The 115,343-nt window shown below is 61.8% G+C and carries 94 protein-coding genes, 1 other RNA gene and 1 pseudogene (1 of these 96 running past the window's edge); 54 read left to right on the forward strand and 42 right to left on the reverse strand.

The window, feature by feature from the left end:
* Positions 1 to 53 precede the first annotated feature (53 nt).
* The 3 genes and pseudogenes from I5S59_RS12640 to xdhA all read right to left on the reverse strand — a co-directional run.
* A pseudogene (locus tag I5S59_RS12640) lies at positions 54 to 209 on the reverse strand (XdhC family protein); the annotation flags it as partial.
* A gap of 88 nt (positions 210 to 297) precedes the next feature.
* Entirely contained in the window at positions 298 to 2,694 is a 2,397-nt protein-coding gene (gene xdhB / locus I5S59_RS12645) for a xanthine dehydrogenase molybdopterin binding subunit (RefSeq protein ID WP_197876925.1), read from the reverse strand.
* A complete protein-coding gene (gene xdhA / locus I5S59_RS12650; RefSeq protein WP_197876926.1) occupies positions 2,687 to 4,141 on the reverse strand; it encodes a xanthine dehydrogenase small subunit in 1,455 nt (484 codons plus the stop codon). Before xdhA ends, xdhB begins: the two co-directional genes overlap by 8 nt.
* 294 nt (positions 4,142 to 4,435) lie before the next feature.
* On the opposite strand from xdhA, the gene I5S59_RS12655 reads away from it, so the two are divergent.
* From I5S59_RS12655 to ffs, 6 genes are all read left to right on the forward strand, one after another.
* Positions 4,436 to 5,095: a GntR family transcriptional regulator gene (locus I5S59_RS12655; protein ID WP_197876927.1), complete on the forward strand. Its 660-nt coding sequence runs from the start codon at positions 4,436 to 4,438 to the stop codon at positions 5,093 to 5,095.
* 2 nt (positions 5,096 to 5,097) lie between these two features.
* Positions 5,098 to 8,586 (forward strand): chromosome segregation protein SMC, encoded by a 3,489-nt coding sequence (gene smc, locus I5S59_RS12660; protein WP_197876928.1) that lies wholly within the window; start codon positions 5,098 to 5,100, stop codon positions 8,584 to 8,586.
* Between the two features lie 203 nt (positions 8,587 to 8,789).
* The gene (gene zipA, locus I5S59_RS12665) at positions 8,790 to 9,665 is read left to right on the forward strand and encodes a cell division protein ZipA (RefSeq protein ID WP_197876929.1); all 876 of its coding nucleotides are present in this window, start codon (positions 8,790 to 8,792) and stop codon (positions 9,663 to 9,665) included.
* A gap of 98 nt (positions 9,666 to 9,763) precedes the next feature.
* On the forward strand, positions 9,764 to 12,118 hold the full coding sequence (ligA, locus tag I5S59_RS12670) for an NAD-dependent DNA ligase LigA (RefSeq protein WP_197876930.1): 2,355 nt from the start codon (positions 9,764 to 9,766) through the stop codon (positions 12,116 to 12,118).
* Between the two features lie 60 nt (positions 12,119 to 12,178).
* The gene (locus I5S59_RS12675) at positions 12,179 to 13,318 is read left to right on the forward strand and encodes a zinc-binding metallopeptidase family protein (protein ID WP_197876931.1); all 1,140 of its coding nucleotides are present in this window, start codon (positions 12,179 to 12,181) and stop codon (positions 13,316 to 13,318) included.
* Between the two features lie 114 nt (positions 13,319 to 13,432).
* Positions 13,433 to 13,529: signal recognition particle sRNA small type (gene ffs, locus I5S59_RS12680), an RNA gene on the forward strand.
* A gap of 53 nt (positions 13,530 to 13,582) precedes the next feature.
* Here the strand turns inward: ffs and I5S59_RS12685 are convergent.
* The gene (locus tag I5S59_RS12685) at positions 13,583 to 14,374 is read right to left on the reverse strand and encodes a substrate-binding periplasmic protein (protein WP_197876932.1); all 792 of its coding nucleotides are present in this window, start codon (positions 14,372 to 14,374) and stop codon (positions 13,583 to 13,585) included.
* A 129-nt stretch (positions 14,375 to 14,503) separates the two neighbouring features.
* On the opposite strand from I5S59_RS12685, the gene dnaX reads away from it, so the two are divergent.
* The 3 genes from dnaX to recR all read left to right on the forward strand — a co-directional run bounded on the left by dnaX (position 14,504) and on the right by recR (position 17,672).
* Positions 14,504 to 16,579 (forward strand): DNA polymerase III subunit gamma/tau, encoded by a 2,076-nt coding sequence (gene dnaX / locus I5S59_RS12690; RefSeq protein ID WP_197876933.1) that lies wholly within the window; start codon positions 14,504 to 14,506, stop codon positions 16,577 to 16,579.
* Positions 16,580 to 16,648: 69 nt separating this feature from the next.
* Positions 16,649 to 16,975 (forward strand): YbaB/EbfC family nucleoid-associated protein, encoded by a 327-nt coding sequence (locus I5S59_RS12695; protein ID WP_128324432.1) that lies wholly within the window; start codon positions 16,649 to 16,651, stop codon positions 16,973 to 16,975.
* A gap of 94 nt (positions 16,976 to 17,069) precedes the next feature.
* Positions 17,070 to 17,672, forward strand: coding sequence for a recombination mediator RecR (recR, locus tag I5S59_RS12700; RefSeq protein ID WP_128324433.1), 603 nt, complete (start codon positions 17,070 to 17,072; stop codon positions 17,670 to 17,672).
* 697 nt (positions 17,673 to 18,369) lie between these two features.
* Here the strand turns inward: recR and I5S59_RS12705 are convergent.
* The 16 genes from I5S59_RS12705 to ccoN (I5S59_RS12780) all read right to left on the reverse strand — a co-directional run bounded on the left by I5S59_RS12705 (position 18,370) and on the right by ccoN (I5S59_RS12780) (position 33,947).
* Positions 18,370 to 18,918, reverse strand: a complete 549-nt coding sequence (locus I5S59_RS12705; protein WP_197876934.1) for an adenine phosphoribosyltransferase — start codon at positions 18,916 to 18,918, stop codon at positions 18,370 to 18,372.
* A 54-nt stretch (positions 18,919 to 18,972) separates the two neighbouring features.
* Complete coding sequence (fnrA, locus tag I5S59_RS12710) at positions 18,973 to 19,707, reverse strand: fumarate/nitrate reduction transcriptional regulator Fnr (protein WP_197876935.1); 735 nt, start codon at positions 19,705 to 19,707, stop codon at positions 18,973 to 18,975.
* A 182-nt stretch (positions 19,708 to 19,889) separates the two neighbouring features.
* Positions 19,890 to 21,272 (reverse strand): oxygen-independent coproporphyrinogen III oxidase, encoded by a 1,383-nt coding sequence (hemN, locus tag I5S59_RS12715; RefSeq protein ID WP_197876936.1) that lies wholly within the window; start codon positions 21,270 to 21,272, stop codon positions 19,890 to 19,892.
* An 83-nt stretch (positions 21,273 to 21,355) separates the two neighbouring features.
* Positions 21,356 to 22,039, reverse strand: a complete 684-nt coding sequence (locus I5S59_RS12720; RefSeq protein WP_197876937.1) for a sulfite exporter TauE/SafE family protein — start codon at positions 22,037 to 22,039, stop codon at positions 21,356 to 21,358.
* Positions 22,032 to 22,244 carry a cbb3-type cytochrome oxidase assembly protein CcoS gene (ccoS, locus tag I5S59_RS12725; protein WP_197876938.1) on the reverse strand — a complete coding sequence of 71 codons (213 nt, stop codon included), beginning with the start codon at positions 22,242 to 22,244 and terminating at the stop codon, positions 22,032 to 22,034. Before ccoS ends, I5S59_RS12720 begins: the two co-directional genes overlap by 8 nt.
* Positions 22,245 to 22,256: 12 nt before the next feature.
* Positions 22,257 to 24,710, reverse strand: a complete 2,454-nt coding sequence (locus I5S59_RS12730; RefSeq protein ID WP_197877013.1) for a heavy metal translocating P-type ATPase — start codon at positions 24,708 to 24,710, stop codon at positions 22,257 to 22,259.
* A gap of 87 nt (positions 24,711 to 24,797) precedes the next feature.
* Positions 24,798 to 25,337 (reverse strand): FixH family protein, encoded by a 540-nt coding sequence (locus I5S59_RS12735; protein WP_197876939.1) that lies wholly within the window; start codon positions 25,335 to 25,337, stop codon positions 24,798 to 24,800.
* A gap of 12 nt (positions 25,338 to 25,349) precedes the next feature.
* Complete coding sequence (gene ccoG / locus I5S59_RS12740; RefSeq protein WP_197876940.1) at positions 25,350 to 26,765, reverse strand: cytochrome c oxidase accessory protein CcoG; 1,416 nt, start codon at positions 26,763 to 26,765, stop codon at positions 25,350 to 25,352.
* A 267-nt stretch (positions 26,766 to 27,032) separates the two neighbouring features.
* Complete coding sequence (gene ccoP, locus I5S59_RS12745) at positions 27,033 to 28,013, reverse strand: cytochrome-c oxidase, cbb3-type subunit III (RefSeq protein WP_197876941.1); 981 nt, start codon at positions 28,011 to 28,013, stop codon at positions 27,033 to 27,035.
* Positions 28,010 to 28,213, reverse strand: coding sequence for a cbb3-type cytochrome oxidase subunit 3 (locus I5S59_RS12750; protein WP_128324442.1), 204 nt, complete (start codon positions 28,211 to 28,213; stop codon positions 28,010 to 28,012). Before I5S59_RS12750 ends, ccoP (I5S59_RS12745) begins: the two co-directional genes overlap by 4 nt.
* A gap of 5 nt (positions 28,214 to 28,218) precedes the next feature.
* Positions 28,219 to 28,827, reverse strand: coding sequence for a cytochrome-c oxidase, cbb3-type subunit II (gene ccoO / locus I5S59_RS12755; RefSeq protein ID WP_128324443.1), 609 nt, complete (start codon positions 28,825 to 28,827; stop codon positions 28,219 to 28,221).
* On the reverse strand, positions 28,827 to 30,269 hold the full coding sequence (ccoN, locus tag I5S59_RS12760) for a cytochrome-c oxidase, cbb3-type subunit I (RefSeq protein WP_128324444.1): 1,443 nt from the start codon (positions 30,267 to 30,269) through the stop codon (positions 28,827 to 28,829). The genes ccoO (I5S59_RS12755) and ccoN (I5S59_RS12760) overlap by 1 nt, the downstream gene beginning before the upstream one ends.
* A gap of 487 nt (positions 30,270 to 30,756) precedes the next feature.
* Positions 30,757 to 31,704, reverse strand: a complete 948-nt coding sequence (gene ccoP, locus I5S59_RS12765) for a cytochrome-c oxidase, cbb3-type subunit III (RefSeq protein ID WP_197876942.1) — start codon at positions 31,702 to 31,704, stop codon at positions 30,757 to 30,759.
* Positions 31,701 to 31,898 carry a cbb3-type cytochrome oxidase subunit 3 gene (locus tag I5S59_RS12770; RefSeq protein WP_128324446.1) on the reverse strand — a complete coding sequence of 66 codons (198 nt, stop codon included), beginning with the start codon at positions 31,896 to 31,898 and terminating at the stop codon, positions 31,701 to 31,703. The genes ccoP (I5S59_RS12765) and I5S59_RS12770 overlap by 4 nt, the downstream gene beginning before the upstream one ends.
* A 5-nt stretch (positions 31,899 to 31,903) precedes the next feature.
* Entirely contained in the window at positions 31,904 to 32,512 is a 609-nt protein-coding gene (gene ccoO, locus I5S59_RS12775; RefSeq protein ID WP_197876943.1) for a cytochrome-c oxidase, cbb3-type subunit II, read from the reverse strand.
* Positions 32,513 to 32,522: 10 nt separating this feature from the next.
* Entirely contained in the window at positions 32,523 to 33,947 is a 1,425-nt protein-coding gene (gene ccoN / locus I5S59_RS12780; RefSeq protein WP_197876944.1) for a cytochrome-c oxidase, cbb3-type subunit I, read from the reverse strand.
* Positions 33,948 to 33,996: 49 nt separating this feature from the next.
* On the opposite strand from ccoN (I5S59_RS12780), the gene I5S59_RS12785 reads away from it, so the two are divergent.
* A complete protein-coding gene (locus I5S59_RS12785) occupies positions 33,997 to 34,686 on the forward strand; it encodes an alpha/beta family hydrolase (protein WP_197876945.1) in 690 nt (229 codons plus the stop codon).
* A 159-nt stretch (positions 34,687 to 34,845) separates the two neighbouring features.
* On the opposite strand, the gene I5S59_RS12790 is transcribed toward I5S59_RS12785, so the two are convergent.
* Together I5S59_RS12790 and I5S59_RS12795 are read right to left on the reverse strand one after the other, a co-directional pair.
* Complete coding sequence (locus I5S59_RS12790; RefSeq protein ID WP_010225980.1) at positions 34,846 to 35,130, reverse strand: pyrimidine/purine nucleoside phosphorylase; 285 nt, start codon at positions 35,128 to 35,130, stop codon at positions 34,846 to 34,848.
* A 70-nt stretch (positions 35,131 to 35,200) separates the two neighbouring features.
* Positions 35,201 to 35,752, reverse strand: a complete 552-nt coding sequence (locus tag I5S59_RS12795) for an exonuclease domain-containing protein (protein ID WP_197876946.1) — start codon at positions 35,750 to 35,752, stop codon at positions 35,201 to 35,203.
* Positions 35,753 to 35,964: 212 nt separating this feature from the next.
* On the opposite strand from I5S59_RS12795, the gene I5S59_RS12800 reads away from it, so the two are divergent.
* The gene (locus tag I5S59_RS12800) at positions 35,965 to 36,726 is read left to right on the forward strand and encodes a substrate-binding periplasmic protein (RefSeq protein WP_197877014.1); all 762 of its coding nucleotides are present in this window, start codon (positions 35,965 to 35,967) and stop codon (positions 36,724 to 36,726) included.
* Positions 36,727 to 36,785: 59 nt separating this feature from the next.
* Complete coding sequence (locus I5S59_RS12805) at positions 36,786 to 37,799, forward strand: GNAT family N-acetyltransferase (protein ID WP_197876947.1); 1,014 nt, start codon at positions 36,786 to 36,788, stop codon at positions 37,797 to 37,799.
* 74 nt (positions 37,800 to 37,873) lie between these two features.
* Here I5S59_RS12805 and I5S59_RS12810 read toward each other — a convergent pair whose 3' ends face one another.
* A complete protein-coding gene (locus I5S59_RS12810; protein ID WP_197876948.1) occupies positions 37,874 to 38,404 on the reverse strand; it encodes an RNA polymerase factor sigma-70 in 531 nt (176 codons plus the stop codon).
* A gap of 337 nt (positions 38,405 to 38,741) precedes the next feature.
* Here I5S59_RS12810 and I5S59_RS12815 point away from each other — a divergent pair, with 337 nt between their 5' ends.
* The gene (locus I5S59_RS12815) at positions 38,742 to 51,704 is read left to right on the forward strand and encodes a non-ribosomal peptide synthetase (protein WP_197876949.1); all 12,963 of its coding nucleotides are present in this window, start codon (positions 38,742 to 38,744) and stop codon (positions 51,702 to 51,704) included.
* Positions 51,705 to 51,707: 3 nt separating this feature from the next.
* Here the strand turns inward: I5S59_RS12815 and I5S59_RS12820 are convergent, their stop codons facing one another.
* From I5S59_RS12820 to dsbD, 4 genes are all read right to left on the reverse strand, one after another.
* Entirely contained in the window at positions 51,708 to 52,187 is a 480-nt protein-coding gene (locus tag I5S59_RS12820; protein ID WP_197876950.1) for a YkgB family protein, read from the reverse strand.
* 75 nt (positions 52,188 to 52,262) lie between these two features.
* A complete protein-coding gene (dsbG, locus tag I5S59_RS12825) occupies positions 52,263 to 53,027 on the reverse strand; it encodes a thiol:disulfide interchange protein DsbG (protein WP_197876951.1) in 765 nt (254 codons plus the stop codon).
* Positions 53,012 to 53,869 carry a TlpA family protein disulfide reductase gene (locus I5S59_RS12830; RefSeq protein ID WP_197876952.1) on the reverse strand — a complete coding sequence of 286 codons (858 nt, stop codon included), beginning with the start codon at positions 53,867 to 53,869 and terminating at the stop codon, positions 53,012 to 53,014. The genes dsbG and I5S59_RS12830 overlap by 16 nt, the downstream gene beginning before the upstream one ends.
* Entirely contained in the window at positions 53,869 to 55,572 is a 1,704-nt protein-coding gene (gene dsbD, locus I5S59_RS12835) for a protein-disulfide reductase DsbD (RefSeq protein WP_197876953.1), read from the reverse strand. The genes I5S59_RS12830 and dsbD overlap by 1 nt, the downstream gene beginning before the upstream one ends.
* Before the next feature lie 174 nt (positions 55,573 to 55,746).
* Here dsbD and I5S59_RS12840 point away from each other — a divergent pair, with 174 nt between their 5' ends.
* The 3 genes from I5S59_RS12840 (at position 55,747) to I5S59_RS12850 (ending at position 59,318) form a co-directional block, all read left to right on the forward strand.
* Positions 55,747 to 56,430 (forward strand): response regulator transcription factor, encoded by a 684-nt coding sequence (locus tag I5S59_RS12840; RefSeq protein ID WP_197876954.1) that lies wholly within the window; start codon positions 55,747 to 55,749, stop codon positions 56,428 to 56,430.
* A complete protein-coding gene (locus I5S59_RS12845; RefSeq protein WP_197876955.1) occupies positions 56,427 to 57,764 on the forward strand; it encodes an ATP-binding protein in 1,338 nt (445 codons plus the stop codon). The genes I5S59_RS12840 and I5S59_RS12845 overlap by 4 nt, the downstream gene beginning before the upstream one ends.
* A 141-nt stretch (positions 57,765 to 57,905) precedes the next feature.
* Positions 57,906 to 59,318 carry an aspartate aminotransferase family protein gene (locus tag I5S59_RS12850; RefSeq protein ID WP_197876956.1) on the forward strand — a complete coding sequence of 471 codons (1,413 nt, stop codon included), beginning with the start codon at positions 57,906 to 57,908 and terminating at the stop codon, positions 59,316 to 59,318.
* Positions 59,319 to 59,371: 53 nt separating this feature from the next.
* Here the strand turns inward: I5S59_RS12850 and I5S59_RS12855 are convergent, their stop codons facing one another.
* Positions 59,372 to 60,343 (reverse strand): siderophore-interacting protein, encoded by a 972-nt coding sequence (locus I5S59_RS12855; RefSeq protein ID WP_197876957.1) that lies wholly within the window; start codon positions 60,341 to 60,343, stop codon positions 59,372 to 59,374.
* A gap of 143 nt (positions 60,344 to 60,486) precedes the next feature.
* Between I5S59_RS12855 and I5S59_RS12860 the strand changes: the two genes are divergently transcribed.
* The gene (locus I5S59_RS12860) at positions 60,487 to 62,109 is read left to right on the forward strand and encodes a twin-arginine translocation signal domain-containing protein (protein WP_197876958.1); all 1,623 of its coding nucleotides are present in this window, start codon (positions 60,487 to 60,489) and stop codon (positions 62,107 to 62,109) included.
* 26 nt (positions 62,110 to 62,135) lie between these two features.
* Here I5S59_RS12860 and I5S59_RS12865 read toward each other — a convergent pair whose 3' ends face one another.
* From I5S59_RS12865 to I5S59_RS12875, 3 genes are read right to left on the reverse strand one after another with little or no spacing between them, the layout of a single operon-like run.
* Positions 62,136 to 63,542 carry an efflux transporter outer membrane subunit gene (locus I5S59_RS12865; protein WP_197876959.1) on the reverse strand — a complete coding sequence of 469 codons (1,407 nt, stop codon included), beginning with the start codon at positions 63,540 to 63,542 and terminating at the stop codon, positions 62,136 to 62,138.
* A 3-nt stretch (positions 63,543 to 63,545) separates the two neighbouring features.
* Positions 63,546 to 65,513: a MacB family efflux pump subunit gene (locus I5S59_RS12870; protein ID WP_197876960.1), complete on the reverse strand. Its 1,968-nt coding sequence runs from the start codon at positions 65,511 to 65,513 to the stop codon at positions 63,546 to 63,548.
* Positions 65,514 to 66,689, reverse strand: a complete 1,176-nt coding sequence (locus I5S59_RS12875; RefSeq protein ID WP_197876961.1) for an efflux RND transporter periplasmic adaptor subunit — start codon at positions 66,687 to 66,689, stop codon at positions 65,514 to 65,516.
* Positions 66,690 to 66,940: 251 nt separating this feature from the next.
* Between I5S59_RS12875 and I5S59_RS12880 the strand changes: the two genes are divergently transcribed.
* The 3 genes from I5S59_RS12880 (at position 66,941) to I5S59_RS12890 (ending at position 69,505) form a co-directional block, all read left to right on the forward strand.
* The gene (locus I5S59_RS12880; RefSeq protein WP_197876962.1) at positions 66,941 to 67,417 is read left to right on the forward strand and encodes a sigma-70 family RNA polymerase sigma factor; all 477 of its coding nucleotides are present in this window, start codon (positions 66,941 to 66,943) and stop codon (positions 67,415 to 67,417) included.
* Between the two features lie 178 nt (positions 67,418 to 67,595).
* On the forward strand, positions 67,596 to 68,072 hold the full coding sequence (locus I5S59_RS12885; protein WP_197876963.1) for a histidine kinase: 477 nt from the start codon (positions 67,596 to 67,598) through the stop codon (positions 68,070 to 68,072).
* Positions 68,073 to 68,179: 107 nt separating this feature from the next.
* Entirely contained in the window at positions 68,180 to 69,505 is a 1,326-nt protein-coding gene (locus I5S59_RS12890) for an MFS transporter (protein WP_197876964.1), read from the forward strand.
* Between the two features lie 116 nt (positions 69,506 to 69,621).
* On the opposite strand, the gene I5S59_RS12895 is transcribed toward I5S59_RS12890, so the two are convergent.
* Entirely contained in the window at positions 69,622 to 71,286 is a 1,665-nt protein-coding gene (locus I5S59_RS12895; RefSeq protein ID WP_128324468.1) for an electron transfer flavoprotein-ubiquinone oxidoreductase, read from the reverse strand.
* Between the two features lie 543 nt (positions 71,287 to 71,829).
* On the opposite strand from I5S59_RS12895, the gene I5S59_RS12900 reads away from it, so the two are divergent.
* The 9 genes from I5S59_RS12900 to I5S59_RS12940 all read left to right on the forward strand — a co-directional run bounded on the left by I5S59_RS12900 (position 71,830) and on the right by I5S59_RS12940 (position 78,818).
* Entirely contained in the window at positions 71,830 to 72,579 is a 750-nt protein-coding gene (locus I5S59_RS12900; RefSeq protein WP_128324469.1) for an electron transfer flavoprotein subunit beta/FixA family protein, read from the forward strand.
* Positions 72,580 to 73,509 (forward strand): electron transfer flavoprotein subunit alpha/FixB family protein, encoded by a 930-nt coding sequence (locus I5S59_RS12905; protein WP_197876965.1) that lies wholly within the window; start codon positions 72,580 to 72,582, stop codon positions 73,507 to 73,509.
* 113 nt (positions 73,510 to 73,622) lie between these two features.
* A complete protein-coding gene (locus I5S59_RS12910) occupies positions 73,623 to 74,447 on the forward strand; it encodes a substrate-binding periplasmic protein (RefSeq protein ID WP_232239721.1) in 825 nt (274 codons plus the stop codon).
* Positions 74,448 to 74,456: 9 nt separating this feature from the next.
* Entirely contained in the window at positions 74,457 to 74,810 is a 354-nt protein-coding gene (locus I5S59_RS12915; protein WP_197876966.1) for a DUF4398 domain-containing protein, read from the forward strand.
* Positions 74,807 to 75,616 carry an OmpA family protein gene (locus I5S59_RS12920; protein WP_197876967.1) on the forward strand — a complete coding sequence of 270 codons (810 nt, stop codon included), beginning with the start codon at positions 74,807 to 74,809 and terminating at the stop codon, positions 75,614 to 75,616. Before I5S59_RS12915 ends, I5S59_RS12920 begins: the two co-directional genes overlap by 4 nt.
* A gap of 208 nt (positions 75,617 to 75,824) precedes the next feature.
* Positions 75,825 to 77,270: a PLP-dependent aminotransferase family protein gene (locus I5S59_RS12925; RefSeq protein WP_128324473.1), complete on the forward strand. Its 1,446-nt coding sequence runs from the start codon at positions 75,825 to 75,827 to the stop codon at positions 77,268 to 77,270.
* 60 nt (positions 77,271 to 77,330) lie between these two features.
* A complete protein-coding gene (locus I5S59_RS12930) occupies positions 77,331 to 77,801 on the forward strand; it encodes a translation initiation factor 2 (RefSeq protein WP_197877016.1) in 471 nt (156 codons plus the stop codon).
* A 127-nt stretch (positions 77,802 to 77,928) separates the two neighbouring features.
* A complete protein-coding gene (locus I5S59_RS12935) occupies positions 77,929 to 78,183 on the forward strand; it encodes a YkgJ family cysteine cluster protein (RefSeq protein ID WP_197877017.1) in 255 nt (84 codons plus the stop codon).
* Between the two features lie 32 nt (positions 78,184 to 78,215).
* A complete protein-coding gene (locus tag I5S59_RS12940) occupies positions 78,216 to 78,818 on the forward strand; it encodes an START domain-containing protein (RefSeq protein ID WP_197876968.1) in 603 nt (200 codons plus the stop codon).
* Positions 78,819 to 78,917: 99 nt separating this feature from the next.
* On the opposite strand, the gene gltA is transcribed toward I5S59_RS12940, so the two are convergent.
* Complete coding sequence (gltA, locus tag I5S59_RS12945) at positions 78,918 to 80,207, reverse strand: citrate synthase (RefSeq protein ID WP_128324477.1); 1,290 nt, start codon at positions 80,205 to 80,207, stop codon at positions 78,918 to 78,920.
* 350 nt (positions 80,208 to 80,557) lie between these two features.
* Here gltA and sdhC point away from each other — a divergent pair, with 350 nt between their 5' ends.
* The 11 genes from sdhC to I5S59_RS13000 all read left to right on the forward strand — a co-directional run bounded on the left by sdhC (position 80,558) and on the right by I5S59_RS13000 (position 94,436).
* Positions 80,558 to 80,944: a succinate dehydrogenase, cytochrome b556 subunit gene (sdhC, locus tag I5S59_RS12950; RefSeq protein ID WP_197876969.1), complete on the forward strand. Its 387-nt coding sequence runs from the start codon at positions 80,558 to 80,560 to the stop codon at positions 80,942 to 80,944.
* Positions 80,938 to 81,306 carry a succinate dehydrogenase, hydrophobic membrane anchor protein gene (gene sdhD, locus I5S59_RS12955; RefSeq protein ID WP_128324478.1) on the forward strand — a complete coding sequence of 123 codons (369 nt, stop codon included), beginning with the start codon at positions 80,938 to 80,940 and terminating at the stop codon, positions 81,304 to 81,306. Before sdhC ends, sdhD begins: the two co-directional genes overlap by 7 nt.
* A gap of 3 nt (positions 81,307 to 81,309) precedes the next feature.
* Positions 81,310 to 83,082 (forward strand): succinate dehydrogenase flavoprotein subunit, encoded by a 1,773-nt coding sequence (gene sdhA, locus I5S59_RS12960; RefSeq protein WP_197876970.1) that lies wholly within the window; start codon positions 81,310 to 81,312, stop codon positions 83,080 to 83,082.
* A 12-nt stretch (positions 83,083 to 83,094) separates the two neighbouring features.
* Positions 83,095 to 83,799: a succinate dehydrogenase iron-sulfur subunit gene (locus I5S59_RS12965; RefSeq protein WP_045188779.1), complete on the forward strand. Its 705-nt coding sequence runs from the start codon at positions 83,095 to 83,097 to the stop codon at positions 83,797 to 83,799.
* 243 nt (positions 83,800 to 84,042) lie between these two features.
* Positions 84,043 to 86,874 carry a 2-oxoglutarate dehydrogenase E1 component gene (locus tag I5S59_RS12970; RefSeq protein WP_128324479.1) on the forward strand — a complete coding sequence of 944 codons (2,832 nt, stop codon included), beginning with the start codon at positions 84,043 to 84,045 and terminating at the stop codon, positions 86,872 to 86,874.
* Between the two features lie 42 nt (positions 86,875 to 86,916).
* Positions 86,917 to 88,137 carry a 2-oxoglutarate dehydrogenase complex dihydrolipoyllysine-residue succinyltransferase gene (odhB, locus tag I5S59_RS12975; RefSeq protein ID WP_197876971.1) on the forward strand — a complete coding sequence of 407 codons (1,221 nt, stop codon included), beginning with the start codon at positions 86,917 to 86,919 and terminating at the stop codon, positions 88,135 to 88,137.
* A gap of 94 nt (positions 88,138 to 88,231) precedes the next feature.
* Complete coding sequence (lpdA, locus tag I5S59_RS12980) at positions 88,232 to 89,668, forward strand: dihydrolipoyl dehydrogenase (RefSeq protein WP_128324481.1); 1,437 nt, start codon at positions 88,232 to 88,234, stop codon at positions 89,666 to 89,668.
* A 175-nt stretch (positions 89,669 to 89,843) separates the two neighbouring features.
* Positions 89,844 to 91,010, forward strand: a complete 1,167-nt coding sequence (gene sucC, locus I5S59_RS12985; RefSeq protein WP_038613110.1) for an ADP-forming succinate--CoA ligase subunit beta — start codon at positions 89,844 to 89,846, stop codon at positions 91,008 to 91,010.
* The gene (gene sucD, locus I5S59_RS12990) at positions 91,010 to 91,894 is read left to right on the forward strand and encodes a succinate--CoA ligase subunit alpha (RefSeq protein WP_038613108.1); all 885 of its coding nucleotides are present in this window, start codon (positions 91,010 to 91,012) and stop codon (positions 91,892 to 91,894) included. The genes sucC and sucD overlap by 1 nt, the downstream gene beginning before the upstream one ends.
* Positions 91,895 to 92,189: 295 nt before the next feature.
* Positions 92,190 to 93,503, forward strand: coding sequence for a branched-chain amino acid transport system II carrier protein (gene brnQ, locus I5S59_RS12995; RefSeq protein WP_197876972.1), 1,314 nt, complete (start codon positions 92,190 to 92,192; stop codon positions 93,501 to 93,503).
* 189 nt (positions 93,504 to 93,692) lie between these two features.
* Positions 93,693 to 94,436 carry a DUF599 domain-containing protein gene (locus I5S59_RS13000; protein ID WP_197876973.1) on the forward strand — a complete coding sequence of 248 codons (744 nt, stop codon included), beginning with the start codon at positions 93,693 to 93,695 and terminating at the stop codon, positions 94,434 to 94,436.
* A 73-nt stretch (positions 94,437 to 94,509) separates the two neighbouring features.
* Here the strand turns inward: I5S59_RS13000 and I5S59_RS13005 are convergent, their stop codons facing one another.
* Positions 94,510 to 94,794, reverse strand: coding sequence for a hypothetical protein (locus I5S59_RS13005; RefSeq protein ID WP_128324484.1), 285 nt, complete (start codon positions 94,792 to 94,794; stop codon positions 94,510 to 94,512).
* 156 nt (positions 94,795 to 94,950) lie between these two features.
* Here I5S59_RS13005 and I5S59_RS13010 point away from each other — a divergent pair, with 156 nt between their 5' ends.
* From I5S59_RS13010 to I5S59_RS13025, 4 genes are all read left to right on the forward strand, one after another.
* A complete protein-coding gene (locus tag I5S59_RS13010) occupies positions 94,951 to 95,427 on the forward strand; it encodes a PaaI family thioesterase (RefSeq protein ID WP_197876974.1) in 477 nt (158 codons plus the stop codon).
* Positions 95,424 to 95,885, forward strand: a complete 462-nt coding sequence (locus tag I5S59_RS13015; protein ID WP_197876975.1) for a PaaI family thioesterase — start codon at positions 95,424 to 95,426, stop codon at positions 95,883 to 95,885. Before I5S59_RS13010 ends, I5S59_RS13015 begins: the two co-directional genes overlap by 4 nt.
* A gap of 103 nt (positions 95,886 to 95,988) precedes the next feature.
* Entirely contained in the window at positions 95,989 to 97,893 is a 1,905-nt protein-coding gene (gene htpG, locus I5S59_RS13020) for a molecular chaperone HtpG (RefSeq protein ID WP_197876976.1), read from the forward strand.
* A gap of 58 nt (positions 97,894 to 97,951) precedes the next feature.
* Complete coding sequence (locus tag I5S59_RS13025; RefSeq protein WP_197876977.1) at positions 97,952 to 98,677, forward strand: dienelactone hydrolase family protein; 726 nt, start codon at positions 97,952 to 97,954, stop codon at positions 98,675 to 98,677.
* Positions 98,678 to 98,816: 139 nt separating this feature from the next.
* Here the strand turns inward: I5S59_RS13025 and I5S59_RS13030 are convergent, their stop codons facing one another.
* Entirely contained in the window at positions 98,817 to 99,683 is an 867-nt protein-coding gene (locus I5S59_RS13030; protein ID WP_197876978.1) for a pirin family protein, read from the reverse strand.
* A 115-nt stretch (positions 99,684 to 99,798) separates the two neighbouring features.
* On the opposite strand from I5S59_RS13030, the gene I5S59_RS13035 reads away from it, so the two are divergent.
* Positions 99,799 to 100,806, forward strand: coding sequence for an amidohydrolase family protein (locus I5S59_RS13035; RefSeq protein WP_197876979.1), 1,008 nt, complete (start codon positions 99,799 to 99,801; stop codon positions 100,804 to 100,806).
* A 67-nt stretch (positions 100,807 to 100,873) separates the two neighbouring features.
* Positions 100,874 to 101,338, forward strand: coding sequence for a DUF3859 domain-containing protein (locus I5S59_RS13040; RefSeq protein WP_197876980.1), 465 nt, complete (start codon positions 100,874 to 100,876; stop codon positions 101,336 to 101,338).
* 72 nt (positions 101,339 to 101,410) lie between these two features.
* Here I5S59_RS13040 and fabB read toward each other — a convergent pair whose 3' ends face one another.
* From fabB to I5S59_RS13065, 5 genes are all read right to left on the reverse strand, one after another.
* On the reverse strand, positions 101,411 to 102,631 hold the full coding sequence (fabB, locus tag I5S59_RS13045) for a beta-ketoacyl-ACP synthase I (protein WP_128324492.1): 1,221 nt from the start codon (positions 102,629 to 102,631) through the stop codon (positions 101,411 to 101,413).
* 11 nt (positions 102,632 to 102,642) lie between these two features.
* Entirely contained in the window at positions 102,643 to 103,158 is a 516-nt protein-coding gene (fabA, locus tag I5S59_RS13050; RefSeq protein WP_128324493.1) for a 3-hydroxyacyl-[acyl-carrier-protein] dehydratase FabA, read from the reverse strand.
* Between the two features lie 211 nt (positions 103,159 to 103,369).
* Positions 103,370 to 105,295 (reverse strand): ATP-binding protein, encoded by a 1,926-nt coding sequence (locus I5S59_RS13055; RefSeq protein WP_197876981.1) that lies wholly within the window; start codon positions 105,293 to 105,295, stop codon positions 103,370 to 103,372.
* Positions 105,292 to 106,185, reverse strand: coding sequence for an ABC transporter substrate-binding protein (locus I5S59_RS13060; RefSeq protein ID WP_197876982.1), 894 nt, complete (start codon positions 106,183 to 106,185; stop codon positions 105,292 to 105,294). The genes I5S59_RS13055 and I5S59_RS13060 overlap by 4 nt, the downstream gene beginning before the upstream one ends.
* Positions 106,185 to 108,293, reverse strand: a complete 2,109-nt coding sequence (locus I5S59_RS13065; protein WP_197876983.1) for a TonB-dependent receptor plug domain-containing protein — start codon at positions 108,291 to 108,293, stop codon at positions 106,185 to 106,187. Before I5S59_RS13065 ends, I5S59_RS13060 begins: the two co-directional genes overlap by 1 nt.
* 182 nt (positions 108,294 to 108,475) lie before the next feature.
* Here I5S59_RS13065 and I5S59_RS13070 point away from each other — a divergent pair, with 182 nt between their 5' ends.
* From I5S59_RS13070 to I5S59_RS13105, 8 genes are all read left to right on the forward strand, one after another.
* Positions 108,476 to 109,501: an NAD(P)H-dependent glycerol-3-phosphate dehydrogenase gene (locus I5S59_RS13070; protein WP_197876984.1), complete on the forward strand. Its 1,026-nt coding sequence runs from the start codon at positions 108,476 to 108,478 to the stop codon at positions 109,499 to 109,501.
* Between the two features lie 15 nt (positions 109,502 to 109,516).
* On the forward strand, positions 109,517 to 109,864 hold the full coding sequence (locus I5S59_RS13075) for a DUF4389 domain-containing protein (protein WP_197876985.1): 348 nt from the start codon (positions 109,517 to 109,519) through the stop codon (positions 109,862 to 109,864).
* Positions 109,861 to 110,313, forward strand: a complete 453-nt coding sequence (sixA, locus tag I5S59_RS13080) for a phosphohistidine phosphatase SixA (RefSeq protein ID WP_197876986.1) — start codon at positions 109,861 to 109,863, stop codon at positions 110,311 to 110,313. The genes I5S59_RS13075 and sixA overlap by 4 nt, the downstream gene beginning before the upstream one ends.
* A 124-nt stretch (positions 110,314 to 110,437) precedes the next feature.
* Positions 110,438 to 110,785, forward strand: a complete 348-nt coding sequence (locus tag I5S59_RS13085; protein ID WP_197876987.1) for a hypothetical protein — start codon at positions 110,438 to 110,440, stop codon at positions 110,783 to 110,785.
* A 92-nt stretch (positions 110,786 to 110,877) separates the two neighbouring features.
* Positions 110,878 to 111,672, forward strand: coding sequence for an alpha/beta fold hydrolase (locus I5S59_RS13090; protein WP_197876988.1), 795 nt, complete (start codon positions 110,878 to 110,880; stop codon positions 111,670 to 111,672).
* Entirely contained in the window at positions 111,669 to 112,523 is an 855-nt protein-coding gene (locus I5S59_RS13095) for an alpha/beta hydrolase (RefSeq protein WP_197876989.1), read from the forward strand. Before I5S59_RS13090 ends, I5S59_RS13095 begins: the two co-directional genes overlap by 4 nt.
* A 115-nt stretch (positions 112,524 to 112,638) precedes the next feature.
* On the forward strand, positions 112,639 to 113,436 hold the full coding sequence (locus tag I5S59_RS13100) for a DUF4892 domain-containing protein (protein ID WP_197876990.1): 798 nt from the start codon (positions 112,639 to 112,641) through the stop codon (positions 113,434 to 113,436).
* A 12-nt stretch (positions 113,437 to 113,448) separates the two neighbouring features.
* Positions 113,449 to 114,510 (forward strand): AI-2E family transporter, encoded by a 1,062-nt coding sequence (locus I5S59_RS13105; protein ID WP_197876991.1) that lies wholly within the window; start codon positions 113,449 to 113,451, stop codon positions 114,508 to 114,510.
* Between the two features lies 1 nt (position 114,511).
* Here the strand turns inward: I5S59_RS13105 and I5S59_RS13110 are convergent, their stop codons facing one another.
* Together I5S59_RS13110 and I5S59_RS13115 are read right to left on the reverse strand one after the other, a co-directional pair.
* Positions 114,512 to 115,006 carry an Lrp/AsnC family transcriptional regulator gene (locus I5S59_RS13110; protein ID WP_197876992.1) on the reverse strand — a complete coding sequence of 165 codons (495 nt, stop codon included), beginning with the start codon at positions 115,004 to 115,006 and terminating at the stop codon, positions 114,512 to 114,514.
* Between the two features lie 199 nt (positions 115,007 to 115,205).
* Positions 115,206 to 115,343: the 3' portion of an ornithine cyclodeaminase gene (locus I5S59_RS13115; RefSeq protein WP_197876993.1), read on the reverse strand. It continues 909 nt past the right edge of the window; the window shows 138 of its 1,047 coding nt (coding positions 910-1,047); the start codon falls outside the window, past its right edge; its stop codon occupies positions 115,206 to 115,208.

Below are 115,343 nucleotides of genomic sequence, written 5' to 3' on the forward strand. Positions count from 1 at the left end.
CGGCGCTCGCCACCCTTTGGCGGGGCTATTTTCATGCCTTTTTATCCCCGGGGCCCCCCACCGTTGGTGTCCAACCGGTGTGGGGCGCTCACCACCATCTTCGACCCGGCGTGGCGGGGCGGCGAGCCGCGCTCTTCGATGATGGTCACCAGTACGCAGGCTTCACCGCGGGCTTGCAGGTCGGCGAGGGCGTTGATCCAGGTGTGCATATTCACTTACCTATCGGGTGCCTGTGCTGGCCTCATCGCGGGCAAGCCCGCTCCCACAGTAGGAACGGGCTTGCCCTTGATGGGCGCTTTACGGAGTCACGGTCTCAACCTCGACGGCCGCCTCGCGGGCTGCCACCGCCTTGCGCATCTGCTCACACCCCCACAACACACGCTCAGGGGTTGCCGGCGCATCGATCTGTGGCTGCACGCGGTAGTCAGCCAGGCTGGCCACGGCATCCTTGATCGCACACCAGGCGGCAATGCCCAGCATGAACGGCGGTTCACCCACGGCTTTGGAATGGAACACGGTATCTTCCGGGTTCTTGCGGTTTTCCACCAGCTTGACCCTGAAGTCGATCGGCATGTCGGCCACGGCCGGGATCTTGTAGCTCGCCGGGCCATTGGTCATCAGCTTGCCCTTGGCGTTCCACACCAGCTCTTCGGTGGTCAGCCAGCCCATGCCCTGTACGTAGCCGCCCTCCACCTGGCCGATGTCGATGGCCGGGTTCAGCGAGGCGCCGACGTCGTGCAGGATGTCGGTACGCAACATCTTGTATTCGCCCGTCAAGGTATCGACGATGACTTCGGCGCACGCCGCGCCGAACGCGAAGTAGTAGAACGGACGGCCACGGGCCTGGCTGCGGTCGTAGTAGATTTTCGGGGTTTTGTAGAAACCGGTGCTCGACAGCGACACCTGGGCAAAATAGGCCTGCTGGATCAGCGCGTCGAAGCTGACAATCTCGTCGCGGATACGCACATGGTTGTTGCGGAACTCGACATCTTCTTCGGTCACTTTGTACTGGCGTGCGGCAAACTCGACCAGGCGCTTCTTGATGGTCTCTGCCGCATTCTGCGCGGCCTTGCCGTTGAGGTCGGCGCCGGAGGAGGCCGCCGTCGGCGAGGTGTTGGGTACCTTCTCGGTGTTGGTGGCGGTGATTTGAACCCGGTCAAAATCGACCTGGAACACTTCGGCCACCACTTGCGCGACCTTGGTGTTCAGGCCCTGGCCCATTTCGGTGCCACCGTGGTTCAGGTGAATGCTGCCGTCGGTGTAGACGTGCACCAGCGCACCGGCCTGGTTGAGGAAGCTGGCAGTAAAGGAAATGCCGAATTTCACCGGGGTCAGCGCCAGGCCTTTTTTCAGGATCGGGCTGTGGGCGTTGAAGCGACGAATCGACTCGCGGCGCTCGTGGTAGTCGGCACTGGCCTCCAGCTCTGCGGTCATTTCCTCGAGCATGTTGTGCTCGACGGTCTGGTAGTAGTGGGTAACGTTGCGCTCGGTCTTGCCGTAGTAGTTGGCTTTGCGCACCGACAGCGGATCGGCGGCCAGGTGGCGGGCGATGTGGTCCATCACCTCCTCGATGGCGACCATGCCCTGTGGGCCGCCGAAGCCGCGGTAGGCGGTGTTCGACGCGGTGTTGGTCTTGCAGCGGTGGCCGTTGACCGTGGCGTCGCCCAGGTAGTAGGCGTTGTCGGAGTGGAACATGGCGCGGTCGACGATGGACGCCGAAAGGTCCGGCGAATAACCGCAGTTGCCAGCCAGCTCGAGGTTGATGCCGTGCAGGCGACCGCTGTCGTCGAAGCCAACGTCGTATTCGACATAGAACGGATGACGCTTGCCGGTCATCAGCATGTCCTCGACCCGCGGCAGGCGCATCTTGGTGGGCTGGCCGGTCAGGCGCGCGATCACCGCGCACAGGCACGCCGGGCTGGCAGCCTGGGTTTCCTTGCCGCCGAAGCCGCCACCCATGCGACGCATGTCGACCTGGATCTTGTTCATCGGTACATCGAGCACTTCAGCGACCAGCTTCTGCACTTCGGTGGGGTTCTGGGTCGAGCAGTAGACGATCATCCCGCCGTCTTCGGTGGGCATCACCGAGGAGATCTGGGTCTCCAGGTAGAAATGCTCCTGGCCACCGATGTGCAAGGTGCCCTGCAGGCGGTGTGGCGCGCTGGCCAGGGCGCTGACCGAGTCGCCGCGCTTGTGGGTGTGGCTGTCGAGCACAAAATGTTTTTTGCGCAAGGCCTCGACCACGTCCAGGACCGGTTCCAGGTCTTCGTATTCGACGATGGCGGCCATGGCTGCACGGCGTGCAGTTTCCAGGTCGCGAGCGGCAACAGCGAGCACCGGCTGGCCGACGAACTCGACTGTGTCGATGGCCAGCAGCGGGTCGCCGGGCATGATCGCGCCGATGTCCTTGAGGCCGGGGATGTCTTCGTGGGTGATAGCGATACGCACCCCTTCGAAGGCATAGCAGGGGCTGGTATCGATTTTCAGCACCCGCGCATGGGCGCGGTCGGACATGCGCGCATACACGTGCAGCTGGTTGGGGAATTCCAGGCGGTCATCGATGTACTGCGCCTCACCGCTGACCTGTTTGTCGGCGCTGTCGTGCTTGAGGCTGCGACCGACACCGGTGGTCAGGTCCTGGCTGAACAGTGCGGCCATTTCTGCCTGGCTTTTGGCGACGTGATGATTAGACATAAGCGGTCACCCGGGTTTCGATGTGCGGCGTTTGCAGTTCGATGAAGTATTTGCGCAGCAGGTTCTGCGCGCTGAGCAGGCGGTATTCCTTGCTCGCGCGAAAATCCGACAGCGGGGTGAAGTCTTCGGCCAGGGCCTGGCAGGCACGCTCGATGCTGGCCTGGTTCAAGGCTTTGCCCACCAGTGCGGCTTCGCAGGCGCGGGCACGTTTGGGGATTGCGGCCATGCCGCCGAAGGCGATGCGTGCGGCTTCGACCACGCCGTTTTCAATGCGCAGGTTGAACGCTGCGCAAACGGCGGAAATATCGTCATCCAGGCGCTTGGAGACTTTATAGGCGCGGAATGTCCAGCCGCTACGGGCGCGCGGCACGATGATCTTCTCGATGAACTCGCTTTCCTGGCGGGCAGTGATGCGGTAGTCGATGAAGTAGTCTTCCAGTGCCAGGGTGCGCGTGCTTTCGCCTTTGCGTAGTACCACCTGCGCGTCCAGGGCAATCAGCAGGGGCGGGGAATCGCCGATCGGCGAGGCGTTGCCGATGTTGCCGCCCAGCGTGCCCTGGTTGCGGATCTGCAGCGAGGCGAAACGGTGCAGCAGTTCACCGAAGTCCGGGTACTCGCGGCTCAGGGCATCGTAGCAGTCGGTCAGTGGCGTGGCGGCACCGATCTCGAGGTGCGCGTCGGTGCTGTCGATACGCTTGAGTTCGGCGACGTTGCCGACGTAGATCATCACCGGCAGGGTTTTGTGGAACTGGGTCACTTCCAGCGCCAGGTCGGTCCCGCCAGCGAGCAGGCGTGCTTCAGGGTGCGAGCCATAAAGATCGGCGAGATCAGCCACGGTCAACGGCACCAGGCAGCGCTTGTCGCCACTGTTGAGCTCACCGGTTTCGCTCGGTGCAATGGCCTTGAGGCGGGCGATGGTTTGCGCCTGGTTGGTGTCGAACTGGTCGGGCTTGGCCTGGCAGCAGGACTGTTCGGCGGCGGCCAGGATCGGGCGGTAGCCGGTGCAGCGGCAGAGGTTGCCGGCCAGCGCTTCCTGGGCCTTGTGCAGATCTGGTGCATCGCTGTTCTTTTGCAGGGCAAACAGCGACATGACAAAGCCCGGGGTGCAGAAGCCGCATTGCGAACCGTGGCAGTCGGCCATGGCCTGTTGCACGCTGTGCAGCTGACCCTGATGCTTGAGGCCCTCAACGCTGATCAGTTGTTTACCGTGCAGTGACGAGACAAACGTCAGGCAGGAGTTCAGGCTGCGGTAGCGGATGTGCTCGCGGCCGTCGTCGTCTTCGCTCAACTCGCCGACCACCACGGTGCAGGCACCACAATCGCCGCTGGCGCAGCCTTCCTTGGTACCGGACTTGCCCAGGTGCTCGCGCAGGTATTGCAGCACGGTCAGGTTGGGATCCAGGGCATGCTCACTGCGCAGCTCCTGGTTAAGAAGAAACTGGATCACGGGAAGGCCTCACACGCGGTTTATTGTTGTTGAGCGGACTGTAAGCAGACTTGATTTTTAGGTCAACAATTTTCTGACCTCAGGGTCAGGAAATTTTCCAGCCCATTACCCACCTGCTACAGGTGCTTCTTCTATTGAGCATAGTCCTGCGCCACAGGCGGAACTGTTTGCCGGCCATTTACGTAAAAGCAGCGTGATTCGTGCCAACTTCTGCTCCCAGGCCCCTGCGCGACGCAGGGGCAAGTGCGCTACAATTGCGCCCTTTGCACCGTTCAATGATTTCGAAGGACAACCATGACGTTCAAGGCGCCGGACAGCCTCTCCGAGCAAATTGCCCACTACCTGGCCGAGCGGATTATCCGCGGCGAGCTGAAGCCTGCCGAGCGGATCCAGGAACAGAAGGTCACCCAGGCGTTGAATGTCAGTCGCGGCTCGGTGCGCGAAGCCTTGCTGATCCTTGAACGTCGCCACCTGGTGACCATCCTGCCGCGTCGTGGCGCACACGTGACCGAGCTCGACGAGCACGGTGTGCGCAGCCTGTGCACGCTGATGGGCGAACTCTACACCCTGCTGGGCAATGCCGTGGCCAAGGGCTGGCGTCATGACACCGACCTGCTGGCATTCCTCAAGATCCAGCAGCGCCTGACCGTGGCCCTGGAAAACCAGGACATCAAGGCCTTCGTCGAAGAAAGCTTTGCGGTGATGCGCGCCGCCTATCCGTTCGCCAACAACCCTTACCTGCAGGAAACCGTTGAAAACCTGCAGCCGGCGATGAGCCGTGCCTATTACCTGGCGCTGGATCAACGCAAGGCCGAGATGAGCGATTTTCTGGCCCTGTTCGCCAACCTGCTCGAGGCCGTGATTGCACGCGACCAGGCACGGATTCGCACGGTGCTGGCCGAGTACTGCCAGCGCAGCTGCGAGCTGGTGCTGGCGGCATTGGCGTCTGCCTGAGCATGCGCCTGAAGTGCATTCGCCTGGCCGGGTTCAAGTCGTTCGTCGACCCCACTACGGTCAACTTCCCCAGCAACATGGCGGCCGTTGTCGGCCCCAATGGCTGCGGCAAGTCCAACATCATCGATGCGGTGCGCTGGGTGATGGGCGAAAGCTCGGCAAAAAACCTGCGCGGCGAGTCGATGACCGATGTCATCTTCAATGGCTCGACCAGCCGCAAGCCGGTCAGCCAGGCCAGTATCGAGCTGGTATTCGATAACTCTGACAGCACCCTTGTTGGTGAATACGCCGCCTACGCGGAAATCTCCATCCGCCGCAAAGTCACCCGTGACGCGCAAAACACCTATTACCTCAACGGCACCAAATGCCGGCGCCGCGATATCACCGATATCTTCCTCGGCACGGGCCTGGGGCCGCGCAGCTACTCGATCATCGAACAGGGGATGATCTCCAAGCTGATCGAGGCCAAGCCGGAAGACCTGCGCAACTTCATCGAAGAAGCGGCCGGTATCTCCAAGTACAAGGAGCGCCGGCGCGAGACCGAAAACCGCATTCGTCGCACCCACGAAAACCTTGAGCGCCTGACCGACCTGCGCGAAGAGCTGGAGCGCCAGCTTGAGCGCTTGCACCGTCAGGCCCAGGCCGCCGAGAAGTACAAGGAATACAAAGCCGAAGAGCGCCAGCTCAAGGCGCAGTTGTCGGCATTGCGCTGGCAGGCGCTGAACCTGCAGGTGGCCCAGCGCGAAGCGGTGATCGGTGACCAGGAAGTGGCCTTCGAGGCGCTGATGGCCGAGCAGCGCAATGCCGATGCCAGCATCGAGCGCTTGCGCGATGGTCACCATGAGCTGTCCGAACGCTTCAATCTGGTGCAGGGCCGCTTTTATTCGGTCGGCGGCGACATTGCCCGGGTCGAGCAGAGTATCCAGCATGGCCAGCAGCGTTTGCGCCAGTTGCAGGATGACCTCAAGGAAGCAGAGCGCTCGCGCCTTGAAACCGAGTCGCACCTGGGGCACGACCGCACCTTGCTGGCCACGCTGGGTGAAGAACTCGAGCTTATCGAGCCCGAGCAGGCCATGACCCTGGCCGCCGCCGAAGAGTCGGCGGCGGGCCTGGAAGAAGCTGAAGGCACCATGCATGGCTGGCAGGAGCAGTGGGACACGTTCAACACCCGTTCCGCCGAGCCGCGTCGCCAGGCCGAAGTGCAGCAGGCGCGTATCCAGCAGCTTGAGCAGGCACTGGAGCGGCTTGCCGAGCGCCAGCGCAAACTGGGCGAAGAACGTGACCAGCTCAGTGCGGACCCGGAAGACGCTGCCATTCTGGAACTGGGCGAACAGCTCGCCAGCAGCGACCTGGTGCTTGAAGACCTGCACCTGCAGGAACAGCAAGCAGTTGAACAGCTGGAAGCGCTGCGTGAGCAACTTCAGCAGGCAGCGGCGGCGCAGCAGCAGGCTCAGGGCGAGCTGCAACGCCTGGGCGGCCGCCTGGCATCGCTTGAGGCCCTGCAGCAAGCCGCACTCGATCCGGGCACCGGCACTGCGCAATGGCTGCGTGAGCAAGGCCTGGAGCAGCATCCGCGCCTGGCGGAAGGCCTTCGGGTCGAGCCGGGCTGGGAGCTGGCGGTAGAAACCGTGCTGGGCGCTGACCTGCAGGCCGTACTGGTCGATGATTTCACTGAGCTAGACCTGAGCGCATTCAGTCAGGGCGACCTGCGCCTGCTTGAGTCCACGACCGATAGCTCACGAATTGCCGGCAGCCTGCTCGACAAGGTCGAAGGGCGAATCGACCTGGCGCCCTGGCTGGGTCAGGTGGTGCCTGTAGAAGACCTGGCGCAGGCCTTGGCGCGTCGCAGTCAGTTGAGTGCTGGCCAGAGTCTGGTGAGCCGCGACGGGTATTGGGTCGGTCGTCACTTCCTGCGGGTCAATCGCGCCAGCGACGCCCAGGGTGGCCTGCTGGCCCGTGCCCAGGAGCTGGAGCAACTCGGGTTGGAGCGTCAGGAGCAGGAGGCGGCGCTTGAGCTGCTCGACGCCCAGCTTCAGCAACAGCGTGAGCAGCAGCAAGGGCTGGAAGAGCGTCGCGAGCAGTTGCGTCGCCGCGCCCAGGATGAAGCCCGTCAGCAGAGTGAGTTGAACGCGCGTCTGTCGGCGGGCAAGGCGCGCGCCGAGCAATTGAGCTTGCGGCGCCGGCGTCTGGAAGAAGAGCTGATCGAGCTGGTCGAGCAACGCGCCCTCGAAAGCGAAAACCTCGGTGAGTCGCGCCTGCAGCTGCAGGAAGCACTGGAACTGATGGCCCAGGACACCGAACAGCGCGAGCTGTTGATGGCCCAGCGCGACAGTTTGCGCGAACGCCTTGATCGGGTGCGTCAGGAAGCCCGCCAGCACAAGGACCACGCCCATCAGCTGGCCGTGCGCCTGGGTTCGCTGCGCGCCCAGCATGACTCCACGCGTCAGGCGCTGGAGCGCCTGGAGCTGCAATCGGAGCGTCTGACCGAAAAGCGCGAGCAGCTCAGCCTGAATCTGGAGGAGGGCGAAGCGCCGCTTGAAGAGCTGCGCCTGAAGCTTGAGGAACTGCTGGAAAAGCGCATGAGCGTCGATGACGAAATGCGTCAGGCGCGCCTGCACATGGATGAAGCCGATCGCGAACTGCGGGACGTGGAAAAACGTCGCACCCAGGCAGAGCAGCAGGGCCAGTTGCTGCGCGGTCAGCTGGAGCAGCACCGCCTGGAGTGGCAGGGCCTGAGCGTGCGGCGCAAAACCCTGCAGGAACAGCTGCAGGCAGACGGCTACGACCTGCAAGGGGTGTTGAACACCCTGAACGAAACCGCCAGCGAACAGGAAGCCGAGCAAGAGCTGGAGCGTATCGATGCCCGGATCCAGCGCCTGGGTGCGATCAACCTGGCCGCCATCGACGAGTACCAGCAGCAGTCCGAGCGCAAGCGCTACCTCGATGCGCAGAATGCCGACCTGGTCGAAGCCCTGGATACCCTGGAAAACGTCATTCGCAAGATCGACAAGGAAACCCGCAACCGTTTCAAAGATACCTTTGATCAGATAAATGCCGGTTTACAGGCACTTTTCCCAAAAGTTTTCGGTGGCGGCAGCGCTTACCTGGAACTGACGGGCGAAGATCTACTCGATACAGGGGTGACAATTATGGCGCGGCCGCCAGGCAAGAAGAACAGCACCATCCATTTGCTCTCGGGCGGAGAAAAGGCGCTGACCGCACTGGCCCTGGTATTTGCCATTTTCAAACTCAACCCGGCACCGTTCTGCATGCTCGATGAAGTCGATGCGCCATTGGACGATGCCAACGTCGGGCGATATGCCCGCCTGGTCAAGGAGATGAGTCAGACCGTGCAATTCATCTATATCACCCACAACAAGATCGCCATGGAAATGGCTGACCAGTTGATGGGGGTTACCATGCACGAGCCGGGTTGTTCACGCCTTGTAGCAGTTGATGTGGAGGAGGCGATGGCCATGGTCGACGCCTGATTGGAGGCGATATAGCGTGAACCTGCGCTAAATGGCCCTGTCAGTTGCGACAGACGGTGTAAAGTTATCTTTGGTCGTGCTAGCTTAATGTCACTTATTTTTTGCGTGGGTAAAACGCCTGTCAGAACATAGAGTTGGCGCCACGTTTTAAAGGGGTTTAAACCCTTTATTTTTCAGCATTTTTTACAGAGGCACAGGATTACATGGAAATCGGTCTGCGCGAGTGGCTGATCGTCATCGGCATCATTGTCATTGCCGGTATTCTTTTTGACGGCTGGCGCCGCATGCGCGGTGGCAAGGGCAAGCTGAAATTCCGTCTGGATCGCAGCTTCTCCAATCTGCCGGATGAAGACAGCAGCCCCGAGGTGATCGGCCCGCCGCGGGTATTGGACACCCACAAGGAGCCTGAGCTGGACGAGCATGACCTGCCGTCCATGACTGCTGCGCGTGAGCGTGACAGCGGCAAGCCGTCGAAAGGCTCCAAGCGCAAGCGTGGCAACGAGCCGCAACAGGGCGACCTGAACCTGGCTGCCGAGCCGCGTGAGCAAGAGCCGGACCTGTTTGCCGCCATTGACGACGACTACCCGGATGAGAGCCGCAACAGCGGTACCGGCTTCGGTTCCAGTGAAGGCCGCGACCTGCCACCGGTTGAAGAAGTGCTGGTGATCAGCGTGATTTCCCGCGACGAGGGTGGCTTCAAAGGCCCGGCCCTGTTGCAGAACATTCTGGAAAGCGGCCTGCGTTTTGGCGAAATGGACATCTTCCACCGCCACGAAAGCATGGCCGGCAATGGTGAAGTGCTGTTCTCCATGGCGAACGCAGTCAAGCCGGGTGTATTTGACCTGGATGACATCGACCATTTCAGCACCCGCGCTGTGAGCTTCTTCCTTGGTCTGCCGGGGCCACGTCATCCCAAGCAGGCGTTCGACGTCATGGTCGCAGCAGCCCGCAAACTGGCTCATGAACTCAACGGCGAGCTGAAGGACGACCAGCGCAGCGTGATGACCGCCCAGACCATCGAGCACTACCGTCAGCGCATCGTCGAATTCGAGCGTCGCGCACTGACCCAGAAACGCTGACAGCTTCGCCGGCTTGCCGGCGAGATACACTGCAGCGAGTAGAGACATGCCCAAAGAGCAGCCCAGGCTGCTCTTTTGCTTTGCAAGAGAATACGAAAATGACCGCCGAATCCCGAATCCTCGAATTGCGCGCCGAACTCGACCAGCACAACTATCGCTACTATGTGCTCGACGAACCCAGCGTTCCGGACGCCGAATACGACCGTCTGTTCAACGAGCTCAAGGCCCTGGAGGCCGAGCACCCTGAACTGGTAACGGCCGATTCACCGACCCAGCGCGTCGGTGGCGCGGCGTTGTCGGCGTTCAGCCAGGTGCGCCACGAGGTGCCGATGCTCAGCCTGGGCAACGCCTTCGAGGAAAACGACCTGCGCGAGTTCGACCGGCGCGTGGTCGAGGGGCTCGATCTGCCGGCCGGTGACCGGTTCGGTGACGGGGCGGCGGTGGATTACAGCTGTGAACCTAAACTCGATGGCCTGGCCGTGAGCCTGCTGTACCGGGACGGGCAGCTGGTGCAGGGCGCTACCCGCGGCGACGGCACCACCGGTGAAGACATCAGTGTCAACGTTCGTACCGTGCGTAACATCCCCCTGAAACTGCAGGGCGAGGGCTGGCCGGCCGTGCTTGAAGTGCGCGGTGAAGTGTTCATGTCCAAGGCCGGCTTCGAGCGCCTCAACCAGTCGCAGATCGAAGCCGGTGGCAAGACCTTCGCCAACCCGCGTAACGCTGCGGCGGGCAGCTTGCGCCAGCTGGATTCGAAGATCACCGCCAGCCGTCCGCTGGAGTTCTGCTGCTACGGCCTGGGCCAGGTTTCGGCGCCACTGGCAGACACCCACATCGGTACCCTGGAGCAGCTCAAGGCCTGGGGCATGCCGATCAGCCGCGAACTGCGCCATGCAGCAGGCGTGGCTGAATGCCTTGAGTACTACCGTGATATCGGCGCACGCCGTAACGACCTGCCGTACGAAATCGACGGTGTGGTGTTCAAGGTCAACAGCCTGGCCGCGCAGCGGGAACTGGGTTTCCGTGCCCGCGAGCCGCGCTGGGCGATTGCCCACAAGTTCCCGGCCATGGAAGAACTGACCGAAGTGCTGGATGTGGAATTCCAGGTCGGGCGTACCGGCGCGGTGACGCCGGTGGCGCGGCTCAAGCCGGTGAAGGTCGCCGGGGTGACGGTGTCCAATGCCACCCTGCACAACATGGATGAAGTCGCACGCCTGGGCCTGATGATCGGCGATACCGTGATCATTCGTCGGGCGGGTGACGTGATTCCGCAGGTCATGCAGGTAGTGACCGAGCGCCGTCCTGCCGATGCCCGCCCTGTGCATATTCCTACCGAGTGCCCGGTGTGTGGGTCGCAGGTCGAGCGCACGCAGTTGATCAAGCGCAGCAAGGGCAAGGAGTCGGTCAGCGAGGGTGCCGTGTACCGTTGCGTTGGTCGCCTGGCGTGTGCGGCGCAGCTCAAGCAGGCGATCATTCACTACGTTTCGCGGCGGGCCATGGACATCGACGGGCTGGGTGAGAAAAGCGTCGAGCAATTGGTCGATGAAGGCCTGATCCGTTCGCCGGCCGATCTCTACCTGCTGACCTTCGAGCAGATCGTCGAGCTTGAAGGCTTCGCCGAGATGTCGAGCAAGAAGCTGCTGGCCGCGATTGCCGCCAGCAAGACACCGGGCCTGGCGCGCTTCATCTATGCCTTGGGCATTCCCGATGTCGGTGAAGAGACCGCCAAGGTGCTGGCGCGCTCGCTGGGCTCGCTGCAGCGGGTCATGGTGGCGCTGCCGCAGGTGCTGACCTACCTGCCGGATGTCGGCCTTGAGGTGGCTTACGAGATCCACAGCTTCTTCGAGGATGACCACAACCGTACCGTCATTGCCCAACTGCTTGAGCATGGCCTGCAGTTGCAGGACGAGGGCGAGTTGAGTGCCGAGTTCGCCGCCAGTGCGACCCTGGCCGGCCTGATTGCCAAGCTGGACATCCCCTCTGTGGGGCCTACCGGGGCAGAAAAGCTGGTGGCCAAGCTCGACAGCCTGGAGAAAATCATCGCCGCCGACGGCATCGACTTGCGCCAGGCCCTGGCGGCCAAGCCGGCCGAGGCGGTGCGCACGTTCTTCCAGGTACCGGCCAATGCCGCCCTGGCCTTGGCGATCGAGGCCCAGTTGCTGGATTTCGGCATGCACTGGACAAGCGAGAAGAAGGTCGCAGCCGGCTTGCCGCTGGCGGGGCAAACCTGGGTGCTGACCGGTTCGCTGGAGCGCATGAGCCGCGACGTGGCCAAAGACAAGCTGGAAAGCCTGGGCGCCAAGGTTGCCGGCTCGGTTTCGGCCAAGACCCATTGCGTGGTGGCCGGGCCGGGCGCCGGCTCGAAGCTGGCCAAGGCCAATGAGCTGGGGCTCAAGGTGCTGGACGAGGATGCCTTCGTGGCCTTCCTCGCTGAGCAGGGTATTGCCGTGTAAACACGGCAACGCCTGGCGGTGCCGATGGTCTAGTCTTGGCGGCAGCCAGGAGAGATCGCCATGTACCGTTTTTTTGAGCAGCTGGGCGCCAGGATTGCAGCGTCGTTCGTCAGTCGGGAGCGTCCACCGGACCGGGTCTGGCAATGCCAGTGCGGGCAGTCGGTGTTCTTTCGCAACAGTCAGTGCCTGGCATGCCAGACGGCGCTGGGCTACTGGCCACCGGGCAATCGGGTCGCCAGCCTGCTGCCCGGTGCCAGCGAGGGTGTCTGGCTGCTCGACGGCGAACCGGACGCGGGCGCACTGCGCCGCTGTGCCAACCTCGATACGCCAGCGGCCTGCAACTGGCTGCTGAGCGCTGACGAGTCCGACAGCTTTTGCCTGGCCTGTCGCCTGAACCGGACCATTCCGGACCTGTCGGTGACCGACAATCCCCCGCGCTGGCGTAAGCTGGAGACCGCCAAGCGCCGCCTGGTGGCGCAATTGCTGCACCTTGGCTTGCCGGTCGAGCCCAAGCAGGAAGGCGAGGGCGCAGGGCTGGCATTCGACTTCCTGGGCGTCGACCTGGAAGGCAATGCGCCGGTCACCGGTCATGCCAATGGCCTGATCACCCTGGATGTACGTGAAGCCGATGACGACTGGCGTGAGCGGGTGCGCGTGCAGTTGCACGAACCCTATCGAACCCTGCTCGGCCATTTGCGTCACGAGGTGGGGCACTATTACTGGGACCGTCTGATCGCCAGCAGTGGCTGGCTTGAAGGCTATCGCGCGCTGTTCGGCGATGAGCGCGAAAGCTACAGCGACGCGCTGGAGCGCCACTATCAACAAGGCGCACCGAGTGATTGGGCTGCAGCCCATGTCAGTGCCTATGCGACCATGCACCCCTGGGAAGACTGGGCAGAAACCTGGGCGCACTACCTGCACATGACCGATGCCCTCGACACCGCGCTGGCGCTGGGCATGAACGCGAGCAGCCTGGAACTCGACTATCCGCCGTTCAAGCGTCAGGACCTGTACCGTCCGGACGACCCCGAGGCTGATCTGTTCCTGGCGTTTATCAATGCCTGGATCGAGCTTTCAGCGATGCTCAATGAGCTGTCACGGAGCATGGGGCAAGTGGATTTCTACCCGTTCATCCTCAGCACGCCGGTGGTCGCCAAGCTGCACTTTATCCACCTGGTGGTTCAGGGGCGGGCCGCCTGAGTGTCACAAGTACTTGAGCCAGAGTGGTTTTTTCGCAACGGGGAGGTTGTATCTTGGCGCCAGACCGGTACAATGGCCCCGCTCGCTGCCAGGCGAGTGTTGTTATGGTGACCCCATCGGTCCCCCCGCAACGATTACCCGTTAACCTGGTCAGGCCCGGAAGGGAGCAGCCACAGCGGGAACATTGTGTGCCGGGGTGTGGCTGGTGGGGTTGCCTCCATTCTTCAAGCCTTGCGCTTGATTCTGCTTCAGCATCCTTCTTGTTTACTCGTTATCGTCGGCCTTGCGTCCTGTCGCGGCAGTATGTGTCTGGCTCTCCAGTACGCCCGTGTGATGCTGAACGATCCGTTCGATCTCCCCCGACATCTTCATGATCAGCAGTTCGCGCAAAATGCTTTGTGTCGGCACTTCGGGATCATTGCGTACATAACAGCTCAGCGCCTGTTCTTCGAGCAGTGCGACCGGTTTCAGACGGCGGCCCGGCGGTTGGGAGCGATTGAACCAGTCCAGGCTCATCTGGCTGCTCACTGCATAGTGGTAGCGCCCGGCCTGCAGCTTTTCCAGAACCTGCTGCTGGTTGCGTGCGTCGTCGCGGGCAAAATGCGCGTTGTCGAATTCTGCCTGCAGGGTGGCATAGCGGTAGCCGAGCACGGTGCCGATGGTCTGGCTGGGCAGGTCGCTCAGCGCAGCAGGGGTGGTTTCCTGGTGGCGGGCCACCAGCCAGTCGCGCTGCTCGAACAGCGGCAGGCTCCAGGTGAAGTTGCCCGACTGGCTACCTAGCCACGAGGGCATGACAAAACAGCGGACATCGACACTGCCACGCTCCATGGCGGCCTGTATGCGCAGGCGTGCCAGCACATGGAACTCGGGGCGGCGCTGGACGCGGGCGGCCAGGGTGCTCATCAGGTCGAACATGATGCCGTCGACAGGCTGATTGTTCTCGATGCGCACCAGCGGCATGGCCCAGCTCTCTGCAATGGCAAAGCGCAGGGGTGGCAGTTCATTGGCTGGCAGGTGGCCGACGTACAGCAGCAACAGGCTTAAAACCCAACGCATCAGCCTCTCCCTGTCTGGCATACGCATCCTGGCGAACAAAGCTTAGTCGTTGTACTGCTTAGCGGATGCAATTTCAGGCCTGCTCCGCTACGATTAGCGGTCTTTGGTCTATCAATTTGACGGTTTTCGATGAGTTATCAGGTTCTTGCACGTAAATGGCGTCCGCGCTCGTTCCGCGAAATGGTCGGCCAGACCCATGTGCTCAAGGCTTTGATCAACGCACTGGATAACCAGCGCCTGCACCATGCCTACCTGTTCACCGGTACCCGTGGCGTGGGCAAGACTACCATTGCGCGGATCATCGCCAAGTGCCTGAACTGCGAAACCGGCATCACCTCGACCCCGTGCGGCACCTGTTCGGTGTGCCGGGAGATCGATGAAGGGCGTTTCGTTGACCTGATCGAAATCGACGCCGCCAGCCGCACCAAGGTCGAAGACACCCGCGAGCTGCTCGACAATGTGCAGTACGCGCCAAGCCGTGGTCGCTTCAAGGTCTACCTGATCGACGAAGTGCACATGCTGTCCAGTCACTCGTTCAACGCCTTGCTCAAGACGCTGGAAGAGCCGCCGCCCTACGTCAAGTTCATCCTCGCCACCACCGACCCACAGAAGCTGCCGGCGACCATTCTGTCGCGCTGCCTGCAGTTCTCCCTGAAGAACATGACCCCCGAGCGGGTGGTCGAGCACCTGAGCCATGTGCTCAGCGCCGAGAACGTGCCGTTCGAAGACGATGCCCTGTGGTTGCTCGGGCGTGCCGCCGACGGTTCGATGCGTGATGCCATGAGCCTCACCGACCAGGCCATCGCCTTTGGCGAAGGCAAGGTACTGGCGGCCGATGTGCGCGCCATGCTCGGCACCCTCGATCATGGTCAGGTCTATGGTGTCCTGCAGGCATTGCTCGAAGGCGATGCGCGGGCCTTGCTTGAAGCGGTTCGTCACCTGGCAGAGCAGGGGCCGGACTGGAGCGGTGTGCTGGCGGAAATGCTCAATGTGCTGCACCGCGTCGCCATTGCCCAGGCCTTGCCCGAGGCCGTGGACAACGGTCAGGGCGATCGTGACCGGGTGCTGGCCCTGGCTCAGGCATTGCCGGCCGAAGATGTGCAGTTCTATTACCAGATGGGCCTGATCGGCCGCCGCGACCTGCCACTGGCCCCGGATCCGCGGGGCGGCTTCGAGATGGTCTTGCTGCGGATGTTGGCGTTCCGCCCGGCCGATACCGACGATGCACCGAAACCGGTACTAAAGCCGGTGGGGATCAGCCAGGCCACAGCTGATTCTGCAAATAGCGTGGCAGCAGCCGAACCGGCTGCGCCGGCGGTAGTCCAGGCGCCAGTAGCCCAGCCTGCGGTCGTTGTCGCCGAGCCTGCAGCCATTGCCCCTGAGCCTGAAGCTGAGCCTGAGCCGGTTGTGCAACCCGAACCGGTCGAAGCCGCGGCGCCAGCGCCCGAGCCTGTCGTCGATCTGCCCTGGAACGACCCTGTCGAGGCTCAGGCCGTTGCCGAGCCCGAAGTCGAGCCTGAGCCCCAACCTGAGCCTGAGCCGGTTGTCGCGGCGCCACAGCCCGAACCCGCACCGGTTCAGGCCGCCGCGCGTCACGATGAGCCACCTCACGACGATGGCGTTGGCTACAGCCCTGCCGGCATGGAGCGCGACGACGAGCCACCGCTGGACGAAGATTACTACGAGCCGGAAATGGATCCGGCCAGCTACAGTTATCTGGATGAGCTGGCGATCGAGCATGTGCACGAAGAGGCGCCTGTCGCTGCCCCTGAACCCATGCCGGCGGCGATGCCGGCCACCGGGCTGGCGCTGCAATGGCTGGAATTATTCCCGCAGTTGCCGATCTCCGGGATGACCGGCAGTATCGCCGCCAACTGTACGCTGATGGCCGCAGACGGCGATGACTGGCTGCTGCACCTGGACCCTGCGCACAGTGCGCTGTTCAATGCCACGCAACAACGGCGCCTGAACGATGCCCTGAACCAGCATTTCGGGCGCACGCTGAAGCTGACCATCGAGCTGATTCGCCCGGAGCAGGAAACCCCGGCCCAGGCGGCAGCCCGCAAGCGTGCCGAGCGTCAGGGCGAGGCCGAGGCTTCGATCGAGTCCGACCCGCTTATCCAGCAAATGATCAAGCAGTTTGGCGCCATGGTTCGACACGATACCATTGAGCCTGTAGACGCCCCGGTAACCCAGGGCGAATGACCGAATGACACAAGCGGCCCGGGCATGACCCTCGCCGCACCCCGTAAGTCTAAATTTGAGGTGATCCCCATGATGAAAGGTGGCATGGCCGGCCTGATGAAGCAGGCCCAGCAGATGCAGGAAAAAATGGCCAAGATGCAGGAAGAACTGGCCAACGCCGAAGTGACTGGCCAATCGGGCGCCGGCCTGGTCAGTGTGGTGATGACCGGTCGTCACGACGTCAAGCGCATCAGCCTGGACGACAGCCTGATGCAGGAAGACAAAGAGGTTCTCGAGGACCTGATCGCCGCCGCCGTCAACGACGCGGTGCGTAAAGTCGAGCAGAACAGCCAGGACAAGATGGGCAGCATGACTGCCGGCATGCAGCTGCCACCTGGCTTCAAGATGCCGTTCTGAAGCAACTCCGTAGTACCCTCGGTGGGAGCACGGCTGTGAGGCCGTTGCTCCCATTGTCGTTTTCCGGCTTTATTGAATTTTCAGGCTAATGACCATGAGCTTCAGTCCTCTGATTCGCCAACTGATCGATGCCCTGCGTACGCTGCCGGGTGTCGGCCAGAAAACCGCTCAGCGCATGGCTCTGCAATTGCTGGAGCGTGACCGCAGCGGCGGGCTGCGCCTGGCGCAGGCCTTGAGCCAGGCCATGGAAGGGGTCGGCCATTGCCGTCAGTGCCGTACCTTGACCGAGCAGGAGTTGTGCCCGCAATGCGCGGACCCGCGTCGGGACGACACGCTGTTGTGCGTGGTCGAAGGGCCGATGGATGTCTATGCGGTGGAGCAGACCGGTTACCGTGGTCGCTATTTCGTGCTCAAGGGGCATTTGTCGCCGCTCGATGGCCTTGGCCCGGATGCGATTGGCATTCCGCAACTGATGGCGCGTATCGAGGCGCAGGGCAGCTTCACCGAGGTGATCCTGGCCACCAACCCGACGGTGGAAGGTGAGGCGACGGCGCATTACATCGCGCAGCTTTTGGCCGACAAAGGCCTGGTGGCCTCGCGTATTGCCCATGGCGTGCCGTTGGGTGGTGAACTGGAACTGGTGGACGGCGGGACGCTGGCGCACTCCTTTGCGGGGCGCAAGCCGATTGCACTGTGAACTAAGGGCCTCTTTGCGCTACGGTGAGCTTATCCGTTCCCTGTAGCGCTGCTGATGGCGCCTTCCGCCCTTACGGTGGCCTACTTTTTTCTTGGAAAAAGTAGGCAAAACCGCCTGCTCCTGCATACGGCCCTGCGCTTCGCTCCGGGTCCCTTCGCTCCGGCGCCCTCCAGGGGCATCGCGGCCTACGACTTGCTTCGCCAAGTCTCCGGCTCGCGAACTTCGGCCAAGGCCGAAGGGTGCTGCGCACCAGCCCCCTCCGGACACCTCCACTCAGCCTCCTGAAGTCGCAAAAGCAATCCGCGGCGCCGATACGGGCGCATCTTCGAAATCAAAAAGCTGACTCGCTGTTGATCTTGATCCGGCTTTTGATTTAGATCTTTATGCACGCAAGTTCAGACGCCGCAAACTGCGACTTCAGGAGGCTGAGTGGAGGTACCTGTAGGGGCAGTGCGCAGCACCTTCGGCGAAGCCGAAGACGCGAGATGTAGACTTGGCGAAGCAAGTCGTAGGCCGCGTGGCCCCGGAAGGTGCCGGAGGGAAGGGACCCGGAGCGAAGCGTAGGGCCGTATGCAGGAGCGAGCGGCTTTGCCTACTTTCCCCAAGAGGAAAGTAGGCCGCCGTAAGGGCGGAAGGGGCCGTAAGCGGCGCCCATTGAATGGATAAGCTCGCAGCCTGAACCCCAAGAATCAATTATTTAGCGTTCGCTCAGCGAGAACTCGGTCAGGCAGAAAGTCGGCACACCCAGCGATTGCAGCTTCTGCGAACCACCCAGCTCCGGCAGGTCAATGATCGCCGCCGCCTCGAACACCTGTGCGCCCATGCGGCGCACCAGGTTGGTGGCGGCCACGAAGGTGCCACCGGTGGCAATCAGGTCATCGAAAATCAGTACCGCGTCGCCTTCGCACAGGCTGTCGGCGTGCACTTCGAGGAAGGCTTCACCGTATTCGGTCTGGTAGCCTTCGGCGAGTACGTCGGCAGGCAGTTTGCCCTGCTTGCGGAACAGGATCAGCGGCTTGTTCAGCTGGTGGGCGATGATCGAGCCAATCAGGAAGCCGCGGGCATCCATGGCGCCGATATGGCTGAATTCGGCCTCGACATAACGCTCGATGAAGGCGTCGGCCACATGGCGCAAGCCGCGTGGTGACTGGAACAGCGGGGTAATGTCACGAAAGATCACGCCGGGCTTGGGGAAATCCGGAACCGGGCGAATCAGGGCTTTGAGGTCGAAAGTGTCGCTGTGCATGAGGCGGGTATCCTGAGAAACGAATACCCGCCAGTATACCTGTATCCGGAGAAATCAGCTGTCCAGCGAGCCGCCGGCCAGCGCACACAGCTGGATCGGGTCGAGGATGTGGATTTCCTTGCCTTCGGCGGCGATCAGGCCGTTTTGCTGAAAGCGGGTGAAAACGCGTGAAACAGTTTCTACCGCCAGCCCCAGGTAATTGCCGATTTCGTTGCGCGACATGCTCAGGCGGAACTGATTGGCCGAGTAACCGCGGGCACGGAAGCGCGCCGAGAGGTTGACCAGGAAGGTGGCGATACGCTCGTCGGCAGTTTTCTTCGACAGCAGCAGCATCATTTGCTGGTCATCGCGAATCTCGCGGCTCATCACCCGCATCAACTGGCGGCGCAGTTGCGGCAGTTGCACGGACAGCTCGTCGAGGCGTTCGAAGGGGATCTCGCAGACCGAGGTGGTTTCCTGGGCCTGGGCCGATACCGGGTAGGCTTCGGTGTCCATGCCGGACAGGCCGACCAGTTCGCTGGGCAGGTGGAAGCCGGTGATCTGTTCCTCACCGCTGTCGCTCAGGCTGAAGGTTTTCAGGGCGCCGGAGCGCACAGCGTAAACCGAAGAGAAGTTGTCACCCTGACGGAACAGAAACTCGCCTTTTTTCAGCGGTCGCCCACGTTTGACGATTTCGTCCAGTGCATCCATGTCTTCCATGTTCAACGACAATGGCAGACACAAGGGCGCCAGGCTGCAATCCTTGCAATGGGCCTGGTTGTGGGGGCGCAGTTTGACTGGCTCTGACATTTCTTCATTCCTTGGTGTAAAGCACACATAAGCCGTAAGGGTAACTCAGGGCATGGGGTTAGGGCCAGTCCGCACCCGGGTAGGGTGCGCTGGCAGGGGTGCGACTTTTCGTCAGACCCCCTGTCAACATTAAACATAGTGTGCTTTACAAATATCGCTGTAAACAGCGCCGGCGCAGGCGGTCAGATGACTCGGGAGAAGCGCTGCTGGCTGTGCAGCCCAAGGTAGGCGTCAAACACCATGCACACCGAACGCACCAGCAGGCGCCCGGCGGGCAGCACCTGGATGCCCTGGTTGCTGAGGGTGATCAGCCCGTCCTTGTGCATGGCCTCAAGGGCCGGCCACTCTTCCTTGAAGTAACCACGGAAGTCGAGGGTAAAGGCCTGCTCGATGGCTTCGAAGTCCAGTTCGAAATGGCAGATCAGTTGCTGGATCACCGCGCGCCGTACGCGGTCGTCGTTGTTGCAGACCAGGCCGCGGTTGGTGGCCAGGTGGGCACTCGAAAGAGTGTCCTGGTAGTGGTTCAGGTCACTGCTGTTCTGGCAGTACAGGTCGCCGATCTGGCTGATGGCCGACACGCCCAGGCCGATCAGGTCGCAGTGGCCGTGGGTGGTGTAGCCCTGGAAATTGCGCTGCAGGGTCGACTCTTCCTGGGCGATGGCCAGTTCGTCATCGGGCAGGGCGAAGTGGTCCATGCCGATGTAGCGGTAACCGGCTTCGGTCAGTTGTTCGATGGTGCGCTGCAGCATCTGCAGTTTCGCTGCAGGTGCCGGCAGGTCGTTGCTGTCGATGCGCCGCTGGGGTTTGAAACGTTCCGGCAGGTGGGCGTAGTTGAACACCGAGAGGCGGTCCGGTTGCAGCTTGATCACTTCCTCCACGGTGCGGGCAAAGCCTTCCGGTGTCTGCTTGGGCAAGCCATAGATCAGGTCGAGGTTGATCGACCGAAACTGCAGGGTACGCGCCGCATCGATGATGGCGCGGGTCTGCTCCAGGGTTTGCAGGCGGTTGATTGCCCGTTGCACTTCAGGGTCGAGGTCCTGCACGCCGAGGCTGACGCGGTTGAAGCCCAGTTCGCGCAGCAGGCCCATGGTCGGCCAGTCGGCTTCGCGCGGGTCGATTTCGATGCCATAGTCGCCGGAGTCGTCATCCAGCAGGTTGAAATGCTGGCGCAGGCTGCTCATCAACTGGCGCAGCTCGACATGGCTGAGAAAGGTCGGGGTGCCGCCGCCGAAATGCAGTTGCTCGACCGTCTGCTTCGGGTCGAGGTGGCAGGCGATCAGCTGGATTTCCTGCTCCAGGCGCTGCAGATAAGGCTGGGCGCGTGCACGGTCCTTGGTGATGACTTTGTTGCAGGCGCAGTAATAGCAAATGTTCGCGCAGAACGGCACATGCACGTACACCGACAGCGGTCGTACGGCGCGGCGACTGTCGCGCAAGGCGTGCAGCAGGTCGAACGAGCCGACTTCACTGTGCAGTTGCATGGCGGTCGGGTAGGAGGTGTAGCGAGGGCCAGACAAGTCGTAGCGACGGATCAGGTCTTCGTCCCAACGAAGTGCGTCGAGCATGTGGGTAGTCCCTGGAATGAGCAGCAGTGGGCAAATTCTAGGGGGCAGTGCAAAAGCGCTTGTTGATTTGCATCAACGGCGCTTCAGTGACCCATCAGCCAGTGCTGGTGGGGGCCAGGCAATGTCCAGAGGCCGAACAGGATCACCAGCACGCCGCCAGCGACACGCACGCCGCGTTTGCGCAGCAGGGCATTGGTGCGCTCTGCGGCCAGCCCTGTGGCCAGCAGCACCGGCCAGGTGCCGAGGCCGAACGCCAGCATCAGCAGCGCGCTGTCGATGGCATTGCCCTGGCTCGCGGCCCACAGCAGCGTGCTGTACACCAGTCCGCACGGCAGCCAGCCCCACAGCGCACCCAGCAACAGCGCCCGTGGCAGGCTGGACACTGGCAGCAGGCGGTTGGCAACCGGCTGAATGTGGCGCCACAGTCCACGGCCAAGGCGTTCGATGCGGGTCAGCCCGCTCCACCAGCCGGCCAGGTACAAGCCCATGCTGATCAACAGCAAGCCCGCCACGACGCGCATGCCCAGGGCGAACGGGCTGCTGGCCACGGCCCAGCCGGCCAGGCCAAGCAGCAAACCGGCAGCGGCATAGCTGAGGATGCGTCCGAGGTTGTAGGCCAGCAGCAGGTTGAAGCGCCGGCTGCGCTGTTCCTTGGGGATGGCCAGGGTCAGGGCGCCCATCAGGCCGCCGCACATGCCCAGACAGTGGCCGCCGCCGAGCAGACCGAGAATCAGCGCCGAGCTGAGCAGCGGCAGCAGTTCAAGCACGGGGTGGGGCGCCGTCGTCGGGTTTGTTGCCGTCGGCTTCGTTCATGGCGGCGGTGTGCTGCGGGTCCTGGTCGTCGAACAGGATGCTGTGGGCCGGGCTGTCGAGGTCGTCGTACTGACCGCTGTCCACCGCCCAGAAGAAGATGTACACGGCAATCGCGACGATGAGCAACGCTGCCGGAATCATGATGTATAGCGCGGGCATGGGAGCTCCTGATCAGGCCGTGGCCGGGTGTGAGGCGCGGGTGTCTGCGCCGCTGACGGTCGCCGCACTGACGCGGGTCAGGCGCAGGGCGTTGAGCACTACGATCAGCGAGCTGGCCGACATGCCGACAGCCGCCCAGATTGGTGTGATCCAGCCCAGGGCCGCAAAGGGCAGCATCAGACCATTATACAGCGCTGCCCACAGCAGGTTTTCGATAATGATCCGCCGCGTGCGACGCGCCAGGCTGAAGGCCTGGATCAGGGCGTCGAGACGGTTGGACAGTAGCACGGCGTCGGCACTGGTCTTGGCCAGGTCGGTGGCCGAGCCCATGGCAATGCTGATGTCGGCCGCGGCCAGCACCGGCACGTCATTGACTCCATCGCCGAGCATCAGGACTTTGTGCCCTTGCTGCTGCAGGGCCTTGAGTTTTTCCAGCTTGGCGTCTGGCCGCAGGCCGCCAATGGCCTGGTCGATGTGCAGTTCGGCGGCCACGCTCTGGACCATCGGCGAGCTGTCGCCGGACAGCAGCAGGGTGCGCCAGCCACGGGCGCGACAGGCTGCGAGCAAGTCGGCAGCGTCGCTGCGCAAGCGGTCATCGAGCACCAGCCAGGCCAGCGCGCCTTGCTCATCGCCCAGCAGCAACCACTGGCCGGGCTCAGCCGGCATCGTCGGCGCCGTGGCGCCGCTCAAGGTACAGACGAACGCCGGTTCACCAATGCGCAGGCGCCGGCCTTCGACCCGCCCTTCGAGGCCAAGCCCGGGCACTGCCTGAACGTCATCGGCGGCAACGCTGGCGCGGCCAAAGGCGCGGGCGATCGGGTGTTCGGAGCGGTTCTCGAGGGCGGCGGCGAGCATCAGGCACTGGTCCGCGTCGGTAGCGCCCAGCGGGCGAATAGAGCGCAGCGTCAGGCGGCCTTCGGTGAGGGTGCCGGTCTTGTCGAAGATCACCGTGTCGATCTGGTTCAGGCCCTCCAGGACGTGGCCGCGGGTCAGCAGCAGGCCAAGTTTGTGCAGGGTGCCGGTGGCGGCGGTCAGCGCAGTAGGGGTGGCCAGCGACAGGGCACAAGGGCAGGTGGCGACCAGCATGGCCAGGACAATCCAGAACGCCCGGTCCGGGTCCAGGTGCCACCACAGCAGGCCAATCGCCGCCGCGGCGACCAGGGAGAACAGCAGAAACCATTGCGAGGCGCGGTCGGCGATTTCGGCCAGGCGCGGCTTTTCCGACTGGGCGCGTTCAAGCAGGCGCACGATGGCTGACAGCCGGGTGTCCTGGCCCAGGGCCTGGACTTCAACGGTCAATGCGCTTTCGACGTTGAGGGTACCGGCCGTGACCACATCGCCGGCGCGACGCGCTTGCGGCAGGTATTCGCCGGTCAGCAGCGACTCGTCGACGCTGGACTGGCCGCTGACAATGCGCCCGTCGGCGGGCACCACATGGCCGGGCTGGATCAGTACGCAGTCGCCCAGTTGTAGCTCGCTCAGCAGGATCCGCTCGCTCTGGCCTGCTGCGCCCAGGCGCAGGCACGAGGCGGGCAGCAGGTTGACCAGTTGCGCGGTGGCCGCCGCCGTGCGTTCGCGGGCCCGCCGCTCGAGGTAGCGCCCGGCCAGCAGGAACAGGGCGAACATGCCCACCGCGTCGAAATACAGCTCGCCACTGCCGGTGATCGCGGTCCAGATCCCGGCGCTGTAGGCCAGGCCGATGGCCAGCGATACCGAGACGTCCATGGTCAGGGGGCGGGTGCGCAGGTCACGGGCGGCGCCGCGGAAGAACGGCGCGCAGCTGTAGAACACGATCGGCGTGGTCAGGAACAGCGCGACCCAGCGCAGGATGGTGTGCAGCTCCGGGCTCAGGTCGATGTTGAATTCCGGCCAGGTGGCCATGGTTGCCATCATCGCCTGAAACCACAGCAGGCCGGCGACACCCAGTTGCCGCAGGGCGGTACGGTTTTCCTTGGCCAGTTGTTCGGCGGCGCGGTCGGCCTGGTAGGGGTGGGCGGCATAACCGATGTGGCGCAGCTCGGCGAGCAACTTCGACAGCGGCAACTGGCTATCGGCCCAGTTGACGTGCAGGCGATGGTTGGACAGGTTCAGCCGCGCTTCGCTGACGCCGGGCAGGTTGCGCAGGTGTTTTTCGATCAGCCAGCCGCAGGCAGCGCAGCTGATGCCTTCGATCAGCAGGGTGGTTTCGGCAAGCTCGCCGCTGTGGCGAACGAACGGTTTCTGCACGTCGGCGCGGTCATACAGCGCCAGCTCGTCGACCAGTTGCTGGGGCAGGGCATCGGGGTTGGCGCTTGCTTCGCTGCGGTGCTGGTAGTAACTCTCGAGGTTGCCGGCAACAATCGCCTCGGCCACGGCCTGGCAACCCGGGCAGCAGAACAGCCGGTCTTCCCCGAGTACCACGGCGGTGAAGTGACTGCCGGCGGGAACGGGCAGGGCGCAGTGGTAGCAAGGCGTGGGGCTGGTCATGGCAATCTTCGCTGTCATTTCAGGTGCCATCGCCGACACGGCCAGCGCCCAGCGGGTGGGGCTGGCCGGGTCGGCAATGGAGGCAACTCATTTTTCGAGGTGTTCAGCCCCTTGCAGCGCTTCATCGCCCAGCTGCAGGGTGGTGTCATGGCCGACTTGCTCTTCTTCGAACAGGCGCCAGGTGTGTTCGTCCTGACTGCCCAGCAGTTCGACGAAGCGGCGTCCTTCGACCTTGTCATTGAGCTGGCCGACGTAGCGGCCGGCTTCGTTGGCGCTCAAGGTCAGGATGATCTTGCGATCCTTTTGCGGTTGGGTGGGGGAAATCAGGTTCAGCTCCAGGGTTTTCGGCTGGCTGTTGCCGCTCAGGCGCACGTCGACTTCACCGGTCAGTTCGTCCAGGTGCACGCTGGCCTTGAGGTTCAGGGTTTGTGCCAGCAGTTCGCGGTCCAGTGAGCGGTTGATGCCTTTTCCGGCCTCGTAGTAGTTGTCGTTGACCAGATTGTCCGGGTTGTTCACGGCAATGGTGACCATGGTCAGGCTGAGGGTCACCGAGGTGGCCAGCACCCCGATGATGATCCATGGCCAGAGGTGCTTGTACCAGGGGCTGGTGGCTGTTGCAGCAGGCATAGACTCAGTCTCTTATCGAATTTGTGGGCCGATGAAGCGGCTTTTTGCTTCAACCTGGCTGGTGCTGTCGTCGGCATCCTTGAGGGTGAAGATCACTTCGTTGGTGCTCGACGGCAGTTGTTCCGGGGCCATCGACAGTTGTACCGGCAGGCTGACAATGTCGCCGGCAGCCACGCGGATTTCGCGTGCGCCTTCAAGCTTGAGGTCCGGCAAACCGCCGGCTTCCAGCACGTAGACGTGGTCGCGCTGGTCTTTGTTCATCACTTTCAGGCTGTACACGTTCTCGATCCGGCCCTGGGCATTCTCGCGGTACAGCACGCGGTCTTTGCTGACATCAAAGCCTACTAGCGGACGCATGACGAAGGCGCTGGCGAGCAGGGCGATCATGGCCAGCAGCACCACCGCATAGCCGATGAGTCGCGGGCGCAGCATATGGGTTTTCTGGCCCGAGAGGTTGTGCTCGGTGGTATAGCTGATCAGGCCTTTGGGGTAGTTCATTTTCTCCATGATGGTGTCGCAGGCGTCGATGCAGGCGGCGCAGCCGATGCATTCGATCTGCAGGCCGTCACGGATGTCGATGCCGGTCGGGCACACTTGCACGCACATGGTGCAATCGATGCAGTCGCCCAGGCCCTTGGCTTTGTAGTCGAGGTCTTTCTTGCGTGGGCCGCGGGTTTCGCCGCGGCGCGGGTCGTAGGACACGATCAGCGTGTCTTTGTCGAACATCACACTCTGGAAGCGGGCGTACGGGCACATGTATACACAGACTTGTTCACGCAGCCAGCCGGCGTTGCCGTAGGTGGCCAGGGTGAAGAAGCCGACCCAGAAATACGCCCAGCCGTCGGCCTCGCCGGTAAAGAACTCCAGCACCAGTTCGCGGATGGGGGAGAAGTAGCCGACGAAGGTCATGCCGGTAACAAAGCCGATCAGCAGCCACAGGCTGTGCTTGGCCAGTTTGCGCAGGAACTTGTTGCCGCTCATGGGCGCTTTGTCGAGCTTCATGCGCTGGTTGCGGTCGCCTTCGGTGACCTTTTCGCACCACATGAAAATCCACGTCCAGACGCTTTGCGGACAGGTGTAGCCGCACCACACCCGCCCTGCGAATACGGTGATGAAGAACAGGCCGAACGCGGCAACGATCAACAGGCCGGACAGCAGGATGAAGTCTTGGGGCCAGATGGTGGCGCCAAAAATGTAGAACTTGCGCTCCGGCAGGTTCCACCAGACAGCCTGGTGGTTACCCCAGTTCAGCCACACCGTGCCGAAGTACAGCAGGAACAGGACGGCGCCGCCGACCATGCGCAAATTGCGAAACACCCCGGTGAAGGCGCGGGTGTAGATCTTTTCCCGGGAGGCGTAGAGGTCGATGCTGTCCTTGTCTTTATTGGCAGGCGGGGTGACATCATGTACTGGAATCTGCTTGCTCATCATTGAGTCCCACGGCAGTGGAATAATGCCGCGATCAGTACGTGCCGACCGCAGTCAGAAGTTTATGCTGCTCTAGGTCGGATAATACGCCTGTAGTGGCACTACGGGGCATGGCTGCGACGTTTAGTCGCGTTGGGTTTGTCTGGTGATTAGTGTAGTGGGCGTGTCAATTGATCTGGGTCATGCGCAGCGGTAATGCAGGCCTTGCGCACGCGTAAAAAAGCCCCGCCAGTCTTCACTGACGGGGCCGTTGGCTGACCGGGCGAATTACTTCGCGTCGGCCGCCTTTTCACCTTGATGCGACAAGCTGTAGACATAAGCCGCCAGCAGGTGGACTTTGTCGTTGCCCTGGATCGCTTCCTGTGCAGGCATCTGGCCCTGACGGCCGTAACGGATGGTCTGCTGCAGTTGGGCAAAGCTCGAACCGTAGATGAACGCTTGCGGGTGCGTCAGGTTTGGCGCGCCCATGGCCGGGGTGCCCTTGCCTTCAGGGCCGTGGCAGGCCACGCAGTTGGCGGCGAAGATCTTCTGGCCATTGGCTGCGTCGGCTTTGGCGCCTTCCGGCAGCTTGCGGCCATCCAGGTTGGTCAGCACAAACGCGGCGACGTCGGCGACACCCTGTTCGCCGATGACTTCCGACCAGGCCGGCATCACGCCATGGCGACCGCCCATGATGGTGGTCTTGATGGTTTGCGGTTCGCCGCCCCAGCGCCAGTCGTTGTCGGTGAGGTTGGGGAAGCCGTAGGAACCCTTGGCGTCGGAGCCGTGGCACACCGCGCAGTTGGAGGCGAACAGGCGGCCGCCCATTTTCAGGGCTTGTGGGTCTTTGGCCACCTCTTCAATAGGCATGGCTGCAAATTTGGCGAAGATTGGCCCAAATTTGGCATCAGCACGTACCATTTCCTTTTCCCACTCGTGCACGCCGGTCCAGCCGGCCTGACCGTTGGCGAAGTCGGTCTTTTTCTCGTTGTCCAGGTACTGGTAGCCGGGCAGAACACCCTTCCAGTTACCCAGGCCCGGGTACAGCACCAGGTAGCCCAGGGCGAAGATGATGGTGCCGACGAACAGCCAGAACCACCATTTTGGCAGCGGGTTGTCATACTCCTCGATGCCGTCGAACGAGTGGCCGACGATTTCATCGGTGGGTTCGCTGCGCTGGCCCCTACGGGTGGACAGCAACAGCCAGGTCAGGGCGAAGATGGTGCCCAGACTCAAAACGGTGACGTACAGACTCCAGAAGGTAGTCATTCGTTGTTACTCCTAGACGCTTTCGCTTTCGCTTGCGCTTGCTCGACGTGCTTGCTGGCTTCGGGATCATCCGCGAAGGGCAGCATGGTCGCTTCGTCGAACTCGGACTTGCGCCGAGAACTGAACACCCACAACGCCAGGCCGACAAAGGCCACCATCACTACGACGGTGCCCAGGCCACGAATCATCCCGATATCCATCAATGTCACCGTTTGCTTTTGATGATGGTGCCCAGGCCTTGCAGGTAGGCAACCAGGGCGTCCATTTCAGTCTTGCCCTTGACCGCGTCGCGGGCGCCGGCAATGTCGGCGTCGGTGTACGGGGTGCCGAGGGTGCGCAAGACTTCCATCTTCTTGACCGTGTCCTTGCCGTCGAGCTTGTTCTCGACCAGCCACGGGTAGGCCGGCATCTTCGACTCGGGCACGACGTTGCGCGGGTTGTACAGGTGGGCGCGGTGCCAGTCATCGGAGTAGCGGCCGCCGACACGGGCCAGGTCCGGACCGGTACGCTTGGAACCCCACAGGAACGGGTGGTCCCAGACGCTCTCACCGGCAACCGAGTAGTGGCCGTAACGCTCGGTTTCGGCACGGAACGGACGGATCATCTGCGAGTGGCACTGTACGCAGCCTTCGCGGATGTAGATGTCGCGGCCTTCGAGTTCCAGCGCGGTACGTGGCTTCATGCCTTCGACCGGTTTGTTGGTGACGTCCTGGAAAAACAGCGGGACGATTTGGGTCAGACCGCCAACGCTCACGGCGATGACCATGAAGAAGGCCAGCAGGCCAATGTTCTTCTCGAGTACTTCATGCTTCATCAGTGAGCTCCAACTACAGCGATCTGGGCGGCGGCTTCAGCTTCAGCCGGCTTCGAGGCGCGAACGGTACGGAACACGTTGTAGGCCATCAGCAGCATGCCCGAGGCGAAGAATGCACCGCCCAGTGCACGGACGATGTAGCCCGGGTGGCTGGCTTGCAGGGCTTCGACGAAGGAGTAGGTGAGGGTGCCGTCATCGTTGATTGCACGCCACATCAGGCCCTGGGTGATGCCGTTGACCCACATCGAGGCGATGTACAGCACGGTGCCGATGGTCGCCAGCCAGAAGTGCGCGTTGATCAGGCCGGTGCTGTGCATCTGCTCGCGGCCGTAGACCTTCGGAATCATGTGGTACAGGGCGCCGATCGAGATCATCGCTACCCAGCCGAGGGCGCCGGCGTGTACGTGGCCCACGGTCCAGTCGGTGTAGTGCGACAACGAGTTGACCGTCTTGATCGCCATCATCGGCCCTTCGAAGGTCGACATGCCGTAGAACGCCAGGGAGACCACGAGGAAGCGCAGGATCGGGTCGGTGCGCAGCTTATGCCAGGCGCCCGAGAGGGTCATCATGCCGTTGATCATGCCGCCCCAGCTTGGCGCCAGGAGGATGATCGACATGGCCATGCCCAGCGATTGCGCCCAGTCAGGCAGGGCGGTGTAGTGCAGGTGGTGCGGGCCTGCCCAGATGTACAGGGTGATCAGTGCCCAGAAGTGCACGATCGACAGACGATAGGAGTAGATCGGACGCTCGGCCTGCTTGGGCACGAAGTAGTACATCATGCCGAGGAAGCCGGTGGTCAGGAAGAAGCCCACCGCGTTGTGGCCGTACCACCACTGGATCATCGCGTCGGTCGCACCCGAGTAGGCCGAGTACGACTTGAACAGGCTGACCGGCAGCGACATGTGGTTGACGATGTGCAGCATGGCGGTCACCACGATGAACGCACCGTAGAACCAGTTGCCCACATAGATGTGCTTGGTTTTGCGTTTGACGATGGTACCGAAGAACACCACACCGTAGGTAACCCAGACAATCGCCAGCAAAATGGCGATCGGCCATTCCAGCTCAGCGTATTCCTTGGTCGTGGTGTAACCCAGTGGCAGGGTGATGAGCGCACCGACGATCACTGCTTGCCAACCCCAGAAGGTGAAGGCGGCGAGGCTGTCGGAAATCAGTCGCGTCTGGCAGGTTCGCTGCACGACATAGTAGGAAGTGGCAAACAGCGCACAGCCACCGAAGGCGAAAATCACCAGGTTGGTGTGCAGCGGGCGAAGACGTCCAAAACTCGTCCATGGCAGGTCCAGGTTCAGTTGGGGCCATACCAGTTGCGAGGCGATGAAGACTCCAAGCCCCATGCCAAGGATCCCCCAGACCACCGTCATGATGGCGAACTGGCGGACGACCTTATAGTTATAAGCAGTCGGACTGATTGCTGTGCTCATTCTAAGGTTCCACGGTTTGGGTGTTTTTATAGGTTAAAAAATCGGCGCAAGTATGTATAAACCGTGTGGTTATTGCAACGCGATGGCTCCCGCGCCGACCCTTGCCAAAGCCCGATATACCGCTGTTTCGAGCGCTCTTGGCGGACGAAGTGTACACAATTATCTGATTGATATGTGTACTGTTATTCATATTTTCTTGTCCAATTGGTCAGGCTTGCTGTGACCATTTTCTGTTGTCCAGAAACCGGTACTGCTGAGGTCGAGCCGATCCCGTCTGCCTTTGCACGCATTCTTCAACGGCCACAACCGCCCAAGGGTTTTATCAACCCCTTGTTTGCGGTCGCTGTGGCAACAAGCTTAGTTCCGATCAAGGCGTGCGCAAGGCGCGGCGGCGGGGGAGGTGCGACGTTTGGTCGCAAGGGGAAACGAAGACGCCGCATCCGGAGGGATGCGGCGTCAGCGGTCAAGACTCAGTTACGCGAAACGTTTACTGGGCAGAAAGGGTTTCGCCTTGTGCCGGTTCCGCCTGTGACAGGCTGTACACATAAGCGGCCAGCAGGTGAACTTTGTCGTTACCCTGAATCGCATCCTGCGCTGGCATCTGGCCCTGGCGACCATAGCGAATGGTCTGTTGCAACTGGGCAAAGCTTGAACCGTAGATGAACGCCTGCGGGTGCGTCAGGTCCGGTGCGCCCATCGCCGGCGTGCCTTTGCCTTGTGGGCCGTGGCAGGCCACGCAGTTGGTTGCAAAGAGCTTCTCGCCGTTGGCGACATCGGCCTTGGTGCCTTCCGGCAGCTTGCGGCCATCGAGGTTTGTCAGGACAAACCCGGCTACATCGGCGACCCCTTGCTCGCCAATGACTTCAGCCCAGGCCGGCATGACGCCGTGACGGCCGTTCATGATCGACTGCTTGATGGTGTCGGGCTCGCCACCCCAGCGCCAGTCCTTGTCGGTGAGGTTAGGGAAGCCGTAGGCCCCTTTGGCGTCGGAGCCGTGGCACACCGCGCAGTTGGAAGCGAACAGGCGCCCCCCCATTTTCAGCGCCTGCGGATCCTTGGCGACTTCTTCAACCGGCATGGCAGCGAACTTGGCAAAGATCGGACCGAACTTGGCGTCTGCCTTGTCCATCTCTTTCTGCCACTCGTTGACCTGGGTCCAGCCGTCCTGATACCCCGGCAGGATGCCTTTCCAGTTGCCCAGGCCCGGGTAGAGGATCAGGTAGCCGACGCCGAACGCCAAGGTGCCGACGAACAGCCAGAACCACCACTTGGGCAGCGGGTTGTCATACTCCTCGATGCCGTCGAAGCTGTGGCCCATGGTCTGGTCGCTGGTCCCCGGCTTTTCGCCCTTGCGCGTGGCCAGCAGCAGCCAGGTCAGGCCGATCAGGCTGCCGATGGTCAGTACGCTGATGTACGTACTCCAGAAGGTGGTCATTGCCCGTTACTCCTCGATTCGGGTTCTTTGGCGGCGGGTGCCAGGCGGTCATCGGCGAACGGCAGCAGGCTTGCCTCGGCAAACTCGCGGTCACGCCGACCGTTGAACACCCACAGGGAGAGGCCGATGAACGCGATGGCCACCAGCAAGGTGCCGAGGCCGCGCAGTTGACCGATATCCAGTGTGAAATCCATGGCCCTTACCTCTTGTTCTTGATGGCGGTGCCCAGCACCTGCAGGTAGGCGACCAGTGCGTCCATTTCGGTCTTGCCCTTGATCGAGGCCACTGCACCGCTGATGTCCTCGTCGGTGTAGGGCACGCCGAGGGTGCGCATCGTGCGCAGCTTGGTCTCGGTGTGGCTGCTGTCTACCGGGCTTGCGACCAGCCAGGGGTAGGCGGGCATTTTCGACTCGGGCACGACGTTGCGCGGGTTGTACAGGTGGGCGCGGTGCCAGTCATCGGAGTAGCGGCCGCCGACACGGGCCAGGTCCGGACCGGTACGCTTGGAACCCCACAGGAACGGGTGATCCCAGACACTCTCACCGGCAACCGAGTAGTGGCCGTAACGCTCGGTTTCGGCACGGAACGGACGGATCATTTGCGAGTGGCACTGCACGCAGCCTTCGCGGATGTAGATGTCGCGGCCTTCAAGTTGCAGCGCGGTGTAGGGCTTCATGCCTTCCACCGGCTTGTTGGTTACGTCCTGGAAGAACAGCGGGACGATCTGGGTCAGGCCGCCGATGCTGACGGCAAACACCATCAACAACACCAGCAGAAAGACGTTCTTCTCGATCACTTCATGTTTCATCTCGATCTCCTCAAGCCAGCTGCGCAGTGGCAGGGGCAGTCGCGACCACCGGGCCGCGCACGGTGCGCCAGGTGTTCCATGCCATCAGCAGCATGCCGGTGAGGAAAATCGCCCCGCCGACGAAGCGCACGATGAAGCCAGGGTGGCTGGCCACCAGGGTTTCGACGAAGGAGTAGGTCAGGGTGCCGTCGGTGTTGACTGCACGCCACATCAGGCCCTGGGCAATGCCGTTGACCCACATCGAAGCGATGTAGAGCACGGTGCCGATGGTGGCCAGCCAGAAGTGCGCGTTGATCAGGCCGATGCTGTGCATCTGCTCGCGACCGAAGACTTTCGGGATCATGTGGTACAGGGCACCGATCGAGATCATCGCTACCCAGCCCAGGGCACCGGCGTGTACGTGGCCGATGGTCCAGTCGGTGTAGTGCGACAGGGCGTTGACCGTCTTGATCGCCATCATCGGCCCTTCGAAGGTCGACATGCCGTAGAACGCCAGGGACACCACGAGGAAGCGCAGGATCGGGTCGCTGCGCAACTTATGCCAGGCGCCCGAGAGGGTCATCATGCCGTTGATCATGCCGCCCCAGCTTGGTGCCAGGAGGATCAGCGACATGATCATGCCCAGCGACTGCGCCCAGTCGGGCAGGGCGGTGTAGTGCAGGTGGTGCGGACCTGCCCAGATGTACAGGGTGATCAGCGCCCAGAAGTGCACGATCGACAGGCGATAGGAATACACCGGACGCTCAGCCTGCTTGGGCACGAAGTAGTACATCATGCCGAGGAAGCCTGCGGTCAGGAAAAAGCCTACGGCGTTGTGGCCGTACCACCACTGCACCATGGCGTCGGTGGCGCCGCTGTACAGCGAGTAGGACTTGGTCAGGCTGACCGGAACTTCCAGGTTGTTGACGATATGCAGGATCGCCACGGTGATAATGAACGCACCAAAAAACCAGTTGCCCACGTAGATGTGCTTGGTGGTGCGCTTGAGCAGTGTGCCAAAGAACACCACGGCATAGGCGACCCAGACAATGGTGATCAGGATGTCGATCGGCCATTCCAGTTCGGCGTACTCCTTGGAACTGGTATAACCCAGCGGCAAGGTGATGGCGGCCAGCACGATCACCAGTTGCCAGGCCCAGAAGGTAAAGGCGGCAAGGCGTGGTGAGAACAGGGTGGTCTGGCAGGTTCGCTGGACCGAATAGTAGGAGGAGGCGAACAGCGCGCAACCGCCGAAGGCGAAGATCACCGCGTTGGTGTGCAGCGGACGCAGGCGTCCGAAGCTGGTCCAGGGGAGATCAAAGTTGAGCGAGGGCCAGACAAGTTGCGCGGCGAGAAAAACGCCGAGCCCCATCCCGACGATTCCCCACACCACCGTCATAATGGCGAATTGGCGGACCACCTTGTAGTTGTAGGCGGTACTGCTGGTTGTGTTCATGTATGGGTTCCCATCCACGGTTATAGGCAGACTAATTAGCGAGGCAAGCATGAGTAATGGGCAGACGACCGGTATTGACGGGGATCAATGGGCGCAGCTGGTCGAAAGCCACGGCTGGCTGTGGAATGCTCCGCAAAATCAGGGGGATGGCGCACCTTCTGGATGTTTGATCTTGGCCCATGGTGCCGGTGCTCCCATGGACAGTCCGTTCATGGAGGACATGGCGCAAAGGCTTGCCGCACAAGGGCTGGGCGTGTTGCGTTTCGAGTTTGCGTACATGGCGCAGCGGCGCATCGACGGTGGCAAAAGGCCGCCAAATCCTCAAGCGAAGCTTCTGGAATGCTGGCGCGAGGTGTACCGGCAGGTGCGACCATTGGTCACTGGGACACTGGCCATTGGCGGCAAATCCATGGGCGGGCGCATGGCCAGTCTGTTGGCCGACGAGTTGGGTGCCGATGCGCTGGTGTGCCTGGGGTACCCGTTTTACGCCGCCGGCAAGCCGGAGAAACCGCGGGTGGAGCATCTGGCCGAGTTGAAGACACCCACCTTGATCATTCAGGGCGAGCGCGATGCGTTGGGCGATCGGCAGACGGTAGAGGGCTATTCATTGTCGCCGGCGATTGAACTGTGCTGGTTGCAGGCGGGGGATCATGACCTGAAGCCGCTGAAGGCGTCAGGGTTCACGCATGCCGATCATCTGGCGACGGCGGCGCAACGCATTGTGGCGTTTTTGCGATGAGGTGAACTGTCTGCCTCTTGGTTAACTGTGGGAGCTGGCGCAGCCGGCGATGGGCTGCGCGGCAGCCCCGAGGCCCGAATCGGCTGCCAGTATGTGCGAGCGCTGCGCGCTCGATCGCCGGCTGCGCCAGCTCCCACAGTTGTCGCAGAGCGTCCGGACTTAGCCGCGGTACTCGCACAGGTAGGCAGTGTCGACGGCGACTTTCAACTGGAACTTGCTGTTGGCCGGTACGTTGAACTGGCTGCCGGCGCTGAAGGTTTCCCAGTTGTCGCTGTCAGGCAGTTTGACGGTCAGGGCGCCCGATACCACGTGCATGATTTCACGTTGAGCGGTGCCGAACTCGTACTCACCGGGGGCCATAACGCCGACAGTGGCCGGGCCTTCGGCAGTGCCGAACGCAATCGACTTGACCGTGCCATCAAAGTACTCGTTGACTTTAAACATGGGCGACTCCTGAAAAGGGGCTTAAAAGGCTGGCCAGTATGCCCAAGGCATCTGGCGCCGTCATCCGCTTTCAGGTGCCGTTGGCCGGGAGCGACAAGGGCAGTAGCCGCGCGGTATTGCGCGCGTCTTCAAGGGCCCGGTGCTGCATGCCGTTGAACTGCAGGCCGGCCAGCTGCAACGCACCGTTCAGGCCCAGTGGGCGCTGCAAGTGGCGGGCTTTGGCGAAGCGCTGTTTGAGGTTGATGTGCGGCAGGTCGGCCAGCAGGCTCTGCAACTGATGCTGCTGCCACTCCTGCAGCAGTTGCTGGCGGTCATAGTCGCCCCAGCTGACCCAGGCGATAAGGTGCGCTTGATGATGCCCGAGCCAGCGCTCGAACTGGCCCCAGACCTCGCTGAACGGCGCGGCGGTGTCGACGCTGGCCTGGCTGATATGCGTCAGTTCACGGCAGAAAGTCGTCAGTTGCGGGCGGCGCCGCGGTTTGACGAAGCGCTGGAAGTGGTCGACTTCCCGGCCTTGACGGTTGACCAGCGTTGCACCAATTTCGATGACTTCCATTTCTGTCACCGGCCAACCCCCGTCATCGGTGGTTGCTTCCAGGTCGATCACCAGCCAATGCCCCATAATAGGCTCCCTTGCAAGACTGGCTAGAGCGTAGCCAAACTTGGACGCTTGGGGTATCCCTATGGCTTTTTGCCTTCAGCTGGCATTTTGCACAATCGCCAGTTGTGCGGCGCCAGGAAAACGCCTAGTTTAAGCAAATTCCGGTTAAAGCCCGTAAAGAGTGTGTTGCTTTGATTCCTACGTCCATGTCGCAGGTCATGTCGTTCCTGTTCATGCTCGCAAGCCTGGGGGTTGCTTCGTCCGCCCAGGCGCTCGAGGAAATCGAGGTTAAAGTCGGTGCTACGCATTTCCCTCCTTATATAGTGCGACCCGAGCGCGGGGCCGACACCGGGCTGCTCCCGCAGTTGGTCGAGGCGCTGAACAATGCCCAGGCGCACTACCGCTTTGTGCTGGTGCCGACCTCGATACCACGCCGCTTCGGCGACTTCAGGCAAGGCCGCACCGACATCGCGATCTTCGAGAACCCGCAGTGGGGGTGGCAGGACATCGAACACGTCGCCGTCGACATGGGCCTGGAAGATGCCGAAATTTTCGTTACCCACCTGCAGCCCGACCGGGACGAAGGCTACTTTGCCGACCTCAGCAGCAAACGATTGGCGTTGTACAGTGGCTATCACTATGCGTTTGCCGGTTTCAACCCGGATCCCAAATACCTCGCCGAGCGCTACAACGCGACCCTGACCTACTCGCACGACAGTAACCTGCTGATGGTTCAGCGGGGTCGTGCCGATATCGCGCTGGTGACCCGTTCCTACCTCAGCGACTTTCTCGTGCGCAACCCGAAGAGCAATGGCCAGTTGCTGACTTCCGAACGGGTCGACCAGATCTATCACCATTACGCCTTGCTGCGCCCCGGCGCGCCGATCACTGGCCCGGCGTTTGCCAGGCTGATGCAGCAGCTGCGTGAATCGGGTGAGTTGCTGCGGATTTTCCAGCCGTATCGCATCAGTGTCAGCACGCCCCAGGAAGACTAAATTTCGCCAGATCGTTCACGTTCACCCAGGTGAGTACCTTTCCTTCGTGAGCCGATACCATGCCCTTCGACCCTGCTTCGCAAACGCTGTCCTTACCTCGCTGGCGCAGTCTTGACGCTGTGGAGAACGGCTGCCACCTGAGCCTTGTACTGGAAGGCAGGCCGCTGATCCGGGTGCGCCTGGTACAAGGGGTGGCGCTTGAAGTTCACCTTGAGGACCTCGCCCGCGACCGGCCGCATGAGGCGTTATGGGCCGCCTGTTATTGGCTGTTTGCCCGCGACCCGGCGTGTCAGCAGCTGACCTGGCACCTCGATTCTTTGCCTGTCGAAGCCTTGCGCAGTGGTCTGCTGCTCGCCCACACACAGGCGGGTGTGTACCGCTGTGAACGAACCCAGTTCTGGCAACTGCCACAACCCTGGCTGGGGCAGGCATTGGACGGCGTGTACCCGCAACAGATGCACATTACCGACGGCAAGCGTCACCCGCGCCGCGCGCCGAAACCCCGCGGTGAGGTGTACCGGCGCTTCGATGTGCGCCTGGGGGCCTGGGTGTCGCTGCGTACCCTGGATATCGACAGCGACCTCGAGCGTTTCAACCGTTGGCAGAACAACCCGCGGGTACTGAATTTCTGGCAGGAAGGCGGCAGCCTCGAACAGCACCGGGAGTACCTGGGCAAACTGCAGGCCGACCCGCACAGCCTGACCTTGATCGGCAGTTTTGATGATCAGCCCTTTGCCTATTTCGAGGCCTACTGGGCCAAGGAAGACCGCATTGCGCCGTTCTACCCGGCCGATGACTATGATCGTGGCATCCACATGCTGGTCGGCGAAGAGCAGCATCGCGGGCCGCACAAGGTTGCCAGCTGGCTTTCGGCGCTGGTGCACTACCTGTTTCTCGATGACCCGCGAACCCAGCGGGTGGTGGCCGAGCCACGGGCGGACAACAGCAAGATGATCGGCTACATGCACGATCAGTGCTTTCATTGCGAGAAGGAGTTCGACTTCCCGCACAAGCGGGCGGCCTTGATGATTCTGGGGCGGGAGCGCTTCTTCGAACGGTGCCGGCTCGCCTAACGCTCAAGCGGCCAGTTGCAAGCCTCACGCTGCACGTGGACAACACACGACTTGCAGCTTGAGGCGTGCTGCATTCACGTTCTCTGGCTCGAGACTTTGCGGCAATGCACCAGGGCATCGCGAATCATGAAGTTGACCAGGGTCGGTGAGACGCCCAGTTCCTTGGCGATGTCTTTTTGCGGGACCCCGTGCAGGCGGTACATCTCGAACGCATAACGTGTGCGCTGGGGCAGTTCGTTCAAGGCGTCGGCAATGTGTTCCAGGGTGGCGAAGTTGATGTGCGTGGCTTCGGGCGAGGCGCCCTGGATGACCACATTCAGGCCTTCTTCTTCGCTGCCGGAGTACTTGAGCTCCATGGACTGCTTGCGATAGTGGTCGATGGCCAGGTTACGCACGATCTGAAACAGGTAGCTGAGCTGGGCTTTGAACGAGGAGGTGATGTGCGGTGCGGAATTGAGCCGGAAGAAGGCGTCCTGCACCACGTCTTCGGCGCGGGAGCGGCAGCCGGTAATGCGTGCAGCGATCTTGACGAGAATACTGCGGTTGTCGACGAACGCCTGGAGCAACGGTGAATCGCACTTACTTGTGGATGTTTGTTCCGCCATGGAAATCACCTTATCTCTAAGAGGGAAGGGGAGCGCTCCGGGGAAGGAGGCTGCCTGCGACGTGCGACAAGCTATTCGTAATGATAATTATTGTCAAATGAGAAAGTTAATACGTTACTGCGTATTTGCGTTATAAGCCCCGGCTCTGTGACCGGATTCAAATAACCGCTGACAGGACCTCTGCCCAGGCGCAGGGCAGCGCTTAATTATTTGCCAGGGCCATCCGTTCCTCTGTGTACATCTTCGGGCGCTCGACAGGCGCAACGTGCAGCCGCGCCCCGGCCTGCACCGCTGTCGAGCCCTGACTTCACGTACAGACTCTGGCAGGAACCCTCCCATGACGGACGCCTTCGAACTCCCGGTTACGCTGGTCCAGGCACTGGTGCAACGCGCTGCGCATTCCCCGGATCGGGTTGCCTTGCGCTTTCTGGCCGATGATCCGCTTGACGAGGCCGTGCTGACCTACCAGGACCTGGATACCCGTGCCCGCGCCATCGCTGCGGCGTTGCAGGCGCGCACGCAGGTCGGTGACCGCGCCATCCTGCTGTTCCAGAGCGGCCCGGATTATGTGGCGGCGTTTTTTGCCTGTTTGTACGCCGGCGTCATTGCCGTGCCGGCCTATCCACCGGAGTCGTCGCGTCGTCACCATCAGGAGCGCCTGCTGTCGATCATCGATGATGCCGAGCCCCGGTTGTTGCTGACCACCGGTGCCCTGCGCGCCAGCTTGCAGGCGCTGGAGGTGCTGGCTGAGGACGGGGCGCCAGCGTTGCTGGCGGTCGATGAGCTGGAGGCATCATTGGCCGCAGCCTGGCGGATGCCGGCTTTACAGGCAGACGACATCGCGTTCCTGCAGTACACCTCAGGCTCCACGGCCTTGCCCAAAGGCGTTCAGGTCAGTCACGGCAACCTGGTGGCCAACGAGGTGTTGATCCGCCATGGCTTTGGTATCGACCTGAACCCGGACGATGTGATTGTCAGCTGGTTGCCGCTGTACCACGACATGGGCCTGATCGGCGGCTTGCTGCAACCGATCTTCAGCGGCGTACCGTGCGTGTTGATGGCGCCGGCCTATTTCCTCGCCCGTCCACAGCGCTGGCTGCAGGCGATCAGCGACCACGGCGGGACCATCAGTGGCGGCCCGGACTTTGCCTACCGCCTGTGCAGCGAGCGGGTCAGCAGTGCGGCGCTGGCCACCCTCGACCTGAGCCGCTGGCGCGTGGCCTATTCGGGCTCCGAGCCCATCCGCGAGGACAGCCTGCACGCCTTTGCTGAAAAATTTTCCGGCTGCGGATTCAGTGCCGAGAGTTTTTTCGCCAGTTACGGTCTGGCCGAAGCGACCCTGTTTGTCAGCGGCAGCCGGCGTGGCCAGGGCATTGGCACCCTGACCCTGGATGCTGCTGCGTTGGCGCGCAATAGCGCCGAGCGCGGTCAGGATTCGGTGCAAATGAGTTGTGGCCACAGCCAGCCCGGGCACGCCGTGCAGATCGTCGAGCCACAGCAACTGACGGTGCTGGCCGACAACCAGGTGGGTGAAATCTGGGCCTGTGGCCCGAGCATTGCCAAGGGCTACTGGCGCAATCCTCAAGCCAGTGCGCAGACCTTCGTCGAGCTGGGTGGGCAGACCTGGCTGCGCACCGGTGACCTGGGTTTTCTGCGTGACGGAGAGTTGTTCGTCACTGGCCGCCTCAAGGACCTGCTGATTGTGCGTGGCCACAACCTGTACCCGCAGGATCTGGAAAAGACCCTGGAGCGTGAAGTCGATGCCTTGCGCAAGGGCCGGGTGGCGGTCTTTGCCGTTGACGATCATGGCGAAGAAGGCATTGGCGTCGCCGTGGAAGTCAGCCGCGCAGTGCAGAAGAACATCCCGGCGCCACAGCTGATCAAGACCGTGCGCCAGGTGATCGCCGATGCCTGCCAGCAAGCGCCTGCGGTCGTGCTGTTGCTCAATCCCGGCGGGTTGCCGAAGACGTCCAGTGGCAAACTGCAGCGCTCCACCTGTCGCTCGCGCATGCGTGACGGCACGCTGGATTGTTACGCGCGCTTCCCGGATGAGCAGGTTACCCACGGTGTGGCGCCTGCGCTGCAAGACGATGCAGTGCACCACCAGATTACGCGTCTGTGGTGTGAGCAATTGGAACTTGAGCAGGTTGCTGACGACGATCATTTTTTCCTGCTGGGGGGCAACTCTATTGCCGCCACCCAGCTCGCCGCGCGCCTGAGCGAAGCGCTGAACCTGCACGTGAGTGTACAGGTGCTGTTCGAGGCGCCCCTGCTGGCTGACTTCTGTGCTGCCGTGGCCGCACTGCAGCAACAGGGCGGTGCCCGCCACAGTGCCATCGAGCGCCTCAGCCGTACCCAGGCCATGCCGCAGTCGCTGGCGCAGCACCGTTTGTGGCTGCTCTGGCAACTGGATCCGCATAGCGCCGCCTACAACATTCCGGGCGCGCTGCGCCTGCGCGGTGAACTGGACAAGGACGCCCTGCAATCAAGTTTCCAGGCTCTGGTCGAGCGCCATGAATCACTGCGCACAGTGTTTACCGAGCTTGAAGGTCAGGCGCTGCAACGGGTTTTGCCATCGCAGTTGCTTGAGGTGCAGCACCTCGATCTGCACGGTGTCAGCGCTGATCAGGTGCAGGCGCAGCGTGAAGCCGAAGCCCTGCAACCCTTCGATTTGCGCAGCGGTCCATTGCTGCGGGCGACGTTGGTACGGCTTGCCGATGAAGAGCACCAGCTCTGGGTGACGGTGCATCACATCATCGCCGATGGCTGGTCGATGAACATTCTGATCGATGAGTTTTCACGCTTGTATGCCGGCCATTGCCAAGGGCAGCAGGTCGATCTGCCGGCCCTGGCGCTGGACTACTGCGATTACGGCCATTGGCAACGGCAGTGGCTGGGCGAGGGCGAAGCGGCGCGACAACTGGCTTACTGGAAAGCCTGTCTGGAGGATGAGCAGCCGGTCCTCGACCTGGCCACCGATCATCCGCGCTCCAGCCTGCACCACAAGTCGGCCGCGCGCTTGAGCCTGCGCGTACCGACAGCATTGGGCGATGCCCTGCGCCGCACAGCCCACCAGCACGACAGCACGCTGTTCATGCTGTTGCTGGCCGGTTTCCAGAGTCTGTTGCACCGTTACACCGGGCAAAGCGATATCCGTGTCGGCGTGCCCGCTGCCAACCGCCCGCGCCTCGAAGCGCAGGGTGTGGTGGGCTTTTTCGTCAACACCCAGGTGCTGCGTGGCCAGTTGCATCCACGCCTGCCGTTTGCCGATTTGCTGGCACAGGTGCGGCAGGCCACTCTGGAGGCTCAGGCGCATCAGGACCTGCCGTTCGAGCAGTTGCTGGCCGCGTTCCCGCAGGCACGTGAGCACGGCCTGTTTCAGGTCATGTTCAACCACCAGCAACGCGATCTGAGAGCCTTGCGCCGCCTGCCCGGGCTGCTTGCCGAAGAATTGCCGTGGCACAGCCGCGAAGCCAAGTTCGACCTGCAACTGCACAGTGAAGAGGATCAGCAAGGGCGCCTGAGCCTGTCGTTCGACTATGCCAGCGAGCTGTTCGACGCCAGCAGTATCGAGCGCATGGCGGCCCAGCTGCTCAGTGTGCTGGGGCAGGTCTGTGCCACACCGGCACTGACCCTGGGTGACATGCAGTTGCTGGACGCCCAGAGCCACGAGCAACTGTTGCAGTGGGGGCAGGCGCCGGCAGCCGAGGCGCAACGCTGGGTGGTCGAGCAGCTCAACGAACAGGCGCGGGCAACGCCGCAACGCACCGCATTGGTATGGGAAGGCGGCAACCTCGACTATGCCACCCTGCACCAACACGCCAACCGCCTGGCCCATTACCTGCGCGACAAAGGGGTGGGGCCGGATGTCTGTGTGGCGATTGCTGCCGAGCGTTCACCGCAGCTGTTGATCGGTGTGCTGGCGATTCTCAAGGCCGGGGGGGCCTATGTGCCGCTGGATGTCGATTACCCGGCCGAGCGCCTGGCCTACATGCTGTCGGACTGTGGTGCGAGCCTGCTGCTCAGTCACAGCGATGTCGTGGAGCGCCTGCCACAGGTGGACGGTGTCAGCGTTATCGCCATCGACCGGCTCAAGCTCGAGCGCTGGCCGTGCCAGCCGCCGGGCCTGCACCTGCACTGCGACAACCTGGCCTACGTGATTTATACCTCCGGCTCTACCGGGCAACCCAAAGGTGTGGGCAACACCCATGCTGCACTGGCCGAGCGGCTGCAGTGGATGCAGGTGCGTTACGCCCTGGATGAACACGATGTGCTGATGCAGAAGGCGCCGATCAGTTTTGACGTGTCGGTGTGGGAGTGCTTCTGGCCGCTGGTCACGGGTTGTCGCCTGGTGCTTGCCGGCCCGGGTGAGCACCGTGACCCGCAACGTATCGCCGCCCTGGTCCGTGAGCACAGGGTGACCACCTTGCACTTTGTCCCGGCGTTGTTGCAGGTGTTCATTCAGGAGCCGCTGGCGGCACGCTGCAGCAGCCTGCGGCGGTTGTTCTCCGGAGGCGAAGCACTGTCTTCGGCGCTGCGTGACCGTGTACTTCAGGTGTTGCCGCAGGTGGCGCTGCACAACCGGTATGGCCCGACTGAAACGGCGATCAACGTCACCCATTGGCAGTGCAGCGAGGCGGACGGCTCGCGCTCGCCGATCGGTCGGCCGCTGGCCAACGTCGTGTGCCAGGTGCTGGATGACGAGTTGAATCTCTGTGCACCGGGGGTTCCCGGTGAGCTGTATCTGGGCGGGGCAGGGCTGGCAAGGGGTTATTTAGGGCGCCCGGGGCTGACTGCCGAGCGCTTCGTGCCACATCCGCAAGGGGCTGGCCAGCGCCTTTATCGCAGTGGCGACCGCGCGCGGTGGGCCGCTTCGATTGAGGCGCTGGAGTTTCTCGGACGTGTCGACCAGCAAGTGAAAGTACGCGGTTTTCGTGTCGAGCCTGAAGAAGTCGAGGCTTGCCTGTTGGCCCAGGCGGGTGTGCAGCAGGCGGTGGTGCTGATTCGTCAAACGCCTGCCGGGGCGCAGTTGGTGGGGTATTACAGTGGCGTTGAAAACAACGCCAGCGTGCTGGCTGCACTGACCGGCAAGCTCCCACCCTACATGGTGCCGGCCCTGTTGATGCACGTAGCGCAGATGCCCCTGGGCCCGAGCGGCAAGATCGACCGCAAGGCGCTGCCTGAGCCGGCGTGGACCAGCGGCGAACATGTCGAACCGCACACGGCTCTGCAGCGGCAGATTGCGGCGATCTGGCGTGAAGTCCTCGGGGTGCAACGGGTAGGTTTGCAGGACGACTTTTTCGCGCTGGGCGGGCACTCATTGCTGGCCACCCAGATCATTGCCCGCACGCGCCAGGCCTGCAACGTCGAGCTGGCGCTGCGGGTGATATTCGATGCCAGTGACTTGGGCAGCTTTGCAGCCGAAATCGAGCGCATCCAGCGCAGCGGCGCGCAAAACCTGCAGGGCGCGATTGCCCGCGTTGACCGGCGCCAGGCCGTGCCGTTGTCCTATTCGCAGCAGCGCATGTGGTTCCTCTGGCACATGGAACCCGACAGCCCGGCCTATAACGTCGGCGGTATGGCGCGCTTGAGTGGTGTGCTGGATATCAGCCGCTTCGAGCAGGCCCTGCAGGCGCTGATCGTGCGCCATGAAACCTTGCGCACCACCTTCCCCAGCATCGACGGCGTGCCGTACCAGTGCGTGCACAGTGACAGCACGCTGCACATGCGCTGGCTGGATTTTTCTACCGACGATGACGGTGGGCGTGAGCAGCGTCTGCAAGCGCTGGCCGATGAGCAGGCGCACCAGCCGTTCGACCTGGAGCGCGGCCCGTTGCTGCGCGCGTGCCTGGTCAAAGCAGGCGAGCAGGAGCACTACTTTGTCCTGACCCTGCACCATATCGTCACCGAGGGCTGGGCCATGGACATCTTCGCCCGTGAGCTGGGCGAGCTGTATGAAGCCTTCATCGATGAGCGCGAATCGCCGCTGCCGGCACTGCCGGTGCAATACCTCGACTACAGCGTGTGGCAGCGCCAGTGGCTGGAAGGCGGCGAAGGCCAGCGTCAACTGGACTACTGGAAAGCCCGGCTGGGCGACGAGCACCCGGTGCTCGAGCTGCCCACCGATCGCCCTCGACCAGCGCTGCAAAGCCACCGTGGCGAACTCTACCGGTTCGACCTCAGCCCGGCGCTGGCTGCGCAGGTGCGCGCCTTCAATGCCCGGCACGGCCTGACCCTGTTCATGACCATGACCGCGACCCTGGCCGTGCTGCTTTACCGCTACAGCGGCCAGCACGACCTGCGCATCGGTGCCCCGGTAGCCAACCGCATCCGCCCAGAGAGCGAAGGGCTGATCGGCGCCTTCCTCAACACCCAGGTGCTGCCTTGTCAGCTCGATGGGCAGATGCGCGTCGGCGAACTGATCGACCAGGTGCGTCAGACCGTGATCGAAGGCCAGTCCCACCAGGACCTGCCGTTCGATCAACTGGTCGAAGCCCTGCAGCCGCCGCGCAGCACGGCCTACAACCCGCTGTTCCAGGTGATGTGCAACGTACAGCGCTGGGAGTTTCAGCAGCGTCGGCAACTGGCCGGCATGCAGGTGGACTACCTGGTCAACGATGCCCGGGCGACCAAGTTCGACCTCAACCTGGAAGTCACCGACCTGGACCGGCGCCTGGGTTGCTGCCTGACCTACAGCTGCGACCTGTTCGACGAGCCGCGCATTGCGCAAATGGCCGCGCACTGGCAGAACCTGCTGGCAGCCATGCTCGACAACCCCGGGCAGCGGCTGTGTGAGCTACCGATGCTGACCGGCGACGAACTGCAGCAGTTGCGCAATAGCCTGGAAGGTGATGACCAGGCGGACCTGAGTCAGACCATCGAAGGGTTGTTCAGCGCCCAGGTGGCGCGCCAGCCACAGGCGCTGGCCCTGACCTTTGAGGGTGAGCACCTGAGCTATGCCGAACTTGAGGCCCGTGCCAATCAGTTGGCGCGGGTGCTACGCCAGCGTGGCGTCGGCCCGCAGGTGCGCGTGGGCCTGGCGCTGCAGCGCTCGCTGGATATGGTGGTCGCCCTGTTGGCGATTCTCAAGGCGGGTGGTGCTTACGTGCCACTGGACCCGGAGTACCCGCTGGAACGCCTGCACTACATGATCGAAGACAGCGGCATCAGCCTGATGCTTGCTCAACACAGCCTGTTCGAGGCGCTCGGCGAACTGCCAGCCCGCGTTGCCCGCTGGTACCTGGAAAGCGATGGCCCGGCCCTGGCCGACGTCAGCCGCGAGGCACTGCCAGCGTTGAGCGTGGCAGGCCATCAGGCCTATGTGATCTACACCTCGGGCTCCACCGGAAAGCCCAAGGGCGTGGTAGTCAGCCGCGGTGAAATCGCCATGCACTGCCAGGCCGTTATCGAACGGTTCGGCATGCGCAGCGATGACTGCGAGCTGCACTTCTATTCGATCAATTTCGACGCCGCGACCGAGCGCCTGCTGACACCGCTGTTGTGCGGTGCGCGGGTGGTGTTGCGGGCCCAGGGGCAGTGGGATGCCGAGGCGATCTGCACGCTGATCCGCGAACAGAGCGTGTCGATCCTTGGCTTTACCCCAAGCTATGGCAGCCAGTTGGCCCAATGGCTGGCAAGCCGCAACGAGAGCTTGCCGGTGCGCCTGTGCATTACCGGCGGTGAAGCACTGACCGGCGAGCACCTGCAGCGCATTCGCCAGGCGTTTTTGCCCCGGCAGTTTTTCAATGCCTACGGGCCGACCGAAACCGTGGTCATGCCGCTGGCGTGCCTGGTGCCCGAGCACTGGGATGCTGGCGCTGGCAGTGTGCCGATTGGCAGTGTGGTCGGTGCGCGGGTGGCGTATATCCTCGATGCCGATCTGGCGCTGTTGCCGCGCGGCGGCGTTGGAGAGCTGTATGTGGGTGGAGCAGGGCTGGCCCAGGGATACCACGAGCGTCCGGGGCTGAGCGCCGAGCGCTTTGTCGCCGACCCGTTCAGCGCTCAAGGCGGGCGCCTGTACCGTACCGGTGACCTGGTGCGTCAGCGTGCCGACGGGTTGGTCGAATACGTTGGCCGTATCGACCATCAGGTGAAGATTCGCGGTTTCCGTATCGAGCTTGGCGAGATCGAAACACGCCTGCTGGACCACCCGGCGGTGCGTGAGGTGGTGGTGCTGGCGCTGGACATGCCCGGGGGCAAGCAACTGGCGGCTTACCTGGTGTGCGCGCCGGCTCAGGCCAGTGCAGCCGAGCAAGCCGCGTTGCGCGATGCGCTGAAAACGCACTTGCGCCTGCACCTGCCGGACTACATGGTGCCGACGCATCTGGTGCTGCTTGAGCAGATGCCGCTGACCGGCAACGGCAAGCTTGACCGTCATGCCTTGCCGGCACCCGATCCGGTGCAGGGACGCGAGCAGTACGAGGTACCGCGCTCCGCACTGGAGCAGCAGTTGGCTGAGCTGTGGCGGGATGTGCTGAATGTGTCGCGGGTCGGCCTGCAGGACAACTTCTTTGAACTGGGCGGCGACTCGATCCTGTCGATCCAGCTGGTCAGCCGTGCCCGTCAGGCCGGGCTGCATTTCACCCCGCGTGACCTGTTCCAGCACCAGACCATCCAGACCCTGGCCAGCGTGGTTCGACGCAGCGACGACAGCCAGGTTGATCAAGGCCCGTTGCGCGGTGCTGCTGCGCTGACCCCGATCCAGCACTGGTTCTTCGACCGTGAGGTGCCGCAGCCGCAACACTGGAACCAGGCAGTGTTGCTGGCGCCTGCTCAGCGTCTCGATGCCGCCACCCTGGAGCAGGCCTTGCAACAACTGGTGGTGCACCACGATGCCTTGCGTTTGCGCTTCAGTCCCCAGGCGGGCCAATGGCAGGGCGAGTATGTGCACGGAGACGAACGCGAACTGCTCTGGCAGGCATCAGTGACCCGCTTTGCCGACTGCGAGCCGCTGTACAGCGATGTGCAGCGCAGCCTCGATCTGCACAACGGCCCGCTGTTGCGGGCGTTACTGGTTGACGATAGCGAGGGGCAGCAGCGCTTGCTGCTGGCGATCCATCACCTGGTGGTCGACGGCGTCTCCTGGCGGGTGCTGCTTGAAGACCTGCAGGCGCTGTATCGGGGGCAGGCGCTGGGCGCCAAAACCCGCGCCGCAAGCGATTGGGCCGGTCGCCTGCAGGCCTATGCCAGCAGTGACTCGTTGCGTGATGAACAACACTGGTGGCAGCGCCAGCTGGCTGAGGCCCACCGCGAACTGCCGTGTGATCACCCGCAGGGTGCAAACCTGCACAAACAGGCGCACACCCTGAGCGTACGCCTCGATGCGCAACAGACCCGGCAATTGCTCAAGGACGCGCCCGCGGCCTACCACACGCAGGTCAACGACCTGCTGTTGACCGCCTTGGCGCGGGTGCTGTGTCGCTGGAGCGGCGACAGTGCAGTACTCGTGCAACTGGAAGGCCACGGTCGTGAAAACCTGTTCGACGAAATGGACCTGACCCGCAGTGTCGGCTGGTTCACCAGTGCCTATCCGTTGTGCCTGCGCCCCTCTGCGGACCTCGGTGAGGCCGGGCAGGCGGCATCGATAAAGGCCATCAAGGAACAGTTGCGTCAGGTGCCGCACAAAGGCCTGGGGTACGGCGTGCTGCGCTACCTCGCCGAGGCACCGGTGCGTGAAGCCATGGCGGCGTTGCCGCAGGCGCGGATCACTTTCAACTACCTGGGCCAGTTCGACCAGCAGTTCCAGGGCGATGCCCTGTTCCAGCCAGTGGACGAGCCCGCTGGCCTGGCCCACGACCTGGAGGCGACACTACCAAACTGGCTGAGTGTCGATGGCCAGGTGTATGGCGGTGAACTGCAGCTGCGCTGGACCTTCAGCCGTGAACGCTTTGACCTGCAGACCATCGAGCAACTGGCCCAGGCATACCGGGCGGAACTGTTGGGCCTGATCGAGCATTGCCTGCGCCCCGGCACTGGCAGCTTCACGCCGTCGGACTTCCCGCTGGCGCAACTGAGCCAGGAACAGATCGACACCTTGCCGGTGCCGGCGGCCGAGATCGAAGACGTTTACCCGCTGACGCCGATGCAGGAAGGGCTGCTGCTGCATACCTTGCTCGAGCCTGGTACCGGCATCTACTACATGCAGGACCGTTACCGGATCAACAGTGCCCTGGACCCCGAACGTTTTGCCCAGGCCTGGCAGCTGGTCGTCGCGCGTCACGAGGCGCTGCGCGCATCGTTCAGCTGGAACGCGGGCGAAGCCATGTTGCAGATCATCCATAAGCCGGGCAGCACGCCACTCGACTTCCAGGACTGGAGCGACCTCGCCGAGAGCGCACAGGAAGCCCGATTGCAGGCCCTGCACAAGCAGGAGCGCGAAGCCGGTTTCGATCTGCTGCAGCAGGCGCCGTTCCACCTGCGCCTGATCCGGGTAGGGGCGGACCGCTACTGGTTCATGATGAGCAACCACCACATCCTCATCGATGCCTGGTGCCGGTCGTTGCTGATGAATGATTTCTTCGAGCTGTACATGGCCCTGGGCGAGGGCCGCGAGGCGCGGTTGCCGGTGCCGCCGCGCTACCGCGACTACATTGGTTGGCTGCAGCACCAGGACCTGGATGCCGCGCGTCAGTGGTGGCGCGACAACCTGCAGGGCTTTGAGCGCAGCACAGCGGTGCCGAGTGACCGGCCGTTGTTGCGCGACCACGGTGCCCAGAGCGCCGGGATGATCGTCGGCGACTGCTATACCCGGCTTGCAGTGAACGAAGGTGCCCGCCTGCGTGAGCTGGCCCAGGCCCACCAGTTGACCGTCAACACCTTCGCCCAGGCGGCCTGGGCCCTGGTGTTGAGCCGCTACAGCGGCGAGCGCGATGTGCTGTTCGGGGTGACCGTGGCCGGCCGTCCGGTGAGCATGCCGCAGATGCAGCGTACGGTCGGGCTGTTCATCAACAGCGTCGCTTTGCGAGTGAAACTGCCGGCAGCCGGCGAGCGCTGCAGCGTCCGCCAGTGGCTCCAAGGCCTGTTCGAACGCAACATGGAGTTGCGCGAGTACGAGTACCTGCCATTGGTGGGCATTCAGGAATGCAGCGAACTGCCCAAGGGGCAGCCACTGTTCGACAGCCTGTTCGTGTTCGAAAACGCCCCGGTGGACGTGTCGGTGCTGGACCGCGCGCAAACCCTGAACGCCAGCTCCGACTCGGGGCGTACCCACACCAACTTCCCGCTGACTGCAGTCTGCTACCCGGGCGATGACCTCGGCCTGCACCTGTCATTCGACCAGCGCTATTTCGACACGGCTACCGTTGAGCGTCTGCTGGCTGAGTTCAAGCGTCTGTTGCTGGCGCTGGTTGAGGGATTCCAGGGCGACATGAGCACGTTGCCGTTGCTGGGTGAGCAGGAGCGCCGCTTCCTGCTCGAGGACTGCAACCGCAGCGAACGGGATTACCCGTTGGAGCAGAGTTACCTGCAGTTGTTCGAAGCACGCGTTGCAGCCCACCCTCAACGCATTGTCGCGCGCTGTCTAGAACAGTCGCTCGGCTACGAAGCACTGAATCAACAGGCCAACCGTCTGGGCCATGCGTTGATCGCTGCGGGTGTGGCGGTAGATCAGCCGGTGGCCTTGCTGGCCGAACGCGACTTGTCGTTGCTCGGCATGATCGTTGGCAGCTTCAAGGCCGGAGCGGGCTACCTGCCGCTTGATCCAGGGCTGCCAACCGCGCGCCTGCAGCGCATTGTCGAACTCAGTCGCACGCCGGTGCTGGTGTGCAGCCAGGCATGTGCCGAGCAGGCGCGTGCACTGCTCGATGAACTGGCGTGTGCAGGCCGGCCGAAGTTGCTGGTCTGGGAGCAGGTTCAGCAGGCCGAGTGGCCAGCCTGCAATCCGGAGGTCTACAGCGCTCCCGACAACCTTGCCTACGTGATCTACACCTCAGGCTCCACCGGCCTGCCCAAGGGCGTGATGGTCGAACAGCGCGGCATGCTCAACAACCAGCTAAGCAAGGTGCCGTACCTGCGGCTCGATGAGCACGACGTAATTGCCCAGACCGCTTCGCAAAGCTTCGACATTTCGGTGTGGCAGTTCCTTGCCGCACCGCTGTTCGGGGCGCAAGTGGCCATCGTGCCCAACGCCATTGCCCACGACCCGCAGGGTCTGCTGGAACACGTCCAGGCGTACGGTATTACCGTACTGGAAAGCGTGCCGTCGCTGATTCAGGGCATGCTTGTCAACGAGCATCAGCACCTGGATGGTCTGCGCTGGATGCTGCCTACCGGTGAGGCGATGCCGCCTGAACTGGCGTCGCAATGGTTGCAGCGTTATCCACAGATCGGCCTGGTGAATGCCTATGGCCCGGCGGAGTGTTCCGACGACGTGGCGTTCTTCCGCGTCGATGCTGCCTCGACACGCAGCAGTTTCCTGCCGATCGGTACGCCGACCGACAACAACCGCTTGTACCTGCTGGGCGACGACCTTGAACTGGTACCGCTTGGCGCCGTTGGCGAGCTGTATGTGGCCGGTACAGGCGTCGGGCGCGGCTATGTCGGCGATCCGCTGCGCACGGCCCAGGCTTTTATCGCTCACCCTTACGGTGCGCCGGGCGAGCGTCTGTACCGCACCGGGGATCTTGCGCGGCGACGTGCCGATGGTGTGCTGGAGTATGTGGGGCGTATCGACCATCAGGTGAAGATCCGCGGCTATCGCATCGAACTGGGTGAAGTCGAGTCGCGCCTGCATGAGCAGGCCGAGGTGCGCGACGCTGCCGTCGGCGTTCAGGCGGGCGTCAATGGCAGGCACCTGGTGGGCTACCTGGTGGCCAGTGAGAGTGCGGCAGACACCGCGCAGTTGCTTGAACTGATCAAACAACGCCTGCGTGCTCAGTTACCGGAGTACATGGTGCCGTTGCACTGGGCCTGGCTCCAGCAACTGCCACGCAATGCCAACGGCAAGCTCGACCGCAAGGCCCTGCCACGCATCGACTTCGCCGCTGCGCAGCGCCAGGACTACCTGGCACCACGCAGCGAGCTGGAGCAGACCCTGGCGGCCATCTGGGCCGAGGTGCTCAAGGTCACGCAGGTAGGGGTGCGCGACAACTTCTTCGAGCTGGGCGGGCACTCGTTACTGGCCACCCAGATAGCCTCGCGGGTGCAGAAGGCGCTGCAACTGAACGTGCCGTTGCGGGCCATGTTCGAGTGCAGCACCGTCGAGGCGCTGGCGAACTATGTGGAGGGCCTCAAGGCCAGTGAACTGAGCGACGACAAGGTCGACCGGCTCAGTGACCTGATGGCCGAGCTCGAAGCGTTGTAGCGGTCAGGCGGATGCCAGGTCGCTGCGCTGAAGGTCGTGCTTGAACACGACGACCGACGCCGCCAGCAGCACGGCGTCCTTGATCAGGAACGGCGTTGCCCCGCCGATGGCCGGGAAGCCACCGGCGCTGGCTTCCCAGCCGCCCGGGGTGCTCAGAACCAGGGTCAGGGTGGTCAGGTAAGTGGCCACCGAGCCCAGTGCGCCGAGTGCTGCAAGGCGTGGGTGCCAGATACCGATCAGCAGTGCTGCGCCAATGCTCCACTCCGCTGTGCCGAGTGCATAGCTGGCGCCATGAATACCGAAGGCCGGGTACAGCCACGACAGCAGCGGGCTGTTTTCAAGCAGGGGGATCAGTGCCTGGGCTTCATAGTCGAACCACTTGGCGTAGCCGAACAGAAAGAAGATCAGGACCAGGCTGAGGCGCAGCAACTGGATGTCCAGGGAAGAGCGCAGGAACGTGTCGAGCAAAGCAGGGCGGGTCATGGTGAAATCCTGTAAGTAAATGAAGCAGGAGTCCTCCAGACGGCCAAACCGCCCTGATGTTACATCGGCAGCCTGTTAACGTTTGCCGAGGATCTTTCCGAGCATTTCCGGTTGCGGAGCGCCTTGTTGCGATTGCAGCTGCTGATCTTCGTCCAGGTAGAAAATCGCCGGTGTCGCCTGCAGCCCCAGCTCCTCGAGCAAGGCCTGGTTGGCGTCGAGCTTGGCTTGAACGTTGGCAGGGATGCTCTGCAGCGCTTTCAGCTTGCTGGCCTTGCCGGCCTGCTCGTGGGTTTGCAGGGCCTTGACCGGGTCGCTGCTGGCCAGCAGGGCGGCCGATTTGCCCGGGCTGTCTTCACGGATGATGCCGACCATGATGTGGCGCAGCTGCACCTTGCCGGCCTCTACCCAGGGGCGGGCCTGCTGCCAGAACATGTTGCAGTACGGGCAGTTGGGGTCACTGAACAGGTAGACGATGCGCGGTGCATCAGCCTTGCCGTCTGCGATCCAGTTGCTCTTCTCCATCTTCGCCCAGACCTCTTTGGCCATGGGCGCGTACACCAGTTTTTGCAGCGGTGCTTCGCTGAGGTCCTGGCCCTGTTCATCGAACAGGCTGCCGACCAGCACATGTTTGCCGTCCGGGGTCAGGTACAGGGCCATGCCGCGGCTCTGGTATTCGGCGGCGTAACCGCGCAGGCCATCGGGGGCGTCGAAGCTGCCTTTGATTTTCACGCCCTTGGCTTCGATCTGCTGCACCGCCTTGGGCAGCGTTTCGGCCATGGCGACCTGGCTGGCGAGCAGGCCGAGGGTGAGGGTCAGGGGCAGTTTTAACAAAGCGTGCATGCGTCGTTCCTTGATGAGTCGGTGACAGCGGGCGCGGGTGTGCGCTCGAACGATTCCAGCGCGTGGCTGAGGCTTGCCCGTGAAAGCTCGCCGAGGTGGCTGGTGACCAGGCGGCCTTCAGCGTTGTAGAACAGGGTAGTCGGCAGGGCCATGGAGCCCACTTGTTGCGCCAGTTGCCCACCGCCGTCGAACAGCACGTGGGACAGCTCCAAGCCGGTGGTGGCAAGGAAGGTGGTGACGGTTTGCGGGGCTTCACCCTGGTTGACGAACAGGAAGGTGATGTCCGGGTAGTCATGCTGGGCCTGTTGCAGCACCGGCATCTCGCGCCGGCAAGGCGGGCACCAGGTGGCCCAGAGGTTGATCACCAGGGGCCGCCCACGGTAGGCGGTCAATTGCACTGGCGGGCCGTTGGCTTTTTGCAGGCTCATTTCCGGCAGGTGGGGGCCCTGATCGTACAGGGGGCTGGCGAGGCTGCCGAGCAGCCACAGCAGCGCGCCACTGAACAGGCCCCAGCCCAGCGGCCGCCGCAGGGTGGTGCGGCGCCAGCCCTGCCAGAGGGCACCCACTGCGACGACGACCAGGCCCGGCCAGAGCAGGAAACCGCCGTCGCGCAGATCGACGATCTGCATCGGGTCTTCGCGGTACATCGGCCAATAGCTGAGCACAAACCCTACGCGTGCACCCAGCAAACCCAGCAGGAACAGGGTAAACAACACCGACTCGGGGTTATCGCCGCCGCGCTTGGCCACCCGCCAGCCGACCAGGGTCGCTACGGTCAGGGCACTGATTAACAGCAGATGATCGACGGCCATCGTCAGTGGCCCGAGGTTTACGGTCAGCATCAGCCTTGACTCCGGGTCTGGGCCCACTGTTCGAGGAAGTTCTTCGCATCAATTTCACCGGTGATACGCCGGGCGCGACGCTCGTTACCTTCCGGGCCAATCCAGATCAGGCTGGGTGGGCCCGGGACTTGATAACGCTGCAGCAGCGCGCGGCTCGAGGGCGCATCGGCGGTGACATCCAGGCGAATCAAGCGTACGTCGTTCAGCGCAGCCAGCACATCGGCGCGGGCGAACACCTGCTTTTCCATGACCTTGCACGACACACACCAATCGGCATAGTAGTCGAGCATGACCCATTGCCCCTGGGCTTTGGCGGTGTCCAGTTCGCGCTGCAGGTCGGCGGGCTGGCTGACTGTCACGAAGGCATCGCTGTGGGCAACCGTGGTCAGCGTACCGTTCGCGGCGCGCAAAGGCTGCAAGGGCTGCCAGGGATCGTCGCCGCCCGCTGCCGCACCGATCACCAGCAAGCTGCCCCAGAACCCTAGCAGCAACGGTACAGCGCGTAGCGGCCGCCGTGCGTGCAAGGCCGGCCAGGCTGCCCAGGCCAGGGCGATCAGCCAGGCACCGGCCAGCCCCAACCACAGCGACGGTGCCAGCACCGTGCGCAGGGTGTACAGGGCCATGGCCAGGAACACGAAACCGAACAGGCCCTTGACCAGGTTCATCCAGGCTCCGGGGCGTGGCAGGTAGCGATTGCCCAGGGTCACCAGCAACAACAGTGGCAGGCCCATGCCGATGCCCAGGCTGAACAGCACCAGGCCACCGTGTACGGCGTTACCGCTCTGGGCGATGTACAACAGGGCGCCGGCCAGCGGCGCGGTCATGCACGGGCCCATCAGCAAGCCCGACAAACCGCCCAGCAACGCCGCACCATAAAGATTTCCGCCGCGGGTACCGTGGCCGGCGCGCTCCAGGCGGTCGCGCAGCCAGGCAGGCAGTTGCAGTTCGAACACCCCGAACATCGGCAACGCCAGCAGGATAAACAGGCCCGCCAAGGTACCGAGCAACCACGGCTGTTGCAGCCAGGCCTGCAGGCTGCCACCCAGCAACGCGGCAATCACGCCGAGAGCGGCGTACACCAAGGCCATGCTCAGCACATAGACGCTGGCCAGCGCCCAGCCGCGACGGCCGCTTACGCCGTTGCCCATGACCAGGCCGGCGAGAATCGGCAGCATTGGCAGCGAGCACGGGGTAAAGGCCAGTAACAGGCCCAACCCGAGAAAGGCCAGCAGGCTCCAGGCCAGGTTCGACTGTTGCAGGCCACCGGCCAAGGCCTGATCGCTGGCCTGTTCATCGCCAGCCTGGGTGCTCAGGGCGACCAGGCTGGTCTGCGGTGGATAACACAAACCGGCATCGGCGCAACCTTGCCAGCCCATGCGCAACTGGCCAGTGGCGGCGGCAGGCACAATCAGGTTCAGTTCGCCGCGGTACACCAGGGTTTCACCGAAGTACTCGTCGTGGTGGGGCAGGGCCTCCGGCAGGGCAGGGTGCTGGTCGACGGGCAGGCCGTCGAACTTGAGGCGCTTCTGGTACAGGTAGTAACCGTCGGTGATTTTCCAGTGCAGGCGCATCTGGCCGCCTTCCAGGCGTTCGCTGCTGAAGACGAAGGCCTTGTCCACCGGCAGAAAGTCGCTCTGGGCAAAGGGGTTGGCCTGGGTCAGGCCGCTGAACAGGAGCATCAGGGCAATGAGTATTGTGCGCATCGTGAAGCCTTGGCAGTGCGATTAAGGGCCCGATCCTGGCCGGGCGCGATTAACCGAGTGTTAACCCGAATGCGTCGATTGTCGCCCCGACCGCGACGATCAGGCCTTGGCGCGGCATAATCCTGGCTTAATCCGTTTGCGCTTCACTGCCTCTTTTCGTAGCGAGACCCCACCATGCACGTACTGCTCTGCGAGGATGACGACCTGATTGCCAGCGGCATCGCCGCGGGGCTGACGGCCCAGGGCATGACCGTGGACAGGGTCGCCACTGCGGCGGCTGCCCAGGCGATGCTCCAGGCCGCTACCTTCGACGTGATGGTGCTGGACCTGGGCCTGCCCGACGAGGACGGGCTCAAGCTGCTGCAACGCCTGCGCCAGCAGGGTGAGAATTTGCCGGTGCTGGTGTTGACGGCGCGCGATGCGGTCACCGACCGGGTCGACGGTTTGCAGGCCGGCGCCGACGATTACCTGCTCAAACCCTTCGATTTGCGCGAGCTGGCTGCGCGCTTGCATACCCTGCTGCGTCGCTCGGCCGGGCGCGCGGTCAACATTATCGAGCACGGTCCGCTCAGCTACGACCCCAGCAGTCGCGAAACCTGCCTGGGCGGCGTGCCGGTGGACCTGTCGCGGCGCGAACAGGCGCTGTTGCAGGCACTGCTACACAACCGCGGCCGGGTCCTTTCCAGCGAACAGCTCAAGGACAGCGTCTACGGCTTCGGCGACGAGGTGGAAAGCAATGCCCTGAACGTGCATATCCATCACCTGCGCCGCAAGCTGGGCAACGGCATTGTCGAAACGGTTCGCGGCCTGGGCTATCGCCTTGGGCCGGCACAGTTGCCTGAGCAAGCGCAGTCATGAGCCTGCGCGTACGCCTGACCCTGATCCTGGGCTCCGCCTTTGTGCTGATCTGGGCACTGGCAGCGGCCTGGATGCTGCGCGACCTGCGCTACCAGATGATGTTTTCCCTCGATCAACGCCTGGTCGCCTCGGCACGCATGGTCGCCGGCCTGATCGATCAGTTGCCGCAGCCGCTGGTGGCCCGGGGCGAAGGCACGCAACTGAGCGCCGACCAGCTCAGCGTGCCGGATGGCATGGCCTGCCAGGTCAGTTCCTTGCGCGGCGAGATCATCGCCCGCAACCATAACCAGGAACACACCCTCGAAGACGACCGCAGCGGTTTTCGCGACCAGACCATTGAAGGCGCCCGCTGGCGCACCTTTACCTATTACCGCGGTGATGTCCGTATCACTACGGCCGATCGCCACCAGGAGCGCGAAGCGCTGAACCGTTCGATCCTGCTGGCCGCCTCGGCACCGGTGCTGGTGGCGCTGCTCGGCAGCCTGGGGCTGTTGTGGATTGGTATAGGCAAGGGCCTGGCACCGCTCAACCGCATGCGTGATGCCTTGCGCCGGCGCAGTCCGGATGCGGTCGAGCCGTTGCAGGTGCGCGCCTTGCCCAGCGAGTTGCAGCCGCTGCTGGATACCCAGAACCAGCTGTTCTTGCGCATTGCCCAGACCATCGAACGCGAACGCCGGCTGACCGATGACGCCGCCCATGAACTGCGTACCCCTCTCACCGCGATAAAGACCCACCTGCAAGTGGCGCAAATGACCGACGGCGCGGCCCGCGAACAAGCCCTGGCGCATGCCGAGCAAGGTGCCGACCGCATGCACCGGACCCTTGAACAGCTGCTGCTGTTGGCGCGGGTCGAAGGCAGCCTGTCGTTCGAAGACGGCGTGCAGTGCAGCGCCGAGCAGGTGGCGCGCCAGGCCATTCAGGACACTGGGCTCGGCAATTCGCAACGTATCGACCTGCAGGTGGCGCCGGAGGCTGCCCAGGCGTACCTGGGCATGCCTTCGCCACTGGCGGTGACCGCCTTGCGCAACTTGCTGGACAACGCCTTGCGCCATAACCAGGGCACGGCCCCGGTGGAGTTGATGGTGAAGCTGGAAAAAGGTCGTGTAGCCTTCACCGTACGCGATCACGGGCCGGGGATAGCCGAGGAGGACCTCGAACACCTCACCGAGCGATTCTGGCGTACGGGCCAGAGCGGCGGCTGCGGATTGGGCCTGGCCATCGTCCAGGCGATTGTCCAGCGCTGCGCCGGCTCGCTGCGCTTCGACAGTCGCGCCGATGGTTTGCGCGTGCTGCTGCAGATTCCTGTGCGCAGTACCTCGACTCGGTTGGGGTAATTGTGGAAAAACCACGGCCTGGTCGTTGAATCGGCTAAATCCTCGCAACGCTGAAGCGTTTTTCAAGCGATAACAACCCGGCACACATCTGCTTACAGGCGCGTGCCGGGCACATCCGCTTGCTTGCGAGGGTTCTTCCCGATGTCAGTCGCTATCAGCCTTGCCCAGCCGTTGCCGGCGTCTTCGGACGCGGCCACCGCCGAAACGCTTTACCACTTTGAACAGACGCCCTTGCTGGCCCGGCAAGCGCAGCAGGAGTCGAATGCGCGCAGCTACCCGCGGCGCATTCCACTGGCACTGAAAAAAGCCCGCGGCCTGTATGTCGAAGATGTCGAAGGCCGGCAGTTCATTGACTGCCTGGCCGGGGCCGGGACTCTGGCGCTCGGGCACAATCACCCGGTGGTGATCGAGGCCATCCAGCAGGTGCTGGCTGATGAGCTGCCGCTGCACACCCTCGACCTCACCACCCCGGTCAAGGACCAGTTCGTTCAGGACCTGTTCGGGATACTGCCAGCTGCCTTGCGTGACGATGCGAAGATCCAGTTTTGCGGGCCGACCGGCACCGATGCGGTGGAAGCTGCCCTGAAACTGGTGCGTACAGCCACCGGGCGCTCAACGGTGTTGTCGTTCCAGGGCGGCTATCACGGCATGTCCCAGGGGGCGCTGAGCCTGATGGGCAGCCTGGCACCGAAGAAACCGCTGGCCGCGTTGCTGGGCAATGGCGTGCAGTTTCTGCCGTACCCCTATGATTACCGCTGCCCGTTTGGCCTGGGTGGCACGGCGGGCATCAAGGTCAACCTGCACTACCTGGAGAATCTGCTGAATGACCCGGAAAGCGGTGTGCAGCTGCCGGCGGCAGTCATCGTCGAGGCCGTGCAGGGCGAGGGCGGGGTGATTCCGGCAGATATCGAATGGTTGCGCGGCGTGCGACGCATCACCGAGAAGGCCGGGGTAGCGTTGATCGTTGATGAGATCCAGAGCGGGTTCGCCCGCACCGGCAAAATGTTCGCCTTCGAGCACGCTGGCATCGTTCCCGATGTGGTGGTGATGTCCAAGGCCATTGGCGGTAGCCTGCCGCTGGCGGTGGTGGTGTATCGGCAGTGGCTCGATACCTGGCAGCCCGGCGCGCATGCCGGAACCTTCCGCGGCAACCAGATGGCCATGGCGGCGGGGTCGGCGGTGATCCGCTATCTGGTCGAGCACGATCTGTGTGCCCATGCCCAGGCCATGGGCGAACGCTTGAGAGAACACTTGCGCCGCTTGCAGCAGAATTTCCCGCAGTTGGGCGATATTCGTGGGCGTGGCCTGATGTTGGGGGTCGAGCTGGTTGATCCGGACAGTGCCCGGGATGCGCTGGGACATCCGGCCGCGTGCCCGCACCTGGCGCCACGGGTGCAACGCGAATGCCTCAAGCGTGGATTGATCCTGGAGCTGGGCGGGCGCCAGGGGGCGGTGGTGCGTTTCCTGCCGCCTTTGGTCATCACGGCGCAGCAGATCGACGAGGTGGCCGAGCGCTTCGCCCGGGCGCTGGCGGCAGCGGTGGCAAACCGTTGAGGGCGTGATTCGTTGATGCGTGAGCCCGGTGCACTGCATCGGGCCCACGTCAGTCAGTCGAAGGTGCGTCCGGCGCGCCAATAGCCCATCAGGGTCAGTGCCTTGCGGTCCAGGCCGCGGTCGGTGATCAGGTAGCGGCGAATACGCATTACCGCTGCGGATTCACCGGCAATCCAGGCATGAAACTCACCGCTGTCGGGTGCGGCGCACTCCCAGAGAATCTGCTGCTCTATATCCACGTCCTCAAGCCCCGCAGTACAACCCGGATGATCCTGAACGCGCGGCAGCCGCGCCAGCTCGCACACCGCCTGCAGCATCGCTTCGCCGTGATCGCCATTGAGCAGGTCGCGGGGTAGCCAGTTCAGCTCGGTCGCTGCGCTGCAGGTGAGGTCGATACAGTCCTGTTCATCGGGCACTTCGATGAACGCTTGAACAGGCACGTCGGCATACGCCAGCGCCATGTGTTCGAGGATGCCGGCGATCGCCGGCAGCGCCGTTTCGTCCCCCACCAGCAACAGCGACCGCAGGTCTTTGGGCGGTCGCCACTCGTAGCCACCAGGGTCGCCCTCGAAGGCGAAGTCGGGCGCGACGATCTGCAGGCGATCACCAATGCAGGCGCGTGTCGCCCAGGCCGAGGCGGGGCCATTGACGCCGTGCAGGACAAAGTCGACATCCACTTCCCGAACTTCACGGCGCAGGTTGCGAATGGTGTAGGTACGCATCGGCGGACAGCTCAGGGCATCGAGCCCCCGCCTGGCCTGTTGCCAGGCACCGTCCTTGGGCAAGCGCGGTGGCTGGCCATCGGCACTGGGGAAAAAGATCTTGATGCGCTGGTCGGCCGCCAGAGTGTGCATCTGCGCGACATCGTCACCGCTAAACACGTAACGGGCGAGCGACGGGCTAAGGGCAATGATCGCCTTGAGCTGGACATCGAACAGGCGATAAGCGCTGGGTTTGGCCGGCTTGCCAACCAGCTTGCGCAGGCCGTGGCCCAGGGCGCTGGCGAGGGACGCGGGGGAGGACATGAGAAGACCCTTTCAAGGAATACAGCTGAGAGACGAATCCCGACGTCGCTGAATTAACCTCGGCTGTGCCGCCTTAAATTTCCCGCCTCAGGATACGTCCTAGCTTGGATAAAGCCTGCTTCATGGCGGATACGGGTAGGACAATGACGATATCGCGGCGAGGATTCATGGCAGGTCTGGCAGTGGCGGGTGCCGCAGTGCCGGCAGTCTATTACGCGCATAAAGAACTGACCCATGATCCTGAAGACGACATCGTCACACCGGGTGAGGCCAGTGTTGAACTGGCCGACGCCGCAGGGCAGCACCTGGCCGATCAGCTACGTGGCGTCTGGGACCTGCAGTTCAGCGGCGACCAGGGCGGGCTTGACGGTTTACCTGCGGCTGGCGTTCAGATGTACCTGGACGTGGCCGGCAAGGGGCGAGGGCTGCGTGGTTTCGTCGATGAAAAAAGCCGCCTCGAAGGGCCGGGGCCGGTGGCCTATCAAGTGCTCGGCGATCTGGTGGGGGCGTCTACCGCTCAGGTGCGCTGGCGCTTGTTGGGTACCGGGGGCGGAACCGATTATGACTGCATCGCCAGCCTGGACGAAGTCTGGGGCAGTTTCGGCAATGCTGGCAGCGCTACCTTGAGCGGTCGCTTGCAACCGCTGGATCGTTCGATGGCCTTGCCGCTGCTCGACAGCCACTTTGTCGCGGTCAAGCGCCTGTTTCCCGAAGCCCGAGAGCGCCTGCCCTATACGCCACAGTTGCAGGCCTGGCTGATCAGCGCCGAGCATCGCCTGTTCCACCAGCTCTGGCATGCCAGCCGAGACAAGTGGCACCGCTTGCCGGAAACGAAGCAGGGGGCCTTGCGCGGGCTGGGCTGGCAACCTGGCCCGCGTGACCACGAGCGCGATGCCCGCGGCCCGCGCAAACACAGGAACGGCTCTGGCGAAGACTTTCTGTTCATGCACCGGCACATGCTCGGAACCGCCCGCACGATGCAGGACTTGCCCTCCTGGCGGCATTTCCCCTTGCCCAAGCCGGATGTAGACCAGGACCGCCAGGGCTTTGCGCGTTACTTCGACAACCACAGCGGCTACTGCGTGCCGCCGACCTGGCAGGCGCCGGGCGATGAGGCCTATGGCCTGTGGGTGTCGGCGATCAAGGCGCGGGAAACCTTCTGCAGCAACTTTCAGGTGTGGGAATCCCAGTACCGGGACCCGTTGTACCTGTCGAAGCTGACGCTGGGCGCGTTCGGCTCGGAGCTGGAGATGAACCTGCATGACTGGCTGCACATGACCTGGGCGTCGGTCCCCCGTGACCCCATGAATGGCGCGCCGGTACCCTTTGCCCGCGATCCGGCTGATTTTGCGGCGCGCTGGTTCGGTGCCGAGAACGACTTTCTTGGCGATCCGTTTTCATCGCATGTGAACCCGGTGTTCTGGGGCTTCCATGGCTGGATCGACGACCGGATCGAAGACTGGTACCGCGCCCATGAACGGCACAATCCGGGTCAGCTGCGCAGGCGTGAGGTCAACGGCGTGCAGTGGTTTGCCCCGGGGCGCTGGGTCGAGGTCGACGACCCCTGGCTGGGGCCGGTGACCCATGGCTGCAGTACGCTTCCCGGCGCCTTCCCCGGCAAGTCGGTGGAGATGGATGTCGAGACCATGAAGCTCGCGCTACGCATTACTTTCGGTGAAGACGACAAGATCGGCGACCTGGTCCGCCGTGTGCCGCAACGCCCGTGGTATGCGCGACACCTGTCATTGCGCGGAATCGTTTCCTGATGGCGGTGGTATTGGCAAGGGCCTGATTACCGAGGCACCTGCCAACCCCCGCCCAACGCCTTGTACAACGCCACGCTGCCTTGCAGGCGTGCCAGACGCAGCTGAACCTGCTGATCCTGTGCCTGGTACAGCGTGCGTTGGGTTTCCAGCACGGTCAGCAAAGTCTCCGCACCGGCGCGGTAGCGGCTTTCGGAGAGCGTGAACGCAGTACGCGCCTGCTCGACTTCTTCATCCTGCCACTGCCGCTGATGGTCGACGCCACTGATGCTGTTGAGGGCTTTCTCGACGTCGGCAAAGCCGGCAATGATGCTGCTGCGATAGGTCTGCAACAGCTCGTCCTGCCTGCCTTGGGCTTTGTCCCGCTCGGCACCCAGGCGGCCATTGTTGAACACCGGGGCGGCCAGGCCTGCGGTCAGGGTGTAGTAGGGGCTGCGCAGGATCTGCGCGAAGGTATCGGCGCCCGATCCCAGGTCCGCGCCCAGGGTCAGGCTCGGCAGCATCGCTGCGCGTGCCACCTGCACGTTGGCCTGGGCAGCGGCCCGGCGCGCGTCGGCTGCGGCAATGTCCGGGCGGCGGCTGAGCAGGTCGCTCGGCACGCCATTGCCAATCTCCGGCCAGCGCACCTGGCCTATCGATTCGCGGGTCGGCGGCAGTTGTTGCACGGATTCGCCGAGCAGGGTGGCCAAGGTCACCCGGGCTTCCTGCAGTTGCTGTTCGAACAACGGCACCTGGCGCGCCTGACCGGCTACCAGGCTGCGTTGCTGGGCCAGTTCCAGCGCGGTGGCCGAGCCCGAGTCGTAACGGGTCTGCACCAGGCGCAGCACATCTTGCGCATTGGCCAGGTTGAGCCGGGCGATGCGCACCTGCTCGGCCAGCGCCAGGCTTTGCAGGTAGCTGTTGGCGACCCCGCTGAGTAGCGTCAGCTCGACGGTAAGGCGATCGTAGCGGCTGGCGCCAAGTTCTTGCATGGCACTGTCACGGGCGGCGGCGTTGCCACCCCAGAAATCGATCTCGTACTTGGCGCTCAGGCGCGTGTTGAACGAAGTGCTGGTGCGCTCGCTGTTGCTCGCATCCAGCTGGTCGAAGCCGTCGCCACGCAGCAGCCGCTGGCGGCTGGCGTCGAGACCGAAGGTGACTTCAGGCAGCAACGGCGCACCGGCGATCACCGCCGAGGCCTGTGCCTGGCGCACCCTGGCCGTGGCGGCGGCAAGATCAAAACTGTTGCGCTGCGCCCGCTCGATCAGCTGGTTGAGCTGAGCGCTGGAAAACTGCTGCCACCAGTCCTGTTGTGGCAGTGGCTGCTGCGCCGGGGCGGCTTGACCTTGCCAGGCGCCGGGCGCCTGCAGGCCACTTTGCACGGGTGGAGGTTTGTGGCTGCAGGCGGCAATGAACAGGCTGATGGACAACACACTGAGACGGCTGGGCAAGGTCATGGATTATTCGCTGGTAAGGGCTTTGACCGGATCGAGGCGGGCAGCTTTGCGTGCGGGCATGAAGCCGAACACCACCCCTGTTATCACTGCACAGGCAAAGGCGCCGAGCACGGCGGTCAGGGAAAAGGCCACGGCGATGTTGCCGAGCAGCAACGCGCCGCCAATCAGCAACGCCAGGGCGATACCGGTCAGGCCACCCACCATCGACAGCAGCACCGCTTCACTGAGGAACTGACGCAGGATGTCGCGCTGGCGGGCGCCAGTGGCCATGCGGATGCCAATTTCACGGGTACGTTCACGCACGGTCATCAGCATGATGTTCATCACGCCAATACCCCCGACGAGCAATGAAATCGCCGCGATGGCGCCGAGCATCAGCGACAGCGTGTTCTGCGTGCGGGCCTCGGCCTGGATCAGCGCGGCATCGTTGCTCAGTTCGAAGTCATGCTTGCCGTTGTGCAGCTTGCGCATCAGCGCATCGATGGCCGCTTCGGTTTCCGCCACCCGGCCCGAGTCGGCGGCGGCAATGGTCACGTACTCCGGGTCGCGGCTGCCGAACAGGCGGATGGCCGCTGCGGCATAGGGCACAACGACACGTTCGTCACTGTCCTGGTCGCCGGAGCTGGCGCCTTTGCCTTCCAGCACCCCCACCACCTGGAACGGCACGTTCTCGACCAGAATGTATTGACCGATAGGATCGACGTGAGGGCCGAGCAGCTTTTCCCTGACCTTCTGCCCGATTACGGCGACGGCGGCCGCGCTCTGTTCGTCGGCTTCGGTAAAGAAGCTTCCCTGGACCACCGGCCAGTTGAAGATCTCGCTGAAGTAGGTGTTGTTGCCGCCGACATAAAACTGCTGGTTATTGTTGCCGTAACGCACCATCAGCTTGCTGCCAATCACCGGCATGATCATTTTCACCTGGGGCAGGGTGCCGACGGCGGCGACATCGTCCAGGGTGATGACCCCGGCTGGCTCGCGAAGGGTGGGCATGCTGCCACTGAGGTAAAGGATGTTGGAGCCGAAAGCAGCCATCTGGGCCATGACCTGCCGCTTGCTGCCTTCGCCGACGGCGAGCATGACCACCACGGATGCCACGCCTATGACGATGCCAAGCAAGGTCAGTGCGGTACGGAAACGGTTGATCCACATGATCCGCCAGGCAGCCTGCAGGGCTTCGACCATTTCGCCTTTCCAGGCGCCGCGATGGGTGGCGCCCTGGTCCAGGCGGCGGCGCAGGTCGGCGGCTTGCAGGCCGCCATCGCGGGTGGGTTCGGGGACGGGCTCGCTGGCCGAGTCGCTGAGGATCAGGCCGTCGCGGATCTCGATCACCCGCTTGGCCCGTGCGGCTACTTCGCGGTCATGGGTGATCAGGATCACCACGTGGCCCTGGCTGGCCAGTTCATCAAGCAAGGCCATGACTTCGGCGCCGCTCTGGCTGTCGAGGGCGCCGGTGGGTTCATCGGCGAGGATGATGTGGCCACCGTTCATCAACGCCCGGGCAATCGATACCCGCTGTTGCTGACCACCGGACAACTGGTGCGGACGGTTGCCGGTGCGGCTGGCCAAACCCAGGCGATCGAGCAGGGCAGCGGCGCGGGCATGGCGCTCGGGCGCGGGGGTGCCGGCATAGATGGCCGGCATCTCGACGTTCTCCTGGGCCGAGCCCGAGGCTATCAGGTGATAACCCTGGAAGACGAAGCCGAACGCTTCACGGCGCAGCCAGGCCAGCTCATCGCTGTCCAGCTCGGCAACATTTTTGCCGGCAAACAGGTAGTCGCCTGATGTCGGCCGGTCCAGGCAACCAAGAATGTTCATCAGCGTCGACTTGCCGGAACCGGAAGCCCCGACGATGGCGATGAATTCTCCCGGGTGGATCGACAGGCTGATGCCGCGAACGACCTCGACCTTGGGCGTATCGACACCCCCGTAGGATTTGCGGATGTCGCACAGCTCAATCAGCGGCGTCGTCATTCAACCTCCGCTGGCTGCAGGTGCACCGATCAGCAACCGGTCACCCTCGTCCAGGCCTTCAAGTACCTGCACCCGCAGGCGATCACTAAGCCCGGTCCGCACCTGGCGTTGCTCGACGTTGCCTTGGCTGTTGAGTACCTGAGCGATGCGCAGGTTGTCGCCGCCACCTTCGTTGAGTGCGGCCACCGGTACGGTCAGCACCTTGCTGGCGCGACCGGAAATGAAAAATACCTGGGTGGTCATTTCTGCCATCAAGGCGTTATCGGGGTTGTCCACGTCCAGCAGCACGGTGTACAGCACCACTTTACCGCTGGCGCTACTGCCGCTGGCACTGGCCGAGCTGCCGCCACCCTGGCTGGTTTGGTCAAGGGGCTTGGGCGGTACCGGCAGAATCTGGCGCACAGTACTGGTCCAGCGCCGCTTGCCGCCCGCCAGGGTGGTGAAGTACGCCGCCATGCCGGGTTTGACATGGCCGATATCGGCTTCCGATACCTGGGCCCAGACGGTCATCGGCGACAGCTTGGCGATGCGCAGGATCAACGGCGTTTGCTGCTGGGCGTTAAGGGTCTGGCCTTCGCGGGCATCCACGGCAACGACGGTGCCAGTCATCGGTGCATAGATCCGGGTGTAACCGAGCTCGGCTTCGTCGCTGCGCAGGCTGGCCTGGGCCTGGCGGATCTGCGCGCGGTACATGTCGATGCGCGCCTGGGTGACCTTGAGTTCGGCCCGGGCGCTTTGCACGTCTTCCTCGCGGGTGGCGCCGCCGGCCGCCAGGTTGCGCTGGCGTTGGTACTTTTGCTCGGCCAGTTGATATTGAGCGTGTTGCTCAGCGAGCTGGGCCTTGAGGTTGTCGATCGAGAAGCGCCCGGCATCGAGTTTGGCCTGTTGCGTAGACGGGTCGATTTCAACCAGCAACTGGCCTTCCTTGACCTGGTCGCCAACCTCCACATGCAGTTTGCGGATCTGTCCCGACGCCTGGGCGCCAACGTCGACATAGCGCCTGGGCTGCAAGGTGCCCAGGGCGGTGACGCTGCTTTCGATATCGTGGCGGGTGACGGTCACGGTGTTCAGTGAGTCGCTGCCGGCGGGCAGGGCTTTCCAGGCGAGCAGCGCGCCCAGGGTCAGCAGGCCGAAGCCGCAAAAAGCCACGCGGCGAGTGAGTGATGAACGTCTCATGTAGGGTTCCAGCCAGTGGATGGGGCCTTGGATTCATGCAGGCAGGCAGGACAGGCATGGGAGGCTCCCCGGTAAACGAGGGGCTTGCCGAAGAATTTACCCAGGCAGTCTGCTGTTCCGAACGCAGAGGGGTGGGGCGAAGTACTTGGCTTGCTGAGAATACTTATAATTTGTATTATCGCAAACTGCCATCATTGACACCCACTCGCCAACCTTCAGGCATGCTCCGCGTGTCGCGGCCAGGTACTGTGTTGGAAAACTACTATCGCGAACTGGTGAGTTTCCTTTGTGCCCGCCTGGGTAACCGGCAGGCCGCCGAAGACGTCGCCCATGATGCCTACACCCGGGTGCTGGAACGGTCGGGTGGGAGCGACATCGAGCATCCGCGCGCGTTTCTCTACCGTACCGCCTTGAACCTGGTGATCGATGGTCATCGCCGCGGACTGTTGCGGCAGGTCGAGCCGCTGGAGGTGCTGGACACCGATGAGCGGTTCTTTTCCCCCGCGCCATCCCAGGACATGGAACTGCGCCAGCGCCTGGCCCTGATGCAGCGCGCCCTTGATGAACTGAGCGGGCCGTGCCGCGAGAGTTTCCTGCTGCGCAAGCTTGAAGGCCTGTCCCATCAGGAGATTTCCGAGCGCCTGGGCATTTCCAGCAGCCTGGTGGAAAAGCACATCGTCAACGCGATGAAGCACTGCCGCACACGCATGCGGCAGTGGGAGTCATAGTGCAATCATCGGGTACATGAAAATTCTGTCATGTTGATCCTTGATTTATGCAGGTTTCCCAACAACTATCAGTACAGACCCTGAAGCTGGCGAAGTGTCCGCCACAAGCCCGTAGTCGAGTTGTTGGCGCAGTCTGGTCGAGGAACGTCGCTAACGCTCTCTGCCTTGGTCACTGATGATGCCTAACAAATCAATGCGCATCCTGATTGCCGATGAACATCCGATGCAGTTGCTGCAGCTGGAGAAAATGCTCAATGGCATGGGGTACTTCCGCATTGCCCCGGTCGAGTCGTTCGAAGACCTGCAGCGTCTGGTGCAAAGTGCGCTGCAACCGTTCAACCTGCTGGTAGGCAACATCGACCTGGCCAGCCATGTCGGCGTCGACCTGGACCGGTTCTGCCGGGTCAACCCACAGATCCAGCACGCCTTGCTGTATGAGTCCCAGCACCTGAAAGTCCCCACCATTCCCAGCGGCCAGCGCGAAGCGGTAAATGTCAGCCTGCCCAAGGTCCCGGACAACGAAACCCTGCAGGGCTTCATGGCAATCATCGACATGCCCAAGGTGATCGGGCAATTGCCAGACGTGTCGCGGCGTGCGAACTTTGGCGGCTACCCGCGTCGACTGGGGTTCGCGCCCACCATCTTCTCCCGTTAATACGCAATCGTGGCATCCGCCAGCAACGCCGTGACGGGTTTGCTATCCTCTTGCGCTTGTTCGCGCGCGCCTGCTGCGCTGCTGCCCAATGATTAACGGATGCCCCTATGACAGCCACCCTGCCGACGCCAGCCTTGCGCCTGACGCGCAGTGACCACAAGACCTTGAGCCTGGCGGCTTTGGGCGGCGCACTGGAAATCTACGATTTCATCATTTTCGTGTTCTTCGCCCTGACGCTCAGCCAGCTGTTCTTTCCGCCACAGATGCCCGAGTGGCTGCGCCTGCTGCAGAGTTTCGGAATCTTTGTCACCGGTTACCTGGCGCGGCCGCTGGGCGGCATTCTCATGGCGCATTTCGCCGATCACCTGGGGCGCAAGAAAGTCTTCAGCCTGAGCATCTTGATGATGGCCTTGCCGTGCCTGCTGATCGGCATCATGCCCACGTACGCCGAGATCGGTTATTTCGCCCCGCTGATCCTGCTGGCGCTGCGTATCTTTCAGGGCGCGGCGGTCGGTGGTGAAGTGCCCAGTGCCTGGGTGTTCGTTGCCGAGCATGCGCCGGCCGGTCGGCGCGGCTACGCGCTGGGCTTTTTGCAGGCCGGCCTGACCTTCGGTTACCTGCTGGGCGCACTGACCGCCACCGCGCTGGCGCAACTGTTCACACCGCAGGAGATCCTCGACTACGCCTGGCGTTTCCCGTTCCTGCTGGGCGGCGTGTTCGGGGTGTTTGGGGTGTGGTTGCGCCGCTGGTTGAGCGAGACCCCGGTGTTTCTGGCCTTGCGCGAACGTCGCGAACAGCCGGTGGCCTTTCCGCTGCGTACGGTGCTGACCGAGCACCGCCGGGCGTTGCTGCCGGCAGCGCTGCTCACCTGTGTGTTGACCTCGGCGGTGGTGGTGCTGGTGGTGATCACCCCGACGGTGATGCAGCAGCGCTTTGGCATGAGCGCGGGTCACACCTTCGCGTTGAGCAGCGTGGGGATTGTCTTTCTCAATATCGGCTGCGTACTCGCTGGCCTGCTGGTCGACCGGGTGGGCGCCTGGCGCGCACTGATGCTCTACAGCCTGCTGCTGCCGCTGGGTGTTGGCGCCTTGTACACCAGCCTGGTGTCGGGCTGGGAATGGCCGGGCCTGGCCTATGCCCTGGCCGGTCTTGCCTGTGGTGTAGTAGGGGTGGTGCCGTCGGTGATGGTCGGCTTGTTCCCGGCACCGATCCGCGTGTCGGGCATCTCCTTTACCTACAACATTGCCTATGCACTTTGGGCCAGTACCACACCGTTGATGCTGATTGCACTGATGCCCTGGAGCCCGTGGGTGTGCGTGGGGTTCAGTTTCATCATGGGTGCGGTGGGGCTGCTGACGGCGGTGTATTTTGCGGCGAAGGAACCTGTGCACTGCGAGGATGAGGCGCAGCAGGCATCGCTTAATGTGTTGTGACAATGGCGTCCGTTTACTCGGACGTTGATACGAGCTCCAGGGGGCGCACAACCTCTTTAGGAGCCCAAAAAAGCCCCCTGGCCGCAAGGCGAGGGGGCTTTTTATCGGGCGCTGACTTACATGTTCGGGTAAGTCGGGCCGCCGGCACCTTCCGGGGTAACCCAGGTGATGTTCTGCGAAGGGTCCTTGATGTCACAGGTCTTGCAGTGCACGCAGTTCTGGGCGTTGATCTGGAAGCGCTTGTTGCCGTCTTCCTGGGTGACCACCTCGTACACGCCGGCCGGGCAGTAGCGCTGCGCCGGTTCGTCGTACAGCGGCAGGTTGGTACCGATCGGAATGCCGGCATCGGCCAGCTTCAGGTGGCACGGTTGCTCTTCTTCATGGTTGGTGCTGGAGAGGAACACCGAGCTGAGCTTGTCGAAGCTCAACTTGCCATCTGGCTTCGGATAATCGATTTTCTTCGAGTCGGCGGCCAGTTTCAGGCAGGCGTAGTCCGGCTTGGTGTCGTGCAGGGTGAACGGCAGTTTGCCGCCGAACCAGTTCTGGTCGACATAGTTGAACGCCGCGCCGAGCATCGGGCCGAACTTGTGCATGGCCGGGCCGAAGTTACGGCTGGAGAACAGCTCTTCATACAGCCAGCTGGCTTTGAATGCGTCGACATAGCTGTTGAGCTGGTCGCCGCCTTCACCACCGGCGAGCAGGGCTTCTGCCACCGCGTCGGCTGCGAGCATGCCGGACTTCATGGCGGTGTGGCTGCCCTTGATCTTGGCCACGTTCATGGTGCCCAGGTCGCAGCCGATCAGGGCGCCACCGGCGAAGACCATTTTCGGCAGCGAGTTCAGGCCACCTTTGGCCAGGGCGCGAGCGCCGTAGCTGATGCGCTTGCCGCCTTCGAGGTACTGGCTGATCACCGGGTGGTGCTTGAGGCGCTGGAACTCGTCGAACGGCGACAGGAACGGGTTGCTGTAGGACAGGTCGACGATCAGGCCAACCACCACCTGGTTGTTTTCCAGGTGGTAGAGGAACGAACCACCGGTGTTTTCCTTGGCCATGACATCCAGCGGCCAGCCTGCGGTGTGCACCACCAGGCCTTGCTCATGCTTGGCCGGATCGATTTCCCAGATTTCTTTCAGGCCGATGCCGTAATGCTGGACGTCGGATTCGCTGTCGAGATTGAAGCGCTTGATCAGCTGCTTGCCGATGTGACCACGGCAGCCTTCGGCGAACAGGGTGTACTTGCCGCGCAGTTCCATGCCCGGGGTGTACAGGCCGTCTTTCGGGTTGCCTTCACGGTCGACACCGAGGTCGCCGGTGATGATCCCGCGGACCACGCCATTTTCGTCAAACAGGGCTTCCTGGGCAGCGAAGCCCGGGTAGATTTCCACGCCCAGGTTTTCTGCTTGCTGGGCCAGCCAGCGGCACAGGTTACCTAGGGAAATGATGTAGTTGCCTTCGTTGTGCATGGTTTTGGGCACGAACAGGTCGGGGACCTTGACCGAGCTGCCAGCATCCTTGAGCACATAGATGTCGTCGCGTTTGACTGCGGTGTTGAGCGGGGCGCCCAGCTCTTTCCAGTCCGGGAACAGTTCGTTCAGGGCGCGCGGTTCGAACACCGCACCGGAGAGGATATGGGCACCGACTTCGGAGCCTTTCTCGACCACGCAGACGCTGATTTCATTACCGGCTTCGGCGGCCTTCTGCTTCAATCGGCAGGCGGCGGACAGGCCAGCCGGGCCAGCGCCGACAATGACCACGTCGAATTCCATGTATTCGCGTTCCACAGGTTCTCTCCTACTCAAGGCTCATCGGTTTTCTTTTGTTGGCGGGTGTCAGGCGGTCATTGACTGAGGCTCAAGCTGTAGCTCGAGCGATGACGGACTACACCGCTTTCTCTTGGCCGCGCATTATATCTACACCACTCGCGGGGTCCAATACAAACGTTTGTTTGAATTTGCCGCAGCCCAGTAAAATCAAAGACGCACGGCATGAATCTGGCCGGTTTGCCGTATTGACCGGATTGGGCGTTACGGTCAAGATACGAGCGGTTTTGCGCTCGCCGTAGGCTGACCGCCGGATGCAGGTGCACCCCTAAAAACCAGGCGAAAAGCAGTGCAGCAGGGCCGCAACCCGCTTTGTAGTGGAGTTTACACACCACGACAGAAAATGACTCACGGGTTTTGCTGCTGTGAGGTCGAATCGAGACTGCTGGGTCAGGGTTGAATTCTGCCGACTGCCTTCGTTTTTAGAGGTGCCCTTGTACCCACGCGCAATCGCCGGGTTTGCCCCAGGCGACATTCTTTTCACCGGAGAGTAACGAGGAATCCATGAAGGTTCTTGTAGCTGTCAAACGAGTGGTCGACTATAACGTCAAGGTTCGCGTCAAGGCGGACAACTCCGGCGTCGACCTTGCTAACGTCAAGATGTCCATGAACCCCTTCTGCGAAATCGCCGTAGAAGAGGCCGTACGCCTGAAAGAAAAGGGCGTGGCGACCGAGATCGTCGTCGTTACCGTCGGCCCGGCCACTGCTCAGGAACAGTTGCGTACTGCCCTGGCACTGGGTGCTGACCGTGCCATCCTGGTCGAGTCGGCTGAAGAGCTGACCTCGCTGGCCGTGGCCAAGCTGCTCAAGGCTGTTGTCGACAAGGAACAGCCTCAGCTGGTGATCCTTGGCAAACAGGCCATCGACAGCGACAACAACCAGACTGGCCAGATGCTTGCTGCGCTGACCGGCTTCGCCCAGGGCACCTTCGCCTCCAAGGTTGAAGTGGCTGGCGACAAGGTCAATGTCACCCGTGAAATCGATGGCGGCCTGCAGACTGTTGCGCTGAACCTGCCAGCGATCGTCACCACCGACCTGCGTCTGAACGAGCCACGCTATGCGTCGCTACCGAACATCATGAAGGCCAAGAAAAAGCCGCTGGAAACTGTTACTCCAGACGCGCTGGGCGTTTCCACCGCCTCCACCAACAAGACCCTGAAAGTCGAAGCGCCAGCTGCTCGCAGCGCGGGTATCAAGGTCAAGTCGGTTGCTGAACTGGTCGAGAAACTGAAGAACGAGGCGAAGGTAATCTAAATGACTATCCTGGTTATCGCTGAACACGAAAACGGTGCCGTTGCCCCGGCCACCCTGAACACTGTTGCTGCTGCCGCCAAAATCGGTGGTGACATCGCCGTGCTGGTCGCTGGCCAGAATGTCGGTGGTGTTGCTGAAGCTGCCGCCAAGATCGCTGGCGTTGCCAAGGTACTGGTTGCCGACAACGCTGCTTACGCGCACCAGCTGCCGGAAAACGTTGCACCGCTGGTTGCCGAGCTGGGCAAGGGTTACAGCCACGTGCTGGCACCGGCCACCTCCAACGGCAAGAACATTCTGCCGCGCGTTGCCGCCCTGCTGGACGTCGACCAGATCTCCGAGATCATCTCGGTAGAGTCGGCCGACACCTTCAAGCGTCCGATCTACGCCGGTAACGCCATTGCCACCGTGCAATCGAACGCTGCCGTCAAAGTCATCACCGTTCGTGCCACCGGCTTTGACGCCGTTGCCGCCGAAGGTGGCAGTGCTTCGGTTGAAACCGTGGCTGCTGCGCATGACGCTGGCAAGTCGTCCTTCGTCGGTGAAGAACTGGCCAAGTCCGACCGTCCTGAGCTGACCGCTGCCAAAATCGTCGTTTCCGGCGGTCGCGGCATGCAGAACGGTGACAACTTCAAGCACCTGTACGCCCTGGCCGACAAGCTCGGTGCTGCCGTCGGCGCTTCGCGCGCTGCGGTCGACGCAGGTTTCGTACCGCACGACATGCAGGTTGGTCAGACCGGCAAGATCGTTGCGCCGCAACTGTACATCGCTGTCGGTATCTCCGGCGCGATCCAGCACCTGGCCGGCATGAAAGACTCCAAAGTGATCGTAGCGATCAACAAGGACGAAGAAGCGCCGATCTTCCAGGTTGCCGACTACGGTCTGGTTGCTGATCTGTTCGAAGCCGTACCTGAGCTGGAGAAGCTGGTTTAATCCCGCTGCTTCACTTATAAAGGGCCCGGTCCATGCGGGCTGTGCAAGCGAGTCTTGCGCAGCCCCGGGACCGGGCTTTTTTATGTTCTGAAGAAAAGTGGGGAGTGGTTTGCATGGGATGGCAAGGTCGGATAATTGCCGCGCTGATGGCGGCCGCAGTGCTGTTGCCAGCGCAGGCCATGGCGGCGGGCAAGTGCGAGCGACTGGTGGCTACCGGCAGTCCCGACGCGCCGCCTTATCTGTGGCGCGACCCGAAAGATCCCCGGCACCTGATTGGCGCCAACGCTGAACTGTTGCAGCAGATCGCGGCCGAGCTTGGGGTGAAAATCGAGGTGCTCTACAGCGGCAAACGCAGTGATGCGCTGGCCGAAGTACGAAGCGGGCGCGTGGATATGCTCATCGATGCACCACTGCAGGTTACCGAGCTGACGAGCCTGGACTACGTTCACCCGCCGCTGATGCAGAACGAATACCTGGTGTGGACCCGCCATGATTCGCCACTCATCTATGAAGGGCTGGCCGATTTGCACGAGCATCGGGGCAGCCTGTCGCAAAAAGCCCGCCTGACCCCGCATTTCGAAGCCTTGGCCAAAGCGCAGTTAAAACTCTCCGAGGCGCAGAACCTGACTCAGGCATTCCAGCAATTGTTGCTGGGGCAAGTGGACTATGTGCTGGCCGGACGTTACTCCGGCATGGCCATGGCGCAGTCCCTGGGCATGGGCGATGTGCTGGTGGCCCGGGGGCTGCCGCTGGATAGGCCGGGCCTGTACCTGGCGATATCGCATAATTCAGCCTGCAATGACGCCTGGATACGCGGACAACTGGCAAAAAAGCTGACAGAATTGCCGACCTCCGGTGTGTCTCAGGCGGTGCTGCAACGCAATATAGAGCGCTGGAAAGCGCAAACGCAGGCACCGCAGGATGCCCCCAAACAGTAGGAAGATTGCGTGAGAATCCAACCTTATTTTGCCGGGCTGGCGCTGTTGGCGCTGGCCGGATGTGCCAATGATCCGGCACCCAACGAGCAGTTTCGCCTGTCTGAACAGGCACTGGAGCAAGCCAAGGCCGTCGGGGCGACCAATGAGGTGGCCGAAATGAAGATGGCCGAAGACAAGATGGCGCGCGCCCAGGTCAACATGGCCAATGAGTCCTATCGCGATGCACGCATGCGCGCCGAACAGGCCGAGCTCGACGCGCGTCTGGCTGAGGCGCTGGTGTTGACCAGCAAAAGCAATGAACAGCTTGAGCAGCTGCAGTCGCGGGTCAATCGCCTGCGCAAACAGCTGGGGGCGCAGCCATGAGTTCGATCAAGCCTATGGCGGCCTTGCTGCTGGTCGGGATCGTTGGTCTGCAGGGTTGTGCCAGTCAGCGCAGTGAGTCGGCACTGGATGAAGCAACGGCCAAGTTCCAGACCGTCAAGGACGATTCCAACGTGCTGCGCAGTGCGCCGCGGGATGTCATTCGTGCCGGTGAATCGCTGGCGCGGGCCGAGCGGCTGTCCAGCTACTTCGGTACAGGGGCGGATGTGCGCCACTATGCCTACCTGAGCCAGCGTTACAGCGACATCGCCCGGGAGCACAGCAACCTGGTGCTGAACCAGGAGCGTCTGGCCAAGCTTGAGCTGGAACGCCAACGCCTGCAGCTGGCGCTGCGCGAGGCCAAGCTCGCCAGTGTGCAGCAGCAGGGCAAATGGCTGGAAGCGCAGATCGTCAGCCTGGCCACGACGCAGAGTGATCGTGGTCTGGTCATGACCCTGGGGGACGTGCTGTTCGATACCGGCCGCGCCGAGCTGAAAAACTCGGCGAGCCGTACCGTGCTCAAGCTGGTGCAGTTCCTGCAACTCAACCCCAAGCGCGTGGTGCGCATTGAAGGTTATACCGACAGCACCGGTGCCTCGGACGACAACCTGAAGCTGTCGCGCGATCGCGCCCAGTCGGTGGCCGACATGCTGGTCGACCTTGGGGTCGACGAAAAACGTATCCAGGTTGAAGGCTACGGCGATCAATACCCGGTGGAGGCCAACGCTTCGGAGCGGGGCAGGGCGCAGAACCGCCGCGTCGAGATTGTGTTCTCCGACGCCAAAGGCAAGCTCGGCGCAGCGCGCTGAGGTGTGAGGTGGTGAAAAAACCCGGTGAGAAACGCTCATCGGGTTTTTTTATGGGCGGTGAAAATGGCTGACAAGGGGTGCTGTCACAAACTGTATTGTCGACTATTCTGCAATCTGTCCCAGTACACTTTGCAACTGTTCCGGTATTCTGGCTTCCTTATCGAGTCGTACAAAAACAATTACATTGCCTGCGTGTCGAGAACCGATCATGACCAACCTGTTGCTCTACCAGCGTATCGCCCAGCAACTGGCTGAAGATATCCGTCGGGGTGTCTATCAGCCGGGCGAGCGGGTGCCGTCGGTGCGCAAGATGAGCTCGCAACTCAACGTCAGCCACGCCACGGTGTTGCAGGCCTATGCCAACCTGGAAGACCAGGGATTGATCCGAGCGCGACCGCAGTCTGGCTACTATGTGCACCAAACGCCGGCATTGACTGCGCAGACCCCGGATATTGCCCGGGTCGAGCGTCCGGGGCTGGTAACGCGCAGCAGCATCATCCAGCAAGTGCTGACCGAAGCCCGGCGCGACGGGGTGTTTCCGTTCGGGGCGGCGGTACCGCATGTCGATTACTTGCCGGTGCGGGCGTTGCATCAACAACTGGCCAAGGTCACCCGGTTTCATAGCCCGCGGGCGTTCAGCTACATGTTCAGCCCAGGTTTTGAGCCGTTGCGTCGGCAGATCGCCATTCGCATGCGGGATGCCGGAGTGGTGGTGGACCCCAGTGAAGTGGTGGTTACCCATGGTTGCGTGGATGCACTGCAAATGTCATTGCGGGTGCTGACCAAGCCGGGTGACCTGATCGCGGCGGAGTCGCCGACGTATTATGGCTTGCTGCAACTGGCCGATTTGTTGGGGCTCAAGGTCATCGAGATCCCGAGTGATCCGTCTACCGGCATCAGCCTGGAAGCCCTGCAACTGGCGGCCAATCAGTGGCCGATCAAGGCGTTGGTGCTGACTGCGCGGCTGAGCAATCCACTGGGCGGCACCATTCCTGAAGAGCGGCAAAAGCAGCTGTTGCGCCTGGCTTCGGACTTCGACATTCAGATCGTCGAGGACGATATCTATGGCGAGCTCATGTTCGAGCAGGGTAAAACCAAGGCGCTCAAGGCGTTTGATCGTCTGGGCCGGGTAATCTACTGCTCGAGTTTTTCCAAGACCCTGTCGCCCGGGGTGCGTATCGGCTGGATGATTGCGGGTAAATACCAGGCGGAAATCCAGCGCCTGCAGACATTCACCACGCACTCGGCCTGCAGTGTCACCCAGATGGGCGTCGCCTCCTACCTTGAAAACGGCGGGTACGATCGGCATTTGCGGTACATCCGGCAGGAGTATCGGAAAAACCTCAGTGCGTACCAGCTGGCTGTGCAACAGCATTTTCCTGAAGGCACGCAAATGACGCGTCCGACAGGCGGTTTCATTCTCTGGGTGAGTTTGCCTGGGCGGGTCAATACCCAGGAGCTGCACGTGCGCGCACTGCAACAGGGCATCAGTATCGCACCGGGACTTATTTTCAGTAATACAGAACAGTTCAACCACTGCATACGCCTGAACTGCGGTATTCCATGGAACCGTGAGGCGGAAAGGGCGGTGGTGACGCTGGGTATGTTGGCCAGTCAGTTATGCCAGGAGTCTGGCGCAGCCAACTTTTTCTAGGTTTTCCAGTCTTCCTGTCAGTGGGGAGTCTATGGATTTTGCGGGTGATTTTTGGTGTCTATAAAAGCCGTGTCTCGGGTTGGCGTGTTCCTGTGTTTGCTGGGTTTTCTGGCTGGCAGCGGGAATGTGATGGCCCAGACGTCACCTGCTACACCGGGCAAGCCCGCCAGCGCCGCACCAAAGGCCAAGCCGGCGACCCAGCAAAAGCAGGTAAAAAAAGCGCCGGTAAATAAAAAGCCGGCGGCCAAAGCGAAAAAAAATGCCAAAGGAGCTCCTGCGGCACTACCTGCAGCCAAGCTGGACCTGCGCCTGCCCGTCGAGATGGTCAAGGACCTGAAGCCGGCAACGCAAGACCCTGTGGTTACGCCCAAGCCGCTGTTGCCTTACCTGTTCGGCGAAAAGCCGCCTTCGGATAGCCCGTTTCAGCTCAATGGTCGCTTGCTGAGCAACGAAATGCAGCTGCAGTTGCGCAACGATGCGCGACAGACGGACATCGAGGGCGCGGCAATCGAATTCGAGTTCAAGCAATAAGGCCGGACTGACTCATTGGTCACGGCGATTGGCGGTATTTTTCATCTTTCCGGCAATTTCAAACGACCGTTTAACCGGTTACTATCCGGGTTCATTCATCATTTGCTGCACCGAGGGTTCTGTTGTCATGAATTGCCGTGAAGGATGTGGCGCTTGCTGCATCGCGCCTTCCATTAGTTCGCCGATTCCTGGCATGCCCAATGGCAAACCGGCGGGCGAGCGTTGTTTGCACCTGTCGGCAGTCAATTTGTGTGGCCTGTTTGGCAAGCCCGAGCGGCCTGCTGTGTGCGGTGGCTTCAAGGCCGATGTGGACGTGTGTGGCAGCAGCAGTGACGAGGCAATCAGAATTCTGGGCTGGCTGGAGCAAATGACGGCGACTTGAAAGCACTATCTTCAATAATAAGGAACAAGCGCATGGGATCGTTTAAGCAAGTGGCACTGGTGGTGGGGTTGAGCGCCCTGGCTTGCATGGCGCACGCCGAAGAGTGGGAAGTGGCCAAGGACGAGCAGGGCGTCAAGGTATCGCTGGCGAGCATCGCAGGTTCCGATTACAAGGCGTATCGCGGCGTGACCTTTATCAAGGCGCCGTTGGCCAAGGTGCGGGCGCTGCAGGAAGATGTTGCCGGTGCGTGTGCCTGGATTCACGAGTGCAAGTCGCAAAAGCTGCTCAAGGCCGAAGGTGACCAGAGCTGGACCTACACCCAGTTCAGCACGCCGTGGCCGGTGACGCCGCGTGACTCGATCCTGCACATCACCACTTCTCAGGATGCCGATGGCAGCGTAACCCGCAAACTCGAGGGTGTTCCGAAGTACCTGCCTGAAGAAAAGGGCTTTGTGCGTGTGGCTCAGGTAGAAGGTTTCTGGAAGCTGCAGCCCAAGGACGGTGGCACCGAAGTCACTTACCAGGTCCATACCGAGCCAGGTGGCAGCGTGCCGTCGATGGTTGCGAACAAGTTCGTAGTGGATGCGCCGTTCAATACGTTGAAGGCGTTGAAGGCGAAAGCCGAGCGACCATAAGTACAGTTGTGAAGGGGTAGGGCAAGTTTAAAACTGTTCTATCCTCGACCCATAAAAAAGGCTGCCCGAGGGCAGCCTTTTTCGTGTTCGGCGCAAGGCTTACTTACGGTCTTCCAGCTTGACGATGTCGCGTGCTTCGTAGCCGGTGTACAGCTGGCGAGGACGGCCAATCTTGTACGGGCTGGAGAGCATTTCTTTCCAGTGCGAAATCCAGCCGACGGTCCGCGCCAGGGCGAAGATCACGGTGAACATGCTGGTTGGAATGCCGATCGCCTTGAGGATGATCCCCGAGTAGAAGTCGACGTTCGGGTACAGCGAGCGCTCGATGAAGTAAGGATCGGTCAGGGCGATCTCTTCCAGGCGCATGGCCAGTTCCAGCTGCGGGTCGTTCTTGATGCCCAGCTCGCGCAGGACTTCGTCGCAGGTCTGCTTCATCACGGTGGCGCGAGGGTCACGGTTCTTGTAAACACGGTGACCGAAGCCCATCAGCTTGAACGGATCGTTCTTGTCCTTGGCCTTGGCGATGAATTTGTCGATGTTCGAGACATCGCCGATTTCATCGAGCATGGTCAGAACGGCTTCGTTGGCGCCGCCGTGAGCCGGGCCCCACAGTGCGGCGATACCGGCAGCGATACAGGCGAACGGGTTGGCACCCGAGGAGCCTGCCAGGCGCACGGTAGAGGTCGACGCATTCTGTTCGTGGTCGGCGTGGAGGATGAAAATCCGGTCCATTGCCTTGGCCAGCGTCGGGCTGATCGGTTTGATCTCGCACGGCGTGTTGAACATCATGTGCAGGAAGTTTTCTGCGTACGACAGGTCGTTGCGCGGGTACATCATGGGTTGACCCATGGAGTACTTGTAGACCATCGCGGCCAGGGTCGGCATTTTAGCGACCAGGCGAACGGCAGAAATTTCGCGGTGTTGCGGGTTATTGATGTCCAACGAGTCGTGATAGAACGCCGACAGGGCGCCAACCACGCCGCACATGACGGCCATCGGGTGGGCGTCGCGGCGGAAGCCGTTGAAGAAGGACTTCAACTGCTCGTGCACCATGGTGTGATTCTTCACGGTGCTGACGAACTGGGCCTTCTGCTCGGCATTCGGCAGTTCGCCGTTGAGCAGCAGGTAGCAGGTCTCGAGGTAATCGGATTTTTCAGCGAGCTGTTCGATCGGATAACCGCGGTGCAGCAGGATACCCTTGTCGCCGTCGATATAAGTGATCTTCGACTCGCAGGATGCGGTCGCCATGAAACCAGGGTCGAAAGTGAAGTGACCCGTGGCCCCCAACCCTCTAACGTCGATAACATCGGGACCAACGGTGCCGGTTAAAATGGGCAGCTCGACGGGGGCTGCGCCCTCGATGACCAACTGCGCTTTTTTGTCAGCCATGTGGCCTCCTATTAATGCTTGAAATCATCAGACAGACCCCCCACGCAGGGCCCGCACCACTATAGTGAGATAAATTCGAATGTCAATTTGCCTAAAGCACGGTTGTAAAGGGCTTTGGGCACCGTTTTTCCTCGAAATTGCCGCCCATTTACGCCTTTTATGCGCTAAAGGCAATGCGCTATTTGGGCTAGGGGCTTGCGTTGTCATTAGTGACCTAACTGTCTATAATCGGCACCCGACCGCCAGGGGCTTGCAAGCCCGTGTTGCTGGGGTCGTCACTCCCTGGGTGGTGGGTACCTGACCAGTACACTTACCAACAACTTTGCCCTGCTTGCTAGGGGCTCTTCAGTGTGAAAAAAGCCGTGAAAAGCCAACGACCTGTAAACCTAGACCTAAGGACCATCAAACTCCCCATTACCGGCGTTACGTCATTTCTTCACCGTGTATCCGGCATCATCCTCTTCCTGGGCCTTGGCTTCATGCTTTATGCATTGGGCAAATCCCTGGGTTCGGAGGAAGGTTTCGCCGAGGTGAAGGCATGCTTGACCAGTCCGCTGGCCAAGTTCGTGGCATGGGGCCTCCTGTCCGCCTTGCTGTATCACTTGGTAGCCGGTGTGCGCCACTTGATCATGGACATGGGCATCGGTGAGACGCTGGAAGGCGGAAGACTGGGCTCGAAAATCATCATCGCCGCTTCCGTGGTGCTGATCGTGCTGGCAGGAGTTTGGATATGGTAACTAACGTCACGAACCTCTCGCGTTCGGGCCTCTATGACTGGATGGCGCAGCGCGTATCTGCGGTCGTTCTCGCGGCTTATTTCATTTTCCTGATCGGATACCTCGCCGCGCACCCGGGCATTGATTATGCCCAGTGGCACGGTCTGTTCTCCAACAACGCGATGCGTATCTTCAGTCTGCTGGCACTGGTTGCCCTGGGCGCTCACGCCTGGGTCGGCATGTGGACCATCGCAACTGACTACCTGACGCCAATGGCGCTGGGCAAGTCGGCGACTGCTGTACGTTTCCTGTTCCAGGCGGTATGCGGTGTCGCGATGTTCGCGTACTTCGTCTGGGGTGTGCAGATTCTCTGGGGTATCTGATTCATGGCTAACATTCCTACGATTTCATTCGACGCCATCATTATTGGTGGTGGCGGTGCTGGCATGCGCGCTGCGCTGCAGCTGGCCCAGGGCGGTCACAAGACTGCCGTGATCACCAAGGTCTTCCCGACCCGTTCGCACACTGTATCGGCCCAGGGTGGCATCACCTGCGCCATCGCTTCGGCCGACCCGAACGATGACTGGCGCTGGCACATGTACGATACCGTCAAGGGTTCCGACTACATCGGTGACCAGGACGCTATCGAATACATGTGTCAGGAAGGTCCTGCTGCGGTCTTCGAACTGGACCACATGGGCCTGCCGTTCTCGCGTACCGAAACCGGCCGTATCTACCAGCGTCCGTTCGGTGGTCAGTCCAAGGACTTCGGTAAGGGTGGCCAGGCTGCCCGTACCTGTGCTGCTTCCGACCGTACCGGTCACGCGCTGCTGCACACCCTGTACCAGGGCAACCTGAAAGCAGGCACCACGTTCCTGAACGAGTACTACGCAGTCGATCTGGTGAAGAACCAGGAAGGCGCGTTCGTCGGTGTGATCGCGATCTGCATCGAAACCGGCGAAACCCTGTACATCAAAGCCAAGGCCACTGTATTGGCCACTGGCGGTGCAGGCCGTATCTACTCGTCCACCACCAACGCCCTGATCAACACCGGTGACGGTATCGGCATGGCGCTGCGTGCCGGTGTTCCGGTTCAGGACATCGAAATGTGGCAGTTCCACCCGACCGGCATCGCCGGCGCCGGTGTACTGGTTACCGAAGGCTGCCGTGGTGAAGGTGGTTACCTCATCAACAAGCACGGCGAGCGTTTCATGGAGCGCTATGCGCCTAACGCCAAAGACCTCGCCGGTCGTGACGTTGTGGCCCGTTCCATGGTTAAAGAGATCATCGCCGGTAACGGCTGTGGCCCTAACGGCGACCACGTGATGCTCAAGCTTGACCACCTGGGTGAAGAAGTACTGCACAGCCGCCTGCCAGGCATCTGTGAACTGTCCAAGACCTTCGCTCACGTTGACCCGGTTGTTGCTCCGGTTCCTGTCGTTCCGACCTGCCACTACATGATGGGCGGCGTTGCCACCAACATTCATGGTCAGGCGATGACTCAGGACGCCGATGGCGTTGACCAGATCATCCCGGGTCTGTTCGCAGTAGGCGAAGTAGCCTGCGTATCGGTTCACGGTGCCAACCGTCTGGGCGGCAACTCGCTGCTCGACCTGGTCGTGTTCGGTCGCGCTGCTGGCCTGCACCTGGAAAAAGCGCTGAGCGACGGTATCGAATACCTCGACGCCAGCGACACCGACATCGACGTTGCCCTGAGCCGCCTGAACAAGCTCAACGAGCGCAACACCGGTGAAGACGTTGCTACCCTGCGTCGCGAGCTGCAAAGCTGCATGCAGAACTACTTCGGTGTGTTCCGTACCGGCGAATACATGCAGAAGGGCATCGAGCAACTGGCCCAGCTGCGTGAGCGTATTGCCAACGTCAAGATCAACGACAAGTCCCAGGCCTTCAACACCGCGCGTATCGAAGCGCTGGAGCTGCAGAACCTGCTGGAAGTCGCTGAAGCGACCGCAATCGCTGCAGAAGTACGTAAAGAGTCCCGCGGTGCGCACGCCCGTGAAGACTTTGAAGATCGTGACGACGAAAACTGGCTGTGCCACACCCTGTACTTCCCGGGCGAAAAGCGCGTTGCCAAGCGTGCCGTCAACTTCGCGCCGAAAACCGTACCGGCGTTCGAGCCAAAAGTCCGGACTTACTAAGGGGTGGTCGCTATGTTGCAAGTCGAAGTCTATCGTTACAACCCCGATACCGACTCTGCGCCGAAAATGCAGACGTTCCAGGTCGATACCGGTGGCAAAGACCTGATGGTGCTGGATGTATTGGCACTGATCAAAGAACAGGATGAAGGTTTCTCGTATCGTCGTTCCTGCCGTGAAGGTGTATGCGGTTCCGACGGCATGAACATCAACGGCAAAAACGGCCTGGCTTGCATCACGCCGCTGTCGGCAGTGGTCAAGCGTAACAAGTTGATCATCCGTCCTTTGCCTGGGCTGCCGGTCATTCGTGACCTGGTCGTCGATATGAGCATCTTCTACAAGCAGTACGAGAAGGTGAAGCCATTCCTGCAGAACGACACGCCGGCTCCGGCCATCGAACGTCTGCAGTCGCCGGAAGAACGTGAAAAGCTGGACGGTCTGTACGAGTGCATCCTGTGCGCTTGCTGCTCGACTTCCTGCCCGTCGTTCTGGTGGAACCCGGACAAGTTCCTCGGTCCAGCTGCACTGTTGCAGGCCTATCGTTTCCTGGCCGACAGCCGTGACACCAAGACCCAGGAGCGTCTGGCTTCGCTGGATGACCCGTTCAGTGTATTCCGCTGCCGCGGAATCATGAACTGCGTAAACGTTTGCCCTAAAGGTCTGAACCCGACCAAGGCAATCGGTCACGTACGTAACATGCTGCTGCAAAGCGGTACCTGATTTTAAAGTGTTGTACCCGTAGCACGCCGAAGTGCGGGCCCTTGCCCGCACCGAGGTGAAACCAAGCGAGGGCTTACAAGGCCCGAGCTTTACCTATGAAGATATGAGACCAGCAGGGGCTTCCGGGCTGGTACCCGGAAAATCTGTGGGATCCTTGGTGGCTTGGTTCGGTCGCTGCATTAGGACTTTTCCAGGCTTGCTGTGGCTCTCGCCGATCCGTCCCCTAACCGAGGGTGACCAAGCATGCAAGAAAGCGTGATGCAGCGCATGTGGGAAAGCGCCCACCTTTCAGGTGGTAACGCTGCATATGTGGAAGAGCTCTACGAACTCTACCTGCACGACCCTAACGCTGTGCCAGAAGAGTGGCGCACTTACTTCCAGAAGTTGCCCGCCGAAGGCAGCACCGCTACCGATGTATCGCACTCGACGATCCGCGACCATTTCGTATTGCTGGCAAAGAACCAGCGCCGCGCCCAACCGGTATCTGCCGGGAGCGTGAGCAGTGAACACGAGAAGAAGCAGGTTGAAGTACTGCGACTGATCCAGGCCTACCGTATGCGCGGCCACCAAGCCGCTAAGCTCGACCCTCTGGGGTTGTGGCAGCGCCCTGCGCCAGTAGACCTGTCGATCAATCATTACGGCTTGACCAATGCCGATCTAGATACGACCTTCCGTGCCGGCGACCTGTTCATCGGCAAAGAGGAAGCGAGCCTACGCGAAATCTTCGACGCTTTGCAGCAGACATATTGCCGCACCATTGGCGCCGAGTTTACCCACATCGTCGACTCCGAGCAGCGCAGCTGGTTCCAGCAGCGTCTGGAGAGCGTTCGTGGTCGCCCGGCTTTCTCCGCGGATGTCCAGAGCCACCTGCTCGAGCGTGTGACCGCAGCAGAAGGTCTGGAAAAGTACCTGGGCACCAAGTACCCTGGCACCAAGCGTTTTGGCCTGGAAGGCGGCGAAAGCCTGATTCCTATGCTGGACGAGCTGATTCAGCGTTCCGGTTCTTACGGTACCAAGGAAGTCGTTATCGGTATGGCCCACCGTGGCCGTCTGAACGTACTGGTCAACACCTTTGGCAAGAACCCGCGCGATCTGTTCGACGAGTTCGAAGGCAAGAAGAAGGTCGAGCTGGGTTCCGGTGACGTTAAATACCACCAGGGCTTCTCGTCCAACGTGATGACCGCTGGCGGCGAAGTCCACCTGGCCATGGCGTTCAACCCTTCCCACCTGGAAATCGTCTCGCCAGTGGTAGAAGGTTCGGTGCGCGCCCGTCAGGATCGTCGCAACGACACCGTCGGTGACAAGGTTCTGCCAATCTCCATCCACGGTGACGCGGCATTCGCCGGTCAGGGCGTGGTCATGGAAACCTTCCAGATGTCGCAAACCCGCGGTTTCAAAACCGGCGGTACCGTGCACATCGTGATCAACAACCAGGTTGGTTTCACCATTAGCAACCCGCTGGACTCGCGTTCCACCGAGTACGCTACAGACGTCGCCAAGATGATTCAGGCGCCGATCCTGCACGTCAACGGTGATGACCCGGAGGCAGTGCTGTTCGTGACCCAGCTGGCCGTCGACTACCGCATGCAGTTCAAGCGTGACGTGGTGATCGACATGGTCTGCTACCGTCGTCGCGGCCACAACGAGGCCGACGAGCCGAACGGCACCCAGCCGCTGATGTACCAGCAGATCGCCAAGCAGCGCACCACCCGTGAGCTGTACGCCGAAGCGCTGACCAAGTCGGGCAGCCTCGATGCCGAGCGCGTCCAGGCCAAAGTCGACGAGTACCGCAACGCGCTGGACAACGGTCTGCACGTAGTAAAAAGCCTGGTCAAAGAGCCGAACAAAGAGCTGTTCGTTGACTGGCGTCCGTACCTGGGTCACACCTGGACCGCGCGTCACGACACGCGTTTCGACCTCAAGACCCTGCAGGAACTGTCGGCCAAGCTGCTGGAACTGCCAGAAGGTTTCGTGGTTCAGCGTCAGGTTTCGAAGATCTACGAAGATCGCCAGAAGATGCAGGCCGGTGGCTTGCCGATCAACTGGGGCTACGCCGAAACCATGGCCTACGCGACCCTGCTGTTCGAAGGTCATCCTATCCGCATGACGGGTCAGGATATCGGTCGCGGCACTTTCTCGCACCGCCACGCGGTACTGCACAACCAGAAAGATGCCAGCACCTACCTGCCACTGCAGAACCTGTTCGGCGGCCAGCCGAAGTTCGACCTGTACGACTCCTTCCTCTCGGAAGAAGCGGTACTGGCTTTCGAATACGGCTACTCCACCACCACGCCAAACGCGCTGGTGATCTGGGAAGCGCAGTTCGGCGACTTCGCCAACGGTGCCCAGGTGGTTGTCGACCAGTTCATCACCAGTGGTGAGCACAAGTGGGGCCGTCTGTGCGGTCTGACCATGCTGCTGCCGCACGGTTATGAAGGGCAGGGGCCTGAGCACTCCTCGGCACGTCTGGAGCGTTACCTGCAGCTGTGCGCCGAGCACAACGTCCAGGTTTGCGTACCGACCACGCCGGCTCAGATCTACCACCTGTTGCGTCGTCAGGTCATCCGTCCGCTGCGTAAGCCGCTGATCGTGCTGACGCCAAAGTCGCTGCTGCGCCACAAGCTGGCCATCTCGACGCTGGAAGAACTGGCCGAAGGCTCGTTCCAGACCGTGATCCCGGAAATCGATACCCTCGATCCGAAAAAGGTCACTCGCCTGGTCCTGTGCAGCGGCAAGGTCTACTACGATCTGCTGGAAAAACGCCGTGCCGAAGGCCGCGAAGACATCGCCGTCGTTCGTATCGAGCAACTGTATCCGTTCCCTGAGGACGATCTGGTCGAGATCCTCGCGCCGTACACCAATCTCAAGGATGTGGTGTGGTGCCAGGAAGAGCCGATGAACCAGGGTGCCTGGTACAGCAGCCAACACCACATGCGTCGTATCCTGACCCGCCACAATAAAGAGCTGGTTCTGGAATACGCTGGTCGTGATGCTTCGGCAGCACCCGCTTGTGGCTACGCTTCGATGCACGCCGAGCAGCAGGAAAAACTGCTGCAAGATGCCTTCACCGTTTAATGCCATCGCGCACTAGAAACCGAATTTAAGGAACCACTGATAATGGCTATCGAGATCAAAGCCCCTACTTTCCCGGAATCGGTTGCCGATGGCACCGTTGCCACCTGGCACAAGAAACCGGGCGAAGCCGTCAAGCGTGACGAGCTGATCGTCGACATCGAGACCGACAAAGTCGTTCTGGAAGTACTGGCGACTGCCGACGGCGTACTGGGCGCTATCGTCAAGGGCGAGGGCGAAACCGTCCTGTCCGACGAAGTCCTGGGTTCGATCGAAGAAGGTGGCGTTGCTGCCGCCGCACCTGCTGCTGCCGCTGCTGCACCGGCCGCTGCTGCCGCGCCTGCTGCTGCCTCGGACGAAGACGCCATTGGCGCTCCGGCTGCTCGCAAGCTGGCAGAAGAGAACGGCATCGCGCTGAACAGCATCAAGGGCACCGGTAAAGACGGCCGCATCACCAAGGAAGACGTTGTAGCTGCCATCGAAGCGAAGAAATCCGCTCCGGCCGCCGCTCCAGCTGCCAAGCCTGCCGCTGCTGCCGCTGCGCCGATCGTTGCTACCGGCGACCGCACCGAGAAGCGTGTACCGATGACTCGCGTACGTGCCACCGTTGCCAAGCGTCTGGTCGAAGCACAGTCGAACATGGCCATGCTGACCACCTTCAACGAAGTCGACATGACCGAAGTCATGGCCCTGCGTTCGAAGTACAAGGACCTGTTCGAGAAGACCCACAACGGCGTACGCCTGGGCTTCATGTCGTTCTTCGTCAAGGCTGCCACCGAAGCACTGAAGCGCTTCCCGGCTGTCAACGCTTCGATCGACGGTTCCGACATCGTCTACCACGGCTATGCGGACGTCGGCGTTGCCGTCTCCAGCGACCGTGGCCTGGTAGTACCGGTTCTGCGTAACGCCGAGCAAATGAGCCTGGCTGAAATCGAAAACGGCATCGCCACTTTCGGTAAAAAAGCGCGCGACGGTAAGCTGTCGATCGACGAAATGACCGGCGGTACCTTCACCATCACCAATGGTGGTACCTTCGGTTCGATGATGTCGACGCCGATCGTCAACCCGCCTCAGGCCGCAATCCTGGGCATGCACAACATCATCCAGCGTCCGATGGCCGTCAATGGTCAGGTCGTGATCCGCCCGATGATGTACCTGGCACTGTCCTACGATCACCGCCTGATCGACGGTAAAGAAGCCGTGACCTTCCTGGTGACCATCAAGAACCTGCTGGAAGACCCGGCTCGTCTGCTGCTGGACATCTAAAAAAACAGCTGCAAGTTGCAAGCGGCTCGCTTCGATCAGAAGCCGGTCGTCTTGCACCTTGCAGCTTGTGGCTTGACGCTAAAAGGAATCTTTTATGACCCAGAAATTCGACGTGGTAGTGATTGGCGCAGGCCCTGGCGGCTATGTAGCTGCTATTAAGGCTGCGCAACTCGGTCTGAGCACTGCCTGTATCGAGAAGTACACTGACGGCGAAGGCAAGCTGGCCCTCGGCGGCACTTGCCTGAACGTGGGTTGCATTCCTTCCAAGGCGCTGCTGGACAGCTCCTGGAAGTACAAGGAAGCAAAAGAAAGCTTCAACGTCCACGGCATCTCCACCGGCGAAGTCAAAATGGACGTCGCCGCGATGGTTGGCCGCAAGGCCGGCATCGTCAAGAACCTGACCGGCGGTGTTGCCACCCTGTTCAAGGCCAACGGCGTTACTTCGATCCAGGGCCACGGCAAGCTGCTGGCTGGCAAGAAAGTCGAAGTCACCAAAGCTGACGGCACCACCGAAATCATCGAAGCCGAAAACGTCATCCTGGCGTCCGGTTCGCGTCCGATCGACATTCCACCGGCTCCGGTCGACCAGAACGTCATCGTCGACTCCACCGGTGCCCTGGAATTCCAGGCCGTACCTAAGCGCCTGGGCGTTATCGGTGCTGGCGTGATCGGTCTGGAGCTGGGTTCGGTCTGGGCTCGCCTGGGCGCAGAAGTGACTGTCCTGGAAGCGCTGGACACCTTCCTGATGGCCGCTGACGCTGCCGTTTCCAAGGAAGCCCTGAAAACCCTGACCAAGCAAGGTCTGGACATCAAGCTGGGCGCTCGCGTGACCGGCTCCAAGGTCAATGGCGCTGAAGTCGAAGTGACCTACACCGATGCCAACGGCGAGCAGAAGATCACCTTCGACAAGCTGATCGTTGCGGTCGGCCGTCGTCCAGTGACCACTGACCTGCTGGCTGCCGACAGCGGCGTGACCATCGACGAGCGTGGTTTCATCTTCGTCGACGATCACTGCGCGACCAGCGTACCGGGCGTTTACGCCATCGGTGACGTGGTTCGTGGCATGATGCTGGCGCACAAGGCCTCGGAAGAGGGCATCATGGTTGTCGAGCGCATCAAGGGCCACAAAGCCCAGATGAACTACGACCTGATCCCATCGGTTATCTACACCCACCCGGAAATTGCATGGGTCGGTAAAACCGAACAGACCTTGAAGGCTGAAGGCGTTGAGGTTAACGTGGGCACCTTCCCGTTCGCGGCCAGCGGCCGTGCGATGGCGGCCAACGACACCGGTGGTTTCGTCAAGGTCATCGCCGATGCCAAAACCGACCGCGTTCTGGGTGTACACGTGATTGGCCCATCGGCTGCCGAACTGGTGCAGCAGGGTGCAATCGCAATGGAATTCGGCACCAGCGCTGAAGACCTGGGCATGATGGTTTTCTCCCATCCGACCCTGTCCGAAGCGCTGCATGAAGCCGCACTGGCTGTGAATGGCGGTGCCATTCACGTTGCCAACCGTAAGAAGCGTTAAACAATAAGAAACCACGGCGGGTGGCCCGTCGTGAGTCTTGCGTGCATGACTCACCGCGGAAAGTCCGCCGGACTCGTACTCCCGGAGCATACCGGGGGAAAGCAGTCACAGGTGGCGCGGCACTCCCAGCGAGCGCAGCGCCGAAGCGCAGTACCTAACGAAGACGGTAAAAAGCATGAATCTTCACGAGTATCAGGGTAAGCAGCTGTTCGCTGAATACGGCCTGCCAGTTTCCAAGGGTTTCGCAGTCGACACCCCTGAAGCTGCAGCAGAAGCCTGCGAAAAAATCGGTGGCACCGAGTGGGTTGTAAAAGCTCAGGTTCATGCCGGTGGTCGCGGTAAAGCGGGCGGTGTCAAGCTGGTTCGCAGCAAAGAAGACGCCAAGGCGTTCGCTGCGCAGTGGTTGGGCAAGCGTCTGGTAACTTACCAGACTGACGCCAACGGTCAGCCAGTGACCAAGATCCTGGTCGAGTCCTGCACTGACATCGCCAAAGAGCTGTACCTGGGCGCTGTAGTCGACCGTTCGAGCCGTCGTATCGTGTTCATGGCCTCCACCGAAGGTGGCGTGGACATCGAGAAAGTCGCTCACGACACTCCTGAGAAGATCATCAAGGCTACTATCGATCCTCTGGTTGGCGCTCAGCCATTCCAAGGTCGTGAACTGGCGTTCCAGCTGGGTCTGGAAGGCAAGCAAGTTGCACAGTTCGCCAAGATTTTCGTCGGCCTGGCCAAGCTGTTCAAAGAACACGACCTGGCCCTGCTGGAAGTAAACCCGCTGGTCATCAAGGCCGACGGCGACCTGCACTGCCTCGATGCCAAGATCAACATCGACGCTAACGCAATGTACCGTCAGCCTAAGCTGAAAACCTTCCACGACCCGTCGCAGGACGATCCTCGTGAAGCCCACGCTGCCAGCTTCGAGCTGAACTACGTGGCCCTGGAAGGCAACATCGGCTGCATGGTCAACGGTGCTGGCCTGGCCATGGGTACCATGGACATCGTCAACCTGCACGGCGGTAAGCCAGCCAACTTCCTCGACGTAGGTGGTGGTGCTACCAAAGAGCGCGTTACCGAAGCCTTCAAGATCATTCTGTCCGACAGCAATGTTGCGGCCGTTCTGGTCAACATCTTCGGCGGCATCGTTCGCTGCGACATGATTGCCGAAGGCATCATCGGCGCTGTGAAAGAAGTCGGCGTGAAAGTACCGGTTGTTGTTCGCCTGGAAGGTAACAACGCTGAACTGGGTGCTAAAGTTCTGGCAGAAAGCGGTTTGAACATCATTGCGGCAACCAGCCTGACCGACGCTGCTCAACAAGTTGTCAAAGCTGCGGAGGGCAAGTAATGAGCGTCCTGATCAATAAAGACACCAAAGTCATCTGCCAGGGCTTCACCGGCTCGCAAGGTACTTTCCACTCCGAACAAGCCATCGCCTACGGCACCAAGATGGTTGGCGGCGTGACTCCAGGCAAAGGCGGCACCACTCACCTGGGCCTGCCTGTGTTCAACACCGTTAAAGAAGCCGTTGCGGCTACCGGTGCTGACGCTTCGGTCATCTACGTTCCGGCTCCTTTCTGCAAAGACTCGATCCTGGAAGCAGCTTTCGGCGGCATCAAGCTGATCGTCTGCATCACCGAAGGCATTCCTACCCTGGACATGCTGGATGCCAAGGTCAAGTGCGACGAGCTGGGTGTTACCCTGATCGGCCCTAACTGCCCAGGCGTCATCACTCCGGGCGAGTGCAAGATCGGCATCATGCCAGGTCACATCCACTTGCCAGGCAAGGTCGGTATCGTTTCCCGTTCCGGCACCCTGACCTACGAAGCGGTCAAGCAGACCACTGACGCCGGTTTCGGTCAGTCCACCTGCGTCGGTATCGGTGGTGACCCGATCCCTGGCTCGAACTTCATCGACATCCTGAAGCTGTTCCAGGAAGACCCGAAGACCGAAGCGATCGTCATGATCGGTGAGATCGGCGGTTCCGCTGAAGAAGAAGCTGCTGCCTACATCAAGGCAAACGTGACCAAACCAGTCGTTTCCTACATCGCTGGTGTTACCGCTCCTGCGGGCAAGCGTATGGGTCACGCTGGCGCGATCATTTCTGGCGGCAAAGGCACTGCAGACGAGAAATTCGCTGCGCTGCAAGACGCCGGCGTGAAAACCGTGCGTTCGCTGGCAGACATCGGCAAGGCCCTGGCCGAGCTGACTGGCTGGGAAGTTAAGAAGTAATTAGCTGTCCAGTTAAAAGAGGCCACCTTCGGGTGGCCTTTTTTTTGCCTTGCAACTGCTTCACGCCAATAGGTGTCACCCAGGCGACAAACTTATTTGCCGATAGGACACCTCGTCAGTCAATTGTGCGTAGCAGGTGCAACTTGGTTACACTGTGAGCACTTTTATGTCGGTGCCCCAAAAGGGCATGGGCATGCTTTAAAGGGCTTGTCTCATCCGGACGAGCTACATTTTCCCTCACCCCAGGGGAAATCCCTCTCTAAATCCCGATTTCAGAAGTGTGGTATTTCCTTAAATGAAAGTCTTGAAAGGCCAGGATGTCCTGGCGCTTGGTTTTATGACGTTCGCGTTATTCGTCGGTGCGGGCAACATTATTTTCCCGCCGATCGTCGGCCTGCAGTCCGGTCCCCACGTGTGGATGGCTGCGCTGGGCTTTCTGATCACGGCCGTTGGCCTGCCGGTAATCACCGTCATCGCTCTGGCCAAGGTCGGTGGTGGCATGGATGCGCTCAGCAGCCCGATCGGCAAGATTGCCGGTGGCTTGCTTGCGGCTGTCTGCTACCTGTCGGTCGGGCCGCTGTTCGCCACCCCGCGTACGGCAACGGTGTCCTTCGAAGTGGGCGTGGCGCCGCTGACCGGCGAAAGCCCGACGGCGCTGTTCATCTACAGCCTGGTGTACTTCGTGATCGTGCTGGCGGTGTCCATGTACCCGGGCAAGCTGCTTGATACCGTAGGCCGCTTCCTGGCGCCGTTGAAGATCATTGCCCTGGCGGCCTTGGGCATTGCTGCCTTCATGCTGCCCGCCGGCACCATCGGTGAAGCACAACCGGCCTATCAGGCTTCGGCGTTCTCCCAGGGCTTCATCAACGGTTACCTGACCATGGATACCCTGGGCGCACTGGTGTTCGGTATCGTTATCGTCAATGCGATCCGTTCCCGTGGCGTCGAGTCGCCGCGGCTGATCACCCGTTACGCCATCATTGCCGGTCTGATCGCCGGTGTAGGCCTGGCGCTGGTGTACATCAGCCTGTTCCGCCTGGGGGCGGGCAGCCATGACATCGCAGCCGGTGCAACCAACGGTGCGGCCGTTCTGCACGCTTACGTGCAGCACACCTTCGGTTCGCTGGGCAGCGGCTTCCTCGCCGTACTGATCGCCCTGGCGTGCCTGGTGACCGCAGTGGGCCTGACCTGCGCCTGTGCAGAGTACTTCAGCCAGGTACTGCCGTTGTCGTACCGTGCACTGGTGGTGATCCTCTGCGGCTTCTCGCTGCTGATCTCCAACCTCGGCCTGACCAAGCTGATCATGTTCTCGATCCCGGTGCTGACGGCTATCTACCCGCCGTGCATCGTCGTGGTGGGCCTGAGCTTCTGCAAAGACCTGTGGAATTCGCAGGTGCGCATCCTCGCGCCGGTCATGCTGGTATCGCTGCTGTTCGGCATGGTTGATGCCATCAAGGGCACCACCCTGGGCCACATGCTGCCAGATTTCATGGCGCACCTGCCGCTGAGCGAGCAGGGCCTGGCCTGGCTGGTACCTTCGGTGGTAACCCTGGTCGCGGCGGTAATCTGTGACCGCATGCTGGGCAAGCCGCGCGAAGCGCTGGCTTAAGAATCAGCCCGCTGCCCGGCGTCGGCCACAAGCCATAGCGCGTCAGGCAGGGTAGATTCCAGGCCCCGTGTCCGAAAGGATGCGGGGCTTTTTCGTTTCTGTGGCCGCGACGTGTCTTTTTCTTCGGCAAAGCGTCGAAAGCCGGACTGCACAGGTTAGTGTGCGCGAAACTCCCTATCAGGATCTTGCATGAGCTTCATTCAAAGTAATCTGATCCACCTGCTGGCGGCGTGCTGGTTTGTCATCTGCTGGGGCGGCTACACCCGCTACGCGACCTGGAAGGGGCGGGACACGGCTTGCCTGGCCAGCGTGCTGCACCTGTACCGTGAAGACTGGATGCGCCGCATGCTGATGCGTGACAACCGTATTGCCGATGCCAGCGTGATCGGCAACCTTGAGCGCAACGCGTCGTTTTTCGCCTCCAGTACCCTGATTATCCTCGCTGGCATTCTCACGGTGCTAGGCGCATCTGACCGGGCAGTGTCGCTGTTGGCTGACCTGCCGCTGGTTCAGCAGGCCACCCAGGGCATGTCGGAAATCAAGCTCCTGTGCCTGGCCACCGTATTCGTGTATGCCTTTTTCACCTTCAGCTGGTGCATGCGTCAGTACAACTTTGCCGCCGTGCTGGTTGGTTCGGCACCGATGATCGGCGAGCGGCAAGTCAGCGAACAAGAGCGCAAGGCATTTGCCCAGCGTGCCGCGCGGGTTATTTCCATGGCGGCCAACCAGTTCAACTTCGGCTTGCGCTCTTATTATTTCGGCATGGCCATGTTGAGCTGGTTTATCAGCCCCTGGCTGTTCATGATCATGAGTACAGGTGTAGTGCTGGTGCTCTACCGTCGCGAGTTTAACTCCGATGTACTGGATGTCATGGTGTACACCCAGACCGAGACATCGGCCGTGGATTCCAACAAAGAATCGGTTATTAACTGAATCGTTAAAGCTTAACGCTGCAGGCATAAAAAAACCCGACAACTGTCGGGTTTTTTTATGCCAGTGTGCGTGCTTATTTAGCAGGCTCAGCTGGAGCGGTTTCTGGCGCCGGGGTGGCCGGTGCAGCTTCTTTAGCGGCTTCTTCAGCAGCTTTCTGTTGCGCTTCAGCACTGTCTTTGGCGGCTTCAGCGTTTTCTTTTGCAGCCTCGTTCACTTTATCCTGAGCTTCGTCCATTTTCTGTTGGGCGTTCTCGGTGTGTTGCGCGGCATCCTGAGCTTTGTCTTCGCTGGCTTTATCGCAAGCAGCGAGACCCAGGGCGGCGGCCAGCATTACGGCAAAAGCAAAAGGTTTACGCATGGGGTGTTTCTCCTTGTGGAAATAAGTTACTTGTTCCTTTGAGCTCAAGTAACGGACAGAAGTTCCGCCTACATTACAGATATATAACTGCCGGATCTATATAGACTTTTTTCTAGGCGTGTGCATTGCCTGAATCACCACAAGGGCGTTAGTGATATGAGTGAGACTCCATTACTGGCCAAGGCCGAGCGTTTTCTTTCTGCTTTGCCTCATTGCCAGCTATTACAGATGCAGGTGCATCATGCCGATGCCGAAGGTATGACGCTGGTATTGCCTTATTCGACGCAGATCATCGGTAATCCACACACGGGGGCCATCCATGGTGGCGCGCTCACCACCTTGATGGACACCACCTGCGGCATGGCCACGCTGTGCGCGCTGGCGGAGTTTGAAGTCTGCCCGACACTCGATCTGCGTATCGATTACATGCATTCGGCCAAGGCCGGGCTCGACATATATGGCTATGCCCAGTGTTACCGGGTCACCCGGGATGTGATCTTTACCCGTGGCATGGCCTATCAGGACGATCGCGAGCAGCCGATTGCCCAGGTGGTTGGCACCTTCATGCGCCTGGGCAAAGGGGTCAAGGGCGGCCTGAATTTTGGCAACAGCCTCAAGGAGCGTAACCAATGATTCCGCCCGAAGTTCACCGGCAACTGCGCGAGGCTCATGCCGAAGGCAACTATCAGCCACTCCTGCAGCTTATTCCCTACGCCGGGCTGATCGGTATCGAGTGCAGGCGTGATGGCGATGACTTGCTGTTCAGTCTCCCGGCCAACAAGCACAACATTGGCAATCCGTTGCTGCCGGCCATACATGGCGGGGTGATCGCCGGGTTCATGGAGCTGTCGGCAGCGCTGTACCTGATGATTTTCAGCGAAAGTGCAACGGTGCCGAAAATCATCGATTTTTCCATCGATTACCTGCGGGCCGGGCGCTTTTGCGACACCTACGCGCGCTGCCAGCTCTGGCGCCAGGGGCGGCGGGTGACCAACGTGGCGATTACCGCCTGGCAGGGCAGTGAACAAGAGCCGATTGCCACGGCCCGTGCGCATTTCAAGATCGAAGAACTGCCTGCACCCTTGAAATAACGTCTCAAGCCCCCATCTGCTAGTCATCCCGCCGTGAAAGCAGGCTGTGTCGTAGACCCGCCTGCCGAGCGAAAACTGCCATCAGATCGGAGTGTTGAAGACCATGAGTGTGGAAACTCAAAAAGAAACCCTGGGCTTCCAGACCGAGGTAAAGCAACTGCTGCACCTCATGATCCATTCCCTGTACTCGAACAAGGAAATCTTCCTTCGTGAACTGATTTCCAACGCATCCGACGCTGTCGACAAGCTGCGTTTCGAGGCCTTGGCCAAACCTGAATTGCTGGAAGGTGGCGCCGAGCTGAAAATTCGCGTCAGCTTCGATAAAGACGCCAACACTGTCACCCTCGAAGACAACGGCATCGGTATGAGCCGTGAGGACGTCATTACTCACCTGGGGACCATCGCCAAGTCCGGCACTGCCGACTTCATGAAGAACCTCACCGGTGACCAGAAGAAAGACTCGCACCTGATCGGTCAGTTCGGCGTGGGCTTCTACTCGGCCTTCATCGTCGCCGACAAGGTCGACGTGTTCAGCCGTCGTGCCGGCGCTCCGGCAGCCGAAGGCGTGCACTGGTCGTCCAAGGGCGAAGGCGATTTCGAAGTCGCCACCGTCGACAAGGCCGACCGTGGTACCCGCATCGTTCTGCACCTGAAAAAGGGTGAAGAAGAGTTTGCTGACGGCTGGCGCCTGCGCAACATCATCAAGAAGTACTCCGACCACATCGCCCTGCCGATCGAACTGCCAAAACAGGTCGAAGCCGTTGAAGGCGAAGAAAAGCCTGCTGAAGAATGGGAAACCGTCAACCGTGCCAGTGCGCTGTGGACCCGTCCGCGCACCGAAATCAAGGACGAGGAATACCAGGAGTTCTACAAGCACATCGGTCACGACTTCGAGAACCCGCTGGCCTGGAGTCACAACAAGGTCGAAGGCAAGCTCGAGTACAACTCGCTGCTGTATGTACCGGCACGTGCGCCATTCGACCTGTACCAGCGTGAAGCGCCACGCGGCCTGAAGCTGTATGTGCAGCGTGTGTTCGTCATGGACCAGGCTGAGTCGTTCCTGCCGCTGTACCTGCGCTTCATCAAGGGTGTGGTTGACTCCAACGACCTGTCGTTGAACGTCTCCCGCGAAATCCTGCAGAAAGACCCGATCATCGACTCGATGAAATCGGCGCTGACCAAGCGCGTACTGGACATGCTCGAGAAGCTGGCCAAAAACGAGCCTGAGCAGTACAAGGGCTTCTGGAAGAACTTCGGTCAGGTGATGAAAGAAGGCCCGGCCGAAGACTTCGCCAACAAAGAGAAGATTGCCGGCCTGCTGCGCTTTGCCTCCACCAGCGACGACAGCGGCGAGCAGAGCGTATCGCTGGCTGACTACCTGGCACGCGCCAAGGAAGGCCAGGACAAGATCTACTTCCTCACCGGCGAATCGTACGCGCAGGTCAAGAACAGCCCGCACCTGGAAGTCTTCCGCAAGAAAGGCATCGAAGTGCTGCTGCTGACCGACCGTATCGACGAGTGGCTGATGAGCTACCTGAGCGAGTTCGACGGCAAGAACTTCGTCGACGTCGCCCGTGGTGATCTGGATCTGGGCAAGTTGGACTCTGAAGAGGACAAAAAGGCCCAGGAAGAAGTCGCCAAGGAAAAAGAAGGCCTGGTCGAGCGCCTGAAGGCCGCACTGGGTGAAAGCGTCAGCGAAGTGCGGGTATCGCACCGTCTGACCGACTCGCCAGCGATCCTGGCCATTGGTGAGCAGGACCTGGGCTTGCAGATGCGCCAGATCCTCGAAGCCAGCGGGCAGAAGGTGCCGGACTCCAAGCCGATCTTCGAGTTCAACCCTGGTCACCCGCTGATCGAAAAACTGGACAACGAGCAGAGCGAAGACCGTTTCGCCGACTTCTCGCACATCCTCTTCGATCAGGCTGCACTGGCGGCAGGGGACAGCTTGAAAGACCCGGCGGCGTACGTTCGTCGCCTGAACAAGCTGCTGGTCGAATTGTCGGCTTAAGTAGAGTCAGGAAAGCCCGCTTCGGCGGGCTTTTTTCATGGTGCAAGGAGAGGACTGCATGAGCAAGGTTACCGTTGAGTCGCTGGTCTATCATGTTGCCGGCAAAGCCTATGAGAGTCGTTTGTTCTACACCCAGGGTGCCAAGGAGCAGCCTGGCTTGCTGATGGCGCCGAACTGGATGGGGGTCGGCGAAGGCGCCGAGCGCATTGCCAAGGACGTGGCTGCCCAGGGTTATGTGGTGTTGCTGGCCGATATCTATGGGCAGACCCTGCGACCGTCCAACATGGACGAAGCGGGGGCTGCGATGATGCCGCTGAAGGATGATCGGGTCGAACTGCGCAAACGCATGAAAGCGGCGCTGGACCAGTTGCTCGGTCAATCGAAAGCGGTGCTGGAGCCCGGCAAGCTGGGCACCTTTGGCTTCTGCTTCGGTGGCTGCTGCGCCCTGGAGCTGGCGCGTGAGGACGCTCGCCTGCAGGCGGCCGTGTCGTTCCACGGCACCCTTGATTCGCCGCTACCTGCCCAGGAAGGCAAGACCAAGGCGTCGATGCTGGTGCTGCATGGCGCGGCTGACCCGTTCGTGCCCAAGGAGCAGCTGCCGGCCTTCGAAGCCGAGATGGATACTGCCAAGGTCGATTGGCAGTTGATCAGCTATGGCGGCGCGGTGCATTCGTTCACCGATACCGCAGCCAATATTCCCGGCAAGATGAAGTACGACGCAAGGACCGCCAAGCGCGCGTTCCGGGCGATGTACAACTTGCTGGATGAAGTGTTCCAGCGCTAACGGTGGGAGCTGGCGTAGCCTGCGATCAAGCGCGCAGCGGTCGCAGATACTTGCAGTCGATATGGGCCTCGGGGCGGCTACGCAGCCCATCGCAGGCTGCGCCAGCTCCTACGGTTAACCCGCAGACACGCAGTTGCTCCTACGGCGTGGGCAACTCGATCCGTTCGCTTTCCCCCGGTACCGTCGGCCAGTCACCGGCTGCCCAGCGCGCCCGCGCCTGATCGATCAACGCCGGGTCGCTGGCAACGAAGTTCCAGTTCATCCGCCGTGGCCCGTCCAGTGGCGCGCCACCGAACAGCACCAGCTGGCTCTCGCTGTCGGCAGACAGGCTCATTTCCTCCCCCTCAGGCAGCACCACCAGGCTGTGGGGTTCGACGGCTTCGTCGTTAAGGCTGACTTCACCGTCCAGCACATACAGCGCGCGCTCGGCATGTTCGTTGGGGATGTTCAGCGTGGTAGCCACTTGCATCTGCACCAAGGCATAGAGCGTCGGTGACAGCACTGGCACTGGCGACTGCAGGCAAAAGCCGTTGCCGGCGATCAGGCGGATGCTCACGCCCAGGTTGTCGCTCGCCGGCAGGCTGGCGGCCGGGTGATGGCTGTAGTGACTGTCACCTTGCTCGGCGTCCTTGGGTGAAGCCAGCCAGACTTGCAGGCCGTGCAGTCGCGAACCGCTGGCCAACAGGTCGGCGGGGGTTCGTTCGACGTGCGCGACGCCGCGTCCGGCGGTCATCCAGCTGACGTCTCCCGGCTTTACCCGTTGATCGGAGCCCAGGCTGTCCTTGTGCAGCAGCTCACCTTCAAACAGGAAGGTGAGGGTGGACAGGCCGATGTGCGGGTGCTGGCGGATGTTCACGCCGTTGCCGGGGGCATAATCGGTTTCCAGCATGTGATCGAAGAACACGAATGGCCCGACACTGCGGCATAGTGCTGATGGCAACGGGCGCAGTATCGGTTGGCCCTCGACAGATTCTGCGCGGGGGCGGATGACCAGTGGATTGCTCACGGCGGGCTCCAGGCCTGGGAAGAATGCCTTGAGCATAACCTGTTACAGGTTTGCCCTGAACTGCCTCGGTGCCTGACCGGTCTACCCTGTCTGAATCGCCAGGAAGGAGTACGCCATGTTGGCCAGGCATCTGGGCTGGATCGTGTTGATGGGCCTGACCCTGCAAAGCGTGCAGGCGCGTGAGTACCATTACAGCGATGCACACCTGCACTATGTGGACTTCTTTCAGGAAAGCGAGGGTATGCAGGCGCTGCTCAAGGCGATGGATACGGCGCGTATTGACCAGTCGATGATTTCCGGCATCCCGGTCGCGAAGAAATGGCATGAGGACGAACCCAAACGCCCGCGCTACTACGCCGGCGATGACGCCGACGCCTATTGGTACAGCGCGACCGATGTGTATGTCGCTGCGGCCCTGGAAAAGCTCGAGCCTGCGCAACGCCGGCGCTTTCACCCGTTCCTGACGGGCTTCAATCCGGTCGACAAGAATGCCGTAAGCCATATCGAACGCATGCTCGAACTGTATCCCGGGCTCTGGCAGGGCATTGGCGAAGTGTTCACCCGGCATGACGACCTGACGGCCTTGACCACTGGCGACACGCCGCGGGCCAACAACGAAGCCATGACCCGCATCTATCACCTGGCCGCCGAGCAAGACCTGCCGGTGTTGATCCATTCCAACATCACCTCCAAGCGCGAACGCAATCCGTTGTACCTGGCCGAAATTGAAACACCGTTGCGCAACCATCCACATACGCGTTTCATCTGGGCCCATGCCGGAACCAGCATGGAAATCCATCGGCACCAGGTTCAGCTGGATTTTTTGCTGCCGACCCTGGCGCGCCTGCTTGAGGATTACCCCAACCTGTACATCGACCTGTCCTGGAGCGTCCTGCAGCCGTATCTGACGGATGAGCAGGGCAAACCCAGGGCGCAGTGGGTGGCGCTGGTCAAACGCTTCCCGACGCGCTTCATGCTCGGTTCTGATGTGGTTGGGCGTTTCGACAGCCTTGGCGAGCAGTTGCATGGATTCGATGTGTTTCTTGATGCTTTGCCGACGGAGGTTGCGCAGCAGGTCGCCCGCGACAACTTCCTTGCCGTTTTGCCCAAGGCTCATCAATGACAGGACTGTCATCAACCTGTCATGCCAACGTCATAGCCTGCCGCCATCAATCGAGATGGAGTGCGCCATGTTTTTCAGTCGTTTCAGTGCAGTGTGCGGGCTTATGCTGGTCAGTGGCCTGGCCAGTGCCGAGGTCCGGGTCGACGGCCCGGTCGAGTACGGTCTGTTCGAGACGCGTCACGAGAACTTCCAGCCGGGCGAGCGGGTGTTGACCCAAAGCAACCAGACCCTCAAGCACACCGATGAGATTCCGGCACGCCTGGGCAGCAAGTTCGGTATGCGCTATCGCCTGCAAGGCAAGGTGGCCGACGACACGCCACTGACCCTGCTGTACTTCACGCCGGGCGTACAGACGCCGGATGGCAAGCGTCATGACAAGTTTGAAGTAGTGCAGAAGCTGGTGCCGGGTGCGGCACAGGACGTGATGGCCTTCGAATTCACCGAAAACCACGAGGTGGTACCAGGCCAATGGCACTTCATGGTGTTCCAGGGCGATCGTTTGCTCGCCGAGCAGCGCTTTACGGTGCGCTGAGCCGGGGCCCTTCTACCGCATACAAAAACGCCCCGAACCAGTCGGGGCGTTTTCATTGTAAGGGGCCGGCCCTTACTTGCCAGCCCAGCGCTTGAGCACCAGGGTGGCGTTGGTGCCGCCGAAACCGAAGCTGTTGCTCATCACGGTGTCGATCTTGGCATTTTCGCGGGTTTGCAGCAGAACTGGCAGGTCGGCCACTTCCGGGTCCAGTTCGTCGATGTTGGCGGAACCGGCAATGAAGTTGCCTTCCATCATCAACATGCAGTAGATCGCTTCGTGAACGCCGGCAGCGCCCAGGGAGTGACCCGACAGGCTCTTGGTCGAGCTGATGGCAGGTGCCTTGTCGCCGAACACTTCACGCACACCTTTCATTTCCGCAACGTCGCCGACCGGAGTCGAGGTGCCGTGGGTGTTCAGGTAGTCGATCGGGGTGTCGACGGTGGACAGCGCCTGCTGCATGCAGCGGATGGCGCCTTCGCCGCTCGGGGCAACCATGTCGTAGCCGTCGGAAGTCGCGCCGTAGCCGACGATTTCGGCGTAGATTTTCGCGCCACGGGCCAGAGCGTGCTCCAGTTCCTCGACCACGACCATGCCACCACCGCCAGCGATGACGAAACCGTCACGGTCGGCGTCGTAGGCGCGGGAGGCTTTTTCCGGGGTGTCGTTGCGCTTGCTGGACAAGGCGCCCATGGCGTCGAACAGGAACGACTGGCTCCAGTGCTCTTCTTCACCGCCACCGGCGAAGACGATGTCCTGCTTGCCCATCTGGATCTGTTCCATCGCGGTGCCGATGCAGTGCGCGCTGGTGGCGCAAGCGGAAGCGATGGAGTAGTTCAGGCCCTTGATCTTGAACGGCGTAGCCAGGCACGCCGAAACGGTGCTGCTCATGGTCCGGGTGACGCGGTATGGGCCGACGCGCTTGACGCCTTTTTCGCGCAGGATGTCCAGCGCTTCCATCTGGTTCAGGGTCGATGCGCCGCCAGAGCCTGCAATCAGGCCGGTACGCGGGTTCGACACCTGTTCTTCGGTCAGGCCCGAGTCCTTGATCGCGTCGGCCATTGCCAGGTAGGCGTAGGCAGCTGCGTGACCAACGAAACGGTAGATCTTGCGATCGATCAGTTCTTCGAGGTTGAGGTCAATGGAGCCGGAAACCTGGCTACGCAGACCCATTTCGGCATATTCCGGGTTGAATCGGATGCCAGGGCGGCTTGCACGCAGGTTGGCGGAGACGGTCTCTTTGTCATTGCCCAGGCACGAAACGATGCCCAGACCAGTGATAACGACGCGGCGCATGCGGATAACCCTTAGAAATTGTCAGTGGAGGTGAATACGCCGACCCGGAGGCCTTCGGCGGTGTAGATCTCGCGACCGTCGACACTGACCGAACCATCGGCGATAGCCATGTTCAGCTTGCCCTTCAGGACGCGCTTGATATGGATGTTGTACGTAACTTTCTTGGCGGTAGGCAGTACCTGGCCAAAGAATTTGACCTCGCCCGAACCCAGGGCGCGGCCGCGACCTGGCAGGCCTTGCCAGCCCAGGAAGAAGCCAACCAGTTGCCACATGGCGTCGAGGCCCAGGCAGCCTGGCATCACCGGATCACCCTCGAAGTGGCAGGCGAAGAACCACAGGTCAGGGGTGATATCCAGCTCGGCGACCAATTCACCTTTGCCGTACTTGCCACCCTCGGCGCTGATATGGGTGATGCGATCCACCATCAGCATGTTAGGGGCGGGCAGTTGCGCGTTACCTGGGCCGAACAGCTCACCGCGACTGCAGCGCAGCAGGTCTTCCCGAGTAAAGGCGTTTTGTTTGGTCATGCGAGCTCCTCAATAGTCCCCGTGTGGCAGGGGGCAAACCTTCCCGGCCGACCCAAAGCGCGTGTGCTTGGGGCGGCAGCCTACACATAGACTATTGCGTTGTAGTGAAAGTCACAGCGCACGGGGCAAAGAAGTACACTTGTGCACTGAAATTTTATTTTCAGGCCTTTCGAGTGGCCTGTCCAGCCTCTTAGACTGCCGCAATTTCAGATTAATCGCCAGTCGCAGCTGACTGATCGGGCAGCCAACGCTGCAGAATTTGCTGCAGGTCAGTGCGTTTGAACGGCTTGGCGAGGTAATCATCCATCCCGGCGTTCAGGCAGCGCTCACGATCACCCTGCAGGGCATTGGCCGTGAGCGCGATGATCGGCATGGCTTCGGCCTGGGGCAACTGGCGGATGCGCCGGGTGGCTTCGTAGCCGTCGATGATCGGCAGGCGGCAATCCATCAAGGTGACCGCAAAGCGCTGGCGGGCGACCTGCGCAATTGCCTGGGCACCGTCCACGGCGATATGCACTTCAAAGCCCAGGCTGCGCAGCATGGCCTCGATCACGGTCTGGTTCACGGGGTTGTCTTCGACCAGCAGGATCCGCCGGCCCTGACCCTCTTCCTCGCGCTCGACGTGCAGGCTCGGCAGCCGGGGCGTTTGCTGCTGCGAGAGCGCCAGGGGCATTTCCAGGGTGAAGGTCGAACCCTGGCCTTCACGGCTTTCGCCGCGCAAGGTGCCGCCCATCCGCTCCGCCAGGTTGCGGGCGATCGACAGGCCCAGGCCGGTACCACCGTACCGCCGGGAAATGGAACTGTCCGCTTGCTGGAAGGCGACGAACATCATTTCCAGGCGCTCGCTGTCGATGCCGATCCCGGTGTCGTGTACGGCGCAGGTAAACCACAGCAACTGGCGGTCGAGCACTTGCCAGCGCGGTTCGATGCGCACGTTGCCTTGCTCGGTGAACTTCAAGGCGTTGCCCACCAGGTTGAGGAGGATCTGCCGTATCCGTGTCGGGTCGCCGACCACTTGCAGCTGTTCCATGCCTGCTGGCAACTGCAGCAACAGGTTCAAGCCGCGTTGCGCGGCCAGGTGCTGGAAGGACTGCACGCAACTGCTGATCAATTCGCCAAGGTTGAAGTCGATGTGCTCCAGTTCAAGCTGGGTGCGCTCGATGCGGGAGAAGTCGAGAATGTCGTTGATGACCTTGAGCAAGTGACCGGTGGACTCGCTGGCGACCTCGGTGTATTCGGCCTGCTCCTCGCTCAATGGCGTGGTTTCGAGCAACTGCAACATCCCGAGTACGCCGTTCATGGGCGTGCGCAGCTCGTGGCTCATCATGGCCAGGAAGTCGGATTTGGCCCGGTTGGCCTGCTCGGCCTCTTCACGGGCCTGGATCAGCTGCGACATGGCTTGCTGCTGCTCGTGGCTGGCCTGCGCCAGCGCACGGGCAAGGTTGTTGATATGGCGGGCCAGGTGCCCCAGCTCACTGTCGTCGACCACCGGCAGCGGGGCATTGAAATCACCTTGCTGGATCGCCTTTACCGCGTGGCCCATGTCGCTGATCGGCGTCGCCAGGCTGCGTGCCAGGCGGCGTGCGAGCAGAAAGGTGAAAATCAGCGCGAACAGCGCGAGTATCCCCGCCTTGATCACGATTTCCTGCTGGCGCTCACTGAAGGCGTCGTTCGACATGCCGACGATGACCCGGCCAAGGTAATCGTCGCCGATGTTCTTCAAAGGTTGGCCGCCGCTGTGCAAAAAGTCGTTGTCCAGGCGAATCTGCTGCAGGCGGATCGGGGCCTGGAAGACTTCCACCTGTTGTGCGCGGTTGTCGTGTTCATCCGGTTGTTCGACGTACACCAGGATGTGGTTGCTGCTGTCCTGAACCTCGAGAAAGCGCACATGGGGGATGCTCAAGGTAGCGCGCATCAGGCTTTCGAGTACCTCGTCGTTGCCGGCGATGACGCCGTACTCCGATGCCGGTGCCAGCTGGTTGGCGATCAGCTGGCCGGTGTGGTTGAGCTCCTGGCGCAGGTCCTGGATCCGCACGAAGGTAAAGAAGCTGATCAGCAGCAGCGTCAGCAGCAGGGCCGGCCCCAGGCTGATGATCTGTGTGCGGGTGTGGATGTCCCAGCTCAGACGACGCCTCATGGTCTGCGTTCTCCTTCTGCCAAGGCCAGGGCGGCGCCTTCAGGGTCAATGGCGTCGATGCCCAGCGCACGGGCAACCTGCTGGTTGCCGACAACACTGAAATGCTCGGGGTACAGGGCGCGCGGCCATCTGCCGGGCGGTTGGTCAAGTAGCCGGTCAAGTACCGCCAGCCAGTCCTCCTGGTTGCTCAAGGTGCTGGCCAGGGCGCCGGCGCGGACAAAGCCTGCGGTGGGGCCAATCAGTGCTATCTGTTGACCATAGCTGCTGAGCAAAAGGTTTTTGGCTGTTTTGGCGTTGAACAGTTGTGGGTCGTCGAGGCCCAGCAGCACGTCGCTGTTCTGCAGCAGCGTTTGCAAGGGGCGGTTGTCGCGAAGGTCGGGCCAGGCCGCGGCAACGATTTCCAGGCCCATGGGTTTGGCAGCGCGGCGCAGGTCCTCAAGGAGGAAGTGGCTGTGTTCGGCATAGAGCACGCCAACCCGGCGTGCCTCGGGCAGCAGGTAGCGGGTCAGACGTAGCTGGCGATCCAGCGGCGGGTCGCTCCACAGCAGGCTCAAATAAGCAGGGCGCAATTTGCCCAGGCGCTTCTCGGCCTGGACCCGGCTGATGCGCATGGCCAGTGCCGGAGGTCCTGCTGTCTCGCTCAAGCGCCACTCCAGGCTGCTGCTGTCGAGCAGAATCAGGCGTACGGCCGGGTTCAACCGGGACGGGCGGGCCAGCTCGCTGACCGGGACGAAGTGCACTTTGTCGGCAGGCCGGCGTTCGCGAAGGGCCTGGACGAACTGCTCGACGCCAGGAGTTTCGCGCTGACCGGTCAGCAGGATCTCACTGGCCGAAAGCATGCCCAGTGGCAAAAGACAGACCAGCAACAGCCAGCGCCGCAGCCCGCGCATCAGAATTCCAGCTCCGCACTGACGTACATGACGTGGCGGCTGTCGTAATTGTTGTTGGCAAAGGTGGTGGGCTCGTCATCCAGGCGCTGTTGCAGGGTGCCGGCGAGCTCCAGCTGGGTGCTGTCCCAGCGAAATCGCTTGGCTACCCGCAGGTCGACACGTTCGAAACGGTACTGGTTGAGCTCATCGTCGCCGTAATAGAAGAGGGCGCTCGACCAGCCGTGCCCCCAATCGCGCAGCCAGCCGGCCGAACCGCTGTTGTGTGCGCTCATGCGGCGGTCATCGGGATTGCTGGCCCAGGCATTGATCAGGGCGTAAGTCAGGCGCAGGCGATCGGCAGGGTTCACCCGCCAGTCCAGTTGCGCTTCGCTGCCGCTGAAGCGGGCCTTGTTGCTGTTGCTGGCGATGTACTGATTGTTGCGCAGCGGCTCGCTGACCATGCCGGTGATTTCGTCGTAGAACAGCTTGAGGTCGACGCTGAGGTCGGCGTCGGCGAAGTAACCGTTATAGCCCAGTTCGCGCGAACGCATCCGTTCCTGTTCCAGGTCGCCCGGCCCACGGGTCTTGACGAAATACTGGGCGCTGCGCTGGCCGAAGGCGCCGGGAGTCAGATTGTTGACCCGGTAACTCCAGTTAACGTTGTTTTCAAACATGTCCGGCGAACGCACCGCTTCGGAATACACGGCGCGCAAGCCGTGGCGCGGGGTGATCAGGTAGTTCACCGCCAGGCGTGGCGTGAGGGAACTGCCCGAGAGACTGGCGTCTTCGTACATCGCGCCGCCCTGGACGATCCAGTGCTCATCGACACGCCACTCCAGATGCCCGAACAGGCGCCAGGTGTTGTCGTCCAGGCTACCGTTGAAAAAGGTCTGCGAGTCGGCGCGGTCATAGCGGTAGTTGGCGCCGCTGACCAGGCGCAGGTTGTCGGACAGGCTCAGGGTGTCCTGGAGTTCCAGGTCGTAACGGGTTTCCCGGGTGCTCTGGTCGATGTCACCACAGACCTGACGCGAGCCGCCATTGCGCCATTGCAGTTGGGCCTGGCGGCCGAGTGCCTGCTCTTCGGCAGTGCCCGGGGGCAGCGGCGAGAGAATGTGGCGCGCCACTTGCTCTGCATAATTCGGATTGAGCTGCCACAGTCGCGTGAGCTCGGGGCTGAACGACAAGGCCGCGTCGCAGGCACGCCATACCTGCTGGCGATCCCAGTGCTGGGCCGAGCCTTGCAGGTACAGCCGGTGTTCGGGGCTCAGGTCGATGTTCCAGCGCACCGAGCCTGCGTAATCCTTGGCGTTGGCATCGGAGTTGTCGCCATTGGCGGTCACCCCGTAGAACACCGGCTTGTAAGTGTAGGGGCGCTGGTCACTGCCTTCTTTGGCGGCGAACTGCCAATCCAGGCTCTGATTGCTTGCCAGGGCATGACTGGCGCTCAGGTTCAGGCGGTTGAGGCGGCGGCTGTCGCGGTAATCCTGGCCCAGAAGGTTTTTATCGAAACCATCATCTTCCATGCCTGAAAGCGACAGGCGCAGGTCGCCACCTTCCCAGTGGCTGCTCTGGCTGGCATACCAGTCATTGATTCCGCGCTGGCCGCGGGTGAACTTCAGACGGGTGCCGTTACTGTCGGCCGGCCTGCGGGTGAGGATGTTGACCACCGCCATCAGCGCGTTGGCACCGTAACTGACGGTGTTGGGGCCACGGAAGACCTCGATGCGCTCGATGTCCTCCATTGCCAGCGGTACATCGCTCCAGTCCACCGTGGCCAGGCCGGCGCGGTAGACCGAGCGCCCGTCGATCAGCACCTGCATGCGCCTGGCATCGTTGACGTTGCTGCCGTGGTAGTTGACCGAAGGCTGGTTACCGGCGCCGTAGCCAATCATCATCCCGGGCACCAGGCGCAACAGTTCGGGAATGTCGCGGGCACCACTGGCGCGAATCAGCGCACTGTCGAGCACGGTCATGCTGCCAGGCACAGCCGCAGGCGACTGCTTGAGCCGGGTAGCGGTGAGCACCTGGGGGACGTCCTGGCTGTCGACGAACAAATCGTCGGCCAGCACCGGGCCGCCCAACAGGGCAGTCAACAGAACGAAAGGGCGAGGAGGAGGGCCAAATGACACGGCGCGGCCTTGGTGTGGAGTTCAATTCGGGTTCAAGCCGGGCATGTTAACCGAGTGGCCAGCATTTTTCAGTCGCAGACAACACTGCATCGGGGTTAATTCGGTCATCTGGCGCTGGCTCTGGCACTGGCGCTCCGTATAATGCGGGAGTCGCCACTTTTATTGGTTTTAACGGATTGGATATGACTGAACAGCAGCCTGTTGCAGTGCTTGGAGGCGGAAGTTTCGGCACCGCCGTGGCGAATCTGCTGGCGGAAAATGGCGTCGGGGTGAAGCAATGGATGCGTGATCCCGAGCAAGCCGAGGCCATGCGCACCAATCGCGAAAACCCACGGTACCTGAAAGGGGTGAAAATTCACCCGGGTGTCGATCCGGTCAATGATTTGCTGGCCACGCTGCAAGCGTGCGAGCTGATCTTCGTTGCCCTGCCTTCCAGTGCCCTGCGCAGTGTGTTGGCGCCTCATGCGCAACTGCTGCGCGGCAAGATGCTGGTCAGCCTGACCAAGGGCATCGAGGCGCAAAGCTTCAAGCTGATGAGCCAGATTCTCGAGGAAATCGCGCCAGAGGCGCGCATTGGCGTTCTGTCCGGGCCAAACCTGGCCCGCGAAGTGGCCGAGCATGCGCTGACCGCCACCGTGGTTGCCAGTGAAGACGAGGTGCTCTGCCAGCGTGTGCAGTCCGTGCTGCACGGACGCACCTTCCGCGTTTATGCCAGCAACGACCGTTTTGGTGTCGAATTGGGCGGGGCGCTGAAAAACGTCTACGCAATCATTGCCGGCATGGCCGTGGCGCTGGGCATGGGCGAGAACACCAAAAGCATGTTGATCACCCGCGCACTGGCGGAGATGACCCGTTTTGCAGTCAGCCAGGGTGCAAACCCGATGACCTTTCTCGGGCTGGCGGGTGTGGGTGACCTGATCGTCACCTGCTCCTCGCCCAAGAGCCGCAACTACCAGGTCGGTCACGCACTGGGTCAAGGGTTGAGCCTGGAAGAGGCGGTCAACCGTTTGGGCGAAGTGGCCGAAGGCGTCAATACCCTCAAGGTGCTCAAGGTCAAATCGCAAGAAGTGCAGGTCTACATGCCGCTGGTCGCCGGCTTGCATGCGATTCTGTTCGAAGGCCGGACCTTGAACCAGGTGATCGAACTGCTGATGCGCGCGGAACCGAAAACCGATGTCGATTTCATCTCCACCAGCGGTTTCAACTAACGACAGGAGCAAGACATGAATTCATCCCCGAACCCGTCCCAGCGCGAATCAATCATTTTGCGTGTGCTGTGGATGCTGGTGTTCCTGGTGGTCTGGCAACTGGCCGAGCTGCTGCTTGCTGGCCTGGTGCTGGTGCAACTGATCTATCGCCTGATCTATGGGGCGCCAAGCGCCAGCCTGATGAATTTCGGTGACAGCCTCAGCCAGTTTCTTGCGCAGATCGGCCGTTTTGGCAGCTTCCACAGCGACCAGAAGCCCTGGCCGTTCGCCGACTGGCCAGCCCCGCGCGAGCCTGAAGGTGAAGCCGCGCATAGCGTGCCGCCGGCGCCGCACCCGGTGCGCGACGAGGAGCCCAAGCTGTGAAGCTCTGGGTGCTACGCCATGGCGAGGCTGAGCCGCACGCCGCAAGCGATGCACAGCGTCGCCTGACTGCGCACGGTCGTGAGCAGGCTTTGCGCAGTGCCGCGGTTTTGTTGGGCCAGCCCCTGCAGTCGATCATTGCCAGCCCGTACGTGCGTGCCCAGCAAACCGCCGGGTTGGTGCACGAGGCGCTGGGCTTGGATAAACCGCTGCACACCGTGCCCTGGCTGACCCCGGACACCGATCCGCAGCAGGTCATCGCCGAGCTCGACCGCCTCGGCCTGGATAATGTCCTGCTGGTCAGCCATCAGCCGCTGGTGAGTTGCCTGGTCGGGATGCTCGAGAAAGGGCGGCCGGAAGGCCCGCCGATGTCTACGGCCAGCCTGGCTGAACTCGAGGGCGACTGGCCGCTGGCCGGCCTCATGTCGTTGCGCTCGTTGTTCCACCCTTGAACGTGAATTGACCCCGGCAGCAACTTTCCGCTGATCGACCTGATGCTCATATCGGTTGTCGATCAGTGGCGGGCTTGTTAGCGTTCGCCACTGTCGTGGGCAAGGTGGCCCTGGGGATCGAGCAATGAGCAGCAGTTGTCCGCAATTGGCCTATTCGGCAAACCTTCAACCCGCGCTTGATAAGGTGCAGGGCGGCCAGGCCCTGGATTTTGCCGAGTACCGCGTGCTTCGGGACAGTGCCGACGCCAAGCTTGATTACCTGCTGCGCAAGTTCGAAGGCCAGTACGAGCTTGAGCAACTACGCCAGGCCAGCGTGCGCATGGCGCATTTGCTGCAGTCCAGCTGCCTGGCGCTGGGGCGACTGGACCTGGACCCTGAAGACAAGCGTCGCGCCCGTGAGGCCCTGGAGCAACAACTGGCTTATATGCAGGCATGCCTGCGCCGTTCCATGGCCAGTTTTGGCGAGTATTGACCTGATTGCCATCGGCGATGGCTTTTACGAACATTGCCGCTTCCCGGCTGCTTGCAGACAATGGGTCATCACGTCACTCTGGACAGACGGTCATGTCGCAGCAAATCTTCTTCGCCCATGCCAACGGATTCCCTTCGGGAACCTATGGCAAGCTGTTTGCCGCACTGGCGCCTGACTACCAGGTGTTTCACCTGCCACAGCACGCCCACGATCCGCGTTTTCCTGTCGATGCCAACTGGCAGAACCTGGTGGACGAGCTGATCCATCACCTGCAACAGCAGCCAGAACCGGTATGGGGCGTGGGGCATTCGCTCGGCGGTGTGTTGCACCTGCATGCCGCGCTGCGCTGTCCCCAGTATTACCGGGGTGTGGTCATGCTTGATTCTCCGGTATTGACCCGGGTTGACCAATGGGTGTTGCAAGCAGCCAAGCGACTGGGCTTTATCGACCGCATAACCCCGGCCGGACGCACTTTGGGGCGTCGCGAGGCGTTTACCGACCGCGACAGTGCCCGGGCCTATTTCGCCAGCAAATCCCTGTTCCGTCATTTCGATCCGGATTGTCTCGATGCCTACCTGGAGCATGGCTTGCAGGCGACTGAAGAAGGCTTGCGTTTGCGCTTTGATCCGGCCACTGAAATCAGCATTTACCGCAACATTCCGCACACCCGCCCGGCACCGGCCAAGCGCCTGCAACTGCCGTTGGCCATGGTGCGAGGCAGCAGCAGCCGTATTGTCCGCCAGCACCACGCGCTGGCGGTACGCAGCATGCCCCGGGGAGAATACTACAGCCTCCCGGGTGGACATATGTTCCCGCTGGAACGGCCTACCGATACCGCGAGCCTGATCAAGGGGCTGTTTGACCGTTGGCAGCAGGAGCCGCAATGAGCGCTGAAATGGAAGAAATTCGCCTGAACCTGGGCCATATCGAACTGGCCGCCCACCTGTTTGGCCCGGCCGATGGCGAGCCGGTGATTGCCTTGCACGGCTGGCTGGACAATGCCAACAGCTTTGCCCGGCTGGCGCCGAAGTTGCCGGGGCTGCGCATTCTGGCGCTGGACCTGGCCGGCCATGGTCATTCGCAGCACCGCCCCGCCGGGGCCGGATACGCCCTGTGGGACTATGCCCATGATGTCCTACGGGTTGCCGAGCAAATGGGCTGGCAGCGGTTTGCCCTGTTGGGGCACTCGTTGGGCGCAATCATCTCGGTGATAGTGGCTGGCTCGCTGCCTGATCGGGTTACCCGCCTGGCGTTGATCGACGGTGTGATTCCACCCACCAGTGGCCCGCAGGATGCCGCCGAGCGTATGGGCATGGCCTTGCAGGCCCAGCTGGACCTGGGCAACAAACAGAAAGCCGTGCACCCCACCCTCGACCAAGCGGTAAAGGCGAGAATGCGAGGCCTGGTGGCAGTCAGTCGCGAAGCCGCCGAGCTGCTCGCCCAGCGTGGCTTGATGCCGGTACCGGGTGGCTACACCTGGCGCAGCGACAGTCGTTTGACCTTGCCGTCACCGACCCGCTTGAGCGAAGCGCAGGCATTGAGCTTCGTTCAGCGCATTGCCTGTCCGGCGAAACTGATCGTTGCTGCCGACGGTATGCTGGCGCGTCACACCGAGCTGCTTGAGCAGCTACCCTTTAGCTACGACCTGCTGCCCGGCGGGCATCACCTGCATGTAAATGACGAGCAGGGCGCGACCCTTGTTGCAGACTGTTTCAATCGCTTCTTTGGCATTTCTTGACTTGCGGCGGGCAACTGTCGAGGCTTGGCGGGTTGAACAGGGAGACAACCATGAACAAGCAAGACACCGCAGCACCCGATAACCAACCTGGCGCCTGCGATTGCGTGGCGCGCCTATGAACCTTACTTACTGCGTGCGCACGGTCATTGCCGGGCTGGGCGTACTGCTCAGCACCCAGTCGCTGGCCGAAGGATTACCGGTGCCGGTCGATGCCAAAGTCGTCGATGAGCGTTCGGCGCAAGTGCAGGAACGCGTTTACCCGTTGGGCGGCTTGCGCAAAATCAGCAACCAGCTGCGTGTAGAAGGCAAGATTGAAAGCCGCGGCCAGGTCAGCTCCGTCACCTATGAGTTGCCGCGTGAGCGTAGCGCCAACGAAGCCTTCACCGCCGCACGTGAAGCGCTGCAAAAAGACGGTGGCTATCCGTTGTTCTGGTGCCAGGCACGCGATTGCGGCGAAAACAGCCTGTGGGCCAATGAGGTATTCAAGAACCGCCAGCTTTCGGGCTCCGACGAACAACAGGCGTTCATCCTGTTGCGCCGCTCTGCCGAGCAGAGCAACACCCTGGTCGCGCTCTACAGCATCACCCGTGGTAACAAGCGGGCGTACCTGCATGTCGAGGAGTTTGTTGCCGATGCGCCGCTGGGCGAGTTGCTGCCGACACCTGCCACGGTACTGCGCGAACTGCGAGATACCGGCAAGCTCGACTACCCTGATCTGGTAGGCGAACCCATGCCGGCCTGGGTAACCTTGCTCGGGCGTAGCCTGAACCTGGACAGTACCTTGCGCGTGAGCCTGAGTGGCGCTCAGGCTGAAGCCTGGCGCGAGCAGTTGGGCAAAGCCGGTGTGCGCCTGGCGCGGCTTGAAGTGGGCGATGCCGAGACCGACGGTTTTCACGTCGAACTGATACGTTGATCGAGAGACAAGATGCCCAACAATGACCGCCTGCTGGTACAGATAATCCTGCTGGCGCTACTCGGTGCCGGCCTTTGGGTGATGGCGCCTTTCATGTCGGCGCTGCTCTGGGGCGCGATTCTGGCGTATGCCAGCTGGCCATTGATGCGCCTGCTGACGCGTGTGCTTGGCGGCCGCGAAACCCTGGCTGCCGGGCTCCTGACCACCTTGTGGATACTGCTGGTGGCTTTGCCGCTGGTATGGCTGGGCTTCAACCTGGCCGATCACATTCGTGATGCCACGGCGTTCGTGCGCGACGTTCAGGTCGATGGCCTGCCGGACGCGCCGGACTGGCTGGCCGGCGTGCCGCTGGTAGGCGAGCGCCTGGTACGCATGTGGAACACCCTGGATCAGCAGGGGGCCGCAATGTTGACAACGATCAAGCCTTACCTGGGCCAGGTCGGCAACTGGTTCCTGGCCCGTAGCGCACAGATTGGCAGCGGTATGCTCGAGCTGACCTTGAGCCTGGTCTTCGTGTTCTTCTTCTACCGCGACGGCCCGCGCCTGTCGGCGTTTGTCCTGCGCCTGCTCGACCGGCTGATCGGCGATCGCGCCGAGTATTACCTGGGCCTGGTCGCCGGTACGGTTCAGCGTGTGGTCAACGGCGTGATCGGTACGGCCGCCGCGCAAGCGATCCTGGCGGTGATCGGCTTCCTGATCGCCGGCGTGCCGGGAGCGTTGGTGCTGGGTATCGTCACTTTCATGCTCAGCCTGATTCCCATGGGGCCGCCGCTGGCCTGGATACCGGCCACGGCATGGCTGGCCTGGCAGGGCGAATACGGCATGGCGGTGTTTCTCGGCATCTGGGGCACGTTCATCATCAGCGGCGTCGACAACGTGCTCAAACCCTACCTGATCAGCCGGGGCGGCAACCTGCCGCTGGTGATCGTGCTGCTGGGGGTGTTCGGTGGCTTGCTGGCCTTTGGCTTTATTGGCCTGTTCATCGGTCCGACCTTGCTGGCCGTGGCGTACAGTTTGTTGCTGGACTGGTCGCGCAGCGAATCGGCACCGCCGCGAACCGACTCGCGGGGCTGATTCAGCGTTGCGGGGCGGCGTGCTTGACCACCGCCAGCTCCGGGTGGGCGACCAGCTTGTCTATGTGCAACTCGTCGTTGTTCATCCAGGTTTCGGTCAACACCCGGTAGTGCTCCATGTCGCGGCAGCGCATGCGCAGGCTGTAGTCGAAATGGCCGCTGATCAACTGGCAGTCCAATACCTGCGGGCAATCGCGCACACAGGCTTCAAAGGCTTTTTGCGACGCCCGCCCGCTCTGGTTGGACAATGCCACCAGCACCAGCAGTGACAGTCCCGGCGCTACTCGCTGCTCGTCGATGATTGCGCTGTAGCCGCGGATGATGCCGTTGCGTTCCAGCTTGCGCACCCGCTCAAGGCAGGGGCGAGGTGTGAGGTGTACCAGCGAGGAAAGCTTCTCGTAGGTGATGCGTCCATCATGGCGCAGCACATCGATGATTGCTTCGTCGATCCGGTCCAGATGAGGCGCGGCGTGTGGGCTATTGAACTTGGTATCCATACAGGTTCGGCTTCACTTTAAACGTATTCAAGGGAGACCTTGAACATGGTACGACCTTACACGATCAACGTCTGTACTGCCTTGAGTGCTCGGTTGATCGGTTTTGTGGTCAGCACCTGGGCACGGTGTGATCACCTGCAGGAATTAGGGGAAGGGCAAGGTGCTCCGCCGCGCCTGGGCGCGGCGGATATGCGGGTGGTCAGGCGCTTTTTTTCTGGGCCTGGGCCAGCGGCTGGCGCAACAGGGAGAACAGGTCTTTGGGGTTGCTGAGGTCCGGTACAAGTGCCGCCTCGTGACCGATGTCGAGCGCCTTGGCGACATCCAGCACATAGCGCAG

The organism is Pseudomonas alkylphenolica, assembly GCF_016009175.1.
Classification (GTDB): Bacteria; Pseudomonadota; Gammaproteobacteria; order Pseudomonadales; family Pseudomonadaceae; genus Aquipseudomonas; species Aquipseudomonas alkylphenolica_B.

What these genes read in the sequence shown, in the direction of transcription:
- xdhB (WP_197876925.1), bottom strand. Translation starts at nt 2,694, where the DNA reads ATGTCTAATCATCACGTCGCCAAAAGCCAGGCAGAAATGGCCGCACTG.
- I5S59_RS12655 (WP_197876927.1), top strand. Translation starts at nt 4,436, where the DNA reads ATGACGTTCAAGGCGCCGGACAGCCTCTCCGAGCAAATTGCCCACTAC.
- smc (WP_197876928.1), top strand. Translation starts at nt 5,098, where the DNA reads ATGCGCCTGAAGTGCATTCGCCTGGCCGGGTTCAAGTCGTTCGTCGAC.
- zipA (WP_197876929.1), top strand. Translation starts at nt 8,790, where the DNA reads ATGGAAATCGGTCTGCGCGAGTGGCTGATCGTCATCGGCATCATTGTC.
- ligA (WP_197876930.1), top strand. Translation starts at nt 9,764, where the DNA reads ATGACCGCCGAATCCCGAATCCTCGAATTGCGCGCCGAACTCGACCAG.
- I5S59_RS12675 (WP_197876931.1), top strand. Translation starts at nt 12,179, where the DNA reads ATGTACCGTTTTTTTGAGCAGCTGGGCGCCAGGATTGCAGCGTCGTTC.
- I5S59_RS12685 (WP_197876932.1), bottom strand. Translation starts at nt 14,374, where the DNA reads ATGCGTTGGGTTTTAAGCCTGTTGCTGCTGTACGTCGGCCACCTGCCA.
- dnaX (WP_197876933.1), top strand. Translation starts at nt 14,504, where the DNA reads ATGAGTTATCAGGTTCTTGCACGTAAATGGCGTCCGCGCTCGTTCCGC.
- I5S59_RS12695 (WP_128324432.1), top strand. Translation starts at nt 16,649, where the DNA reads ATGATGAAAGGTGGCATGGCCGGCCTGATGAAGCAGGCCCAGCAGATG.
- recR (WP_128324433.1), top strand. Translation starts at nt 17,070, where the DNA reads ATGAGCTTCAGTCCTCTGATTCGCCAACTGATCGATGCCCTGCGTACG.
- I5S59_RS12705 (WP_197876934.1), bottom strand. Translation starts at nt 18,918, where the DNA reads ATGCACAGCGACACTTTCGACCTCAAAGCCCTGATTCGCCCGGTTCCG.
- fnrA (WP_197876935.1), bottom strand. Translation starts at nt 19,707, where the DNA reads ATGTCAGAGCCAGTCAAACTGCGCCCCCACAACCAGGCCCATTGCAAG.
- hemN (WP_197876936.1), bottom strand. Translation starts at nt 21,272, where the DNA reads ATGCTCGACGCACTTCGTTGGGACGAAGACCTGATCCGTCGCTACGAC.
- ccoS (WP_197876938.1), bottom strand. Translation starts at nt 22,244, where the DNA reads ATGCCCGCGCTATACATCATGATTCCGGCAGCGTTGCTCATCGTCGCG.
- I5S59_RS12730 (WP_197877013.1), bottom strand. Translation starts at nt 24,710, where the DNA reads ATGACCAGCCCCACGCCTTGCTACCACTGCGCCCTGCCCGTTCCCGCC.
- I5S59_RS12735 (WP_197876939.1), bottom strand. Translation starts at nt 25,337, where the DNA reads ATGCCTGCTGCAACAGCCACCAGCCCCTGGTACAAGCACCTCTGGCCA.
- ccoG (WP_197876940.1), bottom strand. Translation starts at nt 26,765, where the DNA reads ATGAGCAAGCAGATTCCAGTACATGATGTCACCCCGCCTGCCAATAAA.
- ccoP (WP_197876941.1), bottom strand. Translation starts at nt 28,013, where the DNA reads ATGACTACCTTCTGGAGTCTGTACGTCACCGTTTTGAGTCTGGGCACC.
- I5S59_RS12750 (WP_128324442.1), bottom strand. Translation starts at nt 28,213, where the DNA reads ATGGATATCGGGATGATTCGTGGCCTGGGCACCGTCGTAGTGATGGTG.
- ccoO (WP_128324443.1), bottom strand. Translation starts at nt 28,827, where the DNA reads ATGAAGCATGAAGTACTCGAGAAGAACATTGGCCTGCTGGCCTTCTTC.
- ccoN (WP_128324444.1), bottom strand. Translation starts at nt 30,269, where the DNA reads ATGAGCACAGCAATCAGTCCGACTGCTTATAACTATAAGGTCGTCCGC.
- ccoP (WP_197876942.1), bottom strand. Translation starts at nt 31,704, where the DNA reads ATGACCACCTTCTGGAGTACGTACATCAGCGTACTGACCATCGGCAGC.
- I5S59_RS12770 (WP_128324446.1), bottom strand. Translation starts at nt 31,898, where the DNA reads ATGGATTTCACACTGGATATCGGTCAACTGCGCGGCCTCGGCACCTTG.
- ccoO (WP_197876943.1), bottom strand. Translation starts at nt 32,512, where the DNA reads ATGAAACATGAAGTGATCGAGAAGAACGTCTTTCTGCTGGTGTTGTTG.
- ccoN (WP_197876944.1), bottom strand. Translation starts at nt 33,947, where the DNA reads ATGAACACAACCAGCAGTACCGCCTACAACTACAAGGTGGTCCGCCAA.
- I5S59_RS12785 (WP_197876945.1), top strand. Translation starts at nt 33,997, where the DNA reads ATGAGTAATGGGCAGACGACCGGTATTGACGGGGATCAATGGGCGCAG.
- I5S59_RS12790 (WP_010225980.1), bottom strand. Translation starts at nt 35,130, where the DNA reads ATGTTTAAAGTCAACGAGTACTTTGATGGCACGGTCAAGTCGATTGCG.
- I5S59_RS12795 (WP_197876946.1), bottom strand. Translation starts at nt 35,752, where the DNA reads ATGGGGCATTGGCTGGTGATCGACCTGGAAGCAACCACCGATGACGGG.
- I5S59_RS12800 (WP_197877014.1), top strand. Translation starts at nt 35,965, where the DNA reads ATGCTCGCAAGCCTGGGGGTTGCTTCGTCCGCCCAGGCGCTCGAGGAA.
- I5S59_RS12805 (WP_197876947.1), top strand. Translation starts at nt 36,786, where the DNA reads ATGCCCTTCGACCCTGCTTCGCAAACGCTGTCCTTACCTCGCTGGCGC.
- I5S59_RS12810 (WP_197876948.1), bottom strand. Translation starts at nt 38,404, where the DNA reads ATGGCGGAACAAACATCCACAAGTAAGTGCGATTCACCGTTGCTCCAG.
- I5S59_RS12815 (WP_197876949.1), top strand. Translation starts at nt 38,742, where the DNA reads ATGACGGACGCCTTCGAACTCCCGGTTACGCTGGTCCAGGCACTGGTG.
- I5S59_RS12820 (WP_197876950.1), bottom strand. Translation starts at nt 52,187, where the DNA reads ATGACCCGCCCTGCTTTGCTCGACACGTTCCTGCGCTCTTCCCTGGAC.
- dsbG (WP_197876951.1), bottom strand. Translation starts at nt 53,027, where the DNA reads ATGCACGCTTTGTTAAAACTGCCCCTGACCCTCACCCTCGGCCTGCTC.
- I5S59_RS12830 (WP_197876952.1), bottom strand. Translation starts at nt 53,869, where the DNA reads ATGCTGACCGTAAACCTCGGGCCACTGACGATGGCCGTCGATCATCTG.
- dsbD (WP_197876953.1), bottom strand. Translation starts at nt 55,572, where the DNA reads ATGCGCACAATACTCATTGCCCTGATGCTCCTGTTCAGCGGCCTGACC.
- I5S59_RS12840 (WP_197876954.1), top strand. Translation starts at nt 55,747, where the DNA reads ATGCACGTACTGCTCTGCGAGGATGACGACCTGATTGCCAGCGGCATC.
- I5S59_RS12845 (WP_197876955.1), top strand. Translation starts at nt 56,427, where the DNA reads ATGAGCCTGCGCGTACGCCTGACCCTGATCCTGGGCTCCGCCTTTGTG.
- I5S59_RS12850 (WP_197876956.1), top strand. Translation starts at nt 57,906, where the DNA reads ATGTCAGTCGCTATCAGCCTTGCCCAGCCGTTGCCGGCGTCTTCGGAC.
- I5S59_RS12855 (WP_197876957.1), bottom strand. Translation starts at nt 60,343, where the DNA reads ATGTCCTCCCCCGCGTCCCTCGCCAGCGCCCTGGGCCACGGCCTGCGC.
- I5S59_RS12860 (WP_197876958.1), top strand. Translation starts at nt 60,487, where the DNA reads ATGACGATATCGCGGCGAGGATTCATGGCAGGTCTGGCAGTGGCGGGT.
- I5S59_RS12865 (WP_197876959.1), bottom strand. Translation starts at nt 63,542, where the DNA reads ATGACCTTGCCCAGCCGTCTCAGTGTGTTGTCCATCAGCCTGTTCATT.
- I5S59_RS12870 (WP_197876960.1), bottom strand. Translation starts at nt 65,513, where the DNA reads ATGACGACGCCGCTGATTGAGCTGTGCGACATCCGCAAATCCTACGGG.
- I5S59_RS12875 (WP_197876961.1), bottom strand. Translation starts at nt 66,689, where the DNA reads ATGAGACGTTCATCACTCACTCGCCGCGTGGCTTTTTGCGGCTTCGGC.
- I5S59_RS12885 (WP_197876963.1), top strand. Translation starts at nt 67,596, where the DNA reads ATGCCTAACAAATCAATGCGCATCCTGATTGCCGATGAACATCCGATG.
- I5S59_RS12890 (WP_197876964.1), top strand. Translation starts at nt 68,180, where the DNA reads ATGACAGCCACCCTGCCGACGCCAGCCTTGCGCCTGACGCGCAGTGAC.
- I5S59_RS12900 (WP_128324469.1), top strand. Translation starts at nt 71,830, where the DNA reads ATGAAGGTTCTTGTAGCTGTCAAACGAGTGGTCGACTATAACGTCAAG.
- I5S59_RS12905 (WP_197876965.1), top strand. Translation starts at nt 72,580, where the DNA reads ATGACTATCCTGGTTATCGCTGAACACGAAAACGGTGCCGTTGCCCCG.
- I5S59_RS12910 (WP_232239721.1), top strand. Translation starts at nt 73,623, where the DNA reads ATGGGATGGCAAGGTCGGATAATTGCCGCGCTGATGGCGGCCGCAGTG.
- I5S59_RS12920 (WP_197876967.1), top strand. Translation starts at nt 74,807, where the DNA reads ATGAGTTCGATCAAGCCTATGGCGGCCTTGCTGCTGGTCGGGATCGTT.
- I5S59_RS12925 (WP_128324473.1), top strand. Translation starts at nt 75,825, where the DNA reads ATGACCAACCTGTTGCTCTACCAGCGTATCGCCCAGCAACTGGCTGAA.
- I5S59_RS12935 (WP_197877017.1), top strand. Translation starts at nt 77,929, where the DNA reads ATGAATTGCCGTGAAGGATGTGGCGCTTGCTGCATCGCGCCTTCCATT.
- I5S59_RS12940 (WP_197876968.1), top strand. Translation starts at nt 78,216, where the DNA reads ATGGGATCGTTTAAGCAAGTGGCACTGGTGGTGGGGTTGAGCGCCCTG.
- gltA (WP_128324477.1), bottom strand. Translation starts at nt 80,207, where the DNA reads ATGGCTGACAAAAAAGCGCAGTTGGTCATCGAGGGCGCAGCCCCCGTC.
- sdhD (WP_128324478.1), top strand. Translation starts at nt 80,938, where the DNA reads ATGGTAACTAACGTCACGAACCTCTCGCGTTCGGGCCTCTATGACTGG.
- sdhA (WP_197876970.1), top strand. Translation starts at nt 81,310, where the DNA reads ATGGCTAACATTCCTACGATTTCATTCGACGCCATCATTATTGGTGGT.
- I5S59_RS12965 (WP_045188779.1), top strand. Translation starts at nt 83,095, where the DNA reads ATGTTGCAAGTCGAAGTCTATCGTTACAACCCCGATACCGACTCTGCG.
- I5S59_RS12970 (WP_128324479.1), top strand. Translation starts at nt 84,043, where the DNA reads ATGCAAGAAAGCGTGATGCAGCGCATGTGGGAAAGCGCCCACCTTTCA.
- odhB (WP_197876971.1), top strand. Translation starts at nt 86,917, where the DNA reads ATGGCTATCGAGATCAAAGCCCCTACTTTCCCGGAATCGGTTGCCGAT.
- lpdA (WP_128324481.1), top strand. Translation starts at nt 88,232, where the DNA reads ATGACCCAGAAATTCGACGTGGTAGTGATTGGCGCAGGCCCTGGCGGC.
- sucC (WP_038613110.1), top strand. Translation starts at nt 89,844, where the DNA reads ATGAATCTTCACGAGTATCAGGGTAAGCAGCTGTTCGCTGAATACGGC.
- sucD (WP_038613108.1), top strand. Translation starts at nt 91,010, where the DNA reads ATGAGCGTCCTGATCAATAAAGACACCAAAGTCATCTGCCAGGGCTTC.
- brnQ (WP_197876972.1), top strand. Translation starts at nt 92,190, where the DNA reads ATGAAAGTCTTGAAAGGCCAGGATGTCCTGGCGCTTGGTTTTATGACG.
- I5S59_RS13000 (WP_197876973.1), top strand. Translation starts at nt 93,693, where the DNA reads ATGAGCTTCATTCAAAGTAATCTGATCCACCTGCTGGCGGCGTGCTGG.
- I5S59_RS13005 (WP_128324484.1), bottom strand. Translation starts at nt 94,794, where the DNA reads ATGCGTAAACCTTTTGCTTTTGCCGTAATGCTGGCCGCCGCCCTGGGT.
- I5S59_RS13010 (WP_197876974.1), top strand. Translation starts at nt 94,951, where the DNA reads ATGAGTGAGACTCCATTACTGGCCAAGGCCGAGCGTTTTCTTTCTGCT.
- I5S59_RS13015 (WP_197876975.1), top strand. Translation starts at nt 95,424, where the DNA reads ATGATTCCGCCCGAAGTTCACCGGCAACTGCGCGAGGCTCATGCCGAA.
- htpG (WP_197876976.1), top strand. Translation starts at nt 95,989, where the DNA reads ATGAGTGTGGAAACTCAAAAAGAAACCCTGGGCTTCCAGACCGAGGTA.
- I5S59_RS13025 (WP_197876977.1), top strand. Translation starts at nt 97,952, where the DNA reads ATGAGCAAGGTTACCGTTGAGTCGCTGGTCTATCATGTTGCCGGCAAA.
- I5S59_RS13035 (WP_197876979.1), top strand. Translation starts at nt 99,799, where the DNA reads ATGTTGGCCAGGCATCTGGGCTGGATCGTGTTGATGGGCCTGACCCTG.
- I5S59_RS13040 (WP_197876980.1), top strand. Translation starts at nt 100,874, where the DNA reads ATGTTTTTCAGTCGTTTCAGTGCAGTGTGCGGGCTTATGCTGGTCAGT.
- fabB (WP_128324492.1), bottom strand. Translation starts at nt 102,631, where the DNA reads ATGCGCCGCGTCGTTATCACTGGTCTGGGCATCGTTTCGTGCCTGGGC.
- fabA (WP_128324493.1), bottom strand. Translation starts at nt 103,158, where the DNA reads ATGACCAAACAAAACGCCTTTACTCGGGAAGACCTGCTGCGCTGCAGT.
- I5S59_RS13055 (WP_197876981.1), bottom strand. Translation starts at nt 105,295, where the DNA reads ATGAGGCGTCGTCTGAGCTGGGACATCCACACCCGCACACAGATCATC.
- I5S59_RS13060 (WP_197876982.1), bottom strand. Translation starts at nt 106,185, where the DNA reads ATGCGCGGGCTGCGGCGCTGGCTGTTGCTGGTCTGTCTTTTGCCACTG.
- I5S59_RS13070 (WP_197876984.1), top strand. Translation starts at nt 108,476, where the DNA reads ATGACTGAACAGCAGCCTGTTGCAGTGCTTGGAGGCGGAAGTTTCGGC.
- I5S59_RS13075 (WP_197876985.1), top strand. Translation starts at nt 109,517, where the DNA reads ATGAATTCATCCCCGAACCCGTCCCAGCGCGAATCAATCATTTTGCGT.
- I5S59_RS13085 (WP_197876987.1), top strand. Translation starts at nt 110,438, where the DNA reads ATGAGCAGCAGTTGTCCGCAATTGGCCTATTCGGCAAACCTTCAACCC.
- I5S59_RS13090 (WP_197876988.1), top strand. Translation starts at nt 110,878, where the DNA reads ATGTCGCAGCAAATCTTCTTCGCCCATGCCAACGGATTCCCTTCGGGA.
- I5S59_RS13095 (WP_197876989.1), top strand. Translation starts at nt 111,669, where the DNA reads ATGAGCGCTGAAATGGAAGAAATTCGCCTGAACCTGGGCCATATCGAA.
- I5S59_RS13100 (WP_197876990.1), top strand. Translation starts at nt 112,639, where the DNA reads ATGAACCTTACTTACTGCGTGCGCACGGTCATTGCCGGGCTGGGCGTA.
- I5S59_RS13105 (WP_197876991.1), top strand. Translation starts at nt 113,449, where the DNA reads ATGCCCAACAATGACCGCCTGCTGGTACAGATAATCCTGCTGGCGCTA.
- I5S59_RS13110 (WP_197876992.1), bottom strand. Translation starts at nt 115,006, where the DNA reads ATGGATACCAAGTTCAATAGCCCACACGCCGCGCCTCATCTGGACCGG.